At 41.1% G+C, this 115,343-nt stretch carries 105 protein-coding genes, 1 tRNA gene, 2 pseudogenes and 1 CRISPR repeat array (2 of these 109 cut by a window edge); of the genes and pseudogenes, 54 read left to right on the forward strand and 54 right to left on the reverse strand.

Translation table 11 applies throughout. From position 1 onward, the window contains the following. Positions 1 to 851, forward strand: the 3' portion of a protein-coding gene (gene glgA / locus ACM0OY_RS04995) for a glycogen synthase GlgA (protein ID WP_414567786.1). It extends 601 nt beyond the left edge of the window; the window shows 851 of its 1,452 coding nt (coding positions 602-1,452); its start codon lies beyond the left edge, outside the window; its stop codon occupies positions 849 to 851. A 257-nt stretch (positions 852 to 1,108) separates the two neighbouring features. Further along, positions 1,109 to 2,002: a M23 family metallopeptidase gene (locus ACM0OY_RS05000; protein ID WP_414567787.1), complete on the forward strand. Its 894-nt coding sequence runs from the start codon at positions 1,109 to 1,111 to the stop codon at positions 2,000 to 2,002. Positions 2,003 to 2,270: 268 nt separating this feature from the next. Then, a CRISPR array of direct repeats spans positions 2,271 to 2,739; the repeat unit is 37 nt; unit sequence GTTTCAATCCCTAATAGGGATTTTGATTAATTGCAAT. A 364-nt stretch (positions 2,740 to 3,103) separates the two neighbouring features. Here ACM0OY_RS05000 and ACM0OY_RS05005 read toward each other — a convergent pair. Together ACM0OY_RS05005 and ACM0OY_RS05010 are read right to left on the reverse strand one after the other, a co-directional pair. Next, the gene (locus ACM0OY_RS05005; protein WP_414567788.1) at positions 3,104 to 3,871 is read right to left on the reverse strand and encodes a circadian clock KaiB family protein; all 768 of its coding nucleotides are present in this window, start codon (positions 3,869 to 3,871) and stop codon (positions 3,104 to 3,106) included. Positions 3,872 to 4,089: 218 nt separating this feature from the next. Further along, positions 4,090 to 5,382 carry a type IV pilus twitching motility protein PilT gene (locus ACM0OY_RS05010; RefSeq protein ID WP_414567789.1) on the reverse strand — a complete coding sequence of 431 codons (1,293 nt, stop codon included), beginning with the start codon at positions 5,380 to 5,382 and terminating at the stop codon, positions 4,090 to 4,092. A 730-nt stretch (positions 5,383 to 6,112) separates the two neighbouring features. Between ACM0OY_RS05010 and ACM0OY_RS05015 the strand changes: the two genes are divergently transcribed. Then, positions 6,113 to 6,487 carry a hypothetical protein gene (locus ACM0OY_RS05015; RefSeq protein WP_414567790.1) on the forward strand — a complete coding sequence of 125 codons (375 nt, stop codon included), beginning with the start codon at positions 6,113 to 6,115 and terminating at the stop codon, positions 6,485 to 6,487. Positions 6,488 to 6,766: 279 nt separating this feature from the next. After that, positions 6,767 to 7,879, forward strand: coding sequence for a non-hydrolyzing UDP-N-acetylglucosamine 2-epimerase (wecB, locus tag ACM0OY_RS05020; RefSeq protein WP_414567791.1), 1,113 nt, complete (start codon positions 6,767 to 6,769; stop codon positions 7,877 to 7,879). 447 nt (positions 7,880 to 8,326) lie between these two features. On the opposite strand, the gene ACM0OY_RS05025 is transcribed toward wecB, so the two are convergent. The 3 genes from ACM0OY_RS05025 to ACM0OY_RS05035 form a co-directional block, all read right to left on the reverse strand. After that, positions 8,327 to 8,929 carry a superoxide dismutase gene (locus ACM0OY_RS05025; RefSeq protein WP_414567792.1) on the reverse strand — a complete coding sequence of 201 codons (603 nt, stop codon included), beginning with the start codon at positions 8,927 to 8,929 and terminating at the stop codon, positions 8,327 to 8,329. Positions 8,930 to 9,607: 678 nt separating this feature from the next. Beyond that, positions 9,608 to 11,215, reverse strand: a complete 1,608-nt coding sequence (locus ACM0OY_RS05030) for a bifunctional pantoate--beta-alanine ligase/(d)CMP kinase (protein ID WP_414567793.1) — start codon at positions 11,213 to 11,215, stop codon at positions 9,608 to 9,610. A gap of 149 nt (positions 11,216 to 11,364) precedes the next feature. Further along, positions 11,365 to 12,474 carry a septal ring lytic transglycosylase RlpA family protein gene (locus tag ACM0OY_RS05035; RefSeq protein ID WP_414567794.1) on the reverse strand — a complete coding sequence of 370 codons (1,110 nt, stop codon included), beginning with the start codon at positions 12,472 to 12,474 and terminating at the stop codon, positions 11,365 to 11,367. Between the two features lie 920 nt (positions 12,475 to 13,394). Between ACM0OY_RS05035 and glsA the strand changes: the two genes are divergently transcribed. Both glsA and ACM0OY_RS05045 read left to right on the forward strand, forming a co-directional pair. Continuing rightward, positions 13,395 to 14,387, forward strand: coding sequence for a glutaminase A (gene glsA / locus ACM0OY_RS05040; protein WP_414567892.1), 993 nt, complete (start codon positions 13,395 to 13,397; stop codon positions 14,385 to 14,387). Then, on the forward strand, positions 14,317 to 15,270 hold the full coding sequence (locus ACM0OY_RS05045; RefSeq protein WP_414567795.1) for a DUF1963 domain-containing protein: 954 nt from the start codon (positions 14,317 to 14,319) through the stop codon (positions 15,268 to 15,270). The genes glsA and ACM0OY_RS05045 overlap by 71 nt, the downstream gene beginning before the upstream one ends. Before the next feature lie 137 nt (positions 15,271 to 15,407). Here ACM0OY_RS05045 and ACM0OY_RS05050 read toward each other — a convergent pair whose 3' ends face one another. The 7 genes from ACM0OY_RS05050 to ACM0OY_RS05080 all read right to left on the reverse strand — a co-directional run bounded on the left by ACM0OY_RS05050 (position 15,408) and on the right by ACM0OY_RS05080 (position 22,145). After that, positions 15,408 to 16,211 (reverse strand): nucleotidyltransferase domain-containing protein, encoded by an 804-nt coding sequence (locus ACM0OY_RS05050; protein ID WP_414567796.1) that lies wholly within the window; start codon positions 16,209 to 16,211, stop codon positions 15,408 to 15,410. A 100-nt stretch (positions 16,212 to 16,311) separates the two neighbouring features. Then, on the reverse strand, positions 16,312 to 17,127 hold the full coding sequence (locus ACM0OY_RS05055; RefSeq protein WP_414567797.1) for a DUF1838 domain-containing protein: 816 nt from the start codon (positions 17,125 to 17,127) through the stop codon (positions 16,312 to 16,314). A gap of 136 nt (positions 17,128 to 17,263) precedes the next feature. Then, the gene (locus ACM0OY_RS05060) at positions 17,264 to 18,451 is read right to left on the reverse strand and encodes an AbrB family transcriptional regulator (protein ID WP_414567798.1); all 1,188 of its coding nucleotides are present in this window, start codon (positions 18,449 to 18,451) and stop codon (positions 17,264 to 17,266) included. 613 nt (positions 18,452 to 19,064) lie between these two features. Next, complete coding sequence (locus ACM0OY_RS05065; protein WP_414567799.1) at positions 19,065 to 19,403, reverse strand: hypothetical protein; 339 nt, start codon at positions 19,401 to 19,403, stop codon at positions 19,065 to 19,067. Between the two features lie 319 nt (positions 19,404 to 19,722). Beyond that, on the reverse strand, positions 19,723 to 21,081 hold the full coding sequence (locus ACM0OY_RS05070) for a Rieske 2Fe-2S domain-containing protein (protein ID WP_414567800.1): 1,359 nt from the start codon (positions 21,079 to 21,081) through the stop codon (positions 19,723 to 19,725). 165 nt (positions 21,082 to 21,246) lie between these two features. Beyond that, a complete protein-coding gene (locus ACM0OY_RS05075; protein WP_414567801.1) occupies positions 21,247 to 21,612 on the reverse strand; it encodes a Lin0512 family protein in 366 nt (121 codons plus the stop codon). A 164-nt stretch (positions 21,613 to 21,776) separates the two neighbouring features. Continuing rightward, positions 21,777 to 22,145, reverse strand: coding sequence for a cyclic nucleotide-binding domain-containing protein (locus ACM0OY_RS05080; protein ID WP_414567802.1), 369 nt, complete (start codon positions 22,143 to 22,145; stop codon positions 21,777 to 21,779). 889 nt (positions 22,146 to 23,034) lie between these two features. Here ACM0OY_RS05080 and ACM0OY_RS05085 point away from each other — a divergent pair. The 6 genes from ACM0OY_RS05085 (at position 23,035) to ACM0OY_RS05110 (ending at position 31,664) form a co-directional block, all read left to right on the forward strand. Next, positions 23,035 to 24,081: an alpha/beta hydrolase gene (locus tag ACM0OY_RS05085; protein WP_414567803.1), complete on the forward strand. Its 1,047-nt coding sequence runs from the start codon at positions 23,035 to 23,037 to the stop codon at positions 24,079 to 24,081. Between the two features lie 199 nt (positions 24,082 to 24,280). Next, positions 24,281 to 25,594, forward strand: a complete 1,314-nt coding sequence (gene trmFO, locus ACM0OY_RS05090) for an FADH(2)-oxidizing methylenetetrahydrofolate--tRNA-(uracil(54)-C(5))-methyltransferase TrmFO (protein ID WP_414567804.1) — start codon at positions 24,281 to 24,283, stop codon at positions 25,592 to 25,594. A 381-nt stretch (positions 25,595 to 25,975) separates the two neighbouring features. Further along, positions 25,976 to 27,049, forward strand: coding sequence for a methyltransferase domain-containing protein (locus ACM0OY_RS05095; RefSeq protein WP_414567805.1), 1,074 nt, complete (start codon positions 25,976 to 25,978; stop codon positions 27,047 to 27,049). 4 nt (positions 27,050 to 27,053) lie between these two features. Continuing rightward, entirely contained in the window at positions 27,054 to 27,227 is a 174-nt protein-coding gene (locus ACM0OY_RS05100; RefSeq protein ID WP_414567806.1) for a hypothetical protein, read from the forward strand. 348 nt (positions 27,228 to 27,575) lie between these two features. Next, positions 27,576 to 30,248: a beta strand repeat-containing protein gene (locus ACM0OY_RS05105; RefSeq protein ID WP_414567807.1), complete on the forward strand. Its 2,673-nt coding sequence runs from the start codon at positions 27,576 to 27,578 to the stop codon at positions 30,246 to 30,248. A gap of 615 nt (positions 30,249 to 30,863) precedes the next feature. Continuing rightward, positions 30,864 to 31,664, forward strand: a complete 801-nt coding sequence (locus ACM0OY_RS05110; protein ID WP_414567808.1) for a hypothetical protein — start codon at positions 30,864 to 30,866, stop codon at positions 31,662 to 31,664. A 97-nt stretch (positions 31,665 to 31,761) separates the two neighbouring features. On the opposite strand, the gene ACM0OY_RS05115 is transcribed toward ACM0OY_RS05110, so the two are convergent. The 5 genes from ACM0OY_RS05115 to ACM0OY_RS05135 all read right to left on the reverse strand — a co-directional run bounded on the left by ACM0OY_RS05115 (position 31,762) and on the right by ACM0OY_RS05135 (position 38,218). Next, on the reverse strand, positions 31,762 to 32,739 hold the full coding sequence (locus tag ACM0OY_RS05115; RefSeq protein ID WP_414567809.1) for a hypothetical protein: 978 nt from the start codon (positions 32,737 to 32,739) through the stop codon (positions 31,762 to 31,764). Between the two features lie 108 nt (positions 32,740 to 32,847). Beyond that, positions 32,848 to 34,071 (reverse strand): MFS transporter, encoded by a 1,224-nt coding sequence (locus ACM0OY_RS05120; RefSeq protein ID WP_414567810.1) that lies wholly within the window; start codon positions 34,069 to 34,071, stop codon positions 32,848 to 32,850. Positions 34,072 to 35,692: 1,621 nt separating this feature from the next. Beyond that, positions 35,693 to 35,765 (reverse strand) — tRNA-Arg (locus ACM0OY_RS05125). Between the two features lie 47 nt (positions 35,766 to 35,812). Then, complete coding sequence (locus tag ACM0OY_RS05130; RefSeq protein WP_414567811.1) at positions 35,813 to 37,006, reverse strand: murein hydrolase activator EnvC family protein; 1,194 nt, start codon at positions 37,004 to 37,006, stop codon at positions 35,813 to 35,815. A 459-nt stretch (positions 37,007 to 37,465) separates the two neighbouring features. Then, complete coding sequence (locus ACM0OY_RS05135; RefSeq protein ID WP_414567812.1) at positions 37,466 to 38,218, reverse strand: alpha/beta fold hydrolase; 753 nt, start codon at positions 38,216 to 38,218, stop codon at positions 37,466 to 37,468. 256 nt (positions 38,219 to 38,474) lie between these two features. On the opposite strand from ACM0OY_RS05135, the gene ACM0OY_RS05140 reads away from it, so the two are divergent. After that, positions 38,475 to 38,873: a nuclease A inhibitor family protein gene (locus ACM0OY_RS05140; protein WP_414567813.1), complete on the forward strand. Its 399-nt coding sequence runs from the start codon at positions 38,475 to 38,477 to the stop codon at positions 38,871 to 38,873. 196 nt (positions 38,874 to 39,069) lie between these two features. On the opposite strand, the gene ACM0OY_RS05145 is transcribed toward ACM0OY_RS05140, so the two are convergent. Further along, positions 39,070 to 39,915 carry a DNA/RNA non-specific endonuclease gene (locus tag ACM0OY_RS05145; RefSeq protein ID WP_414567814.1) on the reverse strand — a complete coding sequence of 282 codons (846 nt, stop codon included), beginning with the start codon at positions 39,913 to 39,915 and terminating at the stop codon, positions 39,070 to 39,072. A gap of 1,101 nt (positions 39,916 to 41,016) precedes the next feature. Here ACM0OY_RS05145 and ACM0OY_RS05150 point away from each other — a divergent pair. The 5 genes from ACM0OY_RS05150 (at position 41,017) to ACM0OY_RS05170 (ending at position 46,781) form a co-directional block, all read left to right on the forward strand. Further along, on the forward strand, positions 41,017 to 42,213 hold the full coding sequence (locus ACM0OY_RS05150; RefSeq protein WP_414567893.1) for an ABC exporter membrane fusion protein: 1,197 nt from the start codon (positions 41,017 to 41,019) through the stop codon (positions 42,211 to 42,213). 92 nt (positions 42,214 to 42,305) lie between these two features. Further along, positions 42,306 to 43,478 (forward strand): ABC transporter permease DevC, encoded by a 1,173-nt coding sequence (devC, locus tag ACM0OY_RS05155; RefSeq protein WP_414567815.1) that lies wholly within the window; start codon positions 42,306 to 42,308, stop codon positions 43,476 to 43,478. 145 nt (positions 43,479 to 43,623) lie between these two features. Further along, positions 43,624 to 44,322, forward strand: a complete 699-nt coding sequence (locus ACM0OY_RS05160; protein WP_414567816.1) for a DevA family ABC transporter ATP-binding protein — start codon at positions 43,624 to 43,626, stop codon at positions 44,320 to 44,322. Between the two features lie 864 nt (positions 44,323 to 45,186). Continuing rightward, entirely contained in the window at positions 45,187 to 46,122 is a 936-nt protein-coding gene (locus ACM0OY_RS05165; RefSeq protein WP_414567817.1) for a M23 family metallopeptidase, read from the forward strand. Between the two features lie 119 nt (positions 46,123 to 46,241). Further along, on the forward strand, positions 46,242 to 46,781 hold the full coding sequence (locus ACM0OY_RS05170; RefSeq protein ID WP_414567818.1) for a late competence development ComFB family protein: 540 nt from the start codon (positions 46,242 to 46,244) through the stop codon (positions 46,779 to 46,781). Between the two features lie 368 nt (positions 46,782 to 47,149). On the opposite strand, the gene ACM0OY_RS05175 is transcribed toward ACM0OY_RS05170, so the two are convergent. Continuing rightward, positions 47,150 to 48,178 carry a L,D-transpeptidase gene (locus ACM0OY_RS05175; RefSeq protein WP_414567819.1) on the reverse strand — a complete coding sequence of 343 codons (1,029 nt, stop codon included), beginning with the start codon at positions 48,176 to 48,178 and terminating at the stop codon, positions 47,150 to 47,152. Positions 48,179 to 48,454: 276 nt separating this feature from the next. On the opposite strand from ACM0OY_RS05175, the gene ACM0OY_RS05180 reads away from it, so the two are divergent. The 3 genes from ACM0OY_RS05180 to ACM0OY_RS05190 all read left to right on the forward strand — a co-directional run bounded on the left by ACM0OY_RS05180 (position 48,455) and on the right by ACM0OY_RS05190 (position 50,403). Continuing rightward, a complete protein-coding gene (locus tag ACM0OY_RS05180) occupies positions 48,455 to 48,643 on the forward strand; it encodes a hypothetical protein (protein ID WP_414567820.1) in 189 nt (62 codons plus the stop codon). A gap of 331 nt (positions 48,644 to 48,974) precedes the next feature. Then, a complete protein-coding gene (locus tag ACM0OY_RS05185) occupies positions 48,975 to 49,631 on the forward strand; it encodes a sigma-70 family RNA polymerase sigma factor (protein WP_414567821.1) in 657 nt (218 codons plus the stop codon). Positions 49,632 to 49,788: 157 nt separating this feature from the next. Next, positions 49,789 to 50,403, forward strand: a complete 615-nt coding sequence (locus ACM0OY_RS05190; RefSeq protein ID WP_414567822.1) for an anti-sigma factor family protein — start codon at positions 49,789 to 49,791, stop codon at positions 50,401 to 50,403. Positions 50,404 to 50,427: 24 nt separating this feature from the next. Here ACM0OY_RS05190 and ACM0OY_RS05195 read toward each other — a convergent pair whose 3' ends face one another. Further along, the gene (locus ACM0OY_RS05195) at positions 50,428 to 50,868 is read right to left on the reverse strand and encodes a gamma-glutamylcyclotransferase (protein ID WP_414567823.1); all 441 of its coding nucleotides are present in this window, start codon (positions 50,866 to 50,868) and stop codon (positions 50,428 to 50,430) included. 85 nt (positions 50,869 to 50,953) lie between these two features. On the opposite strand from ACM0OY_RS05195, the gene leuS reads away from it, so the two are divergent. After that, positions 50,954 to 53,575, forward strand: a complete 2,622-nt coding sequence (leuS, locus tag ACM0OY_RS05200; RefSeq protein ID WP_414567894.1) for a leucine--tRNA ligase — start codon at positions 50,954 to 50,956, stop codon at positions 53,573 to 53,575. Positions 53,576 to 53,742: 167 nt separating this feature from the next. On the opposite strand, the gene ACM0OY_RS05205 is transcribed toward leuS, so the two are convergent. Both ACM0OY_RS05205 and ACM0OY_RS05210 read right to left on the reverse strand, forming a co-directional pair. Further along, positions 53,743 to 54,489 (reverse strand): DUF561 domain-containing protein, encoded by a 747-nt coding sequence (locus tag ACM0OY_RS05205; RefSeq protein WP_414567824.1) that lies wholly within the window; start codon positions 54,487 to 54,489, stop codon positions 53,743 to 53,745. A gap of 197 nt (positions 54,490 to 54,686) precedes the next feature. Then, a complete protein-coding gene (locus ACM0OY_RS05210; RefSeq protein WP_414567825.1) occupies positions 54,687 to 56,246 on the reverse strand; it encodes a hypothetical protein in 1,560 nt (519 codons plus the stop codon). Position 56,247: 1 nt separating this feature from the next. Between ACM0OY_RS05210 and ACM0OY_RS05215 the strand changes: the two genes are divergently transcribed. Then, the gene (locus ACM0OY_RS05215) at positions 56,248 to 56,637 is read left to right on the forward strand and encodes a dual specificity protein phosphatase family protein (RefSeq protein WP_414567826.1); all 390 of its coding nucleotides are present in this window, start codon (positions 56,248 to 56,250) and stop codon (positions 56,635 to 56,637) included. Positions 56,638 to 56,734: 97 nt separating this feature from the next. Here the strand turns inward: ACM0OY_RS05215 and ACM0OY_RS05220 are convergent, their stop codons facing one another. The 3 genes from ACM0OY_RS05220 to ACM0OY_RS05230 all read right to left on the reverse strand — a co-directional run bounded on the left by ACM0OY_RS05220 (position 56,735) and on the right by ACM0OY_RS05230 (position 60,682). Further along, positions 56,735 to 58,228 (reverse strand): WD40 repeat domain-containing protein, encoded by a 1,494-nt coding sequence (locus tag ACM0OY_RS05220; protein ID WP_414567827.1) that lies wholly within the window; start codon positions 58,226 to 58,228, stop codon positions 56,735 to 56,737. Beyond that, positions 58,225 to 59,472: a hypothetical protein gene (locus tag ACM0OY_RS05225; RefSeq protein WP_414567828.1), complete on the reverse strand. Its 1,248-nt coding sequence runs from the start codon at positions 59,470 to 59,472 to the stop codon at positions 58,225 to 58,227. Before ACM0OY_RS05225 ends, ACM0OY_RS05220 begins: the two co-directional genes overlap by 4 nt. 67 nt (positions 59,473 to 59,539) lie before the next feature. Further along, positions 59,540 to 60,682: a hypothetical protein gene (locus tag ACM0OY_RS05230; RefSeq protein ID WP_414567829.1), complete on the reverse strand. Its 1,143-nt coding sequence runs from the start codon at positions 60,680 to 60,682 to the stop codon at positions 59,540 to 59,542. A 425-nt stretch (positions 60,683 to 61,107) separates the two neighbouring features. Here ACM0OY_RS05230 and ACM0OY_RS05235 point away from each other — a divergent pair, with 425 nt between their 5' ends. From ACM0OY_RS05235 to ACM0OY_RS05255, 5 genes are all read left to right on the forward strand, one after another. Beyond that, complete coding sequence (locus tag ACM0OY_RS05235) at positions 61,108 to 61,260, forward strand: DUF4058 family protein (protein ID WP_414567896.1); 153 nt, start codon at positions 61,108 to 61,110, stop codon at positions 61,258 to 61,260. A gap of 244 nt (positions 61,261 to 61,504) precedes the next feature. Next, positions 61,505 to 62,200, forward strand: a complete 696-nt coding sequence (locus ACM0OY_RS05240; RefSeq protein ID WP_414567830.1) for an SAM-dependent methyltransferase — start codon at positions 61,505 to 61,507, stop codon at positions 62,198 to 62,200. Positions 62,201 to 62,270: 70 nt separating this feature from the next. After that, positions 62,271 to 63,191, forward strand: a complete 921-nt coding sequence (locus ACM0OY_RS05245) for a histone deacetylase family protein (protein WP_414567898.1) — start codon at positions 62,271 to 62,273, stop codon at positions 63,189 to 63,191. Between the two features lie 556 nt (positions 63,192 to 63,747). Continuing rightward, positions 63,748 to 63,885 carry a hypothetical protein gene (locus ACM0OY_RS05250; RefSeq protein WP_180267350.1) on the forward strand — a complete coding sequence of 46 codons (138 nt, stop codon included), beginning with the start codon at positions 63,748 to 63,750 and terminating at the stop codon, positions 63,883 to 63,885. A gap of 177 nt (positions 63,886 to 64,062) precedes the next feature. Beyond that, the gene (locus tag ACM0OY_RS05255; protein ID WP_414567831.1) at positions 64,063 to 64,509 is read left to right on the forward strand and encodes a tellurite resistance TerB family protein; all 447 of its coding nucleotides are present in this window, start codon (positions 64,063 to 64,065) and stop codon (positions 64,507 to 64,509) included. 168 nt (positions 64,510 to 64,677) lie between these two features. Here ACM0OY_RS05255 and ACM0OY_RS05260 read toward each other — a convergent pair whose 3' ends face one another. Beyond that, the gene (locus ACM0OY_RS05260; protein WP_414567832.1) at positions 64,678 to 65,097 is read right to left on the reverse strand and encodes a hypothetical protein; all 420 of its coding nucleotides are present in this window, start codon (positions 65,095 to 65,097) and stop codon (positions 64,678 to 64,680) included. A 56-nt stretch (positions 65,098 to 65,153) separates the two neighbouring features. After that, a complete protein-coding gene (gene cobU, locus ACM0OY_RS05265) occupies positions 65,154 to 65,702 on the reverse strand; it encodes a bifunctional adenosylcobinamide kinase/adenosylcobinamide-phosphate guanylyltransferase (protein ID WP_414567833.1) in 549 nt (182 codons plus the stop codon). Positions 65,703 to 66,196: 494 nt separating this feature from the next. On the opposite strand from cobU, the gene ACM0OY_RS05270 reads away from it, so the two are divergent. The 8 genes and pseudogenes from ACM0OY_RS05270 (at position 66,197) to ACM0OY_RS05305 (ending at position 73,723) form a co-directional block, all read left to right on the forward strand. Next, positions 66,197 to 67,003, forward strand: a complete 807-nt coding sequence (locus ACM0OY_RS05270; protein ID WP_414567834.1) for a hypothetical protein — start codon at positions 66,197 to 66,199, stop codon at positions 67,001 to 67,003. Between the two features lie 205 nt (positions 67,004 to 67,208). Further along, the gene (locus ACM0OY_RS05275; RefSeq protein WP_414567835.1) at positions 67,209 to 68,153 is read left to right on the forward strand and encodes a glycosyltransferase; all 945 of its coding nucleotides are present in this window, start codon (positions 67,209 to 67,211) and stop codon (positions 68,151 to 68,153) included. Between the two features lie 12 nt (positions 68,154 to 68,165). Then, the gene (locus ACM0OY_RS05280; RefSeq protein ID WP_414567836.1) at positions 68,166 to 69,122 is read left to right on the forward strand and encodes a glycosyltransferase family 2 protein; all 957 of its coding nucleotides are present in this window, start codon (positions 68,166 to 68,168) and stop codon (positions 69,120 to 69,122) included. A 90-nt stretch (positions 69,123 to 69,212) separates the two neighbouring features. Continuing rightward, positions 69,213 to 69,794, forward strand: coding sequence for a hormogonium polysaccharide biosynthesis acetyltransferase HpsU (gene hpsU, locus ACM0OY_RS05285; RefSeq protein WP_414567837.1), 582 nt, complete (start codon positions 69,213 to 69,215; stop codon positions 69,792 to 69,794). A 382-nt stretch (positions 69,795 to 70,176) separates the two neighbouring features. Further along, positions 70,177 to 70,395: a hypothetical protein gene (locus ACM0OY_RS05290; protein ID WP_414567838.1), complete on the forward strand. Its 219-nt coding sequence runs from the start codon at positions 70,177 to 70,179 to the stop codon at positions 70,393 to 70,395. Positions 70,396 to 70,553: 158 nt separating this feature from the next. Continuing rightward, positions 70,554 to 71,798 (forward strand): PAS domain-containing protein, encoded by a 1,245-nt coding sequence (locus tag ACM0OY_RS05295; protein WP_414567839.1) that lies wholly within the window; start codon positions 70,554 to 70,556, stop codon positions 71,796 to 71,798. A 158-nt stretch (positions 71,799 to 71,956) separates the two neighbouring features. Then, positions 71,957 to 73,087, forward strand: a pseudogene (locus ACM0OY_RS05300) (ATP-binding protein); the annotation flags it as partial. 147 nt (positions 73,088 to 73,234) lie between these two features. Beyond that, complete coding sequence (locus ACM0OY_RS05305) at positions 73,235 to 73,723, forward strand: hypothetical protein (protein ID WP_414567840.1); 489 nt, start codon at positions 73,235 to 73,237, stop codon at positions 73,721 to 73,723. A gap of 219 nt (positions 73,724 to 73,942) precedes the next feature. Here ACM0OY_RS05305 and ACM0OY_RS05310 read toward each other — a convergent pair whose 3' ends face one another. After that, a complete protein-coding gene (locus ACM0OY_RS05310; RefSeq protein ID WP_414567841.1) occupies positions 73,943 to 74,341 on the reverse strand; it encodes a nuclear transport factor 2 family protein in 399 nt (132 codons plus the stop codon). A 582-nt stretch (positions 74,342 to 74,923) separates the two neighbouring features. Between ACM0OY_RS05310 and ACM0OY_RS05315 the strand changes: the two genes are divergently transcribed. Both ACM0OY_RS05315 and ACM0OY_RS05320 read left to right on the forward strand, forming a co-directional pair. Beyond that, the gene (locus ACM0OY_RS05315; RefSeq protein ID WP_414567842.1) at positions 74,924 to 75,913 is read left to right on the forward strand and encodes a DUF4437 domain-containing protein; all 990 of its coding nucleotides are present in this window, start codon (positions 74,924 to 74,926) and stop codon (positions 75,911 to 75,913) included. 94 nt (positions 75,914 to 76,007) lie between these two features. Then, the gene (locus ACM0OY_RS05320) at positions 76,008 to 76,751 is read left to right on the forward strand and encodes a hypothetical protein (RefSeq protein ID WP_414567843.1); all 744 of its coding nucleotides are present in this window, start codon (positions 76,008 to 76,010) and stop codon (positions 76,749 to 76,751) included. 161 nt (positions 76,752 to 76,912) lie between these two features. Here the strand turns inward: ACM0OY_RS05320 and ACM0OY_RS05325 are convergent, their stop codons facing one another. Together ACM0OY_RS05325 and ACM0OY_RS05330 are read right to left on the reverse strand one after the other, a co-directional pair. Further along, positions 76,913 to 78,220: a hypothetical protein gene (locus ACM0OY_RS05325; protein WP_414567844.1), complete on the reverse strand. Its 1,308-nt coding sequence runs from the start codon at positions 78,218 to 78,220 to the stop codon at positions 76,913 to 76,915. Between the two features lie 159 nt (positions 78,221 to 78,379). Then, a complete protein-coding gene (locus tag ACM0OY_RS05330) occupies positions 78,380 to 79,021 on the reverse strand; it encodes a hypothetical protein (protein WP_414567845.1) in 642 nt (213 codons plus the stop codon). A 1,103-nt stretch (positions 79,022 to 80,124) separates the two neighbouring features. On the opposite strand from ACM0OY_RS05330, the gene ACM0OY_RS05335 reads away from it, so the two are divergent. After that, positions 80,125 to 80,553 carry a hypothetical protein gene (locus tag ACM0OY_RS05335; RefSeq protein ID WP_414567846.1) on the forward strand — a complete coding sequence of 143 codons (429 nt, stop codon included), beginning with the start codon at positions 80,125 to 80,127 and terminating at the stop codon, positions 80,551 to 80,553. 235 nt (positions 80,554 to 80,788) lie between these two features. Here the strand turns inward: ACM0OY_RS05335 and ACM0OY_RS05340 are convergent, their stop codons facing one another. After that, positions 80,789 to 81,463, reverse strand: coding sequence for a glycoside hydrolase (locus ACM0OY_RS05340; RefSeq protein WP_414567899.1), 675 nt, complete (start codon positions 81,461 to 81,463; stop codon positions 80,789 to 80,791). 353 nt (positions 81,464 to 81,816) lie between these two features. Here ACM0OY_RS05340 and ACM0OY_RS05345 point away from each other — a divergent pair, with 353 nt between their 5' ends. Continuing rightward, a complete protein-coding gene (locus ACM0OY_RS05345; RefSeq protein ID WP_414567847.1) occupies positions 81,817 to 82,779 on the forward strand; it encodes an aldo/keto reductase in 963 nt (320 codons plus the stop codon). Positions 82,780 to 82,910: 131 nt separating this feature from the next. Here ACM0OY_RS05345 and ACM0OY_RS05350 read toward each other — a convergent pair whose 3' ends face one another. The 6 genes and pseudogenes from ACM0OY_RS05350 to hemF form a co-directional block, all read right to left on the reverse strand. After that, positions 82,911 to 83,426: a DoxX protein gene (locus tag ACM0OY_RS05350; protein WP_414567848.1), complete on the reverse strand. Its 516-nt coding sequence runs from the start codon at positions 83,424 to 83,426 to the stop codon at positions 82,911 to 82,913. A 247-nt stretch (positions 83,427 to 83,673) separates the two neighbouring features. Continuing rightward, the gene (locus ACM0OY_RS05355; RefSeq protein ID WP_414567849.1) at positions 83,674 to 85,089 is read right to left on the reverse strand and encodes an NAD(P)/FAD-dependent oxidoreductase; all 1,416 of its coding nucleotides are present in this window, start codon (positions 85,087 to 85,089) and stop codon (positions 83,674 to 83,676) included. Between the two features lie 223 nt (positions 85,090 to 85,312). Next, on the reverse strand, positions 85,313 to 87,034 hold the full coding sequence (gene cobJ / locus ACM0OY_RS05360; protein ID WP_414567850.1) for a precorrin-3B C(17)-methyltransferase: 1,722 nt from the start codon (positions 87,032 to 87,034) through the stop codon (positions 85,313 to 85,315). A 197-nt stretch (positions 87,035 to 87,231) separates the two neighbouring features. Further along, on the reverse strand, positions 87,232 to 87,621 hold the full coding sequence (locus ACM0OY_RS05365) for a hypothetical protein (protein WP_414567851.1): 390 nt from the start codon (positions 87,619 to 87,621) through the stop codon (positions 87,232 to 87,234). A 320-nt stretch (positions 87,622 to 87,941) separates the two neighbouring features. Continuing rightward, positions 87,942 to 88,046, reverse strand: a pseudogene (locus tag ACM0OY_RS05370) (biliverdin-producing heme oxygenase); the annotation flags it as partial. Between the two features lie 29 nt (positions 88,047 to 88,075). Beyond that, positions 88,076 to 89,119, reverse strand: coding sequence for an oxygen-dependent coproporphyrinogen oxidase (gene hemF, locus ACM0OY_RS05375; RefSeq protein ID WP_414567852.1), 1,044 nt, complete (start codon positions 89,117 to 89,119; stop codon positions 88,076 to 88,078). A 252-nt stretch (positions 89,120 to 89,371) separates the two neighbouring features. Here hemF and acsF point away from each other — a divergent pair, with 252 nt between their 5' ends. Further along, the gene (gene acsF, locus ACM0OY_RS05380) at positions 89,372 to 90,448 is read left to right on the forward strand and encodes a magnesium-protoporphyrin IX monomethyl ester (oxidative) cyclase (protein WP_414567853.1); all 1,077 of its coding nucleotides are present in this window, start codon (positions 89,372 to 89,374) and stop codon (positions 90,446 to 90,448) included. Between the two features lie 85 nt (positions 90,449 to 90,533). Further along, the gene (locus tag ACM0OY_RS05385; RefSeq protein ID WP_414567854.1) at positions 90,534 to 91,361 is read left to right on the forward strand and encodes a radical SAM protein; all 828 of its coding nucleotides are present in this window, start codon (positions 90,534 to 90,536) and stop codon (positions 91,359 to 91,361) included. A 41-nt stretch (positions 91,362 to 91,402) separates the two neighbouring features. On the opposite strand, the gene ACM0OY_RS05390 is transcribed toward ACM0OY_RS05385, so the two are convergent. The 3 genes from ACM0OY_RS05390 to ACM0OY_RS05400 all read right to left on the reverse strand — a co-directional run bounded on the left by ACM0OY_RS05390 (position 91,403) and on the right by ACM0OY_RS05400 (position 93,581). Continuing rightward, the gene (locus tag ACM0OY_RS05390) at positions 91,403 to 92,827 is read right to left on the reverse strand and encodes an NB-ARC domain-containing protein (RefSeq protein WP_414567855.1); all 1,425 of its coding nucleotides are present in this window, start codon (positions 92,825 to 92,827) and stop codon (positions 91,403 to 91,405) included. A gap of 336 nt (positions 92,828 to 93,163) precedes the next feature. Beyond that, positions 93,164 to 93,328: a hypothetical protein gene (locus tag ACM0OY_RS05395; protein WP_414567856.1), complete on the reverse strand. Its 165-nt coding sequence runs from the start codon at positions 93,326 to 93,328 to the stop codon at positions 93,164 to 93,166. 85 nt (positions 93,329 to 93,413) lie between these two features. After that, the gene (locus ACM0OY_RS05400; RefSeq protein WP_414567857.1) at positions 93,414 to 93,581 is read right to left on the reverse strand and encodes a hypothetical protein; all 168 of its coding nucleotides are present in this window, start codon (positions 93,579 to 93,581) and stop codon (positions 93,414 to 93,416) included. A gap of 244 nt (positions 93,582 to 93,825) precedes the next feature. On the opposite strand from ACM0OY_RS05400, the gene ACM0OY_RS05405 reads away from it, so the two are divergent. From ACM0OY_RS05405 to ACM0OY_RS05415, 3 genes are read left to right on the forward strand one after another with little or no spacing between them, the layout of a single operon-like run. Next, a complete protein-coding gene (locus ACM0OY_RS05405) occupies positions 93,826 to 94,500 on the forward strand; it encodes a hypothetical protein (RefSeq protein WP_414567858.1) in 675 nt (224 codons plus the stop codon). A 4-nt stretch (positions 94,501 to 94,504) separates the two neighbouring features. Then, a complete protein-coding gene (locus ACM0OY_RS05410; protein ID WP_414567859.1) occupies positions 94,505 to 94,627 on the forward strand; it encodes a hypothetical protein in 123 nt (40 codons plus the stop codon). Positions 94,628 to 94,667: 40 nt separating this feature from the next. Next, complete coding sequence (locus ACM0OY_RS05415) at positions 94,668 to 95,591, forward strand: hypothetical protein (RefSeq protein ID WP_414567860.1); 924 nt, start codon at positions 94,668 to 94,670, stop codon at positions 95,589 to 95,591. Between the two features lie 286 nt (positions 95,592 to 95,877). Here the strand turns inward: ACM0OY_RS05415 and ACM0OY_RS05420 are convergent, their stop codons facing one another. The 8 genes from ACM0OY_RS05420 to ACM0OY_RS05455 form a co-directional block, all read right to left on the reverse strand. Further along, entirely contained in the window at positions 95,878 to 96,063 is a 186-nt protein-coding gene (locus tag ACM0OY_RS05420) for a hypothetical protein (RefSeq protein ID WP_414567861.1), read from the reverse strand. After that, positions 96,050 to 96,202, reverse strand: a complete 153-nt coding sequence (locus ACM0OY_RS05425) for a hypothetical protein (RefSeq protein WP_414567862.1) — start codon at positions 96,200 to 96,202, stop codon at positions 96,050 to 96,052. Before ACM0OY_RS05425 ends, ACM0OY_RS05420 begins: the two co-directional genes overlap by 14 nt. Before the next feature lie 113 nt (positions 96,203 to 96,315). Then, on the reverse strand, positions 96,316 to 97,029 hold the full coding sequence (hetL, locus tag ACM0OY_RS05430) for a heterocyst differentiation pentapeptide repeat protein HetL (protein ID WP_414567863.1): 714 nt from the start codon (positions 97,027 to 97,029) through the stop codon (positions 96,316 to 96,318). Between the two features lie 14 nt (positions 97,030 to 97,043). Beyond that, positions 97,044 to 98,183, reverse strand: coding sequence for an NAD(P)H-dependent flavin oxidoreductase (locus ACM0OY_RS05435; RefSeq protein WP_414567864.1), 1,140 nt, complete (start codon positions 98,181 to 98,183; stop codon positions 97,044 to 97,046). A gap of 206 nt (positions 98,184 to 98,389) precedes the next feature. Next, positions 98,390 to 98,752, reverse strand: a complete 363-nt coding sequence (locus ACM0OY_RS05440; RefSeq protein WP_414567865.1) for an ArsR/SmtB family transcription factor — start codon at positions 98,750 to 98,752, stop codon at positions 98,390 to 98,392. A 270-nt stretch (positions 98,753 to 99,022) separates the two neighbouring features. Then, complete coding sequence (locus ACM0OY_RS05445) at positions 99,023 to 99,244, reverse strand: hypothetical protein (RefSeq protein ID WP_414567866.1); 222 nt, start codon at positions 99,242 to 99,244, stop codon at positions 99,023 to 99,025. Next, on the reverse strand, positions 99,244 to 99,681 hold the full coding sequence (locus tag ACM0OY_RS05450) for a hypothetical protein (protein ID WP_414567867.1): 438 nt from the start codon (positions 99,679 to 99,681) through the stop codon (positions 99,244 to 99,246). The genes ACM0OY_RS05445 and ACM0OY_RS05450 overlap by 1 nt, the downstream gene beginning before the upstream one ends. A 141-nt stretch (positions 99,682 to 99,822) precedes the next feature. Then, complete coding sequence (locus ACM0OY_RS05455) at positions 99,823 to 101,736, reverse strand: transketolase C-terminal domain-containing protein (RefSeq protein WP_414567868.1); 1,914 nt, start codon at positions 101,734 to 101,736, stop codon at positions 99,823 to 99,825. 242 nt (positions 101,737 to 101,978) lie between these two features. On the opposite strand from ACM0OY_RS05455, the gene ACM0OY_RS05460 reads away from it, so the two are divergent. Next, positions 101,979 to 102,734, forward strand: a complete 756-nt coding sequence (locus ACM0OY_RS05460; protein ID WP_414567869.1) for a DeoR/GlpR family DNA-binding transcription regulator — start codon at positions 101,979 to 101,981, stop codon at positions 102,732 to 102,734. A 332-nt stretch (positions 102,735 to 103,066) separates the two neighbouring features. On the opposite strand, the gene ACM0OY_RS05465 is transcribed toward ACM0OY_RS05460, so the two are convergent. Then, positions 103,067 to 103,189, reverse strand: a complete 123-nt coding sequence (locus tag ACM0OY_RS05465; protein WP_414567870.1) for a hypothetical protein — start codon at positions 103,187 to 103,189, stop codon at positions 103,067 to 103,069. Positions 103,190 to 104,110: 921 nt separating this feature from the next. Between ACM0OY_RS05465 and ACM0OY_RS05470 the strand changes: the two genes are divergently transcribed. After that, entirely contained in the window at positions 104,111 to 105,130 is a 1,020-nt protein-coding gene (locus tag ACM0OY_RS05470; protein ID WP_414567871.1) for a tRNA-dihydrouridine synthase family protein, read from the forward strand. A 197-nt stretch (positions 105,131 to 105,327) separates the two neighbouring features. Here the strand turns inward: ACM0OY_RS05470 and ACM0OY_RS05475 are convergent, their stop codons facing one another. Together ACM0OY_RS05475 and ACM0OY_RS05480 are read right to left on the reverse strand one after the other, a co-directional pair. Beyond that, complete coding sequence (locus tag ACM0OY_RS05475) at positions 105,328 to 106,404, reverse strand: mevalonate kinase (RefSeq protein ID WP_414567872.1); 1,077 nt, start codon at positions 106,402 to 106,404, stop codon at positions 105,328 to 105,330. Between the two features lie 257 nt (positions 106,405 to 106,661). Next, complete coding sequence (locus ACM0OY_RS05480) at positions 106,662 to 106,880, reverse strand: hypothetical protein (RefSeq protein ID WP_414567873.1); 219 nt, start codon at positions 106,878 to 106,880, stop codon at positions 106,662 to 106,664. Positions 106,881 to 106,957: 77 nt separating this feature from the next. Here ACM0OY_RS05480 and rsgA point away from each other — a divergent pair, with 77 nt between their 5' ends. Then, entirely contained in the window at positions 106,958 to 108,019 is a 1,062-nt protein-coding gene (gene rsgA, locus ACM0OY_RS05485) for a ribosome small subunit-dependent GTPase A (RefSeq protein WP_414567874.1), read from the forward strand. A gap of 318 nt (positions 108,020 to 108,337) precedes the next feature. Here the strand turns inward: rsgA and ACM0OY_RS05490 are convergent, their stop codons facing one another. The 3 genes from ACM0OY_RS05490 to ACM0OY_RS05500 are packed head-to-tail and all read right to left on the reverse strand — an operon-like array spanning position 108,338 to position 110,699. Beyond that, complete coding sequence (locus ACM0OY_RS05490; RefSeq protein ID WP_414567875.1) at positions 108,338 to 108,955, reverse strand: response regulator transcription factor; 618 nt, start codon at positions 108,953 to 108,955, stop codon at positions 108,338 to 108,340. Continuing rightward, positions 108,952 to 109,767 (reverse strand): S1C family serine protease, encoded by an 816-nt coding sequence (locus ACM0OY_RS05495; protein WP_414567876.1) that lies wholly within the window; start codon positions 109,765 to 109,767, stop codon positions 108,952 to 108,954. Before ACM0OY_RS05495 ends, ACM0OY_RS05490 begins: the two co-directional genes overlap by 4 nt. Before the next feature lie 26 nt (positions 109,768 to 109,793). Beyond that, complete coding sequence (locus ACM0OY_RS05500; protein ID WP_414567877.1) at positions 109,794 to 110,699, reverse strand: S1C family serine protease; 906 nt, start codon at positions 110,697 to 110,699, stop codon at positions 109,794 to 109,796. A gap of 558 nt (positions 110,700 to 111,257) precedes the next feature. On the opposite strand from ACM0OY_RS05500, the gene ACM0OY_RS05505 reads away from it, so the two are divergent. The 6 genes from ACM0OY_RS05505 to ACM0OY_RS05530 form a co-directional block, all read left to right on the forward strand. After that, the gene (locus ACM0OY_RS05505) at positions 111,258 to 111,428 is read left to right on the forward strand and encodes a Mo-dependent nitrogenase C-terminal domain-containing protein (RefSeq protein ID WP_414567879.1); all 171 of its coding nucleotides are present in this window, start codon (positions 111,258 to 111,260) and stop codon (positions 111,426 to 111,428) included. 96 nt (positions 111,429 to 111,524) lie between these two features. Then, entirely contained in the window at positions 111,525 to 112,151 is a 627-nt protein-coding gene (locus tag ACM0OY_RS05510; protein WP_414567880.1) for a hypothetical protein, read from the forward strand. Positions 112,152 to 112,300: 149 nt separating this feature from the next. Then, complete coding sequence (locus ACM0OY_RS05515; protein WP_414567881.1) at positions 112,301 to 112,822, forward strand: hypothetical protein; 522 nt, start codon at positions 112,301 to 112,303, stop codon at positions 112,820 to 112,822. 213 nt (positions 112,823 to 113,035) lie between these two features. Next, positions 113,036 to 113,824 (forward strand): HEAT repeat domain-containing protein, encoded by a 789-nt coding sequence (locus ACM0OY_RS05520; protein WP_414567883.1) that lies wholly within the window; start codon positions 113,036 to 113,038, stop codon positions 113,822 to 113,824. A 32-nt stretch (positions 113,825 to 113,856) separates the two neighbouring features. Continuing rightward, entirely contained in the window at positions 113,857 to 115,008 is a 1,152-nt protein-coding gene (locus tag ACM0OY_RS05525) for a HEAT repeat domain-containing protein (protein WP_414567884.1), read from the forward strand. After that, positions 115,008 to 115,343, forward strand: partial view of a HEAT repeat domain-containing protein gene (locus ACM0OY_RS05530; RefSeq protein WP_414567885.1) — the 5' end (the start) only. 471 nt of this gene lie beyond the right edge of the window; only the first 336 of its 807 coding nucleotides appear in the window; the start codon lies at positions 115,008 to 115,010; its stop codon lies beyond the right edge, outside the window. The genes ACM0OY_RS05525 and ACM0OY_RS05530 overlap by 1 nt, the downstream gene beginning before the upstream one ends.

Raw genomic sequence — 115,343 nt, forward strand, 5'->3', positions numbered from 1 at the left:
TCAAGACACCTACTTATGGTGAAACATTAGAAGGTTTGTTGTCTTTTATTAGCGGTAAATTATCTGGGATTATTAATGGGATTGATGTTGAAGTTTACAATCCAGAAATTGACAAATACATTGCCCAAACATTTACTGCTGATACCCTAGATAAACGAAAGGCTAACAAAATTGCTTTGCAAGAAGAAGTAGGGTTAGAAGTCAACTCTAAAGCTTTTTTAATTGGAATTGTCACGCGATTAGTAGAACAAAAAGGCATTGATTTAATATTGCAAATTCTCGATCGCTTTCTTTCCTATACAGATGCACAGTTTGTGCTACTAGGGACAGGCGATCGCTACTATGAAACTCAGATGTGGCAATTAGCATCACGCTTTCCCGGACGCATGGCAACTTACTTACTGTATAACGATGCCTTGTCCCGCCGCATCTACGCCGGCACCGACGCCTTCTTAATGCCTAGCCGTTTTGAACCTTGCGGTATTAGCCAAATGATGGCTTTGCGTTATGGTTCCGTGCCCATTGTCCGCCGTACAGGTGGATTAGTTGACACTGTAACACACCACGACCCCGAAAATGCAGCAGGCACCGGTTACTGCTTTGACCGCTACGAACCCCTAGACCTTTTCACCTGTATGATTCGGGCTTGGGAAGGCTTCCGTTTCAAACCCCAATGGGAAGAACTACAAAAACGGGGTATGAGTGAAGACTTTAGCTGGTATCAATCTGCCAAGCAGTACGTAAAATTGTACAGATCAATTTACGGCTTGCCAGAAGAAGAAGAGGAAACACCACAGCCAGAGTTAGTTTTAAACGAGGCAGTGGCCACTAGCAATTCTTCAACCCCCTAAATAAATACTTTTTGTGACTCGCGATCGCATTTTTCAGATTAACTTAATGTCTGAAGAGTGCGATCGCGAGTTTTTTGTTTGCGATTAGAGAAAATACCCAGTCGAGAGTGGGGAAGATGAGGGATAGAAGAGGACAAAGGAACAAGAAGAATAACTCTTAACTCCTAACTCTTGTACAGACGCGATTAATCGCGTCTCTTGTACAGATGCAATTAATCGCGTCTCCTAACTCCTGACTCCTAATAGACTTACAATTTATGAAAAAACTTATTATTTATCGATTCAGTACCTATGGACTAATTGGGTTAATATCCTTAACCGCGACATTAAGTATAACTACATCTGCTCTAACACAATCAGTAGGCAATTCTCCAACTCAAGAAAATGCCATTCCTGCTTCTAATTTTATCTGGCCGACTCAAGGCTTTATTTCTCAAGGCTTTCGTAAATATCAACATGAAGGAATCGATATCGCTGGACCATCCGGGAATCCTATTGTTGCTGCTGCATCTGGTACAGTTATTAAAGCAGGTTGGGATAATTGGGGATTAGGCAATGCCATAACTATTAAACATCTTGATGGCAGCGTTACTGTTTATGGTCACAATCGCCGTTTATTGGTGAACAAAGGTCAACAAATTATTCAAGGTCAAATTATTGCCGAGATGGGATCTACAGGCAATAGTACAGCACCTCATCTCCATTTTGAAGTTCATCCACAAGGTCGAATAGCAGTCGATCCGCTTCGTTTATTTGCATCCTCAACCGCAAATGTTACTTCTGGTTCTAAAGTTCAGCAAGTCAGTAACTCTAACCGCCCAGTCCCGCCACTTCCAGTAGCAAACCAAGTTTCGCCTTCACAGCCAATTACAATAAGTTCTGCACCTTTAAATAGTAATACTGAATGCAATGGAGTTACGATTATTGGAGGTGAGACTGCAAAAATTCGTGTCAAAGTCTGCCAAGAAAATGGTCAGTTATTTTATATTGGCCAAATGAAACAAAACCCAAATCAGCCTATAAAAATACCTGCTTTGAATGTTGGTAAAGACAAATATCAAGCGGATAATGGTAGTTTTTCTTATTTAGTCACTCCTGAAAGAGTAGAAGTTTGGCAAAATGGCAGCCGAATTCGTTATGAAAATTTTTAGATTTTAAACAATAGTAATTTGCTTTGATTTTTGAATTTCTTTCTAGAAGTAGGGATTTTGATTAACGTGAATTCGACGAATCTAAAAAACCCCTCTCCAAACCTCTCCCCCACAGGGAGAGAGGCTTTGAAACCATCATTTTCTCGTTGTCAACGAAAAATATTTCTGCCCCTCTCCGTGTCGGAGAGGGGTTGGGGAGAGGTTTATCGAACTGACGTTTGATTAATTGGAATGATAGGTGTGATAAGACCCGTAACTTGTTCTTCGAGTTTCAATCCCTAATAGGGATTTTGATTAATTGCAATTTGTTCTTGGAGTAGGGACGATCACGGTAGATGTTTCAATCCCTAATAGGGATTTTGATTAATTGCAATCAGTTTGTGGAATTTTAGAAGAGATACCATCGTGTTTCAATCCCTAATAGGGATTTTGATTAATTGCAATCTAATTCTAATTCTTTGTTCTTATCCTTCATACATTTGTTTCAATCCCTAATAGGGATTTTGATTAATTGCAATGCTAATAACTGCTTAAGTGTATTATTTAATGGTATTCGTTTCAATCCCTAATAGGGATTTTGATTAATTGCAATCCACCGTCTAGCAATATCTACACTAGAGCCTATGTAGGTTTCAATCCCTAATAGGGATTTTGATTAATTGCAATAATATTTCTCTTATCCTCATCAGACGCGGCAAATGTTTCAATCCCTAATAGGGATTTTGATTAATTGCAATAGCTGTCGCCTGAAAGCACTGTGATATTTCGTTTTCAAGGTTCTGTTTCGCGGATGCGGTAATCATAACACAAGAAGTTGTAATTTTACTAGATGCAAATCGCTGAAAGGTAGACCCAATAAGGCGCGCGGATGCTTTCAAGATGCAACTGGCGTCAATTTCTTACATAGAGAGCAATTGAGCCATTTTTATAGTCACCCACTTATAAACACCTACCCATCCGCGCACTCAGCAAAAAATTTAGCCTAATTATGAAGCTGCTCACTTTCAAAAAACACAGGGAATGGGGATGAGGGAGCAGAGGAGATAGTGATAACTCCTAACTGAGTACTCCCATGTCGGACGTTAACAGTGTTAATAAAACTTAAAATTTTTCCTTAGTAGCTAACATCTGTACAATTTTTTCTACACGATCCAAGTCTCCAACAATTCGGCGAATTGGGTGAGGCCAAACTTTAACAAGAGTAGGAGTAGCAGAGACCTGATTAATTTCTGCTTGTTCTGGATGAGTTAAAACATCAATCACTTTTAAAGTATAAGGGTGTCCGAGCGATCGCTCTAACAATTCGTGTAGATTCTGAAGGATGCGTTCGGTAGTTCCGCTATGCCCTGCAACAAACAAGCGCAGGACATAGCCTTGTGTTGTTAATTGCTCTTTTTGTGCTATCACTGGTTGGTGGTATTTTGGCACAGGTTCAGAAAGATCTAAGCGTACAATTAAATCATGATCTTCCCAAAGCTGCGGGAATGAGGAACGATAAGTTGTTATCACCATGCGATCGCACAATCCTTCCTGCCAGGGAGCTGCTTGCCATACTAACTCCTCTGTACCAAAAATGGCATTCAGCAAAGGTTGATATTTCGTTACAGCCGGATAAGCCTCAGCAAAAGTTCGTACTTTTTGAGTACGCGGATCTAACCAGTGGTCAATAGTCGCAGTATAACAAGGCACTAAAAAGTGCGGTGGCTCTGGTAAATCTAAAATTTCCTGCAAAGCAGAACACAAATGCAAATGCCATCGACCTTGCTTGCTAGGGTCGATGCAGTAAATTAAATCTCCTCCAGGTGTAAATAGCGCAATGCCTTTGAACAACTGGGGTGTAGATAGTTTGTTTGTCGTCAAGTTATTCACAGGAGGCTAAGGAACTAAAAAAGTAAAAACTAAAAAACTTTCTCTTTTACCTTTTACCTTAGCGATAACCGCAACCAGGAACACAAAGATATTTGGGCATGGGCAAGAGGCAGAGGGGCAGTTCTTGAAGGGGGCAAGGGAGAAAATGAAAATTACTTCTTTCCCCTCTGCTCTCTGCTCCCTGCCCCCTTGCCTTTCCATCTCCCCACTCCCCATTCCTAAACCCGACCTCGGAGAAATTGTGCCATTTCGTTAGGAGTTGGTGACATCTCTAAGGCAGTTTCTTCAGTAATGCGACCGTCTTGATAAAGATTCAGCAAGGACTGATTCATTGTGACCATGCCGTCAAAGCTGGCTTGTTTCATCAATTCGGTAATTTCATCATACTTACCATCTTTGATCCATTCCTTGATTGCCTCGGTGTTAATCAAGATATCGTGGAAAGCAGCCCGTTTTCCGTCTGTTGTACGGCACAAACCTTGGGCAATGACGGCCACTAAAGACTCAGAAATTGCCACGCGCATTGCATCCTGTTCTTCACCAGAGTAGAGGTTGAGTATCCGCTCAATGGTTTTGACAGCGCTATTGGTGTGCAACGTTCCCATTACCAAGTGACCAGTCTGAGCAGCTTTAAGGGCGGTGTTGACTGTTTCTTTATCCCGCATTTCCCCCACTAGAATCAAATCTGGGTCTTCCCGTAAGGCTGCTTTCAAAGCGTTGTCAAATTTCCGGGTGTGCATTCCTACTTCCCGCTGCTTGACTAAGGACTTCCGGCTTTGGTGAACAAATTCTATTGGGTCTTCAATGGTGATGATATGCTTAGCCATCTCTTTATTGATGTAGTCAATCATCGCTGCCATTGTTGTAGACTTACCGGAACCAGTGGGCCCAGTTACCAAAATTAAGCCTTTGTGATGATGACAAATATCCCGAAAAACTGGAGGTAATCTCAACTGCTCCATAGTTAAGATTTTCAAGGGAATCAGCCGCAACACCATTGCAGGCCCTTTAAGGGAGCCAAAAACGTTTATCCGCACACGAGCAAATTCGTACTGAGTTGCTCCGTCAAATTCTAAGTGTTCTTCAAAGCGTTGAATTTCTGCCTCCGTCATCACCTCTTTCAACCAACTCATCAAAGTCTCTTTATCCGTTTCTGGATAATCTGTTGATTGAATTTCTCCTCGGTTGCGGAAACGGGGTATTTCACCCACACCCAGGTGAATATCGGAATATCCTTGATCGTAAGCTTCCCTGATGAGCTGCGCTAAAGTCATTCCCGGAGGGCTACTTTTAGGGCGAGCTGAACTAGGTATTGGCGGTGGTGTACCCGGACGATGACCTGCAACAGGCGCAGAGTTAACAACAGGAGAGTTGGCACTCATATCCAATGTTTGTGTCATCTGACGCTGCGTACTCAGTCCTGGTGGTGGCGGTGGTGGCGCTGGTGGCGCTGGTGGCAGGTTACGTCCGGTAGGAGAATTAGAATTTAATGGAGACTGTGATTCTGTCATATATCTTCACATTTGGCAGTTAAGAAGTTGAATTAGCAACAAGTCAAGTCACTTTCTCTGATGAATTCTGAAAGTCGCTGGGGTGCAAGCCCTAACGGTAATGCAAGGCGATTGAAATTCTAAAACTACGGTCAATAGACTTCATCCACCTCGACTTGTATCTTTTTTTTCGGCAATTTTACTACTCAGAAGTTTTATAAAAACTATTTAGCCTCTATAACCTGGTTTAACACATGCAACTCCATACGCTACCTCAGTAACTATTCTAAAGTAATTAGTATTATATATTACTAATAAATTTAAAGTAAACATTCTAATTCTATTAAATGAGAAATTTATCGCAACTATGGAGTTTAATTGCTAGCAGTTAACAACACAAACATTAGCAGTTCATGAATTGAGCGAATCTCTAAATTATGAGAAGAAGTAGCAATTATTATAAGAAATGTTAAGTTGAGTCGGAATGACACCCTGGGGATCAAGCTTGAAAGCTTATGCCTTTTAGCTTCTATGCCTGAAGACAGATGTAGTAAGCAAGCTTTTTGAGTAAAAAGCAACTTGAGTTTACATTCATAATTACAAAAAATTAACTGTAAAGTTTAGTAAAAAAATGCTCATTTTACTAATTAGGTTTTATATACTGAACTTCACTAAAACATTCAGTTTATTCGCAAAAAGCGAAAAAAAGCTGAAAATTAAAACTTGCTGTGTATTTTTGGGAGGAAAAGTCATGGTTTCGGCTCAGAGCTCTAATCTAGGAAAGACCTACTCCTTGATGATGATTAAAAGCTTTTTAATATGGACTTTCACATTAGCAGTATGCTTGCTGGTTGTTGGTTTTCCACTAGTTGTTTTGATGGCTACGGTCGGATGTCTGTTGTCGATTATTTTACAATCTGTAATGCCTGTTAGTGCTGTTTTGCTAGTTGCAGGCGCTTTAGTCATGTTCAATGTTATGGCAGTTGTATTTGCTGCGGGTGTACTAACTGTTAAAGGAGTTCATCCAAGCGATGTTAAATGGTTAAGCTGGCTGCATGGAGAGGCAGACCAAACGCAAACTACTGTTTACGCTGCTTGCCCTTTAACTTGTGAGATTAAAATCTAGTCATTACAATTAAATTCGACAAACAGTGCGTCTGCCCGGTTAAGCCGGGTTTTTTCATGTTTTATATGATTTGACGCTGAGATCAAAATCTATTTATTAGACATTCTGCAAAACTATTTTTGCAAGAGGTCTATTGCATATGCCTGGTTAAGCCGGGTTTTTTGATATTTTGTATGATTCATCCTTTGATATTTATGGTTTCTGTGATGATTCGTAGTTAACTATTGACTATTGAGCGTAGACCGTTGACCATAGCTTTTGATCAATTACAACCGACAAATGACTAATCGAAAGCAAGTTTGCATTATTTTGGGTACTCGTCCGGAAGCGATTAAACTAGCTCCGGTGATTCAAGTCTTCCAAAAGTGTTCAGATTTTGAGTCCCAAGTAATTTTAACTGGACAACATCGTGAAATGGTTGAGCAAGTCATGGAACTGTTTAATATCAAGGCAGATTATGACTTGGAAATTATGCAAGCTCAGCAATCTTTAAATGATATTACTTGTCGCAGTTTACAAGGATTAGAAGCATTATTCCAGCAAAAAAAACCCGATTTAGTAGTGGTACAGGGAGATACTACTACAGCTTTTGCCGCAGCTTTAGCAGCTTTTTATCAAAAAATTCCTGTTGGTCACGTAGAAGCAGGGTTGAGAACTGATGATATATTTAATCCTTATCCAGAAGAAGCTAATCGACGGTTAATTTCTCAAATTACTCAGTTGCACTTTGCACCAACTCCTTGGGCTGTAGAAAATTTGCAACGTTCTGGTGTTTTAGGTGAAATTCACTTGACTGGTAATACTGTAATTGATGCTTTGTTGAATGTCGCTGCAACCGAAGTTAGCTGTAATGTACCAGATTTAGATTGGGATTCATATCGCGTTTTGTTAGCAACAGTCCATCGTCGGGAGAATTGGGGAGAACCACTAGAAGCGATCGCTGCTGGGTTTTTACAAATCTTAGATAAGTTTCCCGATACAGCCTTGCTGTTACCATTACACCGCAATCCAACAGTAAGAGTACCATTACAAAAACTTTTAGGAAATCATAAGAGAATTTTCTTGACAGAACCTCTCGATTATGGTGAATTGGTAGGAGCAATTCGGCGATCGCATCTTTTACTTACTGACTCTGGTGGATTGCAGGAAGAAGCCCCCAGCTTGGGAAAACCAGTACTAGTTTTGAGAGACACCACAGAAAGACCAGAGGCTGTGACAGCTGGTACGGCCAAACTTGTGGGAACTGAGAGTGAAAATATTTTTGCAGCTGCTAGCGAGTTACTCAGTGACCAAGCCGCCTATGAAACAATGGCAAATGCTATTAATCCTTTTGGAGATGGTCATGCAGCAGAGCGGATATTGCAGATTGTCCAAAATTACTTAGGCCTTTAATTACCAACATCAATTTAGGAATCTAAATTAAATAAAATCCTAAGTTTCCGTTTATTAGGGTGCATTCTTCAACGCCGTAAGGCAATAAAAGCACTCTCGTATAGTGCGTTATGAAGGTAACACACTATACGAGAGTGCTAATTTATGCAGACATAATATCTGAATCTTAATTTAACGTGAGTCTCCAACGGAGGCGCACTTGCGGGAAGGGCGAAAGAAAACTGCATTTTCTTAGGAGTGCTATACCCGTTCAGTTAGGCTTTTTTCTCCCCCTGCCTCCTCTGCTTCCCCTGCCTGCCTTAACAGATAAATTTACTTAACTGAACGCTATTGTGCTATACCCAGCAAATCAAAAACAGCCACGATACAGGATCGTGACTGCTGGCTGGTAATTTATTGATAATTGTAAAAAGCCACTGTCAAAGCCAGTTGAAAACTGGTTGTTGATTAAGCTTTAGCAAAGTTTTCAGCAGCAAAGTCCCAGTTAACTAACTTATCTAGGAAATTCTTGATGAACGCCGGACGGGCATTTTTGTAGTCGATGTAGTAGGCGTGTTCCCAAACATCCAAGGTTAAGAGTGCCTTCTGACCATGAGCTAGAGGGTTCTCTGCATTTGGTGTCTTAATCACCTTCAGGGTACCACCATCATCAATCAGCCAAGACCATCCACTGCCGAATTGAGTTGCAGCTGCGTTAGAGAACTCTTCCTTGAATTTGTCGAAGCTACCGAAATCTTTGTCAATCTTGGCTGCGAGGTCACCGGTGGGTGTGCCGCCACCTGCTGGTTTCAAGGAATTCCAAAAGAAGGTGTGGTTCCAAACTTGGGCAGCGTTGTTAAAGATTCCTGTCTTAGAAGAGTCTTTGAAGGAAATTTTGATCACCTCTTCCAGAGACTTATCAGCAAGTTCCGTACCTTCAGTCAGCTTGTTGAGGTTATCTACATAGGCTTTGTGATGCTTGCCATAATGGTACTCGAAAGTTTCAGCTTTCATGCCATATGGCTCTAGAGCATTAATATCGAAGGGTAGGGGGGGCTGTACAAATGCCATTGTGTGAAATCCTCTCTTTAGCGGTTTCCAGTTTTAAGCTATTGCAGAAGCTTAGAAAATTAGCAGCTTTTATTTTTGGTAGTTTTATGTCTTTTATGATGAAACATAAAACTTAACATCGTCATTCTACTACCAAAGTGCAGAGAAAAACAAAGTCTTTCTCTAATAAATAAAATAAGTCAAATCGCTAGGGAATAATGGCTATAAATAAAAATGGCTAATATTTCATAGCTAGAGGCCGATCTTGCAATCTGATTTGAAAGACATTAAATCACAAGGGTTATATTCCCAACTTCTCTAAGAAGTAGCGGATTTTTTTGTTCGCGAATAATTTAGGATTGGTATTAAGTAATTAGGATTTAGCAATTAAAGCTTTGAAACTTCTACCTTTAGTAAGATTAATTGTTATGTGAATAATCAGTCTAAAGCTGGATGAGCTAATACTTCAAATAAACTAGTATCTGAAATGCTTGGCTTAATTTCAATCAAGAGAGCCAATAATAAGATTATCTAATATTTTGATTTGTATGGTTCTTTGGGAAAAGGGTAAAGGGAAAGGGGTAAAGGGTGAATTTAAACCTTTTCCCTTTCACCTTTCCCTTTAACCCAAAAGTATTGGGTAAGAACGGCAGGGATTTATTAAATGTTGTCCCCTTGTCTCCTTGTCCTGTTCGGTCACTACCACTCAGATAAACGTTGCTGGTAGTAGTTAACAATTTGTGCTGTGACTTCAGATACGTCCAGACCATCAGTTTGAACTTCGATCGCATCCGCCGCTTTTTGCAAAGGAGAAATTTTACGCGTACTATCTTTCCAGTCACGTTGGGCAATGTCGCGTTCGAGCTGCTCTAAACTTACTTCGGGTTGACCGAGTTTTTGAAAATCTTGCTGGCGGCGACGTGCGCGTTCACTTACAGAAGCGGTTAAGAAAATTTTAACTTCGGCATCGGGAAAGACATGAGTGCCAATGTCCCTACCTTCAGCTACTAAACCGCCTTTTTTACCCCAGGTTTGCTGTTGTTTAACCAGTGCTTGACGTACAGCGCTTTGTGCAGCGATCGCCGATACTTGGGATGTGACCTCAACCGTGCGAATTGCCTGGGTAACATCGATACCGTTAATCCAAACCCGCACGGGAAATTGTAAATCCTGGGTGGGAGTAAGTTCAATTTGACACTGGCTAGCTAATTCGGCGATCGCACACTCATCATCAATGGCAATACCCTTTTGTAGTACCAACCAAGTCACAGCGCGGTACATTGCTCCTGAATCCAGATAGACTAAATTTAGGATTGCTGCCACTTGACGCGCCACTGTAGATTTTCCAGCGCCCGCTGGGCCATCAATGGCAATGATGGGTTGACGAGCGCGCAAAATGATATTGTCAATCAAACGTGTAGAACCCAGACGAGCTGCGATCGCCAGCATTCCTTCCTCCTGAACTTTATCTAAAGACATCAACGTAGTCGGTTCAACCAATTCAATATATTCCACTAAAAGCGTGCTGACCATTGTCAGTTCTTGCTGTACTATTGCTATCAACTTGCTGCGATCGCGAACACCTGCCCGAAACCCAGCTTCAGCTGCTTGCAACCCGCGATACAGCACCGCTGCTTGCTCTTTTTCTGTTGCAGTCAAATAATGATTACGAGAACTCAAGGCAAGACCCGATGCTTCCCGTACTGTTGGACAAGCAACAATTTCCACTGGCAAATTTAAATCAGCTACTAGCCGCTTAATAATTGCCAGTTGCTGACCATCCTTTTGACCGAAATAGGCTCGGTCTGGCTGTACCAAGTTGAAAAGCTTGGTCACAATCGTTGCGACACCCTGAAAGTGACCCAGCCGAGAACGACCACACAAGCCTGTTATCATACCAGATGGGGGGATAACTTGTGTAACCATTGATTCTTGTATACTTTTCTGGGGTACTGTCATCTCTTCCGGAGTCGGCGCAAAAATTGCATCTACCCCAAATTGTTCGCAAAGCTGTTGGTCTTGCTTTAAAGTGCGCGGATAACGTTCATAATCCTCATTAGGACCAAATTGCAAGGGATTGACGAAAATACTGACAATCACCGTAGAATTTTCTTGCCGCGCCCGTTGAATCAAGCTTAAATGACCTTGATGTAAATTCCCCATTGTCGGCACCAGACCGACTGCCGTCTGATGCCAGCCACTCATCTCATCTAGTGCCAGATTTTCTGAAACTGCAATCAGCTTGTTTTCCAAGCAGCGTTTAGTTAAATAGCAGCGTAAAGCCGCAACTGTTGTCAACAGGCGCACAAAAATACCCCTAGTTCTCTCATCCCTCCCCCGTTAGTTTATATCTGAAATAGAGGAGATGGTTGAACTAGAGGAATTAAGTATGGGCATTGGGCATTGGGCATAGAAAAACTTTTTTTCCAGTCCCTATTGCCTATTGCCTATTGCCTTTATCTTCCCAAAACTTCAACATGCACTGGTGCAACACCACTACCCATCATTCCTAAAACTCGGGCTGCGCCAACTGACACGTCAATGATTCTACCCCGAATAAATGGTCCTCGGTCATTAATCCGCACTACGACAGAACGACCATTGCGGGTGTTGGTTACACGGACTTGTGTCCCAAAGGGTAAGCTACGATGGGCAGCGGTCATTCCTTCTGGATTGAACCTTTGACCACTGGCAGTACGATTGCCGGAACCGTCATAGCCATAAAAAGAAGCTACGCCTTTGAAGCTAACTCGGACTCCGCCGACGGCAATCTCCTGCGGCAGCTTGGGCATTGATACTGGTTGACGCACTGGCATATTCGCAATCTCGGCTAAGGGTGATGCATTGCCTAGTAGTCTCCGCAAGCGATTGGTTGCTTGCAATGCATCTTGCGCCAGATTGTTGGTGGTCTGTGCTAGTCGCGTACCTTGATTGATTTCTACCAATTCTTCGCCGTTAACTTTGATTGTATAGCGATCGCCAGATTCTCCTTCCACAGGGAGGCTTTTGCTTTGGGCTTGATTGGTAACTTTAGATTCGCCTGCTGCTTTCCAACTGACGGTAATTTGACTCGCGTCTAAATTTTCCCGGTTCAACTGGTTGATTTTAGCTGCTATCACACCAGCTATCTCAACCGGGTCATTGTCAACAGAATTAATCTGATTATTTGCTCCGTCGACATTTCTAATACTCGCCGAGGAAGCTGAGTTGCTAGCAATAAGGGCGTATGATTGTACGCCCTCTGTTTGATTTATTGCACCGACTTTTTTAGTCTCAATACTCGTATCTGATACAGAACTCAAAAATGTGAGAACGGGAATATTTTTGATATAAAGGGTTGCCGCCTTACGTCCTCCAATGTTGTAAGGATGAATTTGTGTAATCACAGCATCCGAGGTTTGTTCCCCTGCTCCTGATTTGTACTCTCCCACTTTCACCACTTCAGAAGCAGGCAATTTTGGGGAAGCTAGCGCATTTCCCGTAGTGGTTTGAGTACAACCGACTGAGGGTATTCCCAAAACAGTCAGAGACAGAGCAACAATAGTCCAGAAATGTCTTTGATTCATGCGTCCAATTTTAAAGCGACTGTAGAACTTAAGAGAACTTAAGTCTTATAAATTCCTGGGATTTTCACTAATAAATACGTGAATTCCCTTCCTAAAAACTCGAACTCGTTCCGCTTTCACTTTTTATTTGTAACTGCAACAGACTAGCATGAACCTTTTGGCTTGGGGATCAGGGTTTTACCGTAATTCTTGACAACTTTACCCAAATCAAATTGCTATTTTCGCCGCGAAACCTTGCCCAAATGCGGATTTCGCCTATGTAACGTTTTTTTCTGCAAGTCAAATTTTTCTTAACAAAACTTTACGTTTTTTGGGAGCCAAACTCATAACACCTTGTTCACATAGGTTTCTAAGGCTCAGAGCAACCTGTGTATTCTATATAACATTTATTTTTACGGTCTGCTTTAGGCAGATCATATAACTTTAATTAAAAGGCATCGGCATAAATACTCAAAATTCATTATTTAAATAAATCTTTAGATTTTGCTACAAATAGTCTGCCATACGAGTTACATATAAAACGATTGTGCAAATCACTTGCAATTTACTATCTTTTTTTTGAAGTTTTTTCTAACTAATTTAACCATGACTTGTATTATTCCTAACTAGGCTAAACTTAGTAATTTATATAACTTGCTAGAGCAGTATTACTGTGTATAAAAAAAAGGATAATACGCAAGCGAACCTTTTTTGCGTTTAATCATAAAAAAATTAGAAAATCTTGGCGATCGCTTCTAAATAATTTTTAGTCAGTAACAAAAATCACAATTGAAATGTTTAGGTCTAAGTAGGGATCGAGAATAGGGAATAGGCAATGGGCAGTAGGGAAAGATTAATTGCCTCTTCCTTAAGGTATACGTTATTTTTTCACGGAATCAGCTCGAATTGTTATGTGTGTAGCAAGTATTTCGTAAAATGCTATCAGCCTCGTAGCAAACCAAGTAAATCAAGGAGATTTAGAAATAGACTCGTCATCATTATTAACTGTTCTCAACGACCTGCATTCCCAGTACAAGTCATTGGGTGAGGGTTCATTAGCAAAGTACATCCCGGAACTGGCAAAGGTAAACCCGGACTTGTTTAGTATTTGTATTGCCACCGTAGATGGTCAGGTTCACAAAGTTGGGGACTGGGAGCAGTTCTTTACCATTCAGTCGATTTCCAAAGTATTTGCTTATGGACTTGCCTTAGAAGATCATGGGCGGGATTACATTCTGACGAGAGTTGGCGTCGAACCGACGGGGGATGCATTCAACGCGATTATTTTGGATGAGCAATCGAAGCGACCTTATAACCCAATGGTAAACGCCGGAGCGATCGCCACTACTAGCTTAATCAAAGGATCTGGCCCCACCGAACGCCTCAATCGGATGCTGGAGATGTTCCGGCGATATATTGGCCGCGATGTGTTCGTTGACATATCAGTTTTTACCTCAGAACGCAGTACCGGACATCGCAACCGCGCAATGGCACACTTAATGCTCAACTTTGGGATGATAGACCCCAACATTGAAGAAGCACTGGATCTTTATTTTCAGCAGTGCGCTGTGCTGGTGAATTGCCAAGACTTAGCAGTGATGGCGGCGACTCTGGCCAATAGAGGTGTTAACCCCATCACCAAAGAACGGGCAGTAGATAAGCCTTACATCAAAGATATTTTGAGTGTGATGTACACCTGTGGCATGTACAACTTTGCAGGTGAGTGGGCTTACAAAATTGGTATTCCGGCGAAAAGCGGAATTTGTGGCGGCATTATCGCCGTTGTACCCAATAAGATGGGCATTGGAGTTTTTTCGCCACCACTGGATGCGCGTGGTAATAGCGTGCGCGGGGTAAAAGTGTGTGAAGAACTTTCCCAACGCTTGGGTTTACATTTATTTGATTGTTCAAATGAAGGGGCAAAATTTGAGTAAATTAGAACAACTAAAAAATAAACTTACCAGCGTTAAGCGTTTAACTTGGAAACCAATTGTTGGAGAAGGCGATGGAGGTTTAACTGCATCAAAGTTTGGTGGTAAACCTTGGCTAAATGCCGATGAAGAATGGCCTATTTGTCCAAACTGTGGCAAGCCGATGCAGTTATTTTTACAACTTAATCTAGATGAGCTTCCGCAAAACTTAAACACTAAATTTGGCAGTGGAATACTTCAATTCTTCTACTGCACAAATCAAATTATAGTAGAGCATGATACTGGATTATTTGGAAGAACAGTTGAAGAATGCGAAACTCTAATGATGAACTTACCTCATGATATGCCAATCAAAGGAAGAATTGGCGTACATGTTGATTGGGAAGGGGATATTGGAAAGGTAAAAATTTTAGCTTGCGAACAAGATTGTGTAAGTGATTGTAAAGGCTGGTCTCCATTTTCTAGATGTCAACTTGTGAGAATTGTCAAACCAAAAAATTCTCCTGTATTTTTTGAAACTCCAGAAATAGGAAATTTGTTTGAACCTAAATTAATTATTGGATGGAAAGAAGTAAATGACTATCCTAATTGGTTAGAAATTGATGACTTGGAAATTAGGCTAGATGAAGATGAAAAAGATTTTTTAGATGAAATTTTAATGGAAGAACTTCATCAAAAAGGCGATAAATTAGCCGGTTGGGCTGATTGGGTACAATATCCTGAATATCCAGATTGTCCAATTTGTAAGCATCCAATGAATCAATTTGTATTTCACCTTGAGTCAGATGATAATATTCCATATATGTGGGGTGATGGAGGAGCAGGCTATATTGTCCAGTGCTCACAGCATCAAGAAATAGTAGCTTTTTTCTGGCAATGTGCTTAAAGATTTGGAATCAAGAGCTAAAGAGAATTAGTTTCATAAAAAAGCACAGCGATAGCTGCGATAACTAGTAAATAAATCATTGAAAAATCAAAATTTTAACCCGATCGCCTTTTCCTAAATTATCTTTTTAGCCATAGCTATTTGAACTTATCTATTACTGCTTGCAGATACTTTTTAGAGGCGGCTTCTGCTTGAGAACGGATAATCAACTCCGGGGTTTTTAATTCAGCGCGAAGCTGGCAGTAAAAGCTAATGGTATATTGGAGCGATCGCGCAATTTCTTGGGCATCGTGTTTAGCAGGAATAGTCTCACGAAAATTGCTCACCAAAGATGGAATTTCCTTTTCCAGATTCCTCACACCGCGTGGAAGCAGTCCAGCTTGGACTTTGGCTAATGGCGCCAGGACTTGTCCGCGCAAAAAACAAAGAAAATCAATGACTTCAAAAAGTTCGCCTCTTCCTAATTTCGTTGCACCGTAGTGTACCCACACCCAGAAACGGTCTTCAATCCACTGTCGGTTTAGGGGTGGATAGTTTCGCGGGTTTTCACAAACAGCCAAGCTTAGTAAATTTCCTCGCTCCCAAAGAACAATAGGATTTTCTATGCGGTCTGTTTGAAAATGTTCTAAAAGCAAAAACTTCAAATCGACGTGTACGAGAGGTTCGTCATAGAGACAGATTAACAATCTCGGTTCGCCAACGTGTTCGCCAGTAAAAGCAGCCAGCAGTTTTCCCAGCTTGCTGGCTAAAAGCTGACGTTCCTGTAAAACTTCCTGATAATGAACATCATCGACAACGATAATTAGATCGAGGTCAGAATACTCATCCATTTCTCCAGTTAAATAGGAACCAGCGATCGCTACACCTAGCAAACGTTCATCTGTTTTCAAGTTTGCCAGAATTTGCTCTAGTAGTTCTCGTTGTGGTTCGGGAACAGCCATATTAACTCCAATTTAGCGATCGCAAAACAGGGCATGGGAGGTATGGGAAGTGTGGGAAGCTTTTTTATAATCTCCCCATTCCCCATTGCCCAATCCCCACTCAGAATTCTTCTGCTTGGGGAAGTGGGAAGATTTCACCGGCTAAATAAGCCTGAAAGTGTTTTTGGAAGTACAACCAAGAAGTCATATCTTCGCCATCAATAAAGCCCTTTGGCGCTTGTTTATATAAAGGAATACGGTTATTAATTTCGTCTTGCAAGAATTGAGGCAGGTCTTTTATGCCATTGACTTTGCACCCCATAGCACTGTAGATCAGTTGACCGGGGCGATCGCCCATTTTCATCCAGGGAAGCCATTGACCAATTCTATCCCAACCCAGTTTCAGTTCAGAAACTGAGTTGAGTGCTGGATTGAATAAATCTGCCGTTGGCACGGTTAATTTAAATAATTCTGCTGCCTGATAAATTGGATGTGGGCTGTATTCGGCAAACTTGGGATCTTCTGCTAAGGGATTAGGGTAATAGGGGAATATATCAAAAATGAAGGTTGTACTGTCACCATCCACTTGTGCAGGAAAATTTCCCTTAAATATTCCCTGCACTGGATTATTCGCAACGTGGATAACTGGAACTGTCTCCCCTGTCCAAGGATTTTCCCATTTGCTCAAGACTTCCTCTGTTTGTGGATTTAGGTAGTAAGTCAGTTCCCTAGAAGTAAAATCCCAGCTACCTTCTTCTGTGGAAATACACCTACTAACACTCAATCCGAATATTTTAAACAAAAGTTGTCTTTTCTCGCCGGGAATAAAAGCGTAAATTTTACCTTTCCAGATTAGAAAAGTGGATTCGCTAGGGTCGAGGGAAGAACGAGTTTTCACCCAGTGCTGCGCTTCAAGTTCTTGGATTTGGGCAACCATCTAAAACATCCTTTGTATCTGGATAACAAAAGGATAAGCGAATTTGTCATTAGTCATTAGTCATTAGTCATTGGTCATTGGTCATTTGTCTCCCGTGCTTCTTCATCTCCCCAGTCCCCAGTCCCCAATCCCTAAATTAAGCTGTTTTTGAAACTTGCTTATCCAGGTAGCCAAACAAAAATACCCAAAGAGGTAAAGAACTGTTGATCGCAATTAGTCGTACTAAATGACCAGTTGTGACGATTTCAACATTATGATTTAGTGCTAGGGAAACTAGGATCATTTCTGCTGAGCCTCCTGGTGCTGTGACTAAAAGACAGGTCAACCAGTCCCAAGAGGTTAATTGCATGGCAAGTATAGCAGCGATCGCTCCAGTTGCGAGGGTCATTGTCACAGACATCAAAGCACAGCCGACAGTCCGCTTGGTAAAGTTGGGTTTGTCTCCCCAATATTCACCAATAGTGATTCCCAGCAGCATTTGACCGCATAAGTTAATCAAAGGTGGTGGACTAAAGCTAATATCACTTACAAAAGGCAGCGAATTGAGCAAAGGATTAAACCCGATACCAATTAACAATGCACCAAAAAAATCGCCAGCGGGAATTTTAAATAATATAGCTGGATAAACCACTAATCCCGTGATTAAAAGCAGCAATAAGAGTAATCCTAGTTGAGATGGATCGAAATTGAATAAAGCACTTTTGACAGGTAGTGTTTGCAGATTCCAGGAATTACCAACTAATGTTCTAGCGATGAAGGGAAACAGAAAAACTACTGAGGTAACGCGAATCGCTTGAACTAAGGCAACCAAGCTAACATCTTTATTGTAATCAGCGGCGATCGCTGCCATAATTCCCACACCACCTGGAACCGTAGCTAGCATTGCTGTCAATAGGTTGGTTTTGCTGACGCGGGAGTAAATGTAACCAATGCAACTGCCACTTAGTAACAGAAACAAGGTGATAAAAATAAAGATGGGAATACCAGAAGCAACATTAGCTAAATTAGCGTGAGCATTGGAAGCGCCAACAGTTAAGCCTACAAGCGCCATTCCAACTTTTCTAGCAGTGCGGTTTGGTTTGGGAGAATATTCATACAAAACTCGACACCCTTGGAGAACCACTGTACCAGCTGCAATCCCAGCAAATATCCAAGCAATCCCACCAATGTGAAACTTTGCTAAAGCTATGCCCACAGGCAATGCTATAAGTATTTCCAGGGCAAGAACAATTAATTGTTTTACAAATAATTGTTCTTTGGTAACAACAGGATTTTTATGAGTGTGTTCTTCTAACTTGGGAGCAAGACTGAGGCTTTGATTCATCGATATAAGCTTTTTTATTAATTTAATACTAATTGGGAAAAATAATACGACAGATGATAAATGTAAGATTAGTTATCATTAAGCATAAGTAATAACCGGGGTACTAGATATCGATATTCAAGGAAGTATCGAATAACTAAACGAGTTATGGCAAATAAAAAAAGAATGGGACATATATTAAATGTAACAGAGTTAGCATTCTGGGTGTGTAGTGAGAGCAGTAGCAATACTTTTCGGTTAAAGGAGAAAGGTAAAAGGTTTAAATTCAACCCTTACACCCATTCACTAAAAGTTTGAAACAGATCCAAATCTAGAAACCCTTGTTTTACAAAGGTTTCTTAATTTTGAATTTTGAATTTTGAATTTTGAATTGGTATTCTCTAATTTTTTGGGGTGGGTATTTTGGCATTGATGTCAAGGGCGGGCGAGACGGCCACCCCACAATTAAATGAATAGTTGAATATTTTTTGTTTGCAACTCCTAGAAATTACCGATCCTAACTCATAACTTATTTTTACATGATTCCCAAATCCCTGGATTTATCCGTGGGATAAATCTAAAATTGTCTAACTCCGGAATTCAGAATTCACAATTCTGAATCCGGAATTTTCCTTTAATCTTCATCAAGCGCCGGGAAGACTTCCTCAAATTGCCACAATCTATCTTTATTTTCAACGAACCAAATACGAGTTTCAGGAGTTAATTTACTCCAAATGTCTTCAGCAGGAACATGAGGAGATGCATATTGATACTGCTGACCAAGTGATTTCAGATTATTCACTACATCACTGGGAATTCCGAATTCTTGTTCCCAGTCAATTTTTATATTTCTCCCTGAAACTCCCGCTGTGGGGTCGAAAATCAATTGTGCAGATCTGACTAAATCAGCAAAGTGTTTCAGTTTAAGTTTGGTGATTTCTTGGAGGAGTGATTCGTTATGTTCTGGAGACATTGTACTAGCAGTGGTGACGATTAGTAGTGTATTTAATCAGTCAATAGTTGAACAGTTTTTCAGTTGCAAATCATAAAAATGTTTGCGAATAACTGTTTTTGATTTTTCCATCGCTGATAACTGATTTTTGAACTTACTGCCAGAGATTTGTATCCCAATATTTCTAGTTTAGCGCCGAGTCGCTAACTTCATTATGACTAAGATTATGGATTAGGGATTAGGCGTTGGGAATAATTTCGATTCCGTTTCAGAGTCACCATGTCCCTAATCCGCACTGCACTTTGCTAACGTAGCAGTTCCCAGTTCCCGAATTCTGATTTTAGTGACGAGTGTAGGAACGCTCAAATAATGTTTTAAATCTCTGGGCTATAGCGGATATTGCAACTGCCGCTAGAGAAAACGATATTGCTGCGATTTTGATTCCAGAATCATCTGCAAGTATCGCTACACCGGCTAAAGCGATCGCTACCCCTATACAGCTTTGTTTCAGCCTATTTGTGACTTGATAAGCTCGATTGCAGGAACTACAAATAAGTGTGTGTCGCGAGAATCTGTCTTGCAAAATCGCTTTTGAATTCAACTCGCCATTTTCAACATTTTTCCATGTGGAATAGCCCTGATAGAAAGGCAAAGACGACCCAAACTTATCTAGCCACTTGCGGTACTCAATCACTAATGTGTCAGATGTTTTCAGTGGCAAATATAGTTCTTTGAGACTTGTTGCCAAACGCTCAATTTCTGACTGTTGTCCAACAATCAAGGGTAAATCCTGCTCCAATATTTTGTTCGTATTTAAGTGATCGAGCCAGCGAGGCCTGAGTTTAACTCCCCAAGTCATAAAATTACGATAACCTCTAGCTAAAAGACGGCATCGTCCTTTGCCTAAAGGAACTGAATACAAAGCTAGTCCAAATGTCCAACCTTTTTCTTCAATATAAGCAGTGTTCAGCACAAGGCTTGGAGCAACAAAATCAATATACTTCCAAGCTTCGTTTGATTTGTTAATTCCCCGCCACCTGCCTCGAATCCCTTGAGCCGAACTTTCTAATACTTCCATTTCTAGTGGTTGGGCATTTTTCCGATTACCACCACCCCTGGTGCCATCATGGCTAATAGCAACATGAGCAGGATCGATGACGTTCTCTACTAGATATGTTTGGTCATAAGGTAGATCTAATATAAAGTCTGCACGCACGAATCCTGGCCGATCTAAATCTGGCAGAATTGGGATAATTTCATCAACAGCAGTTTCTTTTTCACCAGCCCACACCCAAATCATGCCTTGGCGTTCCACAACTTTAAAGGATGGCACGCAAGCATTGACCGGAATTTTCGCATCTGTTGGTAATTGAGGAATGTGCAGACATTGACCATCACTGCCAAACTGCCAACCGTGATATAAGCATTCAATTTTGCCGTCAATAATTTGTCCTTCAGAAAGTTTGGCTGTACGGTGAGGACAACGATCTGCTAAACAAATAAGCTGTCCATTTCGATCTTTGAACAAAACCAAGGGTTCATCGTACAAGGAAAAGCTATGAGGGCGATTAGCAGGCAAGTCTTGTACAAAGGTAACGGGATACCAGCATTGCCTCCAGTTAAATTCTTGCTTTTCCTCAATTTCCTCAAAGGTAGAAATTGGTGGTGTAGCCTGTAGTGTCTCTGTTTCTAATGACATAGTTTTCTCTAGGTTTCTATAATCTTAGACCTTGAAATCAGTAAATTATTAGTCCCAGAGATAGAATATTTCTAGAGAAAAACTTCAAAAATTAACAATGTAAATGTACTGAAATCTTCCTATTTAGATACGATATTTAATTAAATGTTGCAGCTTTTACTTTAGCTAATCATTTTCGATCAGAACTGTAACAGCTGCGATCGCAATCAACATTTCGTCATTGCGATCGTTGAGTTCAGGAATTGCTCGCCCTTGAACTACCATTCCTCCAGATTCTACAGTCAGAGTTTTTTGACCAAATGGTAGTACAGCTAATACTTCTTCTTGCCTAACTTTTTCTGGGTATGGTACTGCTACTTGCACTTCCACAATCATTTCATTGGGACTACTCAAACCAGCTACTTCCCAAACACCAGGTAAAGCATTATGAGCGATCGCATTGCGTACTGCCCTAGATGCTGCTACTGTCGGTTCTTGTCCATGCTGATCTACTCCCATCCCCATTTCAATTATCAACCGTTTACGCGCCATTCCAACCTCCAGCAAATTTTTCACCTTGCCTCAAAGAGGCAGAGACAGGGACAGAGGGGAAAATTCCCAACTCCTAACTCTTGGAAAGACTTGGGTTAATCACGTCTCTACTCCTAACTCCCCACTCCCCGTTTCCCCACGCTCCCTCATCCATTTGGAAGTCTTTAGAGCGTATGCAATAACTTGCTCAGACGCTCTGAGTAACTTTTCATCACCTTGATGGCAAACATTGGTGTTTCCTGAACCGCAAACAGAAATGCTTTTTCATCGAGGAAAGCAAGTTTACAGTCCGTGTTGGCGATAGCTGTATAAGTTCTACTTTTCACCCCTACAAGTATGCCCACACCAAAAACTTCACCTGTATCAATGGTTTCTACAACCTTTCCATTGACAGATATATCTACTTGCCCTTCCACAATGCCGTACATCATATCACCAGTCTGTCCTTCTTCAAAGATGACTTCGCCTGGTGAAAATACTTTAGGATTGGGTTGTTTTTGAAATATACCGACTGTGAGTACAGGACTTAGCATTAGAGCAACCCCAAAATTCTTAGTTTTTGAATGAAACCTTTAGATAGGCATCATGAGAACCCAGAAAAGTATACTACTTTCTGTTGCTTAACTCCAATCTCCGCAAAATTCCTGATTGGTTAAGGAATGATTAATAAGTATTAAAGGCTATCTATTAACTAGATATTTGATTAATATTTCTGAGGAAAATAACTCACGTTCAGTAGGGAGCATCCCAAATGTGTAAAAACATATTTTGTCATTGCGAGTGGAATGAAATGAAGCGTTCGCAATGAAGAACTGCTAAATTGGTAAATTTGCAAAATTGGGATGCTCCCCGTTCAGTATATTATTTACAGCGTATTTCAAGAAATTTTAAATACACAAACTAAATCTGTTGCTTATGCATCAAGCCTATTTTCTTTTCCAAAAAGACAGTCATAGTGAAAGGTAAGAAAAGTAAGAAAGGTAGATATTTTTATAGGCACATACTCGTGCGATTCAAAATCTGCTATTGTTAGCTGCAAGTAATAATTTTGTCTAAAAAATAGCAAATGTGAAGAAGGCATTTTCTTTGAATAGCTAATGGTAGATACTGCTACCCTAGACGGAAAGTCTGTTTTTCTGTATTCCAGATATGTAATATCTCTCTTGGGCATTGCATAGAAAGTAGGATGATTTAGCAACTTGCAAAATTCATTCCTGCTTCTGCTGCTCAAGAACAGCTTGCCCTAATTTATCCCACTGTTCTGCAACGCCCTTTATTGGATATTAGCAATTCGCGTGAAGCTACATTTGTAGTACTTGATCTCAGTCTAGCAGGCAGCATAGTTAACAAAATTGTTTATGTATCAACAGAACTAGTTAACTAGAATCTTGAAGAAAATTGAATTCACTATCCAGGCATATTATGAAACCATTTTTTCGTCAAAGTCTCCTATCTTTGATGGGAGTCTCCGTATTACTTTTGCAAACATTTACCACTGAAACTGCAAAATCAGAGCTTGTAGATTTTACAGCAGATTGCTCTAAAACTTACTTACCTGTAGCTCTTGCGCCTGGAGGAACGAAACAATATCGGATTTATGGTGAACTTTGTGGGCAAAAGCCGCTTAACAAAAGAACTGTTCATGTATTAGTTTCAGGTATTACATACAATCGCAATTATTGGAATTTTCCATACCAAAAAGAGCGTTACTCTTATGTGAAGGCTCTGACAAAAGCTGGTTATGCCACATTTAACATTGACAGAATCGGAATTGGCAATAGTTCTCGTCCTCGAGCAGACCAAGTGACTGTGCAATCTAATGCTTTTGTGCTGAATCAAGTGAATCAAGCGCTGCGGAATGGCAAAATCAATAATGTGAAATTCAAGCACATCATCAATGTCGGACATTCTTTTGGATCTGTTGTTGTGATTGAACAGGCAAGTAAGTATGGCGGTGTGGATGGGGTCATTATTTCTGGATTCTTGCACAAGTTGACTCCAGAACTACAAGGCTTGCCGAACTTTGTATATCCAGCACAATCTGACCCACGCTTCAATGAAAAGAACTTGCCAGATGGTTATCTAACGACTTTACCAGGAAAACGAGGGCAGTTGCTTTATCAGCAGTACAATGCCGATGCAAAAGTCATCAATAAAGATGAAGAACTTAAACAGACATTGACAACTGGCGAAGCTGCAACGTTTTTTCCACTTATTACTTCTGACACCTCGAAAAAAATTACCGTTCCAGTTTTGCTAGTAATTGGACAAAAAGATAATCTTTTCTGCTCTGACAACATCTGTACTCGGGAAAATGTGACAGCATTTGAAAAGCAATTTTATTCGCCTAAGGCACAGTTGCAGGTCTATGTTCTGCCACGTGCAGGACACTCTGTTAATCTGCATTTAAATGCATCTGAGTGGTACAAAGTTGCTGGTCAATGGAGCGATCGCTTTGTTGGAAAATAATTACAAGTAACACGACAAATAAATTACAAAAGTTTTGTTTTCCTAAACAGCGATCGCTTGCCAGTTAATCAACTAAGCGATCGCTTTTTTATCTAATTTATAATTCCTGCTAGAATTAATACTTCACTATACAAAATTCTAAATCTGATCGCTGTTAACTGATGATTCAATATAGTTCGGTCAACTGGAAAATTTAACTATGGAAAAACAACCGATACAAGTAATTGGAGGTGGATTAGCTGGGACAGAAGCAGCTTGGCAAATAGCCCAAGCTGGAGTACCGGTGATTTTACATGAAATGCGTCCAAAGCGCTTTAGTCCTGCTCATCATACAGAACATCTGGCAGAATTAGTGTGTAGTAATTCCTTTGGGGCAATGGCAAGCGATCGCGCCGCCGGATTATTGCACGAAGAATTACGTCAGCTTGGTTCTATTGTAATTTCCAAAGCTGATGAACATGCTGTTCCTGCTGGCGGGGCGCTAGCTGTAGACCGGGGACAATTTGGCCAAGACTTAACTCAAACTCTATCCAGTCATCCTTTAATTGAATTGGGCCGCGGTGAAGTGCAAGCTATTCCTGAAGGAATTGTGGTTTTGGCAACCGGGCCTTTAACCAGCCCCGATCTAGCAGAAGATTTGCGCCGCTTTACAGGGATGGAATACCTCAGCTTTTTTGATGCGGCTAGCCCGATTATCGTGGGAGACTCGATTAACCGTGACATTGCCTTTATGGCATCACGTTATGACAAAGGTGAAGCTGCTTATCTCAACTGCCCAATGAATAAAGAGCAGTACTTGAGGTTTCGAGAAGAACTCTGCAAAGCTGAACAAACAGAACTCAAAGATTTTGAACGCGAAACAGCGAAATTTTTTGAAGCTTGTCTACCCATTGAAGAACTAGCACAGCGGGGAGAAGATACCATGCGCTATGGTCCCCTTAAACCAGTGGGTTTATCAGATAGTCGCACCGACGAACGTCCCTATGCTGTGGTGCAGTTGCGTCAAGAAGATAAAGCTGGTCAACTTTGGAACATGGTAGGATTCCAAACTAATTTGCGCTGGGGCGAACAAAAGCGGATATTTCAGCTAATTCCTGGTTTAGAAAAAGCCGAGTTTGTGCGCTTGGGAGTAATGCACCGCAATACATTTATTAATGCTCCTCAGTTGATGCATCCTACTCTGCAATTTAAGGGGCGTCCAACTTTGCTCGCAGCTGGGCAGTTAATTGGTACAGAAGGCTACACCGCAGCCGCAGCCGGTGGTTGCTTAGCAGGAATTAATGCAGCGCGGCTAACTTTGGGTAAAGAACCATTGGCTTTACCAGCAACAACAATGATGGGGGCGCTATTTGAATTTATTAGTTCTGCTTCGCCCAAACACTTCCAACCAATGCCCCCCAACTTTGGAATTTTTCCCGAATTGGGTGCGAAAATCAAAAATAAACAAGAGCGTTATGGACGCTATCGCGATCGCTCTTTAGCTGACTTAGCAAATTGGAAAGCTCATAATTAATGGGTATTGGGCATTGGAGGGGGTAGGAAGCTTTTTTATAATCTCCTCTCACACTCCCAATTGAATGCAACTCAGTATTACCTGTAGGGAATGGCGAATGGGCAATAGGAAAAGTATTAATTTGCTATTGCCTTTTGCTTTGCATCAGATTTAAAACTATTGAAACCGGCGATGTGAAAATAATTCATTTATTTATGAATTATGAATTAATAATTATTTGTCCATCGCTAAGATTGGATAATCGATACACTCGATAAAAAATGCTAGACAGCATACTTTGGATCTGAATCGCGTTGAAAGTAGTTTTACAACCCTCCTGTGGGTAACTTGAATTTAAATGCAGCAAATAACACTGTATCGATACTCAAAAAGGAGAATATTATGACATCTGAAATCTTTGACCAAACCAAAGCAGAAGCATTTGCAGTGAGGATGCTGGAAATTATCAATAATGGCGGATTGGCACTGATGATTTCTATTGGGCATCGCACCAAACTGTTTGATACTTTAACAGAACTCTCACCGTCTACAAGTAAACAAATTGCTGATGCAGCAGGATTAAACGAACGCTATGTGCGGGAATGGCTGGGGGCAATGGTGACCGGGAATTTTGTTGAATATAATCCGGAAGAAAAAACTTATTACTTGCCTCGAGAACATGCTGCATTCTTGACACGGTTAGCCCCTGGGGATAACATTGCTCCTTTTACTCAATTTATATCGGTGTTGGGAACAGTTGAAGACCAGATTGTAGATTGTTTCCACAAAGGCGGAGGCGTACCCTACTCACAATATAAACGTTTCCATGAAGTGATGGCGGAAGATAGCGGGCAAACTGTGGTATCTGCTTTAGAGGAACATATTTTGCCGCTGATTTCTGGTTTAACAGAAGCCCTACAACAAGGAATTGATGTGCTGGATGTAGGTTGCGGTAGTGGTCGTGCCCTGAACAAGCTAGCACAGCTGTTTCCCAACAGTCGTTTTACAGGATATGATTTTTCCCAAGAAGCGATCGCCACTGCTTCTACTGAAGCCCAGCAACGAGGACTCACCAATATTCAATTTCAAGTTAAGGATGCCGCTACATTCGACGAAGTAGAGCAATACGACTTTATTAGTACCTTTGATGCGGTGCATGACCAAGCAAGACCCGATGTTGTATTGCGAAACATTCATACTGCCCTGCGTCCCAATGGAACTTATCTGATGCAAGACATCCACGCCTCAACTAATGTCAATGGCAATCTGGAAAATCCCATTGCCTCTTTTCTTTACACCATCTCTTGTATGCACTGCATGACGGTATCCCTAGCAGCAGGCGGTATGGGACTGGGAGCCATGTGGGGACGAGAAAAAGCAGTGCAAATGCTGAGTGAAGCTGGCTTCACTAGTGTGGAAATCAAGCAGCAGGCTCACGATTTCTTCAATGACTACTACATTACCAAAAAGAACTAAACAAATGTGCCAACTTTGTAGTGTGCTTAATGGACTAAGCGATCGCACCAAGAATTATCCATCTTTACCTACTACCAGTCAATTCTCTGCTGCCCTGAAAATTCAGCGCTTACCCCAAACAGCATCTGACGATTCTCAGTCAAACAATACAGTAATCATAAGTCTCCAACGTCCATGATTGCGCCACAGTTGTGCTGCGAGTCTTTAAGCGGATGGGATATTCAGTGCGATCGCAGCACAATCGGCCTCTAGTGTAGACTCTATACTGTTGCAATCATGATTCAAATTTGTATTCAGAAAATAATGCGCCAGATGTATAACACCCATTTTTCAAATTTATCTAAGTAAAAACCGTAGGTTTTTTGATGTTAGAGAGTGCAACTTTACTAAAGCTTTAAATTATCGCAAATATATTTACTGTTATTTAAGTATTTTTAACCAGAAATTAATTCCTTTTTTGATTGTAATATGCGAGTATTACATTGATCGAACATATTCGAGCAGTCAAACCCAAAAGGTATATATTATGGCGACTATTGCTGGTACTCCTAACAATGATTTTTTGTCGGGCACTAGTGGTGACGATCAGATTTTCGGTGTAGGAGGTAATGATAACATCTCTGGTGGAACGGGAAATGACCTAATCGATGGTGGAGATGGTAATGACACGCTATTTGGTAATGGTGGCAACGACACATTTCGGGCTAGTAAAGGGAATGACAGTATTAATGGTGGTGATGGTACTGATATAGCAGACTATAGTTACTTGAATAAAAGCATCACACTGTCAGGTGTGGGCACGATTACGAAGTCTGGCGGACTCGGACAAGACCAAGTATTTAAGGTAGAAACAGTTATTGCTGATGCCGATGTTGCCAACAACACCATAGATGCATCTGGTTCTTTGCCCGGAGTTTCTGCCACTGCTGACCTAGAAGCCCAAACTATCTCTGCCAATAATGTTCCTGGTTTAGGGACATTAACATTTAATGTAGTCAACTTTGATAATGTCATCGGCACAAATATCGCCGACAGCATTAAAGGCGATGGACAAAAGAACCAATTATTTGGTAACGCCGGTAATGACACCATTGATGGTAGAGGTGGTAATGATCTAATTGATGGTGGAAATGGTAATGACGACCTAGCAGGTGGTACGGGCAATGACACCTTCAAAGGCGGCCAAGGTAACGACAACATCAATGGTGGGGATGGTATTGATACCGCAGACTACAGCAAGCTAGGTAAAACCATTACCCTCTCAGGTGTCGGCACAATTACCAAAGCTGGCGGACTCGGACAAGACCAAGTATTTAAGGTAGAAACAGTTATTGCTGATGCCGATGTTGCCAACAACACCATAGATGCATCTGGTTCTTTGCCCGGAGTTTCTGCCACTGCTGACCTAGAAGCCCAAACTATCTCTGCCAATAATGTTCCTGGTTTAGGGACATTAACATTTAATGTAGTCAACTTTGATAATGTCATCGGCACAAATATCGCCGACAGCATTAAAGGCGATGGACAAAAGAACCAATTATTTGGTAACGCCGGTAATGACACCATTGATGGTAGAGGTGGTAATGATCTAATTGATGGTGGAAATGGTAATGACGACCTAGCAGGTGGTACGGGCAATGACACCTTCAAAGGCGGCCAAGGTAACGACAACATCAATGGTGGGGATGGTATTGATACCGCAGACTACAGCAAGCTAGGTAAAACCATTACCCTCTCAGGTGTCGGCACAATTACCAAAGCTGGCGGACTCGGACAAGACGAACTCTTTAAAATTGAAAAGATTATTGCTGATGCTAATGTTGCCAACAACACCATAGATGCATCTGGTTCTTTGCCTGGAGTATCTATCAACGTTAACCTGCAAGCCCAAAGTTTGTCTGCTAATAACGTTCCTGGTTTAGGGACATTGCCATTTACAGTAGTCAACTTTGATAATGTCATCGGTACGAATGCCAGTGACATCATTGGCGGTGACAACCAAAGTAACCAATTGTTCGGTAATGGCGGCAACGACATATTCAAGGCCAGTCGCGGTAACGACAGCATCGATGGTGGGGATGGCATTGATACCGCAGACTACAGCAAGCTAGGTAAAACTATTACCCTCTCAGGGGTGGGCACAATCACAAAAGCTGGAGGATTCGGACAGGATCAAGTATTTAAGGTAGAAACAGTTATTGCTGATGCTAGTGTTGCCAACAACACTATAGATGCATCTGGTTCTTTGCCTGGAGTATCTGCCACTGCTGACCTAGAAGCCCAAACTATCTCTGCCAATAATGTTCCTGGTTTAGGGACATTAACATTTAATGTGGTCAACTTTGACAATGTTAAAGGCACCAACATCGCTGACAGCATTAAAGGCGATGAACAAGCTAACCAATTATTTGGTAACGCTGGTAATGACACCATTGATGGTAGAGGTGGTGACGACTTAATTGATGGTGGAAGTGGTAGTGACAAGTTAACAGGTGGCGCAGGTGATGACACCTTCAAAGGCAGCCAGGGAAATGACAGTATCAATGGTGGGGATGGTATTGATACCGCAGATTACAGCAAACTAGGTAAAAGCATTACCCTCTCAGGTACCGGCACAATTACAAAAGCTGGCGGATTCGGACAAGACGAACTGTTTAAAGTCGAAACGATTGTTGCTAGTGCTAGCGTTGCCAACAACACCATAGATGCATCTGCATCTTTGCCTGGGGTATCTATCACTGTTGACCTGCAAAATCAAAGTTTGGCTGCCAATAACGTTCCTGGTTTAGGGACATTGCCATTTACAGTAATCAACTTTGACAATGTTAGAGGCACAAACGCAAGTGACACCATTACTGGCGATGGACAAAATAACCAATTGTTCGGCAATGATGGCAATGACACTATCTCTGGTGGCTTTGGTAATGACACTCTCTCCGGTGGAAAAGGTAATGATAGCCTCATAGGTGGCTTTGGTGCAGATAAGTTTTTCTTCGCCAGTATCAGTGACGGCCTTGACACAATCAAAGATTACAACTTTGGTCAGAGCGACAAAATCCAAATTTCTAAAGTAGGATTTGGTACTAATAGCCTTGCGGGCTTTTCCTACGATACCTCTAGCGGTAATTTGTCTTTCTTGGGAACTCAATTCGCTCTTTTGGAAAATCTTTCATCCAATATCAGTATTGAGTTGGTCTAAAAAGTGATACCGTTGGCGAGGCGATCGCAAGTTAAAGCTTTTTGTAGTGTGTTTGTTGTAGAACCACTAGCTAATACTTCATCAATATCAAATTTATAGTCCTACAGACATGAGTAATTGTGTTTGTATTCCAGCCTAAAAGTTGTGTTGCAAAAAAAGATGTTTGGCTAGAAAGCATGAATTGTCTCAACTTTCATCAGCTAAACTTCAAAAAGTTTTTGCAACACAATTACTTAGTATTGCTAGTCACAACTTACGTCTGTCTTCAGCTATTTAGAGACTTAGGCAAAGACAGGCCTGATTAGTCGCGTCTGTACTGAGTCGTGTAGTTGAATTACTTCAAAAAAACTGTAATGTTTGGAGGTCAATGCAACAAAATTGGACTGCGTTTATCAGACTGTCCTCAAAATGGGAAGTAAGAAAAGCTAATATACATTATCAAGCTGCTATTTGCTGTAACTTTTGACCTTATATAAAACTTAAATATTTTCACTGTATACTGTAAGATAAATTCATTACTACCAACCTGAATTGTGTGTATATTAAAAAATAAGTCTAAATTATAGACAATACTGTTTTGTTTATCTTAATCTCAAAAATTGAGGAGTAAGCTTGGTGGCAGTTAGGTTAAATCAATTATTGAAGTTTTCATTCAAATATTTACCAGCAATTACAACTTTAATAACTGTTTTTTCGTTACCAGTTAAAGCAGCTACATTTTTGGTAACTGATCGCGCTACTTTTGGAGGCAATGATGAAGTTGATTGGCTAAGTTTAGGTAAAGTATTCAATCCCGTCGCTCCTGACTTTTCTACTTTTTTACCTAACTCTTTTTCAGCAACATCTCAAGGTGGTTTAGGGTTGGATGTCAATATAGCTCCAACTAATAATCCTTTGATTACCAAACCATTTGTCTTTCAAACTTTACCTCCTCCTGGTATTCGGACTAACTTCGCCAATGGTGACTATGTTCTCTTCGGAGGTATAGACGTAACAGGTTTTGGGCCTAATCCTTCTTTTCCCACCGACGGTAACGGCGGGCCTTTCACCATTACTTTTGACAAGCCTGTTTTTGGTGCTGGGACTCAAATAGCTGTAGACGATCGCTTTACATTCGATGCGTTTGTCTCAGCCTATGATAACGCCAATAACCTTTTAGGTACTTTCTTTGCCCAAGGCACTTCCTCACTACTGTTGGATAATTCCGCGCTTTTCTTAGGCATTCGTAGTGATGAGGCAAACATCTCACGGCTGGTTTTTAGTAGTTCTTTTCCCCAACAAGGCTTAGCTATTAATAAGGTCAGCATTATTGGAGTTCCCGAACCAACTTATACCTTGGCGATATTACTTTTTGGTGTTTCCGGTGGTGTTTTGAAACTACGCCAACGCATTAGAGTTTCTACAGCGTCGAAATAGCTTTAATAAAAAGGCTTAGGAACTTCCAAATACAAAACTATCTAACTATTTATTGTGGAGTGGGCATCTTGCCCGCTGCACAAATAGTAGTAATTTATTACGTCTTGACAGGTAAACGGGAAATTGTCCATAAGAACAGCATGAACATGAAGTAAATCACACCAACTAGCCCAAACTCAATCAAAGGAATATAGGTTACTTCGTAAATTCTGCCTAAGCCGCGTTCACTCAATCCATAAACGGCCAGTACACTCAGTAAGAAAGCTGCGTAGATAGTGCGTTTAGTCCAGATACCTAAAGGTAAACCGTGGAGTTGAGTAATTACCATAATGCCAAGAAAACCAAAAAGAAATGTTGGCCATTTGTTCTGTCCCAACATCCAAGACACAACTACACTATGTAAAAGTACCATAATTTCTAAAGTAAATGTCCACCAACGGTTGACATGGGCGCGGTTAAAAATCAACGATGATTGGAGCAGGAGCAAAAACATATAGAGAAAACCAATCAAGTGCCCCAAAGTCGCTTCCATTGGATGATACCAAAAAGTGTAGATAGCGGCGAAGGAGAAAAAGTAGCCGTGGTACAGCTTGATAATTTGCAAAAACTGTTGATGAAATGGGACAGGATTGCCAAAAAACAAACCGCGTCGAGGCGTTTCTAAAATTAGTACGAAGACTAGCAGAAGTACAACCGCACCTTGGGAAGCCCAAATTGAAGTATCTTGAGCCAGAGCATCGTACCAAATATATGTTTGTAGGAAATGTAAAGCTATGAACGTAACATTAATGCCAAGCATCAAATAATTAATTGGGTGCAAGGCTGATTTGTATTTCAGCTGCGTTTGCTGTGCCCACCAGATACACGCCCAGATGCTAAACTGATGCCCAATGTACATACCCCAAGCCGTGACTCGGCTCCAAAAAGTTGGGTTGGGAAGCTTCCAGTAGTACCAGTTCATTCCTTGGTCAGGAAGTTTGGTGATGCTTGCAGGAATGCTCCCACCCACCCAAATTCCGTAGGTGAGGAGAATGCTGACAAAGATGCCTATAAACAATACTCGACGGCCAGTCATACTGTTTTTGGATTTTAGATTTTAGATTTAGGATTTAGGATTAAGAGACTTGAGTACCAGGCTGTTACCAAGAATTATTCAGCTTGGGTATCAAAATCTTCTGAATTCTTACCTAGCGACACGTTCTGCCTTTGGTTTAAATACACTTTGGGTTACTCGCAAACTCAGAGTCAAAGCTAACAGAATTACTAATGACCCACTCAAGAAAGGAGCAGAACTCCCAAATTTCATAAAGCTAGCTCCTGCCCAGGTCGGCCCGCCGATGCGGGCTAATGCAGAAGAAGAACTGGCAATTCCTAATATTTGTCCTTGTTCTTCTGGGGCTGTTATCTGGGAGATCAAGCTGTTCAATATTGGTTGGGTGATACTAATTCCCCATGCCACAAGTGCGGTGGCGATTAACAAGAAAATTAAACTTTGTGAGAATCCAATTAGGAGTAATCCTAAACCTAATCCAAATATCCCCAAGAAAAGTAACTTGATTTCACCCAAATGTTTTTTAAGGAAGCCGATGAGTCCTCCTTGAATGATTGTACTCACAATCCCCATGAAAGCAAAAAGATAGCTAGTTTGTTGAGGGCCCCAGTTTAATTCTTGTTTAGACCATAAAGCCAATGTAGAGTCCATAGCTGCAACAGCAAAGGTCACTAAAAAGTAGATGCCAATGAGGATACACAACTGTGGACGCCTAGAAAGTTCTACCCAGTTCAACTTTGGTCGATGGTGTTGATGAGCTTGGATTTTAGCTTTGATCTCAGAATTGAGAGATTCTGGAAGTAATATCAAAGCACAAAGCAATGCTAATAAAGATAATCCAGCTGCAAACAAGGACGGGAGATGGAAGTTGGCGTTGTTGGGATCGGGCCCTGTGAGAATACCTCCCATAGCTGGGCCGAGAATAAAGCCAAGACCAAAAGCCGCTCCGATTGCGCCCATACCACGAGCTCGATTAGCTGGAGTGGTAATATCTGCTATGTAGGCCTGAGCAGTGGCTATATTCCCTGCCATTATCCCGGCAAGACTACGAGCAATAAACAAAATCCATAATGAGTTAGCAATGCCTAACCCTATGTATGCAATTACAGAACCTGATAAAGTTAGTAATAAAATCGGACGGCGACCGTAGCGATCGCTAAAACTGCCCCATAATGGTGCAAATAAGAACTGCATTAAAGAATAAATAGCTACCAGTAGAGTGGCTTCATTAGGTTTTGCGCCGAATTGTTCAGCATACAAAGGCAGTATCGGCAGGATAATTCCAAAGCCCAGTAAGTCTATAAATACAGTTAAAAATAAGACAAATATAGCTTTGCCATTATTTTTATTCTCCATAGGTGCAATTCCCTTTTATAACAAAATATCTGTAAGTTTAATTAGTTTTATCGGCATTAGGGAACGCTTGTTAATAAAGACTCATTCAAGCCAACCGATAATCAGTTCAACCAAAGCTCTCGAATTTGAAGATGGTTGAGCCAAATTGCGTGGAACAAACCTACTATAAAAATTAAGCCAATAATACTACTAATGAAAGCAACTATTATCTCGTGCTTTCGTATAGCTTTTTGTATCTTCGCGTCTATGATGTCTTCTAACTCTTTGTATGACATTTATTTTAATTTGGCTAAAGGCAAGAATAATCTGGAACTTACGTATTTACATAAGCTGGAGCATGTCTGAAACCAATTGATGTTAAGCTGTTTGAGCTTAATACCAATTAAGCTTAGTACCAATTCTTGAAGAAAGGTATACAGATAACTGAAAATAAGAATGAGGAAAGACGTAACTAATATAGCAAGTTTATACAAACTACTAATTAAAGAGAGTGTGGCACAACTCAAACGTATACTAGGCTAGCAGTAAACATCACCAGGAAAATAACATACACCTCTTAAACCACACATTTTGACGCCTAAGATGTCTACAAGAGTGTTGTTTAAGGTAATGTGACTCTTTTACACAAAGCTTTACTTTGTAAAATCTATAACCCTGAAAAATATAATAATACATTTTGCATAATTTAGATAGTAGGCTGGTAATTTGATTAATAATTGTTAACTAATGTAGTCAGAAACATACAAATGTATTATAAGTGTTATTGAGCGGCACATATTAGTAACTAGAATTAGTAGCTGTAAAAGTTTTTATGCAATAATAATCAATGGTAATAACTTTTTAAAATTGATGAGCTTGACTTATGGCTAATTATCAAAATAAACTTTTAAACTTAGCCATAACGCTGATCTCGATAGATAGATTAAATTAATTGATCGATTAGGTTAACACCTTGTTATAGCAACAACAACATATATTTAAGAGGTTGTTTGAAAAGTGGTAGCTGAGGTATCCCAAATTTTAGATCTTTCCTATTCTCCTTGTTATTTGAGCAAATCCAAACTGTGAGTTATCGCCAAAGATATCATTAAAAGTAGCAGATAAAATTGAATGTGCGTTAGCGAAGCTTGCCGTACTCCTATAAAGCAGCAAGCTACGCGTAGCATCTTGTAGAAAAGGCATGGCTAATGCTTCTTAATTAAGGCTTACGCTCGATATCATTAGCTTTGTGAGGGATTGCAATAATTACCTTTTGCAATATTAAGAGTGTGACAGTAACTCTGGCTGCTAAAATTTTTTCTGGTTTTAATCTTTTTCTACTTTTAGTCGAAGCTTAAACTCAATTTATAAATGACATTTAATGGGAATTAAGTCTTCAAACCCTTGTAATTTCGTAGGTCGTTCTTTACTCATTTATGCTCAAACTATATTAATAGCATGGAGCAGAGAACAGACAATAGTGAATATGCAATAGGCTTTCAAGCCTATTGAAGTCAGAGTTTTAGATTAGTTTATGTTCTAAACTATGCTTCAACTGCTATAACTAATCCATCTATCCAGTCAGATAAGTAATCATTACCCGAATGGCACGCAATTAAGCATGTTTTCGGTGTTCTAAAAACGAGCGCGGAGGGATTTGAACCCCCGACCCACAGAACCGGAATCTGTTGCTCTATCCACTGAGCCACGCGCCCTTAGTCTCCTCCATTATAGCACAGATGCGATCGCATTTGCTTTCGTATTAAAGATAATCGGCAGGATTGACGGGTGAACCATTACGACGCACTTCAAAGTGGAGGTGAGGCCCAGTCGATAAACCCGTGGAACCAACAGCAGCGATCGCTTGTCCTCGTTCAACTCCTTGTCCATCGGTAACATACAACTCGCTGGTATGTCCGTACAGTGTGGTAATGCCTTTGCCGTGATCAATAATTACAGCTCTGCCATAACCGCCATACCACCCGGCAAAAATTACTGTTCCCGAATCAGCCGCCCGAATTGTACTACCATAGCTAGCAGCAAAATCCATACCTGCATGAAAGCGACGATAGCCGAGAACTGGGTGCATCCGCCAGCCAAAGGGACTGCTAGTAGGAGCATCGCTAGGATATGCAAACATCCCAGTTCCTTGAATGATGATGCTTGTGCGGCTGTTAGTTTTTGCTTGCGCGGCTGCTTGTGCTACCTTTTGCTGAATTAAGACTTCCAAATATTGGGATTCTCTTTCTAGCTGATTTTGAGCCGCTTCCAAGGCGAGGCGATCGCTATTAAGGCGTTGAATCAATTCTGATTGTGATTCCGCTTGGGTTTGATAATCGGCTTTTTGCGCTAATAGCTGCTCACGAATCAAAGCAATTTCGTTTTTTTGCTCCTCTACTCCGGTTTTTTGCTGATTGATTAAATTTGCTTGAGCGTTAAGTTTTACCAAAATTTGTTGATCTGCTCGATAGACTAACTTCAACTGATGACGACGGCTGATAAAGTCACTGATATTTTGACTTTGGAGCAAAACTGCCCATCCTTGACTAGCTGGCGATCGCTGGAGATATCGCAATCGTGCTACTGTTGCTATTTGACGAGTTTCATAGGAACGTTGGGCTATAGCTAAATCAGTTTCCAACTGTTGCAAACGTTGGGTAGCCAATTGTAATCGTGATTCACTTTCTTGAATATAGCTATCCGTGGTTTGGAGATTTTGGTTTAAACCAGTCAGGTGTTTTTGCGCTTCTTGTTGAAGATTTGTTAAGCGATCGCGTTCGTTAACCACACTCTGATGCTGCTGGTTCATTTGTTGCTGTTGTTGGCGTAGAGTATCAATAGACTGTGTAGAGTTTGCCTGTACTGGAATTAAAGCCAAACAAACCCAACAAATACAGCCAAATGCAACAGATAAACTCCAAAATATCTGCTTTTTTTCTAGAAATCGCGCTCTCATAGTGTGAGCCTAACCAAAACGATGCTTTCATACACTATGAGGATTATTCCCAAAATCTGATTAATTCATTCTATAGGACTAGTATTTGATTTCTGAAAAAATCTAAGTATGTGTAGGGTGTGTTACGGCTTCCGTAACGCACCACCCGAAGGTTTTGGTGCGTTAGCCTACGGCATAACACACCAAAACTACGTATATTTCAAAAATCAAATATGATTCCTATAGTCGTTCATCGCATTAATTTTACAGGCTTTAAAATTTCCCATGTCCCCGTCTCAGCCTAATCTTTCAGAACTAATCAGACAGACCACTAGTACCGCCATGAATTCAAAATTCAAAATGAATACAGTGTAAGGTTTTCAGAGATTTTGAATGGTTGTTTATTTACGCCGACCTGTACTAGCTTGGCATGAATATTTGTAGTCGGGATAAGGCAACCTCGCACGAGACAACAAGATTTTAGCCGAGTTGATCGTTAGTTAATACTGAGGCAAGGTGAGCAGGACGAGATAAGTGTGGGCAATGTCCTCCAGGCAGTTCTATGGCATCAACTCCCAAGCGCTTGCGTGCAGCGTAGCGTGACCATGTAGGAGAGAGTAGCAGGTCATCACTACAAACAATATATTTATAATCTACATTTGGTAAAGCTTTCAGGGGATTAACTTCAAAAATATATGCCATTGATTGCTGCGAACGTCCTTTGGAAAGTGCCCAGCGCATTACATCCGGTTGACAATCTTGATAGCAAAATTCCATCAATACTGCTTCATCTGAAAAGTTTTTACCACTAGAAACCGGATTAAACATATAAGGTTCTTCATGGAATTGTTCGAGTTGAGGTAATTGTTTTGGTTCGTAATTGAATGATTTGAGACTATCAGAATCGAGATGATGAGAAAACTGATCGAGTGTACTGATTCCTGGGTATGGAATAAGCGCAGTCAGGAATACCAGTTGACGTACTTGATGGGCTTCTGCAACAAGAGGAATAACTGTACCAGACATTGAGTGACCAACCAGCACAATATCATCATCAGTTTTTGGAAGCGCTTGAAGTACTACATCCGCGAATTGCGACAAACTTGCAGATGCATCTTCAATTGGCAAATCCATTGCTACTGTTTTGTGACCTTGCGCTTCTAAGTAAGGAATTAACAAATCCCAACACCAAGCACCTTGGAAAGCACCGTGAACTAGACAAAAAAGACTCATAGCGATTTCAGGTAAGTTTTCTAATTTGTGCTTATCTTCTACCTTACAGCTTGCACTATTGTCAACAAGCTTCGCCTTGGGAACGCTCTGAAAGCAAGCATAGTTGCTATTGTTTTTGTCATTATGATAAATCGAATAATTAAACTATAATTTTGAATATAAAAACATCTCCTCTGGCTTGAAGGTTCTTTAACCAGAAGATTCCCAGCCTCAATCAAGTTCATCAGCATAAAAATTTATCGCCAATTAACAACTAATGACTAATGAAATAACTGAAATCTTAAAACAGTCTTCTGCTGATTTATTAATGATGAGTGAGTCAGATTACCCTTTTGAGCTTGTTTTATGGACTGGCCCAGTTGACAGTTTGACAACTCAAAAACTACTCCAGCTAACTAATCATCCCCAAGATTCGCAGGTTGAGGAAGTAGGTTTAGATTATTTCTTTAGGAATTGTGCTTATGAACAAGAGTGGCATGACGAACAACAGAAACAGAATGCTAAAAAATTTCAAATACTTGTCCAAACGCTGAAAAATAATCTCAATGAAATCAAAGTTTATCGCATAGGTACGATAAATATTGATGTCTATATTCTTGGCAAAACCTCATCTGGAGATTTAGTAGGCCTTGCGACTAAAGTTGTAGAAACCTAGCAGTGTATTAGTAATTCGTAATACTTGCTACAAATGAGTATTACGAATTACCAATTATGTTAAAACTGTGTATAGCAATCCGATTTGATTTCTGAAATTATTTGCGTAGGCTAGGAGTAGGGAGTAGGGAAGAAGCCTCTTTGAGTTGTACTGAGTTTTTTCAGAAATCAAATATGAGTCCTATAGTTTGATTTAACTATAAATTATCAACTCTCGATTCAATCACAGATTGAACAGATGTAGACACATTAGATAAGAAATTGAAGCCTGTTTTGACTTCAATTGAATCAACAGAGACTCTGTATATTCTCCAATCGTTGTTTCTTATACCTTGGGTATTGGGCATATCAACACTGATAACCCTCGTGCTAGTCGTAATCCCAGACGCCCCAGCACCTGGGTTATTGACTACAGCAATCTTCCAAACTCTATTCGGAACTTGAACTCTACCATTGGCAATTGTATATTTTGTGCCATTGGAGCCAGTTCCACCAATACCGTAGGGGCCAGAAATAATATATACTTCTTTCCCCTGACTCACTAAGCTTCTCAAGTAGTTTTCTAATGAAGCCCACGGCCCCTGATTATTATCTGGCGACTGTGGCACCATATTTGTCATCAGAAAGGTTGCAGAGTTATCCGTCACTGTTCTTGTTCTGTCAGCGGAAGGTGCCATGTGTCCTCTATCAAACCCGCTACCAGAATAGTCAGAACCACCTACTCGATACCATCCTGTAGGGAGGCTGGTATCAGCGCGGAAGTCGTCTTGTCTTGGTGCTGAACCAAGCCACGACGAGTTTAATTGCCAAGACACCCAATTTGCAGTCCCTCTGTCACGGCTGTAACTGAGTGCATACTGGGGTTTCAATAATAAATAGTTGTTTGGATATGAAACGTTTGTTGTTGCATTACTTGGATTACCCAAAGTTAGATGCACACTTGATGATTGTGCTTTAGTTGGGCGTAAGTATGCAATCAGCGCTATAGGCAGAGCTAGAGCTACACAAGGCAGCAGAAATTTAAAAAGCCTAATTTTTTTCATACTTTTAGTATTTAAAGACACAATTAGTTTCTATGGCTTATTTCCTGAAATCAAGTATTCAGGGATACAAAAAGTATAAAAACTGCAAATTATTAATTTTATTTGAGAAGAATGTACACAAATACATAGTTTGTAGTGATATAGGACTAGTATTTGATTTTTGAAATTACTCGTAGAGGCTGGGAACAGGCAATAGGCAATAGTGAAGAAGGGGATTAGAAGTGTACGGATTTTTTTCAGAAATCAAACCGGATTCCTATATCTCTCTTTGTAGTACAGAAATCAAGATGCACTTTTTCCTCCTTTCTTTGCCATCTGCTAAAATTTTTCCAATAAGGCTTTAGAGATAAAAGTATCTTTTAATATTTAATATTTTAATTTTATTGACAAAAAATTGGGAGCACCTCAATTTGGCAAAAATATATGGAACTGATACAAAAACCCTTTTAAATCCTCTTCCCTTTGTGTCTTTTGCGGTTCGTTTTTTATCCTCCCGGATGAGTCACAATGCCGTATGTAAATTAAACTTACACATTTAAAATGCTCCAAAAAAAATCGATATTTTGATTGAGATAAATTTCTTTTTTAAGATTTATGATTTTTTTAGTTATAAGACAATAAATAGCTTATGCATTTAGGTAAATATAGTCAGATTTTAGCTATTAATTGCAATGATGATGTCTATATATTAAATTGATTTTAGTATATGTCCGCGTAACTATAAACTCTATCAACCCGGCTGTGTCAATGTTGAGCATTAATTTATTTGGACACAAAGACACAAATATCTATGTCTACTTACCTAATTTAGATCTAATTGTTGGCGCTGTTACAACCCGTAATTTTAAAAAGGTTTACCATACCCTAAGTTCTTTCATAAAACAAAAGTAGTTCACTAGGAACACAAACCTCTAATTTAGTAGAGAGTTTTGTTATCCGATATTGCGAAATCACCTTATCTAAGTAAAATCTCAAAAACTTTTAACTTTCTTAAGGAATTTACAGTGATAAATCCACAATTCTAAATTCTGATTTTTGAATTCTGACTTGTTCTGCAAATTGTTATTTTTTCTGCGCCACTAGTGTAAGAGGTAATCTATGGTGCGAAACTCAAAGCTAGGGTACACAATGTCCCCTAAGTCTATTCTGCGTCCATCCGTTGCTATAGGTATAATTGCATCTTTATTGGTTGGCGGAATAAGTTTTTATACAGTAAAACTCTGGCAAAATTCTGTCACTCAAGAAGCACAAGTGTCAGCAAAACAATTGCCACAGTTAAAAACGGTAACAGCCTTAGGAAGAATCGAACCACAGGGCGAAGTAATTAAACTATCTGCGGCTGTGTCTGCTGAAGGAAGCCGAGTAGAAAAGTTGTTAGTCAAGGAGGGCGATAGGGTAAAAGCAGGACAAGTAATTGCGATTTTGAGCAGCTACGATCGCCAAGAAGCAGCATTAAAAGAGGCGCAGGAACAAGTCAAAGTAGCTCAGGCCAACTTAAACCGTACCCAAGCAGGTGCCAAACGCGGTGAAATTACCGCCCAAAAAGCGGCGATCGCCAGACTAAAAGCAGAACGCCAAGGCGATATTGATGCCCAAGCAGCCACAATTGCCAAATTCCAGGCCGAACTGCAAAACGCCCAAGTAGAAAACGAACGCTATGAGCAACTATATCAACAAGGAGCAATTTCCGCTTCCCAACGGGATAGCAAGCGTTTAAATTTGGAAACAGCCCAAAAAAACTTGCAACAAGCCCAAGCACAGTTAAATCGCGCCCAATCAACTAGCCAGCAACAAATCAAAGAAGCCACAGCAACACTGGATCGCATCAGCGAAGTCCGAGGGGTAGATGTAGCAGCTGCTCAAGCAGAAGTCAATCGTGCCCTAGCAGCCATGAATCTAGCGAAAGTTAATCTCAAACAAACCGAAGTGCGATCGCCCCAAAATGGACAGATATTCAAGATCCACACTCATCCTGGGGAATTAGTATCAAATGATGGCATTGCTGATATCGGGCAAACTAGCCAGATGTACGTTATCGCCGAAGTTTACGAAAGCGATATCGGCAAAGTGCATCCAGGGCAAAAAGTACGAATTTTTGGCGATTTCTTATCCATCGAACTGCAAGGAATCGTAGATCGTAAAGGCTTGCAAGTGCGGCGGCAAAATGTCATTGACACCGATCCTGCCACCAATATCGACAACAGAGTAGTGGAAGTCAACATCCGACTAGATCGAGTCTCCAGCCACAAAGCCGCTAACCTAACCAATATGCAAGTTAAAGCAGTAATTGAACTGTGAAATGGGCATCGGGCATCGGGCATTGATAATTGAAAGTTTACCTATTGCCCAGTCCCCAGTCCCCAGTCCCCCCTCCCCACTCACTCCAAAATATGGGATTGATTGAACAATTGCGACGCCGAACCCCTCTAGGATGGCTGCAACTGAGTCATGAAAAAAGCCGTCTGTTGGTGGCATTGTTAGGCATTGCCTTTGCAGATCTTCTCATGTTCATGCAGCTAGGCTTTCAGACTGCGTTATATGACAGTAACACTAGACTACATCGCAGTTTGCAAGCAGATATTGTTTTAACTAGTCCCCAAGCCCGTAACTTGCCAAGCTTGTCTACCTTTTCTCGACGACGACTTTATCAAGCAATGGATATACCAGGGGTGAAGTCGGCCCAAGCGATGTATTTCAACAATACAATCTGGAAAAATCCTCTAACACACCGGGAGACGGGGGTGTTAGTTATCGGCTTTAATCCCGACAAGCCAGCCTTTGATTTACCAGATATTAACCAGCAATTGCAGGCAATCAAGCTGCCGGGTGCGGCCTTGTTCGACCGTGGTGCTAGAGGAGATTATCAAAAAGCGATCGCCCTAATTGAAGAAGGTAAAATCGTAACTGCGGAAATAGAACGCCGCACAATTATCATTAGTGGTTTATTCCAAGTCGGGGCTTCCTTTGGCGCTGAAGGCAATTTGATTACCAGCGATCAAAATTTTTTGCGGCTATTTTCTGGGCGACAGTCTAGCAGCATCAGCCTAGGTTTAATTAAGGTAAGACCAGGCTATGACCCGAAAAAAGTGGCAGCAATGCTCAAAGCCTACCTCAGAGATGATGTCAGAGTACTAACCCACGCAGAATTTATTGAATTTGAAAATAACTTTTGGAGAACAAATTCCCCAATTGGATTTATTTTCAACCTGGGTGTATCGATGGGGTTTGTGGTGGGCGTGATCATTGTCTATCAAGTCCTCTCCACTGATGTTAATGCCCACGTTCGAGAATACGCCACCTTCAAAGCAATGGGATATCGCAATTACTACCTGCTAGGTGTGGTGTTTGAAGAGTCTTTGATATTAGCAGCACTAGGTTTCTTTCCTGGATTGGGAGTATCCTTAGCACTTTACCAACTGACTCGCAAAGCTACAAATTTGCCCATGTACATAACTGTGATTCGGGCATTACAAGTATTAGTGCTGACTATAATTATGTGTGCAATTTCCGGTGCGATCGCCACCCGCAAACTCCAAGCTACCGACCCCGCTGATATGTTTTAAAAATGGGTATGGGGCATGGGACATAGGGCATTGGAAGACAAGGAGACACAAAAAAACGAAAAGAAACGAGAATACTATCTCCCTGCGTCCTTGTCCTCTTTACCATGCCCCATGCCCAATCCAAAATCTCAAATCCAAAATTGATATGCTTCCCGTCATCTCGATCTATAATCTCGACCACTACTTTGGTCACGGCTCACTTCGCAAGCAAATTTTATGTAATATCAACTTGGAGATTAACGTCGGTGAAATTATTATCATGACTGGGCCATCTGGCTCTGGAAAAACTACTCTGCTGACCTTAGTGGGTGGATTGCGTTCTACCCAATCTGGTAGTTTACGGGTGTTGGGACGAGAACTTTGTGGTGCTAGCGCCCAAGAACTAGTGCAGGTGCGACGCCATAACGGTTACATTTTCCAAGCAGATAATTTGCATGGTAGTTTGACAGCGCTCCAAAACGTGAAAATGGCTTTGGAATTACATAAACATATTGGGTTAAAAAACATGCGAACTCGGTCAGCCCAGATGCTAGAGCAGGTAGGATTAGGCAAACACTTATATTACTATCCTAATGAACTGTCTGGGGGACAAAAACAAAGAGTAGCGATCGCCCGTGCTTTGGTCAGTCATCCTCAAATTATCCTAGCCGATGAACCCACGGCCGCCCTTGACAGTCAATCGGGGCGAGATGTGGTCAACCTCATGCAAAAACTAGCAAAAGAACAAGGTTGTACCATTTTGATGGTTACTCATGACAACCGCATTCTAGACATTGCCGATCGCATCGTTCACATGGAAGATGGTAAACTCAACTCAAAACTAAAACTATCAGCCTGGAGCTAATCAGCTGAAATTTATTTATAGTAATCGTATTTGATTGCGTGAAAAAACTCGCCATCAACTCGAAAAGGCTGATTCCCTACTCCCCTACAGACGTGATTAATTGCGTCTCTACCATTCCCTGCCTAGACAAATAGAGTTAAAAAATCAAAGCGGATTACTATAAATTCTATAAATTACGGAAATTTGAGTTTCAAACTCGATTATTTCAGTTGATAACTCGAAATTTCAAGCTTTAATTTCGATTATTGAAGCCTAGTACTCCAAAAGAAAACCAATTAAGTGAAATTACTGAAGTTTTTTATATTTTACCAACACACAAAAAATCTGTTATTACTATGTAGATGGAGATTAGAAATTACATACTAAATTGAACTAGCTTAGTGTAAAATCCTAATCGCCTTAATTTTTTGGGTTATTTCTGGCGCTTTCCCTCTGATTTGCTTAGACCAACTTTAACCTTAAAGTGTGGTATTAGTGTCCAGTTGAAGAAGTGTCCAGTTGATTCCCAGATTTTATTCAAGTACTATTATCTAGTGACTTTAACCATAAGAAGTTTCTTTTGTTGCTTAACAACCGATCCCTATGGCAAGCCACTAGAGCTGTTTTACCATCAATCAAGTGAAATTTTACGAACAATCACAATGTCATACACCTTGCTTATTAGAGTTAATACAAATTTACAAATTACGCTTACAAACCATTCTTCATCACTCACTGTTCGCTGTTGACTTAATATCCATAAGCCACTAAAGCATTTGGCAAACAAAATTTATGGCTTTCAAGAACATCTGCTGTCAAAAGAAAATCCTAGTAGTAATAAACTAGTCTATTTTCCAACACAAGCAAGGGATTTATGGTAGCTCTATGATTACTGAGAATCGCACTAGCAATGCAAATAAAAACTTGCTCGGCTTGAATGTCAAAAATTTGACAGCTAATGGTCGTGCAATAAATTTCTTAAAGGGAATGTTTGCTGTTCTCCCGATTACCTGGGCATTGCCTGTAGATGCTTTGCAAGTCAAAGTGACTCCAAGTAATCCTAAATTAGGGGATACACTTTCGGTGGAAATTAATTTAGATAATCCTGAGAACAGTACAAATCCAACAGTAGCTATTGGTAAAAATACATACCCAGCATTTGAAATTGCGCCCAATCAGTATCGGGCTTTTATTCCTACAACTCCCTTGGAAAAAGCTGGAACTAGATCGCTTCAGGTTACAGGAGATGCTCAGGTGCAAAACTTGGCGGTGAATGTGCAAAATCGCAAGTTCCCTGTACAACGCATTACTTTACCACCAGGTAAAGCTGGAGTGGACGCCACAGAGTATGAACTTAAGCGTGTAGCAGCTTTCAAAGCGCTACAAACACCAGAAAAATATTGGAATGGAGTATTTCTGAGGCCAAATGCAGGGCGGATGAGTACAACCTATGGTGTACGTCGCTACTATAATGGTAAATTTGCAGAGGACTACTATCATCGTGGCCTTGACTACGCTGGTGCTGCCGGTTCAGCCGTAATTGCCCCAGCCGCTGGGCGAGTTGCTTTGGTAGGTAGGGTATCCCAAGGATTTCGGGTTCACGGTAACGTAGTTGGCATTGACCACGGTCAGGGAGTGAGCAGTATTTTCATGCACCTGAGTCGTATTAACGTTAAAGAAGGCGATATTGTCAAAGCTGGTCAACTCATCGGCGCAGTAGGTTCAACAGGTGCTTCTACGGGGCCACATCTGCACTGGGGTCTATATGTCAACGGACTATCTGTCGATCCCACACCTTGGCGAACTAAGGTCGTGAAATAGTAGAGGCGGAATCGATCGCGTCTGTGTATAATTTGGATATTTTTGCGGAAAGTAAGCAAAATCAATTGAATTGATACCGTCCCTACCTTCCTTGGCTAACATAAATGATGATAAGCGTTATGAGTATCGAAAAAATTGTAGAACAAGCTCTCCAGGATGGTTATTTGACACCAGCAATGGAAGCAGAAGTCGGTAGAATCTGTGACAACGCTTCGGAACTCTCTATTGAAGAGTATATGGCGCTCGATCGCCTAATGGGTGCGTTATTGACTGGTGAGGTAGTGGCGGTACCTCGAAAACAATTCATTAACGTCATGGAAGAATTGGTGCTCACAGAAGCGATCGCCAGAGTCGCCGAAATTGAGGCCACCAGCGAAAGTTCTCTGGATGTTGGTGATATTGCAGCCTACGCGCTCAATCGGTTACCACCCTTATATGCAACTACAGAAGAAGGTGCTAACTACCAGCGACAACGCGCTCAAGCAGAACTGCAAGAACTAATTTCCCAGCAAGTAAATGAAGCGATCGGTCGTTACCTAGATCGACCTAATTTCTTCCCAGAACGACAAGCCCTGGGCAAAAGTACTGGTAATGAAGTTCTCGACCAAGTTGGTGCTTTACTTAGGGCATATGCACCTAACTTTGAGCAAAAATTATAATTTTAAAAGTCATTGGTCATTAGTCATTTGTAAAGGACAAAGCGCAAATTTTGATCGCTGGAAGCCACCGCTCACAGGCCACTTCCTACCCTACGGGTTCTCCAAAGGAGTACAAGTCGGCAGACCCGTCTAACGCAGTGGCTCAACGACAGTTCCTTTAAGCGGGGGAAAATACGAACTTCTGAGCGGATGAAACCTCTCTGCAAGACGCTCCGCGAACGCAAGAGAGTTCTCTTTGCCAACGGACTGCCTCAACTTTGCAAGAAAGGGTAAATTACAAAATACAAAGTCTGAGCATCGGCTTTTCGCGCTCAGAACTTTGTAACAGAGGACAAAAAACAAATGACCAATGACTAATGACCCTTAATTCAATTACGCACTAACACAGTTGTTCCTAAACTCACTTGCTCGTACAACAATCTGACATCAGAATTACGCATTCTTAGGCAACCGTGGGATACAGCCGTTCCCAGCAGGTCAATATCCGGTGTGCCATGAAAGCCAATTTCATTCCGTCCATCTGACCAAAAGCCAATCCATCTGTCTCCCAAAGGACTATCTGTACCTGCCTCAAATACTTTACCTGTAATCGGGTGACGCCAGACTGGATAGTGTCGCATATGCATTACTTGGAAAGAACCAGTCGGTGTTTCCCAACCTTTCTTACCTATAGCTATTGGGTAGCTAGCTATTACATCATCTCCTACGTATACGTAGGTACGGTGATCGCTTAAATCAACCACCACTTTTGTTTTACCAGATACTAGCTTATTAGAAGGTATTTGTTGGGCTGAAGCTTTAGGCCATAGAGCTTTTGGCCAACTGTCCACAATTGGATTTTGTGTTTCTGCTTGTGCCACTAGCCGCGTCTTAGCTGGCGGTTCTGCCGGATTAGCTATATTTTTCTTAATTGTTGGCGGCTTAATTTCAGGCTTCACAGTAGAAAACTTGAGTCTAGAAGCTTTTTGCTCAGTTACTTTAGCTACATTTTTCTTAATTTTTTTCGACTTAGTTTGAGCCTTGAGTCTAGAAGACTTACGAACTGTTGCTTGAGCTACATTCTTTTTAATTTTTTTCGACTGAGAACTAGACCCAACAGCTGAAGACTTTGATGTTAACTTTCTTTCAACAGTTGAGCCTTGGGTATTTTCAACATGAGGCATAGATGCGCCCAGCGCAACTTGCCCTAAACTCACCTGTGAGAAATTCTTATAGGCTTCTTCTGGGCGGCTTCCTTGAGGGTTGTTTAGGCTAGAGCCTTGCCGCATCGAAGCAGATGCAGACTTTTCAAACTGCCGTTGTGCTGTAGTAATGCGCCAATGCACAGCTAAAGACAAAAATGCTGTGCCAAAACAAAGCAACATTACCATACGCCCTACAGATTCATTTCTTACCATTGCTATTGCCTATTGTTTATCCCTGACGTATCCAACTGAAGAATTGGATGGGTTCATCATCCGATCGCTAAAAATTTATCAATACTTATCACTTCTGTTATAAATCTGCCAATAGCTCTGGGCAAACTAAGGCTATACGCGTCCCAGCAGCAAAACTCCAAGCAAGGAATCTGATTCCTCCAAAGTTCAGGAGGTCGTAAGCCTCTACTCGGACTTTCTGGTGCAACTTTGGAAATGTAGCAATCAATTATTAATGGTGTGGGTGGGAGAAAAACCATGTTTGAAAAACTATTGCTAGCAGTCACGATTACATTTTCCCTCAATTTCTTTTTTCAAGTTCACTTACCAGAACAAAATAACACTGGTGCTAGTTACGGGGTACAACCAGAACAATCAGCAACTATTCTGGTAAGAAAATCAAAAAATAAACCACCATTATCGCCACTAGAGCAGCCCAAATTCTAGAGATTATTGCCTAAATTTTAAAGGTATCAAGAAGTCAGAATTACAAAATTTTCATCTTCATCCTTATAACCAAATTTAATTATCTCGATCAAGCGTATATACCCAGTTGCTAAAAGTAACAAAATGTGCATATTTGAAATGTCTTTATTAGCTGATGGGTAAAACAGAAACATCCAAGTAGTATAAGGAGAAACAGGTTCTTTTTACTGCCATAAATTTAGCCAAACTTGTGTGCCTCAGTGTTCCAGTCATAAATCCGTCACCTTAGCAAGGAACTTGTGTCGTATTAGCAGGTCTAATAGAAAGGGATGATTTAGAGCCAGTACGATCTATGAGTCAGTCGATTACTGTATCCTGGTCAACGGTTGATGCAAAGTATCCAGAAGCATCAGTGCAAGTTGACAAACTTCCTAACCACGATTTAATTTTGCGTTGTCAAGCTGGACTGCGCCCGGATCGTGCTGCGTTTGCGGAATTATTGCGCCGCTATCAAACCCAAGTCGATAGGGTTCTATACCATTTAGCTCCAGATTGGGCTGACAGAGCTGATTTAGCTCAAGAAGTTTGGATTCGAGTGTATCGGAATATTAACCGCTTACAAGAGCCTGCTAAATTCCGGGGCTGGTTAAGCCGCATTGCTACCAACTTGTTTTACGACGAGTTGCGAAAACGCAAGCGGATTGTGAGTCCCTTGTCACTCGATGCTCCCCGCTCAGTAGAGGATGGCGAGATGGATTGGGAAATTGCTGGTGATACCCCAGGACCTGAAGAAGAACTGACAACCAGAGAATTTTACGAACAACTACGGGAAGCGATCGCCGATTTACCAGAGGTATTTCGTACTACTATCGTCCTGAGAGAAATTGAAGGCATGGCATACGAAGAAATTGCTGAAATTACTGGAGTTTCCTTGGGAACTGTCAAATCAAGAATCGCCAGAGCTAGATCCAGACTGCAAGCTCAGTTGCAAAACTATCTAGATTCCTAATTTACAGTATTTTGCCTCTGCCCAATGGCAGAATTTAAGCATTGATTAAGAATTACCAGAAAGACGTAGATTGCTTCTGCCGTTAGGAGGAAAATTGAGTAATTTTTCCAAATTTTCGGTTAACTTTACCCGTGTATGAATTGGTAATAATGTTAAGATGACTACTGATTCTCAGTTTGATGATCGTTCCCACTTTCAACTTCCTGAAGATTTGTCAGATGGAATGGTTGAGTATACCAATGAATCAACGGGTTTTATGGATATGGTGAAGCGCGATCGCTTCGAGTTATTAAGTGCTTATCTCGATGGTGAAGTCACAGCCGCCGAACGCAGGCAAGTGGAAGAATGGTTGGCCAACGATGCCTCAGTTCAATGCTTGTATGCCCGACTTTTAAAGCTGAGGCAAGGTTTACGGACTCTCCCAGTGCCAACAGCCCAACAGTCGCCAGAAGTAACAGTTGAGCAAGTATTAACACGTTTGCGCCGACGTTCTCGCTTCAACTGGATGGTTGGAAGCGCAGCGGCCGCAGCTTGTGTAATTGGCGCAGTATCTGGTTTAATTCCTGGTGGTTCGAGAACACCACAACTGGCACAACGACCACAAATACAGCCAGTACAAACTTCGTCGGCATCTGTAGTACCTCCTTCCTCGCTAATGGTGGGATTAAATAACCCGGTAATTGAAATTCCGAAAGCAGCAGTAGCGTCTCCAGAAAATTCAATTTATCAAGTATCGCCACAACGTCGCGACTCCAGAGACGACATAAATTAATCGCAAAGTTGACAGATAATAACTTTAGCTTGCAGTTATGCCGGAGCCACTCCACCAACCCTCAGGTTGGAGGACGCCTCCTAACTGGTCAACTTGCTCTAAACTCATTAAGTAAACCCAAGCCCAACCCAGAGAAACCCACTCTCCCTGATAAACCTCGATAGTTTTTCGGCTATAAAGGTTTTCTGACACTTGTCTAGCGGGGTGGTAATCTTCCAACACATCTAGCCGATTTAAAATCGCTGGGTTAGCAAAAGAAAGTAAATATCCGTAGACTTGGCCATCTCCTAGCGTCATTGCTGGGTAGCCCATTGGCAAAGCAAACAATTTGCCTTGTATAAAAGCTCTTTTGACATCTACGACTTTGCCAGCACAAAATCTTTTATAGTTAGCTTCACCTGGTTTGAGTGTGCCGTAAACAAAAACCTGCACCAAATCAGAAAATTTTATATTTGATTCAAACATCGCCTATTTTAACCATCTGATTTCTTTGCCTACCATCTACAATATGGAGGCAGATACGATAACAGATATAGTAGGAGAATTTTTGGTGGATTCCCGATATAACCCCGCAGCACTTGAGGAAAAATGGCAAAAAACATGGGCAGAACTTGGCTTAGATGGAACACCGACAGGTAGCAACAAGCCAAAATTCTACGCTTTGTCCATGTTCCCTTATCCATCGGGCAGCTTACATATGGGTCACGTCCGTAATTATACCATTACTGACGTGATTGCCCGCCTCAAGCGAATGCAAGGGTATCGGGTAATACACCCAATGGGTTGGGATGCCTTTGGCTTGCCCGCAGAAAACGCTGCTATTGACCGTGGTGTACCGCCAGCAAACTGGACTTATCAGAATATTGCCCAGATGCGGCAACAATTACAGCGTCTCGGTTTATCCATAGACTGGGAATGCGAACTCGCTACCTGTTCACCAGATTATTACAAGTGGACGCAATGGATTTTCTTGCAATTTTTACAAGCGGGTTTAGCTTACCAAAAAGAAGCGGCGGTAAACTGGGACCCCATTGACCAAACTGTACTGGCAAATGAACAAGTCGATAGCGAAGGACGTTCTTGGCGCAGTGGGGCAATAGTTGAGCGTAAATTGTTGCGACAGTGGTTTTTTAAAATTACTGACTATGCCGAAGAATTACTTAATGACTTGGAGAAGTTGACTGGTTGGCCGGAACGCGTCAAATTAATGCAGGCAAACTGGATTGGCAAATCCACAGGTGCTTACTTGGAATTTCCGATTATTGGCATAGATGAAAAAATTGCTGTGTACACCACACGCCCAGATACCGTTTTTGGCGTGAGTTACGTGGTATTAGCACCAGAACATCCTTTAACAAAGCGTGTCACCACAAAAGAACACCAAGCAGTAGTAGAAGCTTTTATTAAAGAGATTTCTAATCAAAGCGAACTGGAACGTACTGCTGAAGACAAACCTAAGCGGGGTGTCCCCACAGGTGGTAAAGCAATTAATCCGTTTACAGGGGAAGAAGTGCCCATTTGGATTGCTGACTACGTACTGTATGAGTACGGTACAGGGGCAGTCATGGGTGTACCGGCACACGATGTCCGGGATTTTAAGTTTGCCCGGACTTATGATTTGCCCATTGATTTTGTCATCGCTTCCCCAGATGATGTTGCAGGTTTTGACTTAACTCCAACATCAGAGACGGATGAAGTCACACAACTCGTGCAAATTGAATACAACCAGGCATACACTGAACCAGGAATTTTAATTAATTCCGGTGCTTTTACTGGCATGGCTTCCACAGATGCTAAACAGGCGATCGTTGAGTATGCCGAACAACAAGGTTTTGGTAAAATGCGGGTGCAATATCGGTTGCGGGATTGGTTGATTTCCCGACAGCGGTACTGGGGCGCACCGATACCCGTAATTCACTGTCCTAATTGTGGGATAGTACCAGTGCCTGACAAAGATTTGCCAGTACAGTTACCGGAAGAAGTTGAATTTACTGGACGTGGTGGTTCACCTTTGACTCAATTGGAAAGCTGGGTAAATGTGCCTTGTCCGACTTGTGGCACTCCGGCGAAGCGGGAAACTGACACGATGGATACTTTTATTGATTCCTCGTGGTATTTTTTACGGTTTCCAGATGCTAAGAATGAACAACAGGTTTTTGATTCCAGTAAAATCAATGACTGGATGCCAGTAGATCAGTACGTAGGTGGTATCGAACACGCAATTTTACATTTGTTATATTCGCGGTTCTTTACCAAAGTCCTGCGGGACAGAGGTTTATTGAATTTTGACGAACCCTTCCAACGTTTATTAACTCAAGGTATGGTGCAGGGTTTAACTTACTTGAATCCGAAAAAGGGCGGTAAAGATAAGTGGATTGCTTCTAATTTGGTAAATACTGCTGACCCCCGCGACCCCCAGACGGGCGAACCGTTACAACGTCTCTACGCCACCATGTCTAAATCCAAGGGTAACGGTGTAGCACCAGAAGATGTAATTTCCAAGTACGGTGTAGACACAGCGCGGATGTTTATCTTATTCAAAGCGCCCCCAGAAAAAGATTTGGAATGGGATGAAGCCGATGTAGAAGGACAATTCCGCTTTTTAAATCGGGTTTGGCGTTTGGTGACAGATTATGTTGCTGCTGGGGTATCCCATAAAAAACCCCAACTTTCTGATTTAAGTAAGCCAGAAAAGGAATTACGGCGGGCAATTCACACCGCTATTCAAGCGGTGACGGAAGATGTGGAAGACGAATATCAATTCAACACCGCTGTTTCAGAATTGATGAAGTTGAGTAATGCCCTAACTGATGCCAACTGCAAAAATTCACCAATTTATGCAGAAGGTATTCGGACTTTGGTGGTATTGCTAGCCCCCTTTGCACCACACATTGCCGATGAATTATGGCAGTTGTTGGGTGAAAGTGATTCAGTTCACACACAAACCTGGCCATCATTTGACCCGGCTGCTTTAGTCGCTGATGAAATTACTTTAGTGATTCAAGTTATGGGCAAAACTCGTGGCGCGATTCAAGTGCCAGCACAAGCTGATAAAGCAGCGTTGGAGAAATATGCCCGTGAATCCGAAGTTGCCCAGCGTTACATCGAAGGCAAAGAAATTAAAAAGGTAATTGTAGTGCCTGGGAAGTTGGTAAATTTTGTAGTCAGCTAAAGGCATGGGGAGCGGGAGACAAGGGGCATGGGGCATTGGGAGCAGGGAGCAGGGGAGGTAGGGGAAAAGGTTAAAGGGAAAAGGGAAAAGGAATAAATTTAATCTTTCCCCCTTACCCCTTTCCCTTTCCCCATGCCCTGTTTGCCCAATGCCCCATGCCCGACTCTTTACTTCTCGCTCAATACTCTTGCAGTTGCCAACGCTTCCACTAAGCCACGCACAGCGGCAATCATCGCTACTTCGCTATTGAGTTGGTTGATCGCGGAACCAACACCAACACCAGCGGCACCAGCGGCGATCGCTAATGGTGCGGTAACGCTAGAAATACCTGAAGCACACAGTACTGGTACTGTCACGGCACGAGAAATCTCATAAGCTGCTGCCAAGGTGGGGGCGGCTTTTTCAATTAATCCTAAAGTTCCAGGGTGAACTGGATTACTGCTAGTACCACCTTCTGTTTGGATAATATCTGCTCCAGCTTTCACCAGTTCCTCTGCTAGTTGTACTTGTCGATCTAGTTCCAGGATGTGGGGAACGGTGACAGACAAGGTAATTTCTGGCAGTAAAGCGCGGGTTTGCTTAGTCAAGGCTAGTACTTCCAGAGCCTCGAAACGGCGTCCTTGAGCATAGAAAGAATCGAAATTCCCGATTTCAATTAAATCAGCACCAGCAGCCACAGCTTGAAGAAATTTCTCTGGCTCTACTGCTGATGCACAAATTGCTAAATTTGTCAAGCTCTTAGCTAACTGGACTAAGCTGGAATCGGCAGCGATATCGACAAAAGTAGCACCACCAAATTCAGCAGCCTTGACAGTAGCAGCAACGCTAGCGGTGTCGAAGTTATTTAAGCCGCTGATTACTTTGAGAACGCGGCGGTTAGCAAATGCACGTTGGAGTGTGGAATGCATCGTCATGGTTTGGCTTTGAAGCTACGAAAATTAGGTATATTCTACCGTTCCTTAGTTGATAAAGAGCCTAAATTACTATGACAATTGCCAAATTTTGATAGTTTGATAGCAAACTGGATTGTAAGCAATAGTTTAACCTGTCGCTGAATATACTGTAATAATACGTGTTTTTTCTACGTTTTATATACGAGCAAATACCAGTCCTATATATCTAAAAAATTTATTTTTTTAGATATATCAGAGGGTACAAGGGTAAATGATGGAATATTTTTTTGAATTACTAGATAAACATCATCATATTCATTGCTTTCTTTAAAGAACCTTACTACTTCATTTTTCTTCCAGCCTTGAATATAAAATATAAAATTATTGGTTTCATTTTTTACTTCGAGTAAGTCTATAGTTTTTATCGGATTAGTTTTTAAGATTTTACTTAATTTTTGACGTTGAAGTTGAGTATCTGTAAATAACGATGTTTTTAGAGGTTTAACCTGAACTTTACTAGATAGAAGTTGCATTTCTAGCACTACGGGAACTGAATCACCAATCACAAAAATTCGTTGCTCTCTAGACGGTAAATTTTGGAGGTTTTCGGCAAGTCTTTTGTTGTCTTCGGTTTGAGTTTGCCAATAGGGATAAGGAGGTGAATAAGAAACTCTATAACTCACACAAATTATGCTAATTAAAACTAAACCCAAGCTAATCCCTATGATTTTTTTACTTCTGCAAAAAGGGAGTATTTTTTTAAAGGCAGTGTGCAGCCATACTGCATTACCAATTGCTAAAACTGGAGAAACATAGATGAAATGACGCGCTGGATAATAGTTTGGTAACCAGAAAATATAATTGAGAATTAGTGTAGGGAAGATGAATAAGAGAGTTGAATAGTCACGTTTTAGCCACAAATAAACAAAAGTGATCAAGTAAAGTAAAATATATAATGGATTACAAGCTTCAATAAAGGCTTTAGTTCCGGCTTTGAAATTTTCAACTATTATATCAGGACCATGATAGAAAATTAAATCTTCCAATATGCCATCACTCTCTATACTAATTTCTGGAAGTTGTGATTTGACCACAAAAAATATTATTATGGCGAAAAGAACATACAAAATAGAATAAGAAACAACTTTTGTTAAAGAATAGCGTTCTAGAAAAAAGCAGCCTGGAATAAGTAAAAACATCAATACTGCATCCAGCCTAAACATTAAGGATAAAGAAAAGGCAGAAATTATCAATATATCTAATAAGGTTAATTTCAGTAACCCAGCATTTGAAGATTTTACTTTTGAACGATATGCAATTAACGCTAAACCTATGAACATGAATAATACAGCTTGGATCATTGGATGCCCATACAGGCTGGTACTCCACCAAACTGGAATAAATATTAGTAGTAAATTAGCTAATACCGCAGTGGTTACTCCCCAATATCTTTTAACAAAATAAAAAATAGGAATAACCATTAAAATTGAGCTAAAAGAACTTATATAGTTAGTAATTGGGATAATTAGAGTAAAGTTTTTTTGAAAAAGCGGTCTAAAAATATCTATTAGCGCATAGTAGGCAAAAGAGATGTTGCGACCATAAAGCAATGGGCTACCTAATGGTTTTTCAGATGTAACTGAGTCAATTATTCCCGTTATCATTCTGAAACCATCCCTTTCGCCTGGTGTATCTCTGTAAGTGAAAGGTAGATAGGAGATACTGGCTAAAATTAACAGCACAAGTACTGTCAGGATAAGGTTCCGTCGGATTTGCATAATGGTAATCTCAGTTTCCTATTGTCAATCTAGTTTAGTTAAGAATAATTGTCGCTTGAGTTGGGCACCGATCGCAGATTTTAATTTAGCTGATTTAGAAACCCTTACACAAAAAATAATTCCTTTTTTAATAGAAGCAGATAAACAAAATCAAAAAGTTGTTGTACACTGCTCTGGTGGAATTGGACGTACTGGACATGTCTTAGCAGCATGGCTAGTTAGCGTTCGGAGATTATCAAATGAAGCTGCAATCAAGGCTGTGAAAAAAACAAGCAGAAATCCTTATGAGGCGGCGATCGCTGCTGTATTTAAAGGTAAAAATCCTTTGAAAGTTTTAGAAGACCTTGACATGCTTTTGAATAATTGCCGTTTAGGAGTGCGCGGTGAGTAGCAAAGGACATCACCTACCAAAAATATTTAGTATTTTGGGTGAGGTATCATACCGCGCAAACTGCTTAGGAGCTAATATCTGAAACTACTTTTTCAAGCTAACATCGCCAAATTTGGATAATTCCATCTTCGCTACTGCTTACAAGTGTTTTACCATCTGAGCTAAATGCAACGCAAGTGACTGGATCACAAAAGCCGTCATCACTTTGGTTTGAGAGAGTAAGCAGTTCCTTCCCAGATTGGACATCCCAAAGCTTAACACTTCCATCCCGACTTCCACTAGCGAGAGTTTGACCATCTGGGCTGAATGCAACTGAATTAATCGGATCGTTATGTCCAGCTAAGAAATGAATCACTTTCTTTCTACTCACATCCCAAAGCTGTAGATGATTTCCGTCTGTCCAATCTCCATCTCCACCAACAGCTAAAATAGAACCATCACAGTTAAAATCAATCGATTTTATTGAAGACAACTCTTTGGATTGTATGATATCTAATCGATTCTTACTTCTTATATCCCAAAACTCAACATATCCTTTACTATCTCCACTGGCGAGTGTAGAACCTTCAGGGCTAAATGAGACAGTATAAACAGGGTTTTGATGTTGCAAAGAAGCATATTGCTCTTTTGTAGTGAGCTTCCAAAGTTTGACAGTTGAATCTTGACTAGCACTTGCTAAAAGCCTACCATCCCTACTAAATGCAACTGCATGAATTCTTCCAAATGGACTTAATCTATGTCCTGTGACAATATTTTCCTCTTGCTGTGTTTTTACATTGTATAACAAAAGGTTGTTACGATCGGAACCTTGGATAATAGAGAAAGCAATTAATGTTCCATCTGAGTTAAAAGCAACTGCCTTATCACTGTCAAATTTAAGTGTTTTATCAAAGTTCATCACACCCTTCAGCTTTTTATTGATTGAAGCAAGGTGTTGATATTCATTCAAGCTCCATATAGCAACAAACGGGTTATAACTTCTAATAGCAATTTTTTGGTCTGTAGGACTAATGGCAATTGAACTAACTCTAAATTCAACAAATAGTTTTCTCTCAACTTGCCACGATCTGTTATCAGATGTTTTCAATTGATGACTTAACTTTAATGATTGTATCTCTTCAATGCGTAGTGGAGTTGAAGTTTCATTATTTTCTAAATAGAAAGATGAAGAAACTGCTACTGGAGGAGCATCAATACAATCCCAGAAATTTTGATAATTGCCTTTTACTTGCTTATGAACTTCTTCTATATGCTTATTATTAATAGAAATTTTATCTCTATTTTTAATAACAATACCTTCTATTAAATAAATTTCTCTGCCAAAAGAGTCTTTAAGTGGTTCATTTCCTCCTTCAGAATTAATGTCTTTCTGCAATGCTTTAACTACACGAAAAATAATGGTGAAATCCCCAACTTTAGAGCCTTCAACTTTTCGATACATAGCATAACCTGGCTCAGTTAAATCACCATCTGCCGCCCTTGCTAGTAGATTAGGAATACCAGCATCACAAATAAAATCAGGAGCAACAATAGTTCTATAATCAAGATAGCGGTTGCGGCCTACTAAAAAAGGCCAAACTTGAATACTCATAATCCGGAACCCCCTAGATCAGATGCTGGAAAATTGGTAATAAGCTTATTCTGGATAAAAAGAAAACTGTTAATTGCATGGTCAAGAGCAGTTTCTTCATCTTTGACCACTTTTAAAGATTGCTCTTGTTGTTGGCGTAATTTTTCAGTTTCTTGAGCAGCTTGTTCCTGTATTCTAGCAGCTTCTTTTTGAGTTCTTTGAATTTTTCCCTCAACTGTCTCAACACCTTTTTCAGTTAAATCAATAAATCTCTGTAAAGCAAAATTATTAATTTTGTATTTCTGAGGTAGATTAGCAAGCAAAAATTGACGTATTACCGTTGCAGTCACTGAAAGAACTGTGTTTGATAATAACTGATCCACCTTACCGAAAATTCCATACTTTGGTTTCACTTCAGTCGGTCTTTGAAGAATTTTTTCTTGTTCTTCTTTCAACTTACTGACTTGAGCTTTTAACCCATCTATTAGCACACAAGCAAGGGGAACTTCTACTTGAAATGGATGTGGAATTGCACCAGAAAGCTTCTTCATTTCTCCGTCAGTTTGAAGAGTTGCAAAACTCATACCAATGGAACTGATTGGAATTAAACGAACTGGACATCCCGCGGCTGTGCGACTACGAACTACTTTCCTAAACTCAGGAACTTTTTCCAATAGGCGATTACGCACTTCAAGCAATGGATACTTATTTTCAACCAAATCCCACTTACTAATAATGAAATGAACTGGTGTTTCTTTCTTACAGTCGTCTATTAATTGCATTATGTTAGGCAAATCTGACTGCATCCATTTCATAACACCTTTATTACTAAGATTTTGATCTTCCATAAATTGGAGAACTCGCAGACCATCAAGAATCGCAAGAACCGCATCAGCTTGTTCTACTGCTTTCTGAAAATCAAAGTTAAGATCGTCTTCTTCATCCGGATCTAAATCAGTAAGTAATCCTCCTGCATAATCAAAATATGTAAACTTACAAGCTGGATGTTTTGATAAGTCTTGAGTTTTTACACAACAGGTAAACACCCATTCTGTCACCTCACCTCTCATTGTTCCTCGCGGCCAAGTTTCTCCACTGATGACTTCTGTATAGATTTTATTCAGAAAAGTTTGCTTCTTATTATCTTCAACTTCGAGAAAGAAACCATGCTCTCCCTGAATTGATAATGACTTAAACAAGCTCGCCAAAAATACTGTCTTACCAGCACCAGATGGGCCAAGAGTAATGATATTGTAGTTATTCATTGTTTCCTAAAAATTTAATAGAAAGTCTCAAGTCGAAGCACTAGTCTTCTAGATTACTAAAAAATAATCACGTCAAAATCAATTCTGAATCGGGAAAAAATCGCTCTAAATTATTTTGAATAACTGCAAAATTATCAACTGCGTGCATTAGAGCAGTTTCTTCATCTTTAACAAGCTTTAGAGAAGCATTTCGTTCTTGATTTAGTTTTTCTTCTCTCTCTATAGAAGTTTTTTCGCGCCCTTCTAAACCAAATCCAATGCCTTCACTTAATTTATATAACAAAGCTTGCTCAAACTGAAATTCTGGAGGAAGAAACCATGCTGCTACGGCAATAGATATCTGAGTGGCTTTGCCAACAATCCCTAGCACACTTGAGAAGATATTAGGCTTATTTTTAGCAGTTTTTCCAATCTCTTCTTGTTTCTCTTTAAGCTCACTAAGTCGAGCTTGCAACCCGTCTGGTAAAACACAAGCAAGAGGTACTTCAACTTGGAATGGCTGAGGAACTGCACCCGAAATTTTCTTCATGCTACCATCAGGTTGAGGAATTGCGAAACCTGAACCAATAGAGCTGACTGGAATAAGACGAACTGGAGAATTTGCCTGGTTACGAAGATGAATAAGTTTCTCAAATTGTGGAATTTTCAACAGACGTTCGCGTATTTGCGTTAACGAAAATTCGTCTTCAATTAGATCCCACTTACTAATTACAAAATGAATTGGTACTTTAGACATATGCATCCATTTCAGGATGTTTGGTAAGTCTTTATTGAGAAAAATATCAACAGCTAAATCATTATTGTCTTTCATTAAAGAATAGATTTTGTGACCATCTAGAAGGCCTAGAATAGTGCTGCTTTGTTGAACAATATTGGCAAATTCTACATCATCCTCGGAATCGGTAAGCCGTCCACCAGCATAATCAAAGTAAGTGAATTGGCAAGCAGTGTAAGTTTCAAGTGTGGGAATCTTAACACGACAGTTGAATGTCCATTCTGATACATCGCTATATTTTGTTCCCTGAGGCCAATTATCCCCAGTTATTACTTGGGTGTAAGTAGCATTCAGTCGTTTTCGCTTTGTTTGATCTTCAACTTCAAGGAAAAATGTGTAATCTCCTTGAATTGAAAGTGCTTTAAACATACTTGCTAAAAAAACTGTTTTACCAGCACCCGACGCACCTAGTGTAATAATTTTGTAGGTCTTCACAGTGAGCTTCTCCAAAAGTAGATAAAGAATTAAGCTTTATATATCCAAAAAAATTTTTATAGCACAGAACGGTGTAAATACACCAACCATACTCCTGTAATGCTACTAGTTAACTTTTGGGCAAATGAGCTAATGGAGGTCGTCTAGTGATAACACTAACTAGACTCGGCTCACGGAGAACCTCACAGTAACTAGGAGCATCTAATTTTTTAGGTACATACTGGTCTACAAATTGAAGTTGGTGCTTTTCGGATTCTTTCTCAGATATTTTTGTTTCTAAAGGCTGTTAGTTGACAAACTAATCGCACTACTGTTGTCGAGAAATAATTGTATTGTGGGTGGCAGACGGGCGATCGCTCATTGAGTTTACGAAGATAAAATAATAATTTCAGCACGCCAGAACTGAACTACTAAGGAAAAATACAATACATAATCCCTTTCCTGGCATGAACCCATATTTAGAGGAGCCTGAACTGTGGTATTTGGTACACAAGCGTCTGATTATAGCGATGTCTGACGACAAGCTGCTTCGCATCTACGCTGATAATCTAACTCCCCAAATTGCTCCCACATATTGAGTTTTGATCGAAGAACGAGTTTATACTAGCGTGGATGATGGCTTTTTGTTAGGAATCCTGATGTCGCAATTGCCAAAGGCAACTCTACTAACATCGGCACAACATTAACCAGCGTAAAACCTGCTGAACTCACCACAGTGATTCGCAACGCCTGAAACTAATGTTATCGCTTGAGCAAGAAACCTGGATAAGGAAAATTTTGGAGAAAGTAAGCTAAAAAGTTATTTCATTCGAGGCAAACTCTATGGCAATGGTTTTAGATAAAGTAGTTCCTTTTGGGAGGTCAATGGATGAATATATAAAAATGTTCAATTTAACAAACGCAGATTTAAATAAAAGAATTATTGGGGTTGGGGATGGGCCAGCAAGCTTTAATGCTGAAATGACACGTCAAGGTAAATGTGTAGTTTCTATCGATCCACTGTACCAATTTTCTGGCGATCAAATATTGCAAAGATTTAATGAAGTAGCAGATAATATTATTAATCAAGTTAAGGCTACACCGAACGATTGGGTATGGAGCTATCATAAATCTCCAGATGACTTGCGACACAATCGGGTGAGAGCCATTCAAGAATTTATATCTGATTATGATAATGGCAAAAATACGAACAGATACATATTTGGCGAATTGCCAAACTTGGCATATCATAATCAAGAATTTGACATAGCCCTTTGTTCACATTTATTGTTCTTATATTCAGACCATCTGGATTATGATTTTCACTTGAATTCAGTCGGGGAGATGCTGCGTATTGCTCAAGAAATCAGAATATTTCCTTTGATAACTTTAATGCAAAAGCCTTCGCAACATTTAGAAAAAATAATTAAATATTATACTAATAAATGTTACAAGATAGATATTGAAAAAGTTGAATATGAACTGCAACCTGGTGGAAATAAAATGTTGAAAATCACTAAAAATGTGAATAGAATTTAGAATATTCAAAGAATATTGTTAGACTAATAAAAATACAATGGCATTCAGTATTGGTACTATTTTTCGCCCTATGCTACCAGTCATCTATTCCGACGAATTTTTAGATCACAAGACTGGAAAATACCATCCGGAAAAACCAGAACGGTTGACAGCGATCGCTAATGCCTTAAAAACAGCTACGTTTGCAGATAAAATTGCATGGCGATCGCCTACACCAGCACCAGAACAGCCAGAGTTGATGTCTTTGTTAGTTAAGGCTCATAGCCCAGCCTACATCAAAAAACTCTCTTTAATTGCCTCTAGTGGCGGCGGCCCTTTGGATGGAGATACACCAGTTTCGCCGCGCAGTTATGATGTGGCATTGTTGGCGGTGAGTGCTTGGTTAGATGGAGTTGAGGCTGTATTAAAATCGGGTAATCCGGCTTTTGTACTGGCCCGTCCACCAGGACATCACGCCGAAAGTGACGCGGGTATGGGCTTTTGCCTATTTTCTAACGCCGCGATCGCCGCTTTTTTTGCCCTAGAACAACCTGGCATTAACCGTGTCGCTATCCTTGATTGGGATGTACATCACGGTAATGGTACTCAGGCGATCGTCGAAACTCATCCGCAAATTGCCTACTGTTCTCTACATCAGTATCCGTGCTATCCCGGTACTGGGAGAGCAACAGAACGCGGCTTTTATAATAATGTCTTGAATTTACCAGTACCCCCTGGTAGTGATATTACAGTCTATCAGCCATTATTTGAAAAAAAGGTAGTACCCTTTTTAACTAGCTTTGAGGCGGATTTATTGATTGTCAGTGCTGGTTATGATGCCAATGCGGCAGATCCTTTGGCAAGTATCAACTTGCAATCAGAAGATTATGGTTTGTTCACCGATTATTGTCTGGGGCTAACTCGTAAAATTCTCTTTGGTTTAGAAGGTGGCTACGATTTTGATGCACTTTCTCAATCGGTTCTAGCGACCATTGAACGTTGTTTACTTTAATCATGCCTCAAAAATCGCAACATTTCTTTACATTTTTCAGGTGCGATCGTCCGTTACTAGCTTTTATCGGTTTGGGAAAAAATAATGTCTTTTTATTTGAAACTTTTTTATGGCTTTCTTTTTTCTCAGTATAATCTTGGGATCATAGATTGATCGGCTTTTGTATATGCACTGAGATAGATGCACATGACTAGGAATGTTTTCAGTAAATTCTCTAGAATATCTTCTTATAATTTTAGAAAATAGCCTTTAAAAATAAGCTTTTTGTGGATATTTAGTTTATTAGCTATTTGTAACTGAGTTAACGAATTTCAGAACCATATTTACGTAAGTTTAATGTGCCATAATTTTTGTTGGGACTTCTGTCTCAGTAATTTCTTTTACAAACACTCTCTAAAGTTCATCAAATCTTCAGAAATAAAAAGTTTGAGTAGTGTTCTGAAACAGCTAAAGTTTTGTTAAGATGCAATTGCTAGCACTTTTTCAGCGAAATTCACCTATCACCATGTGGAGAAATAAAAAGTACTAGCGGCACAAAGTTTATGAAGGTGAAGCAATGACCACCTATATTTTTTTCGATGAAGCCCTACGAATGCTGACCAACGCTTTTTTGATATCAGCAATACTGTTAATAGCAGCTTCTGGTATAGGTTTGGCAGTAATTGAAACAATAGAAAAGACAGGAGAACGCTAAGTTCACAGATAGCAGTCTACTTATTGCCAAAAACCATTGGGTGGAAGTGTTCGCCGTGAAATAATCCTGGGAACACTAAACTATAAAAGTCTCACAGCGTTGCAGTCTCACCTGGAAGTCCAGCAAATGCACAGGTAACTGTATCGCTATTGAGACCTTAAACAAGGAGCTACTACAATGGGTCTACTTGATGCTGTGTTGGTTACAGAAAGCCAAACCCAACCAGTACTAAATTCAGCGGAAGCTTTTGCTGTTATAGTGTTGATGGCAACAGCTCCAGACGGTTACCTTTCCGTCGAGCAAGCAAATTCTATCACTCGTGTGCTATCTCGGACGAAACTTTTTAAGAGTTATCCCCATGAGATGATGAAGAGTCTGTTGGATAAAATCTTATCTATTTTCCAAGGCGATCATTTTAATACTTTATTTAATGCTGCAAAAGATAGTCTATCTCAAGACTTGCGTGAATCAGCTTTTGCAGTAGCCACCGATTTAGTCTTAGCTGAAGGTATAGTAACTGAAGAAGAAAAAAACTTTTTGAATGATTTGTATCAAGCTTTAGGCGTTTCCAGGGAAACAGCAATACAAATTATGCAAGTAATCTTGATTAAAAACCGACTATAGAGAAGTTAAAAAACCTCTGTGATTTAAACTATATAAATAGTCTATAAACAAAGTTTGGCAAATTTGATTGTGTGAAAAATGCCGTACATCCAAAAGCAAGGGGCAAGTAATCTTTCCGTATTGCTTCTATTAGAAATAACTATTCAGATTCACAAATTAGTTGTTAGTTTATGCAATATTATTCAACAACCGATCGCGGATCGTTTTGAGTTGTTCCTGAGTCTTAATTGGAGATCGTGGTGTTGGTAATTCAGTATTAGGCCAGTTAAATAAATCATTGCAGGGACACAACAAAGCCGGCATCCCAACATTTCGTGCAGCTACTGGCATTGTGCAGCGACAGCAAGGTAGCATCTCCCATGCCGATGTCAAAAGTTCGGCAATAGTTTCATGAGTACCTTCCAAATAACAGTCAGCAGATTCTGGGGATAAAATCTTCTCCCAGCATTCTTCAAACTCTTCGCTATAGCGATCGCCATCTAGTACGCGTTGGGGCAAAATGCTTGCCTTGCCGTTACCCACGATCACTTTTTTGCCCAGCTGAAACCAGTAGGCAAGATATACTTTAACTTCTTGTTTGGTAGCCATACGATGATTATAAATTTTAATGAGGATATTTCGGAGGTTAAATGTTTAATTTTGAATTAAGTCTTTGGCGCTGGCAATGGTGAACCAAGAAGACTGAGATTGAGAGCATGGCCGCCAGTGATTAGATAAACGGTATTACAGAGCGCACCTAGCTGGCGCACTAAAGAACCCAGGCGATCGCGGAACGCCCTGCCAATGGGATAAGCTGGCACTATACCCCAACCCACTTCTTCTGCTACAAACAGCATATCAGCAGCCACCAAATCCACTGTCTCTAATAACTCTGCAACGATATTTTCCCAGGTTTCGTCATCTTGTTCTAGGAGATTAGCTACCCAAGTTCCTAAAGAATCAACTAAAACACAGCTATGGGGTTTCACATCACCAAGGGTAGCAGACAGTTCTACAGGTACACATAGGGTTACCCAATCTTGGGGGCGACGTTTTTGGTGTTCTAGAATGCGTTTGTGCCATTCTTCATCGTCTGGATTATCAGTAGCTGTTGCTACGTAAATAACAGCTTTCCCCGACTGTATGGCTAGAGTTTCTGCCCACTCACTTTTCCCAGATCGGGCTGGGCCTGTTACTAAGATAACTTTACCCAAAGTAGTTTCCTGAGTATCTTCACAATAGGCTACGTTTGCAGTTTATCATCACAGCAGTGGGGATTGGGCATTGCCCAATCCCTACTTCCTAATCCCCATTATCTAAAGAATTTCACTTAAGATTCGGCATTACTAAATGCAGGAGTGCAGCCTCATTTTAGTATTGAGCCGAGATCCGGATACTGTCTTGAAAAGTGACGCTCCTCTCTTACAAAGTTCAGAGCGCCGCAAGCCTTAGCTCCGAGGCCAGAAGATTCCGACACAAGGCGATAGGATAGCACTGGCTCGAGTTTTGTCTCCGACACGCTACGCGAACGCAAAATCAAAAATTCAAAATGGATAAGATTTTTGATTTTGAATAACTTTTAAGAGATAAAATTAGCACCAGCATCATTGAAAATGATTACCCAATGCCCAATCTGCAATTCCCAGTCCCTTTTAGGTTGGGATTGAAACCCCGCCAATAACCGGACAGCAAACTATAGGATATGTTTATGAAACCAGGCTTAAAACGTATTGAAGCAACTCTACACGATTTAGGGACTCGCGCCACTGACTCTGCCGCTGAAGCAGGAGATTCAACTAAGCGGCCTTTCTCCTTTAGAATCAGCGTCACAGCTAACGAACCCACAAAAAGCACACAGACTGCATCGTCTGAGAATAATGAAGTAAAGACACAAGGACAAACAGTTAACCTTGGCGTCGATACTGAACAAAATTTATTCCGCCAGCATGATTCTGTGCAAACCTTTCAAGCAGAAGAAAATGGTAGCAAAACACCCAGCCTACCCAAGTTAAAAACTCCCAGTATCAGTAGCCATCGTCACGGAGCAAATCCGGGCTTGGCGATGAATCTACTGCAAGAAATTCAGGAAAGTGTCGCTGGTTGGCAAACAGAACTACAAAATATTTTGCAGCAAATTCAGGATATTTACTTAGAAGGCCCAATTGTTAATGGCTGGTTAGAATGCAATCTCCAGGAACCAGAACTAGGAGGGACTGCAACACTACGCCATGCAGAAATTGACCGCCTAATGAACTATGTAGAAGAAATTTGTGCTAATGGAGGGAAAGTATCCTATCAATCGTCTGCTACTAGCTATCGCCTCTGCGGTGTGGACGATTCTGGTAAAGTTTGGTCGCGCCCATGTCCAGCGGATCAGGTTCCCACCGTTAGTATAGCGATCGCTCGTTACCAAAAGTTACGTCAGTTGTTGGGACGTAAGCAAACTTTGGAAACCCGTTTAGCTCAACTTGCTCAAAGCCTTGTAGTTTTACATAGTCATATTCAACAAACGTGAAGTTTTGAAGATTTTTTCCGAAAAAACTCGGTTGGTGGGTAGATAAATTTTGGTTTAGATTAACTAAGACTAAATGTGCATTAGATTTAAGATTTTAATCAAAAATCGTTCGACTGAGCGAAGCCAAAGTCCCAAATCTGTCTTAGAAAGTTCCGATCTAAGGAAGCCTTAGCTCAGACTTTCCGCAAAATCCCCAATTAAATCTATGCCAGATATCCAAATCTCTGCCATTATCTGTACCCACAATCGAGATGCCTACTTAGGGGCTGCAATTGATAGTCTTTTAGCGCAGAATTTTGCTGCTAATTTTGAAGTTATAGTAGTTGATAATGGGTCTAGCGATCGCACCCGTGAAGTAGTAGAACAAAGGACTGAAAATCCTCGCCTAAAGTATGTCTTTGAACCCACCATCGGTTTATCTGTTGCCCGCAACACGGGTGCAAAAGTAGCTAGTGGTGATATTCTGGCTTATCTAGATGACGATGCAGTTGCCAGCAAGGGTTGGCTGCAAGTTTTATATTCTGCCTATTACAATAACTCTAAACTAGCGATCGCTGGTGGCAAAGTCACTCTCCTATGGCCTGAAGGAATCCAACAACCAAGGTGGCTATCTCCAGGACTAGCTGGAAATCTGGGTGCATACGACTTGGGTGAAAATATCATTTACATTGAGCAACCTGGCTCAACACCGAGAGGCTTAAATTACTCCATCCGTCGCAGTTTCTTGGAAGAAATTGGAGGTTTCGACCCTCATCTTGGTCGAGTGGGGAAAAATCTATTATCTAACGAAGAACTACAAATGACCGAATTTGCCTTACAACGTGGTTGGCAAGTCGCTTATCTTCCTGAAGCACTAGTCGCTCACAATGTTGCTCCAGAACGCCTGCAACGTTCTTGGTTTTTAAACCGAGGCTGGTGGCAAGGTATCAGCGAGTGCTATCGAGAACAACTCGCTGGCAGAGCTGGTATCGCTCAATTGCAGCGAGGCGGCGAACGATTTTTGCGCGGTTTGTATAAGGCATTGCAATATTTCTGGGACCCAGCAGAACGATTTGACAAACTTGTGTATGCTTACGGCCAAATTGGCTATTTAAATGCCGCTATTCAAGGTCTTTTATCCACATCAAATAAGAAGTCATCAATATCATAAATTATACTCATTATGTCATCTAAAATACCAGTTTCCGTATTAATCCCGGCGAAAAACGAACAAGTCAACTTGCCAGCTTGTCTGACTAGCCTTAGCAGAGCAGATGAAATATTTGTAGTCGATTCTCAAAGTAACGATAATAGTGTTGAAATTGCTAAAAGTTATGGCGCAAATGTCGTTCAATTTAAATTCAATGGACATTGGCCTAAAAAGAAAAATTGGTCTTTAGATAATCTACCTTTCCGCAACGAATGGGTACTAATTGTAGATTGCGATGAACGCATTACTCCTGAACTTTGGGAAGAAATTGAGCAAGTAATTCAACAGGATGAATATACTGGTTATTATCTCAATCGCCGGGTATTTTTCTTAGGTAAATGGATTCGCTATGGTGGGAAATATCCCGATTGGAATCTGCGTTTATTTAAGCATAAAAAAGGACGCTACGAAAACCTAAATACAGAAGATATTCCCAACACTGGTGACAACGAAGTTCACGAACATGTAATTTTGCAGGGGAAAGTTGGGTATCTAAAAAATGATATGCTCCACGAAGACTTCCGTGACCTTTATCATTGGTTAGAACGGCACAACCGCTATTCAAATTGGGAAGCCCGCGTTTATTATAATATTCTCACAGGTCAAGATGATAGCGGCACTATTGGTGCAAATTTATTTGGTGATGCAGTCCAACGCAAACGCTTTTTGAAAAAAGTATGGGTACACTTGCCATTTAAACCCTTCTTGCGGTTTGTGTTATTTTATATTATCCAACGCGGTTTTTTGGATGGCAAAGCAGGATATATATATGCACGTTTGCTGAGTCAGTATGAATATCAAATTGGGGTTAAACTTTACGAATTACGGAATTGTGGTGGTCATCTAAATACTGCAACTACATCAAAGCAAGGAGTTATTGAGCCGGGAAGCAGAGGAACAGAGGGAAAGCTATTGACCATTGACTCCTAACTCTGGCAGTTTTAGATTTTGAATTTTGGATTGAAGGAGAAATTTAAAATCTAAAATCTTAAAATCTAAAATCTTAAAATCTAAAATTGAATGACTAATGACAAACCTTTCGTAGATTTACGCAAATATGACCAATCTTGGTTCGATCGCGGGCGACCAGGTTGGTATATTTTATTATGGTGGTTTGTACAAGCGATCGCCTTTCCCCTGACTCCTCAACCGTTAAATATTATACGTTGTACTATACTACGATTATTTGGCGCTCGTATCGGTAAAGGCGTATTAATTCGACCAACTGCCCGCTTTACTTACCCTTGGAAAGTTACTATTGGCGACTACAGTTGGATCGGAGATAACGTAGTTTTATACAGTCTCGATGGAATTAACATCGGTGAGCACTGCGTAATTTCCCAAAAAAGTTACCTTTGTACTGGTAGTCATGATATCCAAGACCCTGCCTTTGGCTTGAAAACAGCAAGCATTACCATTGAAAATGGCGCATGGGTGGCGACAGATTGTTTCATTGGTCCGGGAGTACAAATTGGGGCTAATGCTGTGATTGGCGCTCGTAGTAGTGTTTTTACTAGTATGCCCTCTGGACAAGTTTGCTGGGGAAGTCCATGTCGTCCGAATAAAGCCCGGATAAAACTCGATCCCGCTACAACACCGTGATTTCATCGATAGATATTGTAGGGTAGCACAGCTAGCTGTGCTACCCTTAATTAATTTTTAATCTTCAAGTTTTTTGCTAGCTGATATTTTCTTTAAGCGCTTATAGGTAAATTGGCAAGCTAAAATTGCAAGTAGCGTAGGTGTGGCCCAACTGAGCTATCGCCTACTATTAAATCCTCAACTTGCAGAATTTTAACCTAGAGATTATGTCTTTTTGTAATTGCTGTTGAGATTTTATACAAACCCTACTTGACAGATGTAGGCATTTTCTGGAGATAGTTTACTTTTAATTAAATCTTTTTACTTTCAAATACACAATTCGTGCATATCTCAAAAATTTGGCAGAAGATGTGATAGCCCAAATCAGCCAGGAGATGGTGTTGTGATTAATGAGGTGAAAACAGCCAAACCAGAAGATTGCCTAGTTGCTGGACAGATAGCGGCATTGATGGGTAAGCGTAGCCTATCGTACCCTGCTCTTGCAAAGATACTAACGCCAATGGGACTTGCTACACGCACCGTCTTGCTGCAAAAGACATCGCTCAATTGGCCAGTTACCCCACTGAGTTTTTTAGCAATTACCCTCAAAGCTGGGAAATAACCGTGAGTATCCTCCTGTCTTTTCGTTTTATCATGATGATTCTTTAGCGATCGCAATTAGTCCAATTCTACAGTAATAGCCACTCATGTTCTTCAAAATATCAAACCTTTGAAAGGCGAACAAATTCGATAATTAAAAAAATCTAATTATAAATAAGTATGAATTCTCATCAAAAAAATATCATATTAATAGTCGATGATATTCGTAACAATTTAAAATTGTTGTGCGATTTTTTAGAAGATTCTGGTTTTCAAGTTTTACTAACTGAAGATGGAAAAAACGCAGTAAAAATCGCAGAACATACTTTACCTGATTTGATTCTATTGGGTGTAATATTGTCAGGAATCGACGGTTTTGAAACTTGCAGGCTTTTAAAAAGCAATCCAGTTACTCAAGATATTCCCGTAATATTTATCAGTGCGCTTACCGATAAGGTAGATACAGTCAAAGGTTTGAATCTTGGTGCAGTAGATTACATCACCAAACCTTTAGAAAATCAAGAGGTATTAGCTAGGGTGAATATCCATTTACGGCTACGAAACCTCACAAAAAAACTCACATGTCATTCAGCAGCATTAGGTGAATGGAACAATCGTTATCAGGCATTAATTCAGGCAAGTGGTCAGATTCTCTACGACTGGAATCTGGATACAAACGATATCAGATATGGGGGAAATGTAGAGCGAATATTAGGTTATTCTATGCCTGAAATTTTGGGAGGTTTAAACCGTTGGCTAGAATTAGTTCATCCTGAGGATAAAAACGCATTTAACGAAGAGATTGACCGCGTTTTATTAACAAAAGACCGATTTCACCTAGAATTTCGTGTATGTCGCAAAGATGGCACTTACATCACAGTTGAAGACAACGGGTATATCTTTTTAGACTCCACAGGCAAAGTTGCTCGGATGGCGGGCTTTGTGATTGATATTAGCGAACAGCAAGTTGCGCTGCGGGAACGAAAGCAGGCAGAACAGAAAATTCTTGAACAAGCTGCTTTACTTAATATCACCACAGACGCGATTATCGTTCAAGACTTGGGTAACCAAATTCAATTTTGGAATAAAGGAGCTGAACATCTCTACGGTTGGATAGCAGAAGAAGTTTTGGCTAAGAATGCTAATCAGCTTTTGTATCGCAAACAAAGCTTCTGCCAACTGAAAAACATTCAGAAAACTTTAGCTGAGAGTGGTTCTTGGCAAGGTGAGTTACATCAAGTCACAAAACAAGGCCAAGAAATGATAGTTGCTAGCCGTTGGACACTCGTAAATGATGAAGAAGGGCAAGCCAAATCTATCCTCATTGTCAACTCCGACATCACAGAGAAAAAACAACTCGAAGCCCAATTTCTTCGCACTCAACGGATGGAGAGTCCAGGGCAAACGCATCTAAATTACTCTTGATCACAACGAAGGTTAAAAACCAACGAAAAAATCAGGATTTCGCGCTTGATTATTTTTTAAGCCCCAAAGCGATCGCCTAAAATTTTCGCAATAAGCAAGAGTTAATGACATTAATTTTAGTTCTATTGAGAATAGACTTTGCTTGTTGACATGATGCGGCCGCCCTGATGGAGAGTCTTGGCACACTAGCAAGTGGCATCGCCCATGACCTCAACAATGCACTGACACCCATCATGATGACAATGCAACTCCTTGAAGCAAAACTTCCTGACGAAAAAAGTCACCAATGGCTGGCAATTATGGAAACAAATGTTAAACGTGCGGCAGATTTAGTTAAACAAGTACTATGGTTTTCACGCGGCTCTGTAGGTAACTTTAAAACATTACAGGTACGGGATTTAATTTCAGAAATAGAAAATATTATCAAACAAACATTTTCCAAAGCTATTGAAATTCGTATCGATGTTCCTACACAAAACCTGTGGAATATCTTTGGTGATGCTACTCAGCTGCACCAAGTGTTGATGAACCTGTGTATTAATGCTCGTGACGCTATGCCTCATGGTGGGATCTTGAGGATTTCTGCAAAGAATTTCTGGGTTGATAGCCACTATGCTCGGATGAATATTGATGCTAAGGTCGGTTCATACATAATGATTACCGTCTCTGATACAGGTACAGGAATTAAAAGAGAAATAGTAGATAGAATTTTTGAACCATTTTTCACGACCAAACAAGTGGGTAAAGGCACAGGGCTTGGTCTTTCAACGGTACTTGGCATCATTAAAAGCCACAGCGGTTTTATAAATGTAGTTACTGAAGTTAGCAAAGGCACAGAATTTCAAGTTTGCTTACCTGTAACTCAAACAATCGAAACAGATAGTAAATTATCTGGAGAACGTGAATTACCTCCAGGGCATGGAGAATTGATTCTAGTTGTTGATGATGAAGATTCAATTAGAGAAATTACTAAAACTTGGTTGGAACAAAATGGCTACAAAGTTATAGTCGCTAATGATGGTATTGATGCGATCGCACTTTATACAAAACATCAACAAGAAATTAGTGTACTGCTGATTGATATGATGATGCCATGTATGGATGGGCCAACAACTGTCAATGTCTTGAAAAAAATAAATCCAGATATCAAAATTATTGGTCTAAGTGGTCTAGCTTCAAACCATGAAATGATTAAAACTCTTGGTAACAGCGTCAAAACCTTTTTATCCAAGCCCTACACTTCATGTGACTTGTTAAGAAATTTACAAATGGTGCTTCATACAAAATAGATTAGTCATTAGTCATTTATGATTGGGCATCGATTATTAATTATTCCCATTATCTCGCCATTTTCCCATCTCCCAATCCCCAATCCCCAATCCCCATGCCCAATGAGTGGTAATATGTTCTCATGGCTGCTCTAATCCTTGCTATTGATGAACAAATTATTGGATGAAACGCTGTCAATTAAAGTTGCTCAACGCATAAACAGCAGAGCTAATACCCCGTTTGAAAATGCTTACAAAGCAGCATTGTCCACTGAGGGAGCAAAATATGTTCAAGGATTTTTAACTTTTGCTGGAAAGCCATACAGACCAATTGAACACAGTTGGATTGAACTAGGCGATACTTCCAGTAATGACTCCCTTATCCGCATTGTCGATCCCACATTACCGCACCTGAAAAAAAATCCTCAAGAACTCTGGTATTTTGCTGCACAAAAGCTGACAGTAAAAAAACTGAAAGCGATAATTGAAGAATCAAAAGAAGATTATCCAGAAGACAATCCGTTACCTATCTATGGTGACCCACCTTATGAATATTACGGTGATGTGATGTTAGGTGGTCAAGACTATTTAGCAGCATATCAAGCAGCGGAAGCTAAATGTAAAGAAATCAACGAACTTAACCCTGAGAGAAACTGATACCATTTTGAATTTTCGACTTTCCTGCGGAACGCTACGCTCAGTCGAACGATTTTAGATTTTGGATTATTGTTTCAAGGGTAGCCGCTGCTCTACGCCAGTTGCTTCCCTAACTTTGGGCTTCCAACGCAAGACGCCAACTAAGCAACCCACTGGCTCCACTTTACGCGCTCACCCCAGACTTCATGCATTGCTCAATTCTGAATTCAGAATTATCTTTTAATACGATTTCCCATCACTACCAAAATATTCCCGATACGCACAAATTTTGTCTCCACGCACATCCAAGGAAATTGCTACTCGTCTTTTGTAAGGCTGTCCTAAAAAAAGTCCCTCATCTGTAAATTCAAAGATAACTGTCGTTTCATTGCTGGTAACGCGGTCTAAACTAGTCACCTTCAAGGTAGTACCGAAGCATTCAGAAACAAACTCGAAAAGTTCTCTAGCTGGTTGTTTTCCCACATTCAAACCGTGGAATTTTCCCATAGGAAACCAAAGGGTAAAATCTTCTGTAAACATGTCTAACAATGGTTCCCACTTCCCTGTTGCCATACCATGCGTCAGATTTTCAAATGCTTGCTGAGCAACTTTTAAAGTATTTTCTGAATTTTGTGTCATTGTTGTAGCTTCCCCTTGATATCTTTTATACATTTTTGGTTTTTAGATTTTCAAATTACTAGCAGTAATTACTTTAAATAGCTACATATATTGCATAATTTATACATAATTTCATGAATTGCAAACCGAGTTATGCTATTGAGACTTGGTGACGATCGCATTAATAAATAGTAATACTATTAATCGAAATTATACACACCTAAGGTAGGACAGCTATGTTACCCTACGAATATCTATTGGTTAATTATTTTTCTATGTACTTTACCTATCTGCAAACCGCTATATACTAATCTGGTTTATTTTTTAACTCCTACAGCGTGGTGCGCGTTCGCGTTGGCAAAGCCTCTCGTAGAGAAGCGTCTGGCAGAGAAGCGCAGGGCAAGCGCGATAGGTAGGGAGTAGGGAATCGGCGTTATCGAGGAATAGGTCGTTTTTTCACGCAATCAAATAGGAGTCCTATATATTTAATTTAAATAATTCTAATTTTGAGATTTTATTTTAAATTACAACTCAAGGCTAATTTATTAAGCAAGTTTAATAATTATCCTGTAATTACTAAATTAGTAAAAACTGGAAACAGATATGGTTAAAGGACATCAAGACAATCAAAGCTCAAATTTCCTCCATAATAATGTTCATCTCTCACATGCAGACACCGATATTCAAATGAACAAGAAGATCTTTGCAGGGCGCAAACATGTAGAAACTGAAGAGTCACTCAACTCAGTTGTCAACTTTCCACAAGTGCCTTTTGACGTAAAAAACTTTATTATCGGTCAAGACGCTACTGCCCAAGTTCTATCTGTCAACGAAAGTACAGGTGAATCTACACAGCGAGTAGTCCTGAAAAAGGGTTGGAGCGCACCTGTTGGTCACTTTACTACCAATGTGGAAATTTTTGTTTTAACAGGTGCACTTCGGCAGGGTGGGTTTATACTACGCAATCTCAGTTACTCTTTCATCCCCGCAGGTATACCTACTGGCCCTTGGAAAACAGAAGAAGACACTATTCTCTTGTGGATGCCAGATGCTACGCCCACTTACATCACAGAAGACTACGCAGATCTTCCCCAAATCCCGGAAACTTCTGTATATCATGCAAATATGCAGACCCATGAACGGATGACTGAGTATGTTCCATTGCAAGAACTCCACGCAATGAAATGGGAGAGTACAACCTTTTTGCCTCCAGGTTCAGTGCGTAAAAGTCTCTACACCAATAAAAAAACTGGACGCGCCACGTGGATTCTCGGTTTAGTACCTATGTGGATTGAAGGCAATTTCTATGCTGGTCATCCTACTACTGAGGAGGCATATGTCATTTCTGGGGATGTGCTTGGACATTGGTCTATGAGCGACGATCCTTTTAATAGACGTTATACAGCAATGTGCAAAGATGGCTATTACTGGCGACCTGCCCACATTCCACATGGGCCCTTTTGGACAGAAAGTGGGGCACTACTTTTGTTTCGCACTAATGACCGCCTAGATTGTTATTGGATACTGCATAACCCAGATATTACTCAGCAAGATGAGATACGTCTGAAAGCCGCAACCAATAAGGACAAATAAAGTTTCACTAGAGCGAAAACTTTTTTCAAAGGGCGATCGCACTTCTCAAAGCACGGCCAGCAAAGCAAATAACTTTATCCACAAAGATTTTACAATGACAGACGCCTTAGGATGGCGAAAAAAATTCGGAGTGCTTGCGCCCAGCACGAACACCATCGTCGAACCAGATTTTCACGCGATGGCCGTATCAGGCGTTACCTCTCACATGTCCCGGATTCATATTCGAGACCAGGACTTGAGTAGCGATGAAAAAATGGTGCGGATTATCGAGCAAATCGACAACGAAATTCTTTTCGCAGTCGATCGCGTGATGACTGCGGGTATTGACTACCTAATTATGGGAGTGAGTGCTGAGACATTTTGGGAAGGAATTGAGGGGAATAAAGCTTTAGTCAAACGCCTTGAGGACTATACTGGACTGCAAGTGGCTACCAGCAGTTCGGCATGTCAGGCAGCTATGGAAGCGTTCAAACTAAACAAGATTGCAGTCATCACCCCTTATCAGGCTGTGGCTGACGAAAAGTTACGCCGCTTCTTGAGTGAAGTCCAAGTAGAGGTCGTGCGGCTGAAAGGACTGCGTTGCCCCACTGCAAGAGCGATCGCCGAAGTCTCTGAAGATACTCTTCGCAGCTATCTTCAGGAACTCGATGGTGATGATATAGATGGTATTCTACAAATGGGTACTAATTTGAGTATGCTCCGGCTCGCCGACGAAGCAGAGCGATGGCTCAAAAAGCCAGTCATTGCCATCAATGCAGCAACGTGGTGGTATGCCTTACGACATAACAATATTGGCGATCGAATCTATGGGTGTGGCAGACTGTTGAGAGAATTTTGAAAACGGCGAATGACCAAATAATTATTAATTCATAATTGATAATTGATAATTAAAGAATGGGTACAAGCCCCCACTGAATTTTTAATTATTAATTATGAATTAGTTTGACCAAGGTGTGGACTTACAAATGTTGTTGAAATCAATGAAAATTTCTGTCAGAATTACCAACTACCAATTTTTAAAGCTCGTTGTTTGTAACGGACTATGTACAGTACAACAATTAGCAATATAAACGCTTTGACTGTAGATGGCTCCACTACCTTCTTCACTTCCGTCGGGGTTTGAGGAGTAACACTACATGGAATTTCAATAATTTGTGTATGATCGGGACCGTTATTATTCGGAGTTAGATCGCATTCTCCTTTGTTGGTGAGAGACAAAGGTGGATTTGGCGAAGGAGAAGAAATGGATGGCTGGCTTGAAGAGCCTGAAGAACTGTCACCATTCAGTAATAAAAGCAGAATTAAACCAAGACCGCCAGCTCCAATTATTGGCCAGAGTGGGAAGGAATCAGAACTGTCTTGCACCAAGACATCTCCCGGAGAACCGGGGAAAGTATCGAGGCTTATTGTTTCTCCATCCAATCCTACTGGATTGTCACCCAGTAAAATATCTCCTGGCATATCTTCTCCCAAGAGTTGATTCAATTCTTCTGGAATTGCATTATTGGGGCGTCCGAATTCCCCACCATCTTCAGAGTATGGAAAGGATAGTACTTCAAAAATCCTCTTTTCCAATTGGTTCTGATCTCCAGAATTCAGTGCATCTAAGCCTCTGGAGATTTTATCTAAATAAAAATTCGTCATTTCTGGCGATAGACCTAGAGACTGAATCTGCTCTCTAATGTTGGAAATTTTTGAGGCCTCTTCAAACAGTAGCCGTCCATATGACAATTTTAAGTTTAGTAATCCACTACGGAGGCTAAGCGAGTTATTAGCTTCTGAGTAAGGTGCCCAGTAAAACTGCTTGGTTACAAGTCCCAGTCCTTCTACTGGGTTACGACCAAAAGGTTGTCCCAGGACGTATTGAGATCCATCCATGATTGTGGAGGATTCTTTTCTCCAAAATGAGGCGAAAGGCACTGTAGAGAGATTCGGATTGTTACCGTAAAAGCTAGCGAAATTCTGGAAATTTTTCTCCCCACCAGCAGCTCGTATCAATAGATTTTGATAGCTAGTCCCACCATTTAGTTCAAGTAATCGCTGGATTACTGTTCCAGTTTTGTTGCAGGTCAAACCGAATCCCACATTACATCCAGGGATTACTCGCATCTGACTGAGATTTTGGTTATTGATTTGGTACTGGAGATACTCATACTCCAGCCCTCGTTGGATACCATAGCGACCAATATTTAACTGTGCAAAAGCAGACTGACACGTAGTGAGTACTACTGCAACAGATGAAAATGCGATAGTCGCCCAGCGAACTGCCTTCGGCATAGCAATTCTTTGAACAGTTGATTTAGGCAAGATATACCTCCACTAAATAAGGATTGGGCATTGGGCATGGGGCATGGAAAAGAGGCAGAGGGGGAGGGGGTAGGGGGCAGGGGGCAGGGGAGGTGTGGGAGGATGGGGAAGAAATCTTTCTCCCCACACTCCCCACTCCCTATCTCCCGACTTCCCACTTCAACTCTTAGGTAAATAAATATTGATGGTGATTCCTGTACCTTTAAGATTTCCTGATGAGAGTGTGTGATATATGACCAATGCTCGGTTTGGTTGGTCAAAAAGAAATGCGCGGCGTGTGGGTTTGATCTTCCCTTCCTTGACTAGGGAAACGAAGGCTTCTAAATATCTTCGTATACCTTGACGGTTCTCTTGATTAGTATTCATATGACGCTCAATTAGCATCATAAAAAAGTCCAAGCTACGATTTTCTTGACCCTCTATCAGACTTCCCTCATCTAAAAAAGAACTTGCTATGAGTCTGTTATCAACTTGTTTAACTTTAAAAAGAGTAAAGTAACGCCCCTCTTTTTTAGGATCGTTGGCATAACAAACCCACGAACCTTCTTGATTTTGTGTAAAACCCTGGTCAGCAAGGTAAGAAAGGAAAGAATTGCTTGCTTTGGTTTGTGGTGGAGGTAATAAATCTTCAATCGGATCTAAAGAGCAAATCCTTTGGGTTGTCATCTGTTGAGGAACAGCAGGAGTCTCTTGGGTATAGACGTCGATAGGCTTGTCATCAGACAATGCAATGTTAGACATCGCAGCCAACCCAGACACTTGGAAAAAAAATACTCCAAATAAACGAACAATGATATTCATGTTTGTCCTATTACTTTTGCTTACATTGTCAATAATCAAGTTATTACTAAATCAGGATTGATCTAGTAGTCTGAAATTATTTGCTAAATTCCAGTGTTTTCCTCATTTGGTCAACATTAGACTAGATTTTCAGGGAAAAAATAGGGCTATTTGATATAGGTAAATCAGCAAGACTAGACATAAGTATTATCTAGATAAAAGGCAGAAGTTAAAACTTTTATTGACAATGGAAATCTGGCTTTTCGATATTTTTATATATACGAAAAACGACTGACATTCTGTCATTTTTTTATATTTAAATTGAATTTCTCACTATATCTCAGAAGGTTTCATAATGTACCTTTCTGTCTATAATGATTACTAAAAAGTGGCTTTGTTAGCTATTCAATAGCTTCTATAGCCAGAATTATAGAAACTCTGTGCTTTGTACAGTAAGCTTTTTACTGATTCTGGTGATAGATTAAATAATGTTTTGGTTCTTTGGAGGTAGCACACCTAACTAGCTGTTTCAGCATGTTTTCTATTTGATGTATAAAATAATATCTCTTGACAGTAAAATAATATTACCATGAGCTTGAGACATGCAACTCTTTTGTGGACAGTTGTCAAAGTTGTACACGCTAAACTATAACTACCTCTTGATTAAATTTTATGGCAAATACCTGAGAGTAAAAGTCAATTGACTTATACACGCCTAGTATTTTAAAATCTAATACTATTATTCTTTGTGCTAGTAGCTAAATGTTTAAAATATAACAAATACTGAAATTATATACGGATAATTCATGTATTATGATTATTAGATAAGCTTGATTGTCTGAATTTTGGGCTACAGGCGATCGCGTAAAGGAAAGTTAAATTAGATTACAAATATGTAACTATGATTTAACAAAGTGTTGTCATAGACCTTATAAGCCTGAATCTTTTTATTCACCAATAATTCTAGGATTGTTACATATTGTTATAAGTAACCAGTATGTAGTTAAATTTGCTCTGTAGATAGAGGAATATCCTAAGTAAAGTGAGTACAATTTTCTTATGGCGATCGCTATTCTTGACTAAAATCAAAATGTAAACTTGGTATTTTTACAAGTTTTGGCTGTATGAATGCGGAATTTTTTTACAGAATTCCTTTGATGCCGTTAGGGTTACTCTGGCTGGCTTATGCTTTTCTGGGGTGGTATCTTGCTGCTAATCATATTATTTGGTTAGTAGGAGCTTTTGTAGTTGCTGTGGTTATAGCTGTAACACGCAAGAGTATTTCTTGGTTAGAGCGTTTAGTTGAATTTGGCTCTAAAGTCTTAGTTGTCATCTTATTTTTAAGCATATCAATTACTTTAGTTGCAACTTGGTCGTTATTATTTAGTCTATTTCTCATACCATTAGCAACTACGCTTTTAGCTGACTTGGAAATGCGTTTTGCTGGTTTTAATAAAGAAGATTCGTTTTGGATATTAACAATCCTAGCCATATTTGGTTTGGTAGTAGGTGAATTAATAGATATTCTATTTTTTCCGAGTAGTAGATATTGAAGAATAATTTAGAAATTCAGAGTTTCAGACTTGGTAAACCACGCCTATAAGATGGGTAAGTAGAACTGGATTTTGACTGATATTAAATTGAGAAAACTGTCTTTTTATTTTTAACTATTTCCCAAAATTAGCTGATTTAATTTGGTCTTTGAGAGGCTTAGCCATAAACACCAACGGCGGGGGTAGCCAGCGCTCTAACTTAGTAACTTCAATTAGCTGTAAACTTTATCTGATTTTATCGTTGTTTAGTGGGAGGATTTGGGGATGGAGTCAAATTTGGGGTTGTTGGTTGCTTGGCTGCGTTTAATTCCTCTTGCAACATTTTCTGATAAATCTTAGGCAAAGAATTACTAATAGAGTTAGTTTCTATGCCATATCCCAAACTTGTCCAAGTGGGAGAAAGTCGCCGCAACACTTCATTTAATTTTCCCTGACGCAAGAGTTGAGAAATATCAGTTCCCCAAACTTTTGAATCATTCAGCCAACGATAAACTACTATGTCTTGATATTCTGCTTCAAAACTATAATTAACCCAAAACATCAAGCGCATTGGGTTCGGGTGGTAGCGAGGGGCTATATTATACCAGGTAGTGTTGATGATTTGATATCTACCAGCAGCAGTAGAACAATTACCTGTGTTGGGGCCTGTGATAATTGTGACGCATATCTCAGGATGTCGTTTCAGTTCGCTGACTTGTTGTCCACCATACAACAGAGAATAGGGACGGTTACCATTTGCCTCACTTGCCGAGATGGTTCGCATCAAAGCACGGATATAAGGGTCGCCCTCTTTCATTACCAAAGGTGGCTGTCTAACTTCAAAGACCGGATCGGAAGGCGATCGCAATTCTCCTTGAATATACCACTGCAACAAACACACAAAGCCCAAAAGCGCGGCTATTGGCCCAATCAGTTTTTCAACACCTTTGAATTCAAAGCCTTTCAGAATTTGACTCCTTGAAATTTACTTTTTTCGCTAACGAAAATTATCGACGAACTCATTGTGACAAAATTCGCGTTTGTTGTCAGTTATCATTCGTGGTTCGCTGATTTTTTTTGACTAGAGGGAGTGGGGAGTGCGGCGCACCTAAACATTTTTTACTGAAATCTCTCTGGAATTGAAATACTGACTAAATTGGAGAAATCCTGCCTTCTTATGTCGAAAAGTGTATCTCAAGAAAGATATTGTGAGATTTACTCTTGTGTTTAAATTAGCACGCAGTTGTATGTACTTAAGAAGTAGTTGCTATACAAGGGAAACAGATGTCCGAAACTACATCAAATTCAGAAATGCTATATCGAGTTCTTGGTAGTACAAAAGAGCAAGTTTCTGCCATCGGACTTGGTGGTTGGCATATTGGTTTGAAGCACGTTGATGAGCAACTGGCGATCCGCATTGTTCGCACGGCAATCGATCGCGGCATTACTTTTATGGATAATAGTTGGGATTACAATGGTGGAGTTAGCGAAATTCGTATGGGGAAAGCACTGCGCGATCGCTACCGTGAGAAAGTGTTCCTAATGACGAAAATTGATGGTCGTTCCAAGAAAGCAGCAGCAAAACAGCTAGACGAATCACTTCAACGTTTGCAAGTTGATTGCATCGATCTCGTTCAGCACCACGAAATTATTCGCTACGAAGATCCGCATCGAGTTTTTGACCCAGAAGGGGCGAATGCTGCTTTTATTGAAGCACGAGAAGCTGGTAAGCTGCGATACATTGGTTTCACTGGACACAAAGACCCACACGTGCATTTGCATATGCTGGAAGTTGCAGCCAGTCACAATTTTAAATTTGATACAGTGCAGATGCCGCTCAATGTAATGGATGCACATTACCGAAGCTTTGAGAAACTGGTTTTGCCAGAACTAGTCAAACAAAACATCGGCGTTCTTGGCATGAAAAGCCTAGCAAACGGTATAATTTTACGGTCAAATACTGTAGAGCCAATTGAGTGTTTACACTATGCCCTGAATCTGCCGACATCGGTTGTCATTACCGGAATTGACAGTATGGAGATTCTCGAACAAGCTTTGACAGCGGTACGAACATTCCAGCCGATGAATGAACAGCAAGTGCGATCGCTCTTAGCAAAAACGGCAAAAGCATCATCAAGTGGGGAGTTTGAGCCATTCAAAACTTCATCAATTTTTGACAGCACTGCCCAAAATCCAGATTGGCTAGGAGACGAGCCACAACGCATTCAGGAATTGATGCCAGGTTAATTCAGAATTATGAATTAAAAATGGGTATGAAATCAATTTCCAATAGCCGCAAAGTAGGAAGCAAGCTACATAATTCGTAATTTAATTATGGCGTATGAAACTGTTGCCTATTGCCTATTGCCTGTTGCCTTTTACATGTCATTGCTAGAAGGATTCAAAGCATAATCAGCTGCTGCTTGGGTGCGGCGGCGGCTCATTTTTTGTTCATGAGCATCATAGGCAATACAGATCCAAATTAAAGCCATGAATAAGATGGTTTTGTTAAAGCTTTCTGCTCCATTAGGAAATAGGCTGCCAGCAGGTACAATGCCAAATGCTAAAGTAATGCTAAACGCTATCAGTATTAGTAATAAACCCGTCCAACGTACCCAATAATTGAGAGCAAACAAAGCACCCAGCAGAATTTCTGCTAAAGGTAACAACCAGGCATAGGGAATGGCGATTAACCAAGGTAGTGGCCCCAGCCCTTCCCATCCCGGTGGGATTCCAGGGCCAATTATTTGGAGTTTTTGAATGAGAACAGTTTGGTAGAAACCGTTAGGAACACTAAAGTTGAGATAGTTAGTAATACCAGAAAGAAAAAAGAAAACACCCATTATTACGCGACTGACAACAACAGCCGTCCGCAGGTTGAGTAAGTATTTCATAAGTGGACTCCTAGAAATGAGATTGAGTTTGGATATTTTGTAGAGAAAATAATCTGGAAACTGCTGAGAAAATTCATATGAGGGAGCAACACATCCTTGGGTGAAGACGCGATTCATCGCGGCTCTACAAAATGGTCTATTTGTCGCATTATTTTTTTAAATTCGGATTAATTCCCCATATTCTTTATTTATTGATGCTATTTGTGAATGCAACTTAGTCTGACTTCTCTTGGCGTTCCCATATCCTTCAACGAGAAGGAGGTGCAAGCCGATCTAGTAAAGTGGGTACACCTGTCCAACCGAAATTTTGTTGAAATTGCATCGGCAAAGCAGCCCGCCAGATGAGGGGAGTTGCCAAAATTAGTCCAGCGGCGACGGTTGCAACGCCATATAGCAAAGGAGTCTGTCCTAACTGCATGTGAGAAAAAGGGCGATCGCGCCTGAATAATTCGTCAGTTAGCCATTCGGTTGTGGCTTTGCGATTATGTCCAAAGTTTGGTAGCAGTTGTAAATATGTTGCTTCCCGAATCAGATGACCGGGCTGCCCTTTAATCTGAACTTTATTAAATAAGTTAGCAACACCTTCGTTAAGTCCCAGTTTCATCAAAGTACCGCGCATTTGGATTTGCACAGGTATGGCGGGTTTACCTTCCCCAAGCCGCTTGAGGTTTTGAGCGATCGCTTTTCCTTGTTGATAAGCAACTTGGGCTGTGGTTGGTTGGGGATTATCGTTATCTGTGGCACAGTCTCCAGCCGCAAAGATTTCCGGAAAATCAGGTAGTTGCAATGTTGGCGTTACCACTAGCCGCCCGCGATTGTTTGGAACTGATAACTCTATCAACAAAGGATTGGGTGCAGTTCCAGCAGTCCAAGCGATCGTCCCAGCAGGTAAAATTTGGGTTTGCTCATGTTGGCGGTACTCTACACCATCTGCATAAATTTTGGTGACAGCTGCATCAAATAAGAAATCTACAGGAACCACCCGACGCTTAAGCGCCCGTTGCACTGTACACCGCAAATGACTATTCACGTCTCCTTTAAGGATTTCTCGGCTGCGGTTAACTAGCACCACCCGAATTTCATCGGCATCACCGCCCAACTCGTCGTACCAAATGGGTAGTAAATCTGCTAATGTACAAGCCAGTTCAATGCCAGCCGGCCCTGCCCCAATGATGGCAACAGTCAGCAGTAGCCGACGACGTTCTGAATCTTGAGTTTGGATTGCCTGATGCAGTCTGTGTCGCAAGTTTTTTCGCAAAGCGATCGCCTCTTCGCCAGAGGTAAATGGCATGGCATACTCCGCTGCACCGGGAGTATGGAAGTAGGTTGTTTTACTACCCAGCGCTAATACTAAGTTGCTGTAGTCAAAAAGCTTACCAGAGGCGAGGATGACTCTGCGTTGATGTGGGTGAATCAATTTCACTGTGTCCTGCACAAAAGTGACACTACTATCAGCTAAAAGCTCTTTGTAGCGCGGATAAACTTGTGTGCTATGTAATTCGCCGCTCAATAATTCATATAATAAAGGTTTGAAACTAAAGCGATCGCGTTGGTCAATTAAAATAATAGGATGCGAGTAATTTTGATGGCTTAAGTGGAGAGCTGTAAACAGTCCAGCAAAGCCACCACCCAGGATGACTGTGGGATCAGATGCTTGCTGCATAGGTGTAACAATTACTGTGAGTGAACTGCTCTTAGTATGGCGACACCTAGCAACTCTTAAGTGATGAAAAAATAAAGCTTGACTGAAAAATTCCAGGGAATTTACAACATAGTTTTCACTATTTTCTCAGCAATAATTCAGATTATCGAATTGGGATCAGAGAAAAGAAATTTTCATTGTTCCTTTTTGTTTATCCCTTTTCCCTTTTCCCTTACCCTGATTGTTAGGCGTAACGGCGCGGTGTATAAACCCAAATGCCACCATCCCCACGCTTGATAATTCGGGTTTTTGTGGAACCGACGATAATAATTGTCCGCATGTCGGCGGTAGCTGGTGCTAATTCCTCAAGTGTTATCACCTTTACAGTCTGTCCTCGCCTGCCCAGATTCCGCCCTAAGACCACTGGTGTATCCGGTGTTCGATGTTGCAACAAAATATTTCTAGCTTCTGCCAGTTGCCAAGTACGGTCTTTGGAAACAGGGTTGTAGAAAGCAATTACAAAATCAGCCTCAGCAGCAGCGGCAATTCGTTGGGCGATGGCCGACCAAGGCTTTAAGATGTCAGAAAGGGAAATTGCACAGAAGTCATGCCCCAGAGGCGCACCAATGGCTGCGGCTGCTGCCTGCATCGCTGAGATGCCTGGTGCCACATGAATATCAATAGTCTCCCATTCCGGTTTAGCATAGCGATCGCATACTTCAAAAACCGCTGTTGCCATTGCATAGATACCAGGGTCGCCAGAAGAAACAACGGCGACATATCGCCCAGATGCGGCTAAATCAAGTGCCATCTGTGCCCGTCCTTCTTCTTGGCGGTTGTCGGACTCATGCCGTTGCTTGCCATCTCCGAGGGAACCAATTAAATCTAAGTAGGTTTTGTAGCCTACCAAATCAGTTGCCGACTTGAGTATTTGCTTCACTTCTGGAGACATCCACTCTTGACTACCAGGCCCCGTGCCAATAATCGCTAACCGCCCGCGTGTCTGACCGATGGTGTTAGGGTCAATTGGGTCTTGGGCAATGGCGATCGCAATGTGAGGGGAAGTAGATATAGGAGATGTACCTGTGGCGGCGATCGCTGCGGCTTGGGCGGGGCTATAACCTTGGGAAAGCCAACTTTCTAGCTGATTTGAGGTGAAAAAGCGAGCAGGCACTCTCAAGGCGCTAGCTATGGCGTGGATGGCGGGATTGGCTGCGGTGGTGATGGGTGCAAATATGCCTGCGACTGATGCTCTTTCGAGTCCGGCATCAGCTAATAGTTGCTGTACTAAAGCTACTGCTTGGTCTGTATAATTACTGATATCATCAATTGCGATCGCTATAGTTGCAGGGTGGTAGACAAGGCAGTTGGGCGCAGGAGTCAGCAAACGCTCTGTAACCTGGATGGTCAAATCTGCATTTGCATCTATGGGCAGTTTGCTATCGCTCAACCAGGGTGCTACGCCTTCTAGCTTGACTTGCGCCCCGGCAAGCAAATCTGAGATAAATTTTTTGGCATCGTCTGGGTTCGCTAAATGGTATCCGGGGGGAGGAGATAACAGCGCTGTGCCCAAACGTAAATCCCCCGTAGTAGTAATTGCAGGTTTGACATCAAGGGCTTGAGCAATGCGGCGTGCCAAATCATTTACCCCAGCAAGTCCGCCCAACAAGGGGACAACAGCGCTACCATCTTCAGCCACAGCTAGCACTGGTGGTTCCTGTTGTTTGTCAGAGAGCATCGGAGCTAGCGTCCTAATCAAAATCCCAGCAGCACAAATGCCAATCAGCGGCGTTCCCTGAGCAAATAACTCGCGCACTGTCTCGCCAAAATTCCTGAAGCTGACATCTACCCCAGACGTGCGACCCTCTAAACCGTATAATGTCGTTCCTGGTAGGACACTGATTATTTTGCGTGCTACTGCCACGCTATTTTGACCTAATACTACAATCGCGGGTGCAACGTTCATCGTGGTGGTTTTTGATTGTCAACATCAGTGGGGAGGGGAGAAATGGGCAGGGAGCAGGGAGCAGGGGGAAAAAGGGTTTGAGGCTTATTTACTTTTCTTCACACAGTTCGGTTTTATTCTGCCCACTTACTTAATCTTTCCCCTTGTCCCCAATTCCTCTTGTCCCCTTGTTCTTTTCCCATGCTCAATACCCAATATCAATTAGCTTTACGCTCTTTGAGTACTTGATCTAGCAAGTTTCTTGCAGGTTGCGCTTTAGCCAACGCTGCTTGATGATCACTGTAAGCACGAACAAGCCGAAAAAGACTGCTCACACCTGTCTTAAGTTGCTCAAGTTCTTCACCACCGATCAATTCTCCATCCAGCATCCGCCCAATCAATGGTTTGATGTCGCCCACTTCTTGGCGGACTTTTTGGAGCTTTTCTACAGAACTCAGTAAGGTTTTTAAGGAGTTTAAGATATTATCAATATCTTGTCCATCCTCCACAGATTCAAGTTCTTCTTCAATTGTTTCTGTATCTTTGTCTGAAATTGTAGACAATTCCTGTGCAGAAGTTTCATTTTTAACCCCGTTTGACCGTGCCATTAACGTTTCCTCAAGGAATTTTTCTTAGTGTATCGCTTATTCCAAGTTTCTCAAGACAATATTATTAATTTTAGATTTTAAATTTTGCAAAAAGCTTTGAGCGGAGGAAACTTCCCCTCAAAGCTTTTCAAGACGGATTTTGGGTTGAAAATTCTAAATTTAAAAAGGTCTGAGAGCAAGGAAATTTATTTGTGTAAAGAATCTAAAATTCTTTATTCAAGCCCCTGCCTAGAGTAGGCCTGTTTCATTTCATTTCAAACAGGATTTGTCAAGATGGTTAGCGAGAAAATTGTCAGTAGGGGTGACGATGAGATGAACATTTCTACTATCCCTTTGAGAAAGCATTTCATAAAGGCGGTATTTTCTGCCATTGTGTGCGAATATTTAGTGCCTTCTCGCAAGCGAACATCTAAATGACTGCTTATCGTGAATACCTCATTGCTGAAAAATATTGTTATTTTTGGGCAAAAGTCCCATTTAGCCAATCGTGAGGCTGGAGAAAGATTTCGCTCAGCCGTGCTTCGGGTGTGCCTGGTTCTGGCTCGTAGCAATATTCCCAGCGTGCTAAAGGTGGTAGAGACATCAAAATAGATTCCGCCCGTCCCTGGGTTTGCAGACCGAAAACTGTTCCCCTGTCATACACGAGATTAAACTCTGCGTAACGACCCCGACGGTACAGTTGAAACTGGCGCTGGCGATCGCCATACTCGGTGTGCTGTCGTCGTTCTACAATAGGCACGTAAGCAGGTAAAAATGCTAGACCGCATTGATGTACAAAGCTGAAAATATCTTCCCAGCTACGAGATACTTGCCCTACTTGTTGACTGTAGACTGCTGCTGGACTATCTGTGTCACCACCAACATAAAGTTGTCCACTTGCGTCTTGATAGTCAAAAAATATGCCGCCGAGGCCTCGTTGTTCCTGGCGATGCTGTAAGTAAAAATATTCATCACACCAGTGTTTGAAGACTGGATAATATTCTGGATGAGAGGCATCACAAGCACGTTTTAGGGAGGAATGAAAGTGAATCGCATCTTCTACAAAGGGGTAGTATGGCGTTAAATCAGCCCCTCCACCAAACCACCAAACGGGGCCAGCTTCAAAGTAACGATAGTTCAGGTGTACGGTTGGCACGTAGGGATTGCGAGGATGCAACACTAACGAAGTACCCGTGGCAAAAAAATCATGTCCGGCTGCTTCTTTTCGTTGGCTGAGAATCGCAGGAGGCAAAGTATCACCCCAAACTTCTGAAAAGTTAACACCGCCTTGTTCAAACACCCGCCCTTCGCGAATCACACGGGTACGTCCTTCACCTCCTTCTGGTCGTTCCCAATGGTCTTCCCGAAAGCAGGCTTTTCCGTCAAGTTGCTCCAGCACAGTACAAATTTGATCCTGTAAGCTCTGCATAAATTGTTTTACGCGCTGGCGTGAATCCGCAGGAAGTGTATTGTCAGAAGGTGTGAGTAATTGTGTTTGATTCCCCGAATGACGACTCATGCTGGATACCTTTTAATCTCTAAGAGTAATTACATTTAATTACTATATAGTTATCAAATGTTAAAAAATAAAAGTGTTTCAAAACTTAATAAACTATTTGTTTGGACTTTTCCTTGCAATACAACAGTTTTAAGTACTAAATTTTAACTTTGCTGAAGAAATATAGAAATTTCAATCATGGGTCTAGTCAAAAAACTCCAATTATCATAACTTTATAGTTATACAAAGCAATAGTTTATCAACAGCCCAATCATGGTTAATACCCTACCTGAGTCTGCCCCCAAGCAACCAAAAGCTGGAATCAAACAGCCAAGCCAAGAAACTATACTTACTCCCCGGTTTTACACCACAGACTTTGAAACTGCGGCCAGCCTGGATTTGTCTGCTCAGGAAGCTGAGTTAACAGCGATGCTCGAAGAAATGCGAGCAGACTACAACCGTCACCATTTCGTTCGGGATGAGGTGTTTGAGCAATCATGGGAACATATTGGTGGAGAATCACGCCGCGCCTTTATTGAATATCTAGAACGTTCGTGTATTTCAGAGTTTTCTGGGTTTTTGCTGTTTAAAGAACTATCTCGAAGACTCAAAGGCCGCAATCCTCTTCTGGCGGAAATATTTCAGTTGATGGCGCGTGATGAAGCCCGCCACGCTGGATTTCTCAACAAAGCAATGGGAGACTTCAAAGTTTCTCTCGACTTAGGGACTGTGACGAAAACTCGCACTTATACGTTTTTTCCCCTTGAGTGGGTGATTTATACAGTCTACCTATCAGAAAAAATCGGTTACTGGCGTTACATTATTATTTACCGCCATTTACAAAAGCATCCAGAAAACCAGTTTTATCCTATCTTCCGTAAATTTGAAAGTTGGTGTCAGGATGAAAACCGTCACGGGGATATATTCAAAGCACTTTTACGTTCTCAACCGCAACTGTGGAAAACCTGGAAAGCTAGACTGTGGAGTCGCTTTTTCCTGTTATCAGTATTTGCCACCCACACACTAACAGTTCACGAACGCGCTAGTTTTTACCATTCTCTCGGACTCGAAGCAACGGAATTCGATTGCCAAGTAGTTCGCAAGACTAACGAAACTGCTGGACGGGCTTTTCCTGTAATGTTAAATACCGAACATCCCCAATTTTTCCCGCGTCTGCAACGATGCTCGGACTACAACTTGAAAATTGCAGAGATTGAGCGCAGTTCTGCACCAAAATTAGTGAAGCTAATTCGCAAACTACCATTGATTGGAGCAATTGTTTGGAATCTGCTGTTACTTTACCTCATCAAACCCATTGATGCTGAGGCTTTGCGGGAAACCGTCCGTTAGATTATAGAACTAAGCAAATGCGGGGAACGGTTCGCTAGCTGAGCTATTAGACAAGAAGACCTAGATTGTACGTAATGAAACAAATATGAATGCAATACAATCACCACCAAATGCACAGTTTTCTTCTGTCTATGGGCCTGTACAATCTTGGCGATTTGGGATGTCGCTTGGTATTGACCCTATTGGTGTGATATCTACCTGCTCCTTTAACTGTGTCTACTGTCAATTGGGGAAGATTCAAAAACATATTATTGGGCGGCAAATATTTGTGCCTACAGCCCAAATCCTCAGTGACCTGGAAGCCATCGCCTCGTGGGAGCATGTAGATGCAGTCACCCTCAGTGGTAGTGGCGAACCGACCTTAGCGCTGAATTTACGAGAAATCCTTGCTGCTGTGAAAAAAGTCACAAAACGACCAACTATCGTTTTGACCAATAGTAGCTTGCTAGGCGATCGCACAGTCCGTAGTGCTTTGAAACTGGCAGACATTGTGGCAGTGAAACTAGATGCCCTCTCACCAGATCAACTACGGCGAGTTAATCAACCTGTAGCGACAATTGATTTACCACATATATTGGCAGGAATCGAGCAATTTCGACAAGAATACCAGGGTTATATGGCTATTCAAACGATGGTCTTATCTGTTTGGAAACCAGACATCGTAAGAGATTACATTCAACTGCTACAACGCCTCAAACCTAACGAAATTCAACTCAACACTCCTTCTCGTCCCCGTGCCTTGGTTCGTCAGCTGGATGCTAGGGGTAATAACGTGACGGTATCTGGTGGTGATGCTTGTCATAATCTTAGGTGTATCAGCGCTGATGTACTAACCGCCCTAGCTGAGGAAATTTACGATGTCACTAAAATTCCAGTGCGTTGTCCTCCAAGGGCGATTTTAGGGAAAGAGTAGAAAAAAAGGTTGTGCTTGGAACGGTTGCTGTACTGATAGTTCTAGCTTGCTACCTGAGGTTGATGTTCTTGATCCAGAAATGCGTTCGGCTGAAATTTGGCGATCTTTTCATCAATAATAAAAGATTTGACATATTCAATCATCATCGGTTGTAGGGAAAACAGACCCGATTTGGCATCAATCCACGATCGCCCTTGCAGTAGTTCTAAGCTTTCCAGTAGTTCTTGGGATGAAACTGAGGATGGCATCTTTGTTCGTAGCTGTGAAAAAGAAATGGGTTGACGATTAAGTACCATGCATTGAATCGTTGCTTTAGCTACATCTGATAGGTGTTCAAATTCTGGATATAAATCGTTGACAATTGTACCGAAAACTGTAACTTTTTGTTTTAAAAATTCAGTTATATTACCATCAAATAACTGTTGAATTGTTGTGGCAATGCGGTTTAGGACATGGGGATTCCCTGCATAGGATTCGATTAATAGATTCCAGTCGTCTGGCGTTCCTCTAAAGCTTCCTTTTGTTTTTAAAAGTTCTTGTATCTGTGTAACCTGTAATCCTTGGAGAGAGAATACTCGCACAGGTGTTGTCTTTCCTTCAAGCGGGGCGATCTCATGGCATTTGATGCGACTGGTTAAGATTAAGCAACTTTGATGAGTGGCTTCTCCCACTCTCCTAAATAACTCACAGTATTCCCCGACGGTTGTGTGGTAGAGCCAGATGCAATCTCGACAGGTGATTTCTGTGGCTGCACATTCTTGGAGAATTCTGTCAGCACCATCTAAAACCAGTAAGCAACGATGACGTTGCAAATAATGAATCAGTCGTGAAATTCTGTGATTGAATGATTCTGGTAGATCAGTTTCTTTCCCATCGGATAGGACGCAGATCAAGTCTGCTAGGAGATCGTTAACTGAAGGAGCCGGAAGGAGCGATCGCCAAATCACGAACTCAAACTGATTCTGAATCTGCTGGATGAGCTTGACGGATAGCGAGGTTTTGCCGATACCACCTATGCCCAATAAAGTAATGAGACGACAGGGTATTGGTTGCTCTGGGGTAGACTTAGCTAAAATCCAGTGCTTCAGGGTTGCCAGTTCTTCTGTACGTCCGTAAAAAAGAGATACATCTGGTGCTTCTCCCCAATCAATTCGATTTGGAATTTTTGTGTAGTCTTCCTGCGGGTTGATATCTGGATTGGCTAACTGATAGTCGTTAGGTTCTAGTTGTAGTTTGAATGCTTGGAAACAATAATTCAGGGTTTGCCGATCTACTCCCATTTCACAGGCAAATACCTTTGCTACCGTATCTGGGTCTAACCCCATGCGAAAGCCTAAAACTTCACGGCTATAGTGTTTATCGAAATTTTCATTACTTTCTGATTGAGATTTTGCATCTCGGAGTTTCTGCAATCCTTGGGGTGTTAGGATTACACCACGTCTACGGCTTCTTTGTTGGGATTTCATAGGGAATGTTGCAGGTGATAAATGTATTTTTTATGGATAGGCATGACCGTCTGTAGTGCATCGGTAAGATACACCAACAAACAGGAGATGACTGGCACAAGTCAGCAGTAAATAACTTCAGCTGCCAAAGCTATAAAATTATCTACAACTCAATCGAGTCTTAATTGTCAAAACTGTACCTATTCAAACGATTTTTTTAAGAATTATGATAGGAAACACAGATATTAAGCACTATTTCAGTCTGAAATCAGGTAAGTCTTACAAGACTGAGTGAAGCAAATTTATCCAGCTAATTTTATGTTACTTGCTTTCTTCTCGCACTGATGTTAAGTAATTTTACGGGCTTGGATTAAGTTGGCGATCGCCTTTGTTTTGTGTTGTATTTTCGTAATTCAGCTTTTGAATGGCGATCGCTGTTGCTGGGATAGTGGAATTGGGAAGCGGCTGGGTACTATTCGTCTTTGCGCCGCAGGTACTCGATTTTCCTGGAGGGAAGGTCACGGTTGCCTATGTCTAATCAAATTGTACTAAGATTGGGCGGGTTTTTCGATTGATCTGAAATGTATGGGCGATCGCACAATTCATCCTAACGTCTGAGTCGTGAAATTTCTTCTGGGAGGAGAAGCAATCGCTCTGGTACAGCAGCGTTGCTTTTTTGTGTTTGCTGATGAGATTGAAGGGTAGAAGTGAGATCGCTCGATTGGGTGTTTTGTTGCCTTTTTTCCTCATCTCCTCGTGATTCCAGTAGCACCACCGTTTGTTTTATTACGTTTCGTAATTATAAATGCCGATTTTAAGCAAGCTAACGAAATTTCTTAAAAGACTTCTAAAATGCTCAAACGCTGAATTATTACTGATTTGCCGAAATCATCGCACGAAAATTTAAAGTTTGCTCTTAACTTCCTCAACTTCGGTTGCTTGATATGAGTTTAAGAGGCAAATTGAGCTTATGTAATTTGATTACAAAATTGTTAAGAGTACCACCTTAGGAGAAATAAATGACGACTACTTTAAAAGCCAAAAAACACTACATTCAACTACCAAAAGATACTAATATCATTGCTGTTCCTAACATCCTGTTGAAAATGCAGGATGAAAGAGACTCATATGATAATGGGACAGTGAGCAATGGTTACGGTCAAGCTAGTGGAGTGTATGTTACTGTTCAAAAAGGCACATCTGCTAAGATAGATATTGACTTCACTATCACTACAATTTCCGTTGAAACTTTCAATCAATGGAAGTCGCAGGTCTCTCAGTATTTCAACCAACAGCAGTCAGATTATCTAGAAGAGAACTATGGTAGTGTTGGTTTTATGGGAGGATTCTTTGCAGGAGCTTTTGGCGCTCTCTTTGGGGGAGGAGATTACAATCATTACAAGAACTCATCAAGCTCTTTTCATACTGACAGTCATGAACAGCAGGAAGGGTTTGCGAAAAGTGTCTATAACTTGAATACATCAAATTTTCACGTTACAGGAACCTTAACAGCCGAGGGTACAAGTTTTATTCCTGCGACCGTTTCTGCTTACGTTCAAGTGACCAAAATCAAGTTTGCTGACAACAAGGAATTGCATGTCATAAGTACCGACAGTCCTGTTGCTGCTGATCGGAATGGTTCATCTAAAGGTGCTAAAAGCGAGTCTACTCAACTCACTCTAACATCCCTGTAGAGTTGTGGGTTCTGGGTGTGCTTTGTTAGCCACTCAAGGGCGATCGCTGTTGCTGGAATTGGGAAGCGATCGCTTCTGCTGGCTACTATTGAAAAAACTGGTTTTCCAGACCAAAGTCAAAGAGTAATTCAAGTGTCAAATTCATTAATTGACAAAAAGGTAACATCATGAACAGTTTGTATACGATTAATCTCAAGAACGAGAGTCCTAATACTCAAGAGTTCTTTTTCTTTCAAAAACCTGCAAATTACATTGGAAGTTCTGAGGTTTATTCAAACAGCATTTATTCCTCAAAATTGCGCGGACACGGCTCTGGTGCAACGTTAACATTTAAATTTATTCAGCAATATTATGCAGGTGTTCAGGAGCAAGCTAAAAACATAGTAGTAGGAGAAGCTTCCGGATACGAGAGTGCGATTAAAGAGATAGATTTAACGTTATCACCTAGTATTAGTGAGAATAATTCTACCTCCATGTTGATAGATGAAGGAGCGTTGGGATTAACAGATGCAATTCATGAAAATAATGTACCAAGTGGTGCTTTTAGGATTCATGTCCCTACATTTAATCCTTACGAAAAAAAATACAATGCAGGATTGGCCATTCAAAACCCAATAGATGGTTCGATTACTCTTTCTAATTTCATTAATGCTGAACCAACGAAATTGATTGATGTTCAGCCTGTACTCAAATTTTATATACAGACTGGAAGTTACGAAGCTGGTTCCGTAGTTAACTTCATGACTTCTTCAGTTGGGGCTGCTGTCTGCGACATGAGTTTAGGAGTACTTAACTATCAAGTTACATATACTGCAGAGGGTTTATGGAAAGTTAATAGCAGTCAGATACAACCTGGGTTAACACAGCTAATGTTCCAACCCCAAAACAATGTAGAGATCGAAAATGAGGCGGGAACGGCTGTTATATCCCAAGGTTATGCACTCAATTTAAACTCTCCTATCGAAGTTCAGAATTTAACTGATCCCGATAAAATTAAATTCCACCTTGAGTATCAGGTAGGTAAGATTGGTGGTCCTTACAAAGGATATATGTGTACCGAAAAAGCGGGAAATACTGCTACATTTTCATAAGCCATTTTTTGAAGTAAAGCGATCGCTTGAAGTAGATATTACTAAGACTTGAGCGATCGCTTACTTCATTGTTCATCCTGAGCGATGTCTACAATGGTCACTGAGCTTGCCGTTCCCGTAACGTCTCGCAAAGAAGTGCGGGCTACGCCTACGCACTTTAAGAGAGACAGTCAGTAAAGAGAAGAAAACCGTAGGCGTAGCCCATCTTAGACATCGCCCCTTCACTCCCATACTTTGAATTAGGGCGATCGCCATCAACCGCATCATTTATCGTACTGGGCGATCGCTAGGTTCTACTTGAGCATAGGCGATTGCCTTTAATTCCTCCTTGTCCACGGTTTGCATCCTCTGAAGTCAGGCGATCGCTACGGACTTGTCCTCTCAACCAACGGACTTGTTTTCTCAACCAATCGTTATGCACATAATAGCCAATTTGTGCAGTGTGTAATACCAATTCTCTATAAACTTGCACTGAATGATTGTTCTTCTATTCCTTGGCGTACTTGGCGTACTTGGCGGTTCGTAATCAAAAAATTGAGTGCATCTTCATGAAGAATTGGTATAAGTTCTAAACTATTTTGTGAAGTAGAGCGATCGCTTGCAGCAAGCATTACCAAAAATTGTGTTTTCTACACCGATTTTTAGCAATAATTTAAGAACTATTAGTTATTGACAAATGGTTGACTATTTTAAACTTTTCAGCGACGAGGGCGATCGCTCATTCTCAATCGTGAACTGTACCATCGGGCATGATCGCACCTTGGAAATCAGCGTCAGTGAGAATTGCTCCTGTTAAGTCTGCTCCTTGCAGATTAGCCTTTCGCAGAATTGCACCATTGAGATCTGCATAGCTCAAGTCTGCTTTTTGCAAACTAGCTTGACTGAGATCTGTTGCCAAATCTCCCCACAATGTTGTGTGGCTCAAATTTGCCCGACACAACTTTGCTCCATCTAAGTTGGCGTGATGCAGTGAAACCGCTCTCAAGTCAGCGTAGCTCAAGTCTGCCCCAGTCAAAACCGCGTATCCTAAATCTGTGCGTTGATTGGAACTAGGACGAAAGTCTGCTTGAATTAACAGACAACCAGAGAGCTTTGCACGATTCAAATTCGCACCGCCTAAACTAGCTTTGATTAAGTTGGCTTTGTCTAGGCATGTCTGAACCAGCTTTGCACCAGTCAAATCAGCCTCACGCAGAATGGCGCCATATAAGTCGGCTTCACTTAAATCTATTCCCCAAAGAATCGCTTCACTCAGGTTTGCTTCCCGCAGACATGCTTGGTTGAAGTTAGTTTTACCCAGCCGTGTCTGACGTAAATCGGCATTGCTAAAATCTGCACCTCTGAGATTGGCATTGGTTAACTCTGCTTCTTGGAGATTTACTCGCTGAAAGCTTCGTTCTCCAGTAGTATAGCGTTTGAGAATTTCATCCACGTCCATAATCTTTACGACCTTTAATTTACCTGAAGCGGATTTTTCCTCTGGACAACAACGTTTGACACCATTGGTTTGTGAGGTTGGGTTAACTCTGCCATCAGTTCTGTGACGGACATGATTCTTTCAGTGTACCTAACATTGGCTCCAGAAAAAATTAGACCATGTTCTAAGTCCCCAAGAGCAGCCTTAGACAGGGCTTGCAGAAGACAATAAGTTTTACCAGTGTCTCGACACAAGCACGTTTCTAAACAATTGGCAATACATCGCCGTTCCTGTGTTGTTGATGAGTCAGTAATTGCCTGCTCTGCAAAGAAATTACGTAAAGCACGACTGGGTTTGCCTACAGGACTGGGCACAGTCACAATATCTGCGGCAGAGCTTTGGAGATGATAATCTTTATAACGTTCATCGGCATCACATTCTTCTGTGGTAATGAAGCGAGTACCGATTTGGACGCCATCTACCCCAATTGCCAATATCCGATCGATATCGGTGCGATCGCCAATTCCTCCAGTGACAATCAGCGGAATTTTGACGCCCAAATGTTGCTGAAAATACTCCCGTAACTGAGAAATCACAGACTCTATGGAAAATCCTGGAGAGTTCACATCTTCGCATTGGCTAAAATGCCCTCCTACTTGCTGACAATTTTCCACAATCAAGGCATCGGGTAGTCGATTATACTTGCGCTGCCAAATTTGGCAAATTAACTGCGCTGAAAACAAGTTAGATACGCTTGGCACTAATGCCACGTCGGGATAGTCTGCGGTGTACTCCGGTAAACTCAGAGGCAGTCCTGCTCCAGTGATAATCAGATTTGCTCCTTGGGCTGCTGCTGTCTGAGCCAACACAGGATAATCTTTAGTAGCAACAAGAATATTAACCGCGATCGCTCCATCTGGGCTAATGCTGCGGGCTTTGGTGAGTTCATCTATCAAAGCAAGTCGATTAGCTTCAAAAAAGCTCCCCCGTTTGCGTTGGTGAAAGTAAGGAGAATGCAACCCCAGTCCCAGTGAAGCGATCGTACCTACTCCACCTGCGTTGGCAACAGCTCCAGCAAGCTTCGCACCAGATACCCCTACTGCCATTGCACCTTGAACAATGGGATACTGGGCAATATGTTTGCCAATCCGCAGGGGATGTAAGATAGAGGCCATTAAAATCTTGTTCCTTGTTTAACTAAATAACTGTTGAGTAATTTTAGCACCTCAGTGTTAATTGTTGGTTGAGATGGAGTTTTAGGAGCTTATTTGGCCTCTGGCGACCCTCAACCGATCGTCTTTGTAGCTCCTGTAATTAGCTAACTTTTGACTCAATGACTCATAACCCTACTACCACCCTCAAAATGAGGGTGTTTTCTCTTTCAAAAAATTGCTGTTTTGCTCCGAAGAGTTTTTAGGCTTTCGGCTTGCTGTAGGACGCGTTCACTAATGCGATCGCACGCCAACTCACAAAGCTCAAAAATCATGGGATCGACAATCTCGTAATAGACACTAGTGCCTTTGGGCTGACGAGATAAAATCCCTGCTTGAGTTAACACTTTCAAGTGCTTAGATAGATTTGCCTGGCCTAACCCAGTAGCTTCGGCAATTTCCATCACATTCATTGCGCCAGACTTGAGACAGGTCAAAATTTCTAACCGACTTGCTTCTGATAAAACCTTGAAGTAATCAGCAACTGCTACGAGAACAGCTGGATCGGCCTTAAGTGGCTTAGTTTTTGGCATAGGGTGATTTAATGCTCAGCACAATAGTTATTTAATAGTTTATTAGTAATATAACTAATTGTTAATTAAATTTAATAATAGGCTAGCTACATATTGAAAATAAAGTCTTCAATTATTTACCGGTACTGATGATGATGACGATCCTGCATCAGCACTCAAGCAGTAACCAAAGGGAAACAAATCCTACTAAAAATTTGCTGTGCCTATTAATACCAAAGAATGAGGCTAGCCAGTTTGAGGTTTGTTATCAATTGAATAAAGTTACAGGACTTAGGCAAAAATCGCCAAAAAGCTTAATTTATCGTAGACGCTTTGCGGCTTGCCGTAGGCTACCGCCAAGACGCCAAGGATTCGTAGAGTGTGCGTAAGTTCTAACTTAGTGCGATCGCTCTCCACTTGCTTTAATACTACTAGGTCAATGAGAATTGCAACTTTGGTCGCTGGATAGGCAGTTAAATAAGTATTTATACTAGTTTTCGCTTTTACATACATTATTTACAGTGTTGTTGAAGAAGAGATATAGCCAGTTCAAAACTATTAGGTTGAGTTTGCACTGCATACGCTTCTCTTTCTAAATCTTGTCTGTGGACATCGGCATACTGCATAAAAAATGGTCGAGCATAATTGATAGGTTGAATATTCAAACCTAAAGTTTTTATTTTACCTTTACCCGCACATACTTGTGCGGCATGAACAGCTTCATGAATTATAGTTTGAGTACCGATTTTTAGGTCAAATACTACTGGATTAATCCAAATTTTTTTGCGAGATTCTTGTAATAATCCATAAGCACCACGCTTAGGCGGTAACTGAATTATTACCTGAAATCCAAATTTTTCTAATTGATTTTTCAAATCGAGAAATCTTTTATCAGGCGTGCCTACTTGGGAAAGTAATAATAAAGAATTTAATAGTACAGTTTCTATCATTAAAATTTACACGCAATAATAATGTTTTATATTTATGTCGGCTCAATTACCCATGATATAACAATCCGAAATTATTCGTCAGAGGCAAGACCCCCAACTTTTTTAACAAGTCGGGGATCTGTGGCTTTCGATTCTCACAAATTATTTCACTAAATTCTTCACCTTGTTCATAATACTCACTGGGTCAATCCCTTGATGTGGATATTGTTCCCACAAACCGCCGCAACCTTCTTTATGAGTGCCAAGATAAGCGAATTTAGGAGTCAACCCACGCTCTAACAACCAACTACCGAAACGGCTGCCTAATCCAGTTCGACGGTTAAAAGACTCCACTACAAGTACAAAAGGAGCATTACCGATTTTTGCCATCATCTCTTCGTCAATAACGTTTAAGGTTGGTTTGTTGATTAAACCTATATCTAGCCCTTCTTGCTTGAGACGCTCAACAGCATCGAGGGCACGATACAGAGCTTCACCAAAGCTGATAATATAGCCTTGCGTTCCTTCTCGAATTACCTCATCTTTTCCAGGAACAAATTTATAGTCGCTACCAAAAAATTCGTGACCGTTGTTGTCGAGAATTAATGGTACTTTAGAACGGGTGGAGAAAATAAACCGCAATCCAGGCTCAAAGAACACAGATTCGACACAGGCTTTCATCTGATTAGCATCAGAGGGAAAGTAAAGACGTGTTTGATAGCCATCATCTAAACCATTGTCAGCGAACATATTATTTAAACCGAAGTGGCAGGTGTTATCTGCCATATCATCGATACCTGCATGAGAAAAGTGACAAAGTACATTCGAGTAGTTCAACCGCGCCATTGTAATCTCTGAGATACACATTTCTAAGAAAGCGCTAAAGGTTGCGAAAATGCCTTGTTTTCCTGACTCCATTCCAAATCCAGCAGCAGCAGAAAAATTGCCCCGCTCCATAATGCCAGAGGAGATAAAAATTTCTGGGTATGCATCGTGAATTTTCTTCAGGCCACACGAACCTTCAAGATCGCTATCGATGACTCTGACGTTTTCCTTGCGTTCTAATTCATTGAGGCGACTTAAAACAGCAACCACCGCATCACCGAACACATTGCGATTAGCATCCCATTTCTCGCTGGAGCCTAGAAAAGTGTAGGTTTGTTTCGGTTTCTGAATACTCTTGATGTATTCAACAGCAGCAGTTTGTCCGCGTGATTCTAGATATTGAATTGCTAACTCTACAGAAATCACATCATGACCGTGAGTAGAACCTTCTAACCCTGCAATGCCGGGGCACATGGGGCGTTTATTGACGATCGCAATTGGCCCTGGAGTATTTACAGCCTCGTAAATACGGTGGTATAGGTCGTCTAAGTCTTCTCCATCTCCTTCGAATATCTTCAATCCGTGCCCTTGTAAGGTTTTGGCGACACTGTAACCAGATAGGTATTTTGAAGGATGTCCGGCGATCGTCACATCATTATCATCAATGATCAGCTTGACATTAAGATGCTGAGCAACAGCTAAGCGGGCAGCTTCAGCATCGTTGCCTTCCTGCTGGGAACCATCGGAACCAAGACAGAAAACTACTTTACCTGGATTTGCCATTGCCACACCATTGACGTAAGGCCACATGTGTCCTAATCGTCCAGAACTAAACTTGACGCCAGGAGTTAGCCCTAATTCCGGGTGTCCTGGTAAGCCAGAGTGTGCTTGGCGATAGTATAGGAGTTGCTCGCTTAGTAAGTGACCGTGCAAGGCTGCCATTAGATACTGAGTTGCAACTCGATGTCCGGCTTCATCAAAGAAAATCGGCACAAATTTATCCGATGCTGACCGAAACAAGGCATCAAGTACGATCGCCTCTGGTACTGTGTCATAAGGCCCCCCAGTATGGCCGCCTACCCCTCTAGCAGCTCCGGTGGCTGTAAAAAACACGATCGCATCACGGCACAGTTGAATATTTGCTTTTAAGCTCTCTCGTTGCTCGAAGCTAAGAGCTGCATTCCCTAGATTGAGAACCACAGGCTTATATGCACTCAAATCAATGGGAAATTGAATGTTAGTAACAGTCATGTCGCTTCGCTCCGAATTCAAAATTCAAAATTAATAATCCCCATAAATAAATAATGGGGCTTGTATCATGAGTCTATTTCGGTCATTGAAAATGCAGCTAAGATTGTTAAATCTCGCTTGCGGTAATGTGCTTGAATTTATTTAAAGTTCACGAAAAACATGCAGTAACCTGCACATCTATGAGTATAAACTCACAAACGTGCATTTTCAAGTTTAAATATGCAATTTCAGGAAAATCAATTATGCTAACTGCGGAGCGACGACAATTTATCTTAGAGATTTTGCGCCGTGACAAAAAGGTGCTGTCGTCGGAACTGAGTGCTGTTTTAAAGGTTTCGGAGGATACGATTCGTCGGGATTTGCGGGAATTAGCTGAATCCGGTTTTTTGCAGCGCGTTCATGGGGGGGCACTCCTGATTTCCCCAGCTCTTGCCTCTTATGCCGATCGCCAAAAGCAAGCACCCAAAGAAAAGGAAGCGATCGCCCGTGCAGCTGCTAAATTAGTCTCTAGAGGCCAGGTGGTAATTTTAGATGGAGGCACCACAACTCTCCAAGTAGCCCGTCATTTGCCTTTGGATTTGCAAGCGACAATTGTCACAAATAGCCCCCCCATTGCCGTAGCCTTAGCAGAACATCCCCATATAGAAGTTGTAATGTTAGGCGGACAACTCTACAAAAAAGCTTTGGTAAATGTTGGTGCGACTACAGTTGAGGCATTACGGATGATTCGTGCAGATTTGTGCATGTTGGGGGTGTGTAGTCTACATCCAGAATTTGGGATTAGCGTACAGAATTTGGACGAAGCACATGTCAAACGAGCGATGATTGCTGGAGCAGTAGAGGTAGTAGCATTAGCCACAGAGGAAAAGTTAGATACTGCTGCTCCTTATGTTGTGGAATCAATTCATGCACTAACTTACCTGGTAACAGCACCAACTGTATCCGATCGGATGCTAACTTCTTACAAAGCTTTAGGTTTAGCGATCGTTCGTGACTAAATCAGGACTTAGGCAAAAATGGCCAAAACGCTTAATACCTTAAGGGGTATGGGTTACAGTAGCAGAAATGACTAGTGTTTCCACTAAAATCTCATACTGCAAAATCTGAAGACAAACGATTTATCAGTAGAGATTTGTACAAATCTAAAGAAAATATTAAGGGAGTACCCAGAGAAAATGGGTAGAAATTGGGTAGTTACCCTCTATTTTTCAGCAAGCGATTGAGCGATGATTATGAGTATAGAAACCGCTGGCAAAGATTTTTAGCCAGCATTTAATAAACCGCATATAAAACAAAGCCCTGGATTTTTTCAGGGCTTTTTAAATTGACCTTAAACAACGATCGCTCTTAAGCACAATGCTCCTGGTAGAAACTTCAGTAATCTTCCTCTACCTTTTAACTCTATCAACTCCCGACGTTCTAGCCTTTTCTGATACCCAAAGCTATTGGGCAAAACATTGTGTCCAGTGAGAAAAGTGGTTTAGGATTGCGGTTTGTTTAAGCGATCGCTATTTTATTGTCAATAAGCCTGTTATAGGAATCCGGTTTGATTTCTGAAAAAAATCCGTACACTTCTAATACCCTTCTTTACTATTGCCTATTGCCTATTGCCTGTTTCCTGCTTCTACGAGTAATTTCAAAAATCAACTACTAGTCCTATATAAAGACTCTATGTTATTGGGGGTCAAATAGATTAAAAATTTGATGAGTAAAGGTTTTAGCGGTCTTGTCACCCCCTCAGGTATTGATGGCTGATAGATCGAGCTTTGATTCTGGCTGGTGCTTACTTCTAAACTTTGTAATGCCAGGATTAAATTTATTCGTTTTTTGCGTAAAGCACGAAACTTGAGGTGAATAGTACTATATAACAGTATTTACTATGCGTAAACCAGGGGACAACGGTAAAAGTCTCCTATACAATTAACTTCTATCAAAAACTGCTCTGGACAAAAGCCAGGGCAGTTTTATATTGCATTCAAAATTTGCTTAGCAGCATTAATACCTGAGATTGCAGCTTCTTCATAAGGGACTTTCAACTAAAAAAATATTCCATCGCTGTGTAGGCAGGGGGCAGCACTTCTCTACGAGACCCTGCGCGTAGCTTGCTTCTTCGTAGTAGTACGACTTCGCTCAGTGACCATGGGCACAGGAGAAAGAAAAATATTATTAGGCTAAACCCGGATTTCTCACCACATCTCTCAAAACCTTGAGCAGGGGACCAGTTGTAGTAAGTCTTTCCCCTCTGCCCCTCCGCCTCTCTGCATTTCAAACTTGTGAGAAATGCAGGTAAAGGGAGCCACTGCGGTTTTGGGGTTGGTGGAACTTCAGTAACATTTTTTGATACAGTGATGCTTTGTCGATCGCTGGAATCTCTATGTCCCAGGTATCGCTCCCCCAACCGATCCATCCATACCTACCCGTCACTGCTCTTGCGCCCATGCAGGATGTGACAAACCTCTGGTTTATGAAGGTCATTGCCCACTACGGCAGTCCTGACTACTTCTTTACCGAGTATTTCCGTGTCAATGATACCTCACGGCTGAATCGTAGTATTCTGGCAGCAATTACCGAAAACGACACGGGTCGCCCCGTTTTTGCTCAAATGATTGGCGAAAGTATTCCAGACTTAGTAAGAACAGCAAAGGAACTCTGTGGCTATAATATCGCTGGAGTTGACTTGAACATGGGCTGTCCAGCACCTAGAATCTATCGCAAAAATGTTGGGGGTGGATTGCTGCTCTTACCAGAAAAAGTCGATCGGATTTTGGGAGAACTGCGGCAGGCAGTGAACGATCGACCTTTAACTGTCAAGATGCGCGTAGGCTTTGAAAATACAGATACGTTTTACGAAATTCTAGATCTAATCGATCGCCACAGCATTGATTTGCTGAGTTTGCATGGTCGCACGGTGAAAGATATGTATCACGGGGCAGTGAAATATGATTTGATCGCCGAAGCGGTCAGACGGGTTCATTGTCCGGTACTTGCCAATGGCAACATTCACTCTGCGACAACTGCCCTGGAAGTGCTTTCTCAAACAGGCGCGGCGGGTGTGATGGTGGGACGCTGGGCTATCGGGAATCCTTGGCTTTTTAATCAAATTCGGCAAGCTTTGCGAAAAGAGCCGATCGCACCCGTTCCTTTAGTAGAGGTACGCAACTATATCGATCGTTTATGGCAAACTCCCACAGCGGCAACTATGCCAGAGCGATCGCGCGTAGGCTACCTCAAAATGTTCCTCAACTACATTGCCCTGAGTGTTGACCCTGAAGGTCATTTCCTGCGGTTGATGCGACAGACGCAGACCGAGGTAGAAATGTTTAACCTTTGCGATCGCGTTCTCCTCGCCGATCTGACGAAAACTTTAGCCTTAGCACCCTATTCAGGCGTATAACAGAGCGTAATACCAATTCAAAATTCAAAATTCAAAATTAAGAAAGCCAGACAGAACAAAGGTTTGGGAGTATATATCTGTCGTATTCTTTTTTCAAATTGGTATAATCTGGGTGTAACCGGAAAGCACAAACAAAACACAATCTCTGCTTTCGACTTTGAGCAATGTGTTTCAATTGAAAAACTTGACAAACTCCTCTAATGTTTTTTGTCCTCCATAGAACTTGGTAGTCTTGAAATAGTTAACTGTAACGCTTGCATTTGAGGAAAATCGCGTTTAATAATTTCGATAGCTTTTCTTTGACTCTCTTGATTTTTAACGATCAGTTGTGCAGTGCCATCCCCCTGAGAACCCACGCCTTTTCCTCCGAAAATATAAGGCTCAAGAGGCTCATGATGCAGAAGGAGATGCAGCTTTTTTGCAGTTAATTGAGAAGGACAAGCCGGAACTACGAGGCGATCGAATTCAGCTTGAGCTTTTGTCATTAAAGCTCCAATGAGTTGAGCATCTCCTCGTTGTATTGCTTCAACTGCTGCTTGGGTAATTTCTGAGCTAATAGAACCAAAATATTTTTGGACATTTTGCTGAATTGGATTAGCAGCGAAAGGATAACACTGATTCAATTGTCTTAGTATTTCTTGTGTGTTTTTGTTACCAGCGAGATCGACAATCACAAAAAACAAATCTTCGCTAACTTTCAGCTCGATAATGTCGATTTCTTCACCATCAAATATGATCAAGATTGGACGATTTCCATAAGCACAAGCCTGATCCATGCGACCACAAAGACTAGGAGTCGTTCTTTCTCCCAAGTAAGCAAACTCCATTTCTTCACGAATTGTCATCTTCAAGTGATACAGACGATTAAAAGCCCGAGCAATGAGAACACAAAAGGCAGCACTTGAAGATAATCCCTTTTGGATGGGTAAGTCGGTTAGATAATTATCAACCTCAAGTCCGCCAACAGGATAGTGAGTCAGAAATTGATAAGCTGTACCAGCAGCATAACTAAAAAAACCGCCCTTGTTAGCTACGCACTTCAGGGTATTAGATTCCATAGGTAATCTGAGCGATTCATAACGCCTGCCATCATTGAGAGAAGCACGAATAATTAACTCAGTAGAAATAGGCTTAACATCAGCATAAATTCCTTGATTAGTACCAACAATTAAGGTGTAGCCCTTTTCAATTTCAGGATTAATCCTGCGATACTCTCCTGCCCAATCGCTATGTTCTCCGAACAAACAAAGACGGCCTGGAACAAAAATTCTCATTTGAAGTTTCCTGTTCTTAATCGGGGTATATGTTATCCTGATTAACCTGAATCAACAAGTAATGCCAATTCAAAATTCAAAATGACGCTCGTAGACACGGCTTAGCTGCGCTAACAAAATTCAAAATTAGGAAAACCAGATACAACAAGGGTTTGGGAGTATGTATCTGTCGCATTCTTTTTTAAAATTGGTGTAACCACGAGATTGATCCCAGATTCTTCAAACAACTCGAAAAAGGTCTGATTAAGCAACTAGAGTCAGCGCAATCTCAACCAAGCCATCACAGTATTTAATGCCAGTTTTACTGAAATGAGATAATGTAGTAATGTAGATTCTTGTTGTACTACATCAGGGAGGAAGAATAATGGCTCAATTACTAGCTGTCCGGGTTCCCTTGAAAAACTCAACCAACACAAGGCGCAGAGATTTTCGTTGAGTCCTCCATTTACAGGAATGATACTCGAATTTACAGACACTAAAGAAATTCATCTTAAAAAGTGTCCACCTCTGTGCGCCTTGTTCATAGCAAGCAGCACACATCGAGGAAAAATCAATGAATTTGGATTTTTTAGGCTGGAGTGACTTTTTTACTCACAGTTTTGCACCCTATAGCCAACAAGGTTTTAGTGTTGGTAGGGTTGCTATTGAATACAGAAATAGTTACATCGTTTATAGCCAGCAGGGCGAACTAACAGCAGAAGTTACAGGTAAACTGCGACATCAAGCTGCTCAAGGGCAAGACTTTCCCGCTGTTGGAGACTGGGTGATAATTCAGGCGCGAGAGTCACAAGGACACGCTACAATTCACGGAATCTTGCCGAGAAAAAGCAAGTTTTCCCGCAAGACAGTTGGTAGTAAAACCGAAGAACAAATTGTTGCAGCTAACATTGACACCGTGTTCTTGGTTTGTGGACTTGATGGCGACTTTAACCCCAGAAGAATTGAACGCTATCTAATTCTGGCTTGGGAAAGTGGCGCAAATCCAGTCATCATTTTAAATAAAGCTGACCTGTGCAACTCTTTAGAAGAGATCGTCTCAGAAGTTGAAGCCGTTGCCCTTGGAGTACCAATTTTAGTATTGAGTGCCACCACTGATCAAGGACTGGATGTCTTGAACTCATACCTCCAACCAGGACAAACAGTTGCTTTGTTAGGGTCTTCTGGTGTGGGTAAATCTACCATCACCAACCAACTTAAAGGTGCATCAGTACAAGCTGTGCAACCAGTACGTCGAGGTGACGACCGAGGTAGACACACGACTACAAATCGAGAATTGATATTACTGCCAACAGGCGGCTTAATTATCGATACCCCAGGAATGCGAGAAATTCAAATTTGGGCAGGTGATGAAAGCTTGCAAGGAACCTTTGCAGACATTGAAACCTTAGCCGCAGAATGCCGTTTTCGTAATTGCCAACACAACAACGAACCCGGTTGTGCAGTGCAACAAGCATTACTTGAGGGAGAACTTGATTTTTCAAGATTTCTCAGCTACCAAAAATTGCAAAAAGAAGTTAACTATCTTGTCCGCAAACAAGACCAACGGGCACAATTAGCTGAAAAAGAACGCTGGAAGAAAATCCATAAAGCTATGCGAAATCATCACAAGCGTTGATGATGTTGAGATATAGCAGGAGGCAGAAGGCAGGAGGCAGGAGGCAGGAGGTAAAAGTATTACTATTCCTAGCTTCCATGCTTTCAAAATGTCCTAACCTGTGTGACTACGGCTATAAATAACTGATTTTCTTCAGGGACGGGGATATTACCCGTCCTTTAATTTTATGATGGTCAATGGAAAGAAGTAGGTGGACGAAGATTTCCAAACTTTGATAGCTGGTATTAGTCTGTTTTGCGATCGCTCTTACAATTAATCCTCACACTGGATTAACTGATCAACTACGCCAAGGCTGGGCTAACTAAAGCCAAACAACTTCTACAACATAATCAAACCTAAACGGACACCAACCGTCACTGCCTCAGTACGGGTGGAAACACCAAGCTTTTGAAAAATTGATGAAACATGAAATTTCACCGTATGTTCGGAAATTTGTAGGCGTTTGGCGATCGCTTTATTCCCCAACCCATAACCCAGCATTCCTAAAACCTCCATTTCCCTTGGAGTCAAAGTTTGCACGGGGTTAGCTACCACTTTTTCCCGCATCGGCAGCAATTCTAAAACATCAGGATGCAGCACTACCAAACCAGAAGCAACTGCCTCAACACCTGTAATAATTTCCGCCTCTGTGCTGGTACTGGATAATATACCTCGGATACCCAAACGAAATGCTGTTTCTAGCTCAATACTATCGATATCCTCAGCGATCGCTATAATTTGCTGTTCTTGGATTAACTGTAATTTTACCCACATTGGTTCTGGGTTACTGCCTAAATCGAGCAAAACTACATCCGGTTGTAATTGCTCAACTTCCGTAGACAATACATCCAAATCAGATGCACTGCCCACGACTGTCAGTTGCGGATTGCTACTTACTACCGCTGATAAACCTGCCCGCACCACGGGAGAAGCAGCAACCACTATCACCCGAATCATGTGGCCTCCACAGCAGTTTTCCCGGTGATATAAACTACAAATTGCTGACCATTCCGCAGGAATTGTAATGGGATAGACTTGTGACTTTGATGCAGATATTTAGCCAAGTCATCAGGTCGAGTCAAAGCTTGTCCTGAAATGCCAACTAACACATCACCAATTTGTAATCCCAGGTTTTCCGCTACACTGCTAGGAAGTATTGATAACACTAGTAAACCTAGAGTGCGTCTGTTTAAGACCACAGGTTGCAGTGTCACTCCTAATTGCAGACGATGACTACCACGTAAAAGGCGGTTGACAGTAGTGCTGGGAATCGCCACAGCCAAATTGTTGACAATCATCGTATTAATGCCAACTACTCGACCAAGACAGTCAGCCAACGGTCCACCAGAATTACCAGGATACAGCTGTAAATCTGCCATTACGCTTCGTGGATGATTAGTGTGAACAATCCCGATTGTGACTGCACCACTATCAGCCAAAGGATTTCCTACCGCCAAGACTAGTTCGCCAACTCGTAATTTATCTGCATCACCAATAGTTGCAGTATTTAAATCCGTAGCGTTAATTTTCAGCGCTGCTAAATCCTGTTGGGGGTCAAAGTGCGATCGCACTGCTTCAAATACTCTACCATCCGATAATTCCACTGTTGCCCGGTTGCTGGTTGCTACATGGGCATTAGTAATAATTAGCCCATCAGCTTGCCAGATCACACCAGAACCGACTCCTGCACCACTATTTTTAATTTTGACTGTGCTTTGACGCAGTGTAGTGGCTACTGCTGACAGTTCATCATTGAATTGTGTAATCATAATTGCCTTGATTTTGCGGTAATTATTTACTCAGCAGGCCGTTCGCCAATCAGAATGTCTAAATCAACTAATGCGCCACCTCGAACAAACTGCACGTTGATTAATTTACCAATGCGATCGCTATTATTTAGCAGTGCCAGCACATCATCTGTATTACTTACAGCAATACCATCAAATGTTACTAACACATCCCCCAACAACAGGCCAGCATTATCAGCAGGGCTAGAGGGTTCGACATTAACGACAATCACCCCCGTTGCTGTAGGTAAATTGAAGGCAGCTTTCAGGTTGCTAGGCAAGCGTACAGGCTGCATTCCTACACCCAAATAGCCTCGTGAAATATGCCCTTTAGTCAGTAATTGGTTCAGCACGCGATCGACTGTTGCAGCAGGGATAGTTAAAACTGTACCGCGTCGTCCAGATGTATTCATACCAACTATATAACCAGCGGCATCTACGAGTGGCCCGCCTGCAAAACCAGGGTAAAAAGTAATATCCGGGCGGATGAATTGGTCAATATTACCACCACTCATACTCCGCCACGCGCCACTAACTACACTTACTGCTCCCATTGTTGCCCGTAAGTCACCTTCGCTACCTCTTGCCAGCCCTAGTACCAAATGACCGACTTTGAGATTTGTCGCATCGCCAACTTGTACCACAGGAAGTTCCTGATTTTGCAGTTGAAATACAGCTATATCAGTGCTGGGGTCATGGCCGAGGAAAGAAACTGGTCGAGTCTGTCCATCTGATAGAGTGATGGTAATTTCCTCGTAACGCCCAAGTGACTCATCCGAAGTGATAATAATACCATTGCGCCAATGAATCCCACTTGGGGAAATACGCTTACCAGAGTTTACAGCAACTACACCACTTCCTGCTTGTTCTACTGTGTCGGCTAAACTGTTGGACAGTGCTAGCAATGAAGACATAAAATTCTCCAGCAATATTTTGTGAATTTTGTGATGCTTCTATGGTGCTGTTTTATTTCTACAAATAGCATCGGAAAAATGGAGAGAATTCTACCTAGTAAAATGGCTAGTTGTGTTTAGCTTTGCTTGCAGCCGTGCCGCAAGCAGTGGACAGACGCAAGCCTCAGGTTTGGCGCGATGCTTGAGACTATATACTCGCAAACCCAATATATGCAATACTCATTGTGTCCAATTACGCACCTTACATATACTGTTTGCTGTTTCTAGTATTCGACCAACCCAAAATTGCTGTGTAGGTCACGCGAAGAAAGAGTCATTTTCAACAATATTTTTTCCTCCCCTGCCTCCCCTGCTTCCCCTGCCTCCCCTGCCCACCAAAGCGATTGATTATTTTTTTATTTGGAATTCCCTTACCTGTTTTCGTTCCTCAGCAATTTTACTGAATTCCCCATTTAGTTTTAAAAATTAAAAAAATAATCTCGTAATTCTACGATATTTTTCTTTATAGATAGTTGTAATTTTATAGTGGTAACAAATTGATTGAATGAAATTTCTTTGATGAACTTATCAAATAAAGCTCAATGCAATAACAACTTATTCAAGCAGCTACAGTATCAGCTTGAGGTCGTAGAAATACATAATCATAAACTTGCCAGATTCTTGTGTCAAATCATCCCCTCTCATTGCAAATTTGAGAGAACTGTGACATTCCACCTTTGTGTAAGTTAAACCCTTTTTATGAATAAGTAGTTCGTCTTCGTTTTAAGTGTACGGAGCGTCCTATTTATTCATACTCTTTTGTTGGCAAAAGTATTGTTATATCTCATGAGCATTTTTGTAATTCTGAGCAACCGCAGGCAGCAGCTAAGTTTACTTGTTGTTGTCATAAGTATTGTAGTAACTCTTAGTCTGCACTATTCACCTACTTCCGGCCAAATCGTAACGCGAGACAAATTTCTGTGGCCTTTTTCATCTACATCGCCTTGGAATATGCCTATTGGCTCAAATGCTCGTTATATCAGGGCGAATATTGAGAAGGCAGAGAATATTGGCATCGATCGAGAGTACTTTTACAAGATTAATCCCAACAATCCATTACGTCCAGTTTATGCTCCTGGTGCTTGGGGTCAAGGGCGCTGTACAGGCACCGAATCAATGAAAATTCATTTACCGATACCAGATACATTGATTATTCCAGATGCGACAACATATCCATACCACACACCCAACAATGCTTCAGCCTTTTTGATGCCAGATGGTAAAACCTTAGTGCAGCTTGAACCTTTGACTCGTTGTCAAAAAGGAGGTTCAATCTATGGTTGGCGTTACTATCCCGATATAAATATTTATGGACAGGGAATAGGCGGTGCACATTTTGGCTCTGGTCTTTCTTCTATTGGTGGTTCTATTCGCAAAGGTGAACTTACCAACAATCAGGGCAAACGCATCTAAATTACTCTTGATCACAACGAAGGTTAAAAACCAACGAAAAAATCAGGATTTCGCGCTTGATTATTTTTTAAGCCCCAAAGCGATCGCCTAAAATTTTCGCAATAAGCAAGAGTTAATGACATTAATTTTAGTTCTATTGAGAATAGACTTTGCTTGTTGACATGATGCGGCCGCCCTGTACCAACAATCGACCCATTCGCCATGCATTAAAAGTTCTGCTGTGGGCTAAAAAATACCTTTACTACACAAATTCTATTCCTGGGTATCGTTGGCCCGCAAATCGCGCTGATAACTATGCAGCTCATGTTTATGGTGGTAAAAACCCTGCCCTTGTGCAAGGAACCTTATTAGCCATTCCGCCAACACTAAGGACATATACTCTTAACTTGCAAACACCCGCAGCTAAAAAAATCTTTCATGCACTACAAGATTATGGTGCTTATGTAATTGATGATTCAGCATGGGACGCTCATGATATTGCGTTTGAGCAAGGGGTTAATGAAGAGTTTCGTAAAATCTATGGCTACAATTTGAACGATAAAAGTGGCAAGTTCTATGGGGAATTGATGAGATTATTTCAAGTACTTTATATTGTTGATAACAACAGTCCAAATAGCGTTGGTGGTGGTGGTACTCCGCGTGTAGCTCTGGCTCCGCCTATTGGTAACTAATCCATTACATTTTATTTTAGTGAATACTTTTGCAAAAAAGGATTCATATTTTGAGCTTATTTACTTACTCAACTGTGCTAGTCTTGCAGCAGTGGGGATAAAGGATAGAAATACCTGTCAATGTCTTTGAGGGTAAGAGTAATTGGAAGCATGATTAAATTTGCTAATGAGAAGCAGCTGAGTGTCTTGTTAGCAATTCTAGAGGTTGCAATTATGACAACTTTACCAATTGTGTTGGTTCCCTCTACTGCTCAAGCTGCTCATACTCGTTTATCAGAGGTCGATCGCGCACAAACCATACCAATTGCTTTTGCATTGATTAATAAACAAGCGTGTAGCTCTGCGAGAATTTCTCAGATTATTGAAAGATTACAATCTCAGATTGTTGAACCCAGTCAAATTTTAGTAGAGTGTGGCACTGCGGCAACTACCCCTCTCATTCAACTACTTGAAGATGAAAGCAAAAATCCCCTTAGCCGTCGTGCTGCGGCTAGAGTTTTGGGTCAGATCGGTTCTCAAGACGCTATTGCTGCACTAATTAGGATCGTTCAGCAGAATCGCTCAGGTATCGGTGATAGTGCATTGAGAGCGATCGCTGATATTAATTTACAAGCCAGAGATGCGGTTACTATTCTGACTGTGGCTATTGCAGATCAAAATCTAGAACTCAGCAAAGTGGGAATAGCAGCATTACGTCGCATTGATCCAGCAGTGCCAAATCAAGTTACTAGTTTTCTGCAAGAAGAACTTAGAAGCAACAATGCACAAAGACGCAGCACAGTTCGTTCCCTACTAGATCAACTTAGTCCCAATTCTGAACCCGATATTCCATTGTTCACTCAAGCACTCCAAAGCCAACAGGAGCGAACAAGAGCGCTCGCCGCCTATGTTTTGGTTCAGCTAGGACGCAGAGCAGAAGTTGTAATTCCAGTTCTTAGCGCAGCTCTGTTTGATAAATTGATAAAAGTAGCTCTGTTCGAGACACTGCTGCTTGTGCATTAGGGCGAATCGGTTCAAGAGAAGCAATTACAGTTTTGCTCGCGCAACTAAAAACTGGAAATGAAGCTACTCAAGCGAGTGCTGCGGTTGGACTCAGTTCTCTAACTGCTGGAGCAAAAGCAGCGATCCCTGTGCTAATTACTACTTTAAGAGATGAGAATGAACTGGTTCAGAGTATGGCTGCTTATGCTTTGGGGCAAATGGGCAAAGATGCTCAAAGAGCTATTCCTGCATTATTGAGAGTATTGAGCGATCGCAGTGCTAATGTACGTGGATCTGCTATTCATGCGTTGGGACAGATTGCTCCAGATGACCCAAGAGTAATTAGGGCGATCATCAGACAAAGTACTTTAGAGTCAGATTTGACAGTACTGAACAATGCTGTTGAAGTACTGAGGCAAATCACTCCAGCCGCAATGCCTACACTACTAGAAATTATTGCATTTGATGAGAGTTGGCAAAATGTAGTGATAGCTGAGACAGTGCTAGGTCGCTTCAACCTTACAATCTTACCAAGTCTCACTTCTGAAGCAAGTCTTTCGCTTATTCCGGCAGTACTTCGGAGGTATTCTTTTCCTTATATCTACGATGGAGAAAAGTTAGTAAACTTTTATCTCAAGAGGCAGTTGACTCCTCAAGTAATTTTTCAACTAGTAGAGATTCTTAAAGATAAAAATCAAGATATCCGCCTTCGGGGAAATGTAGCTATGGCAATAGGTTTAGCAGATTTAGAATCTCCACTAATAAAAATTTTAGAGGATGAAAATCAGGATATAGCACTGCGTACTGATGCTGCGATCGCTTTGGGATTCACAAATGGTTCATCTGTTGCAATTTCCAGCTTAGTCAAATTTGTGAGACAACATCCCGCTTATCATCTGGGGTTACGCCTTTCCAACCAACAATTGCAAGAATATTTATTCTCTAAATTATCAAATGATGAGTTAAACCTACTCGTCTTCGCTTTCGCAACGCTGCAAAAATTTCGTAATTCCAATCAAGCGAGTTTGTTTTTCAATCAATTTGAGCAAGAAAATTCAGTTTTATTTTCTGAACTAGAAAATTTTATTTCTGTGCTTAACGGCGCAGATGGGCCAGTAATGGTGCGTTTGTTACAAGAAAGTTCACAGACACCAGCTATTTGTCGTATCACCTTTATGCAAAGATTCCTTTGGAGATGTCGTTAATGTTTCATTACCAACAACTCTTCAAAAGAAGTTTGCAAGCTGTTCTTGGACTTTCATCCGGGCTGGCTGTCTGTTTTTTATTCTCTTCACCAGTCTTTTCGCAAATTGCTCAATCAACCAATGAACGAAACTCAGAATTTCTATTCAAGGATGTGCCAATTACTGCATCACGAATCTGTCCTGATGTTGAGATTAAAACCTACATTAAACAGCTAGATTTTCCCTCGCAACTTGCTATTTCTAAAGCGTCTTATTATGCTTTAGTATCTCAATGTAAAGTATCAGCCGTGCCAGCCTTAATTGAGGCATTGAAGAGTCAACGTGAAAACATCCGA

This window comes from Nostoc sp. CCY 9925 (assembly GCF_963920935.1).
In the GTDB taxonomy this organism is placed as follows: domain Bacteria; phylum Cyanobacteriota; class Cyanobacteriia; order Cyanobacteriales; family Nostocaceae; genus Nostoc.

What these genes read in the sequence shown, in the direction of transcription:
- ACM0OY_RS05240 (WP_414567830.1), top strand. Translation starts at nt 61,505, where the DNA reads ATGGCAATGGTTTTAGATAAAGTAGTTCCTTTTGGGAGGTCAATGGAT.
- ACM0OY_RS05225 (WP_414567828.1), bottom strand. Translation starts at nt 59,472, where the DNA reads ATGAATAACTACAATATCATTACTCTTGGCCCATCTGGTGCTGGTAAG.
- ACM0OY_RS05345 (WP_414567847.1), top strand. Translation starts at nt 81,817, where the DNA reads ATGTCCGAAACTACATCAAATTCAGAAATGCTATATCGAGTTCTTGGT.
- ACM0OY_RS05330 (WP_414567845.1), bottom strand. Translation starts at nt 79,021, where the DNA reads ATGAATATCATTGTTCGTTTATTTGGAGTATTTTTTTTCCAAGTGTCT.
- acsF (WP_414567853.1), top strand. Translation starts at nt 89,372, where the DNA reads ATGGTTAATACCCTACCTGAGTCTGCCCCCAAGCAACCAAAAGCTGGA.
- devC (WP_414567815.1), top strand. Translation starts at nt 42,306, where the DNA reads ATGGGATTGATTGAACAATTGCGACGCCGAACCCCTCTAGGATGGCTG.
- ACM0OY_RS05520 (WP_414567883.1), top strand. Translation starts at nt 113,036, where the DNA reads ATGACAACTTTACCAATTGTGTTGGTTCCCTCTACTGCTCAAGCTGCT.
- ACM0OY_RS05315 (WP_414567842.1), top strand. Translation starts at nt 74,924, where the DNA reads ATGGTTAAAGGACATCAAGACAATCAAAGCTCAAATTTCCTCCATAAT.
- ACM0OY_RS05175 (WP_414567819.1), bottom strand. Translation starts at nt 48,178, where the DNA reads ATGGTAAGAAATGAATCTGTAGGGCGTATGGTAATGTTGCTTTGTTTT.
- ACM0OY_RS05245 (WP_414567898.1), top strand. Translation starts at nt 62,271, where the DNA reads ATGCTACCAGTCATCTATTCCGACGAATTTTTAGATCACAAGACTGGA.
- ACM0OY_RS05495 (WP_414567876.1), bottom strand. Translation starts at nt 109,767, where the DNA reads ATGATTACACAATTCAATGATGAACTGTCAGCAGTAGCCACTACACTG.
- ACM0OY_RS05350 (WP_414567848.1), bottom strand. Translation starts at nt 83,426, where the DNA reads ATGAAATACTTACTCAACCTGCGGACGGCTGTTGTTGTCAGTCGCGTA.
- ACM0OY_RS05450 (WP_414567867.1), bottom strand. Translation starts at nt 99,681, where the DNA reads ATGATAGAAACTGTACTATTAAATTCTTTATTATTACTTTCCCAAGTA.
- ACM0OY_RS05060 (WP_414567798.1), bottom strand. Translation starts at nt 18,451, where the DNA reads ATGAATCAAAGCCTCAGTCTTGCTCCCAAGTTAGAAGAACACACTCAT.
- ACM0OY_RS05145 (WP_414567814.1), bottom strand. Translation starts at nt 39,915, where the DNA reads ATGAAAAAAATTAGGCTTTTTAAATTTCTGCTGCCTTGTGTAGCTCTA.
- cobJ (WP_414567850.1), bottom strand. Translation starts at nt 87,034, where the DNA reads ATGAACGTTGCACCCGCGATTGTAGTATTAGGTCAAAATAGCGTGGCA.
- ACM0OY_RS05425 (WP_414567862.1), bottom strand. Translation starts at nt 96,202, where the DNA reads ATGCTTGCTGCAAGCGATCGCTCTACTTCACAAAATAGTTTAGAACTT.
- ACM0OY_RS05355 (WP_414567849.1), bottom strand. Translation starts at nt 85,089, where the DNA reads ATGCAGCAAGCATCTGATCCCACAGTCATCCTGGGTGGTGGCTTTGCT.
- ACM0OY_RS05435 (WP_414567864.1), bottom strand. Translation starts at nt 98,183, where the DNA reads ATGGCCTCTATCTTACATCCCCTGCGGATTGGCAAACATATTGCCCAG.
- ACM0OY_RS05250 (WP_180267350.1), top strand. Translation starts at nt 63,748, where the DNA reads ATGACCACCTATATTTTTTTCGATGAAGCCCTACGAATGCTGACCAAC.
- ACM0OY_RS05455 (WP_414567868.1), bottom strand. Translation starts at nt 101,736, where the DNA reads ATGACTGTTACTAACATTCAATTTCCCATTGATTTGAGTGCATATAAG.
- ACM0OY_RS05120 (WP_414567810.1), bottom strand. Translation starts at nt 34,071, where the DNA reads ATGGAGAATAAAAATAATGGCAAAGCTATATTTGTCTTATTTTTAACT.
- ACM0OY_RS05275 (WP_414567835.1), top strand. Translation starts at nt 67,209, where the DNA reads ATGCCAGATATCCAAATCTCTGCCATTATCTGTACCCACAATCGAGAT.
- ACM0OY_RS05170 (WP_414567818.1), top strand. Translation starts at nt 46,242, where the DNA reads ATGAGTATCGAAAAAATTGTAGAACAAGCTCTCCAGGATGGTTATTTG.
- ACM0OY_RS05075 (WP_414567801.1), bottom strand. Translation starts at nt 21,612, where the DNA reads ATGGCGCGTAAACGGTTGATAATTGAAATGGGGATGGGAGTAGATCAG.
- ACM0OY_RS05310 (WP_414567841.1), bottom strand. Translation starts at nt 74,341, where the DNA reads ATGACACAAAATTCAGAAAATACTTTAAAAGTTGCTCAGCAAGCATTT.
- ACM0OY_RS05085 (WP_414567803.1), top strand. Translation starts at nt 23,035, where the DNA reads ATGAAACCATTTTTTCGTCAAAGTCTCCTATCTTTGATGGGAGTCTCC.
- ACM0OY_RS05135 (WP_414567812.1), bottom strand. Translation starts at nt 38,218, where the DNA reads ATGAGTCTTTTTTGTCTAGTTCACGGTGCTTTCCAAGGTGCTTGGTGT.
- ACM0OY_RS05000 (WP_414567787.1), top strand. Translation starts at nt 1,109, where the DNA reads ATGAAAAAACTTATTATTTATCGATTCAGTACCTATGGACTAATTGGG.
- ACM0OY_RS05470 (WP_414567871.1), top strand. Translation starts at nt 104,111, where the DNA reads ATGTCCCAGGTATCGCTCCCCCAACCGATCCATCCATACCTACCCGTC.
- ACM0OY_RS05025 (WP_414567792.1), bottom strand. Translation starts at nt 8,929, where the DNA reads ATGGCATTTGTACAGCCCCCCCTACCCTTCGATATTAATGCTCTAGAG.
- ACM0OY_RS05255 (WP_414567831.1), top strand. Translation starts at nt 64,063, where the DNA reads ATGGGTCTACTTGATGCTGTGTTGGTTACAGAAAGCCAAACCCAACCA.
- ACM0OY_RS05405 (WP_414567858.1), top strand. Translation starts at nt 93,826, where the DNA reads ATGACGACTACTTTAAAAGCCAAAAAACACTACATTCAACTACCAAAA.
- ACM0OY_RS05095 (WP_414567805.1), top strand. Translation starts at nt 25,976, where the DNA reads ATGACATCTGAAATCTTTGACCAAACCAAAGCAGAAGCATTTGCAGTG.
- ACM0OY_RS05180 (WP_414567820.1), top strand. Translation starts at nt 48,455, where the DNA reads ATGTTTGAAAAACTATTGCTAGCAGTCACGATTACATTTTCCCTCAAT.
- hemF (WP_414567852.1), bottom strand. Translation starts at nt 89,119, where the DNA reads ATGAGTCGTCATTCGGGGAATCAAACACAATTACTCACACCTTCTGAC.
- ACM0OY_RS05130 (WP_414567811.1), bottom strand. Translation starts at nt 37,006, where the DNA reads ATGAGAGCGCGATTTCTAGAAAAAAAGCAGATATTTTGGAGTTTATCT.
- ACM0OY_RS05205 (WP_414567824.1), bottom strand. Translation starts at nt 54,489, where the DNA reads ATGACGATGCATTCCACACTCCAACGTGCATTTGCTAACCGCCGCGTT.
- ACM0OY_RS05050 (WP_414567796.1), bottom strand. Translation starts at nt 16,211, where the DNA reads ATGGCTGTTCCCGAACCACAACGAGAACTACTAGAGCAAATTCTGGCA.
- ACM0OY_RS05140 (WP_414567813.1), top strand. Translation starts at nt 38,475, where the DNA reads ATGACTAATGAAATAACTGAAATCTTAAAACAGTCTTCTGCTGATTTA.
- ACM0OY_RS05320 (WP_414567843.1), top strand. Translation starts at nt 76,008, where the DNA reads ATGACAGACGCCTTAGGATGGCGAAAAAAATTCGGAGTGCTTGCGCCC.
- ACM0OY_RS05415 (WP_414567860.1), top strand. Translation starts at nt 94,668, where the DNA reads ATGAACAGTTTGTATACGATTAATCTCAAGAACGAGAGTCCTAATACT.
- ACM0OY_RS05185 (WP_414567821.1), top strand. Translation starts at nt 48,975, where the DNA reads ATGAGTCAGTCGATTACTGTATCCTGGTCAACGGTTGATGCAAAGTAT.
- ACM0OY_RS05445 (WP_414567866.1), bottom strand. Translation starts at nt 99,244, where the DNA reads ATGTATGTAAAAGCGAAAACTAGTATAAATACTTATTTAACTGCCTAT.
- ACM0OY_RS05220 (WP_414567827.1), bottom strand. Translation starts at nt 58,228, where the DNA reads ATGAGTATTCAAGTTTGGCCTTTTTTAGTAGGCCGCAACCGCTATCTT.
- ACM0OY_RS05190 (WP_414567822.1), top strand. Translation starts at nt 49,789, where the DNA reads ATGACTACTGATTCTCAGTTTGATGATCGTTCCCACTTTCAACTTCCT.
- ACM0OY_RS05295 (WP_414567839.1), top strand. Translation starts at nt 70,554, where the DNA reads ATGAATTCTCATCAAAAAAATATCATATTAATAGTCGATGATATTCGT.
- ACM0OY_RS05055 (WP_414567797.1), bottom strand. Translation starts at nt 17,127, where the DNA reads ATGGTTGCCCAAATCCAAGAACTTGAAGCGCAGCACTGGGTGAAAACT.
- ACM0OY_RS05215 (WP_414567826.1), top strand. Translation starts at nt 56,248, where the DNA reads ATGGTAATCTCAGTTTCCTATTGTCAATCTAGTTTAGTTAAGAATAAT.
- ACM0OY_RS05475 (WP_414567872.1), bottom strand. Translation starts at nt 106,404, where the DNA reads ATGAGAATTTTTGTTCCAGGCCGTCTTTGTTTGTTCGGAGAACATAGC.
- ACM0OY_RS05105 (WP_414567807.1), top strand. Translation starts at nt 27,576, where the DNA reads ATGGCGACTATTGCTGGTACTCCTAACAATGATTTTTTGTCGGGCACT.
- ACM0OY_RS05100 (WP_414567806.1), top strand. Translation starts at nt 27,054, where the DNA reads ATGTGCCAACTTTGTAGTGTGCTTAATGGACTAAGCGATCGCACCAAG.
- ACM0OY_RS05260 (WP_414567832.1), bottom strand. Translation starts at nt 65,097, where the DNA reads ATGGCTACCAAACAAGAAGTTAAAGTATATCTTGCCTACTGGTTTCAG.
- ACM0OY_RS05510 (WP_414567880.1), top strand. Translation starts at nt 111,525, where the DNA reads ATGAGCATTTTTGTAATTCTGAGCAACCGCAGGCAGCAGCTAAGTTTA.
- hpsU (WP_414567837.1), top strand. Translation starts at nt 69,213, where the DNA reads ATGACTAATGACAAACCTTTCGTAGATTTACGCAAATATGACCAATCT.
- ACM0OY_RS05035 (WP_414567794.1), bottom strand. Translation starts at nt 12,474, where the DNA reads ATGAATCAAAGACATTTCTGGACTATTGTTGCTCTGTCTCTGACTGTT.
- ACM0OY_RS05210 (WP_414567825.1), bottom strand. Translation starts at nt 56,246, where the DNA reads ATGCAAATCCGACGGAACCTTATCCTGACAGTACTTGTGCTGTTAATT.
- wecB (WP_414567791.1), top strand. Translation starts at nt 6,767, where the DNA reads ATGACTAATCGAAAGCAAGTTTGCATTATTTTGGGTACTCGTCCGGAA.
- ACM0OY_RS05460 (WP_414567869.1), top strand. Translation starts at nt 101,979, where the DNA reads ATGCTAACTGCGGAGCGACGACAATTTATCTTAGAGATTTTGCGCCGT.
- ACM0OY_RS05305 (WP_414567840.1), top strand. Translation starts at nt 73,235, where the DNA reads ATGAACAAATTATTGGATGAAACGCTGTCAATTAAAGTTGCTCAACGC.
- ACM0OY_RS05010 (WP_414567789.1), bottom strand. Translation starts at nt 5,382, where the DNA reads ATGACAGAATCACAGTCTCCATTAAATTCTAATTCTCCTACCGGACGT.
- ACM0OY_RS05490 (WP_414567875.1), bottom strand. Translation starts at nt 108,955, where the DNA reads ATGATTCGGGTGATAGTGGTTGCTGCTTCTCCCGTGGTGCGGGCAGGT.
- ACM0OY_RS05070 (WP_414567800.1), bottom strand. Translation starts at nt 21,081, where the DNA reads ATGTCATTAGAAACAGAGACACTACAGGCTACACCACCAATTTCTACC.
- ACM0OY_RS05015 (WP_414567790.1), top strand. Translation starts at nt 6,113, where the DNA reads ATGGTTTCGGCTCAGAGCTCTAATCTAGGAAAGACCTACTCCTTGATG.
- ACM0OY_RS05390 (WP_414567855.1), bottom strand. Translation starts at nt 92,827, where the DNA reads ATGAAATCCCAACAAAGAAGCCGTAGACGTGGTGTAATCCTAACACCC.
- ACM0OY_RS05335 (WP_414567846.1), top strand. Translation starts at nt 80,125, where the DNA reads ATGAATGCGGAATTTTTTTACAGAATTCCTTTGATGCCGTTAGGGTTA.
- ACM0OY_RS05505 (WP_414567879.1), top strand. Translation starts at nt 111,258, where the DNA reads ATGAACTTATCAAATAAAGCTCAATGCAATAACAACTTATTCAAGCAG.
- ACM0OY_RS05270 (WP_414567834.1), top strand. Translation starts at nt 66,197, where the DNA reads ATGAAACCAGGCTTAAAACGTATTGAAGCAACTCTACACGATTTAGGG.
- ACM0OY_RS05115 (WP_414567809.1), bottom strand. Translation starts at nt 32,739, where the DNA reads ATGACTGGCCGTCGAGTATTGTTTATAGGCATCTTTGTCAGCATTCTC.
- ACM0OY_RS05500 (WP_414567877.1), bottom strand. Translation starts at nt 110,699, where the DNA reads ATGTCTTCATTGCTAGCACTGTCCAACAGTTTAGCCGACACAGTAGAA.
- ACM0OY_RS05385 (WP_414567854.1), top strand. Translation starts at nt 90,534, where the DNA reads ATGAATGCAATACAATCACCACCAAATGCACAGTTTTCTTCTGTCTAT.
- ACM0OY_RS05365 (WP_414567851.1), bottom strand. Translation starts at nt 87,621, where the DNA reads ATGGCACGGTCAAACGGGGTTAAAAATGAAACTTCTGCACAGGAATTG.
- ACM0OY_RS05080 (WP_414567802.1), bottom strand. Translation starts at nt 22,145, where the DNA reads ATGCTAAGTCCTGTACTCACAGTCGGTATATTTCAAAAACAACCCAAT.
- ACM0OY_RS05065 (WP_414567799.1), bottom strand. Translation starts at nt 19,403, where the DNA reads ATGTCTCCAGAACATAACGAATCACTCCTCCAAGAAATCACCAAACTT.
- ACM0OY_RS05440 (WP_414567865.1), bottom strand. Translation starts at nt 98,752, where the DNA reads ATGCCAAAAACTAAGCCACTTAAGGCCGATCCAGCTGTTCTCGTAGCA.
- rsgA (WP_414567874.1), top strand. Translation starts at nt 106,958, where the DNA reads ATGAATTTGGATTTTTTAGGCTGGAGTGACTTTTTTACTCACAGTTTT.
- ACM0OY_RS05195 (WP_414567823.1), bottom strand. Translation starts at nt 50,868, where the DNA reads ATGTTTGAATCAAATATAAAATTTTCTGATTTGGTGCAGGTTTTTGTT.
- ACM0OY_RS05165 (WP_414567817.1), top strand. Translation starts at nt 45,187, where the DNA reads ATGATTACTGAGAATCGCACTAGCAATGCAAATAAAAACTTGCTCGGC.
- ACM0OY_RS05160 (WP_414567816.1), top strand. Translation starts at nt 43,624, where the DNA reads ATGCTTCCCGTCATCTCGATCTATAATCTCGACCACTACTTTGGTCAC.
- hetL (WP_414567863.1), bottom strand. Translation starts at nt 97,029, where the DNA reads ATGGACGTGGATGAAATTCTCAAACGCTATACTACTGGAGAACGAAGC.
- ACM0OY_RS05280 (WP_414567836.1), top strand. Translation starts at nt 68,166, where the DNA reads ATGTCATCTAAAATACCAGTTTCCGTATTAATCCCGGCGAAAAACGAA.
- trmFO (WP_414567804.1), top strand. Translation starts at nt 24,281, where the DNA reads ATGGAAAAACAACCGATACAAGTAATTGGAGGTGGATTAGCTGGGACA.